The 113232-nt window shown below is 48.2% G+C and carries 117 protein-coding genes, 3 tRNA genes and 2 CRISPR repeat arrays (2 of these 122 cut by a window edge); of the genes, 35 read left to right on the top strand and 85 right to left on the bottom strand.

What is annotated here, in order from left to right:
- A CRISPR array of direct repeats spans positions 1-2762; the repeat unit is 28 nt; unit sequence GTTTGCCATCGCATAGATGGTTTAGAAG (it extends 567 nt beyond the left edge of the window).
- Between the two features lie 40 nt (positions 2763-2802).
- The 55 genes from BEN74_RS03855 to BEN74_RS04115 form a co-directional block, all read right to left on the bottom strand.
- Positions 2803-4056, bottom strand: a complete 1254-nt coding sequence (locus BEN74_RS03855) for an IS256 family transposase (RefSeq protein ID WP_000182043.1) — start codon at positions 4054-4056, stop codon at positions 2803-2805.
- A gap of 139 nt (positions 4057-4195) precedes the next feature.
- Positions 4196-4523: a CRISPR direct-repeat array (repeat unit 28 nt; unit sequence GTTTGCCATCGCATAGATGGTTTAGAAG).
- A 240-nt stretch (positions 4524-4763) separates the two neighbouring features.
- Positions 4764-5366: a hypothetical protein gene (locus BEN74_RS03860; protein ID WP_068911021.1), complete on the bottom strand. Its 603-nt coding sequence runs from the start codon at positions 5364-5366 to the stop codon at positions 4764-4766.
- A 76-nt stretch (positions 5367-5442) separates the two neighbouring features.
- The gene (locus tag BEN74_RS03865) at positions 5443-5991 is read right to left on the bottom strand and encodes a hypothetical protein (RefSeq protein ID WP_068911020.1); all 549 of its coding nucleotides are present in this window, start codon (positions 5989-5991) and stop codon (positions 5443-5445) included.
- A gap of 24 nt (positions 5992-6015) precedes the next feature.
- Positions 6016-6615 carry a hypothetical protein gene (locus tag BEN74_RS03870; protein WP_068911019.1) on the bottom strand — a complete coding sequence of 200 codons (600 nt, stop codon included), beginning with the start codon at positions 6613-6615 and terminating at the stop codon, positions 6016-6018.
- Entirely contained in the window at positions 6616-7374 is a 759-nt protein-coding gene (locus BEN74_RS03875) for a hypothetical protein (protein ID WP_068911018.1), read from the bottom strand.
- Positions 7331-7789 carry a hypothetical protein gene (locus BEN74_RS19260; RefSeq protein WP_162898129.1) on the bottom strand — a complete coding sequence of 153 codons (459 nt, stop codon included), beginning with the start codon at positions 7787-7789 and terminating at the stop codon, positions 7331-7333. Before BEN74_RS19260 ends, BEN74_RS03875 begins: the two co-directional genes overlap by 44 nt.
- 229 nt (positions 7790-8018) lie before the next feature.
- Positions 8019-8606: an N-acetylmuramidase family protein gene (locus tag BEN74_RS03880; RefSeq protein ID WP_068911017.1), complete on the bottom strand. Its 588-nt coding sequence runs from the start codon at positions 8604-8606 to the stop codon at positions 8019-8021.
- The gene (locus tag BEN74_RS03885; protein ID WP_228200389.1) at positions 8599-8856 is read right to left on the bottom strand and encodes a hypothetical protein; all 258 of its coding nucleotides are present in this window, start codon (positions 8854-8856) and stop codon (positions 8599-8601) included. Before BEN74_RS03885 ends, BEN74_RS03880 begins: the two co-directional genes overlap by 8 nt.
- Positions 8834-9127 (bottom strand): phage holin family protein, encoded by a 294-nt coding sequence (locus tag BEN74_RS03890; RefSeq protein WP_068911015.1) that lies wholly within the window; start codon positions 9125-9127, stop codon positions 8834-8836. The genes BEN74_RS03885 and BEN74_RS03890 overlap by 23 nt, the downstream gene beginning before the upstream one ends.
- Positions 9128-9171: 44 nt before the next feature.
- Positions 9172-10056: a hypothetical protein gene (locus BEN74_RS03895; RefSeq protein WP_068911014.1), complete on the bottom strand. Its 885-nt coding sequence runs from the start codon at positions 10054-10056 to the stop codon at positions 9172-9174.
- A complete protein-coding gene (locus BEN74_RS03900) occupies positions 10053-13112 on the bottom strand; it encodes a phage tail protein (protein ID WP_068911013.1) in 3060 nt (1019 codons plus the stop codon). Before BEN74_RS03900 ends, BEN74_RS03895 begins: the two co-directional genes overlap by 4 nt.
- A complete protein-coding gene (locus BEN74_RS03905) occupies positions 13105-13275 on the bottom strand; it encodes a hypothetical protein (RefSeq protein ID WP_228200390.1) in 171 nt (56 codons plus the stop codon). Before BEN74_RS03905 ends, BEN74_RS03900 begins: the two co-directional genes overlap by 8 nt.
- A gap of 8 nt (positions 13276-13283) precedes the next feature.
- Positions 13284-13535, bottom strand: a complete 252-nt coding sequence (locus BEN74_RS03910; RefSeq protein ID WP_068911011.1) for a hypothetical protein — start codon at positions 13533-13535, stop codon at positions 13284-13286.
- 8 nt (positions 13536-13543) lie between these two features.
- Positions 13544-14395, bottom strand: coding sequence for a phage BR0599 family protein (locus tag BEN74_RS03915; protein ID WP_068911010.1), 852 nt, complete (start codon positions 14393-14395; stop codon positions 13544-13546).
- Complete coding sequence (locus tag BEN74_RS03920; protein WP_068911009.1) at positions 14392-15603, bottom strand: hypothetical protein; 1212 nt, start codon at positions 15601-15603, stop codon at positions 14392-14394. The genes BEN74_RS03915 and BEN74_RS03920 overlap by 4 nt, the downstream gene beginning before the upstream one ends.
- 64 nt (positions 15604-15667) lie before the next feature.
- Positions 15668-15829 carry a hypothetical protein gene (locus BEN74_RS19265; protein ID WP_162898130.1) on the bottom strand — a complete coding sequence of 54 codons (162 nt, stop codon included), beginning with the start codon at positions 15827-15829 and terminating at the stop codon, positions 15668-15670.
- Positions 15830-16052: 223 nt separating this feature from the next.
- Positions 16053-20024 (bottom strand): tape measure protein, encoded by a 3972-nt coding sequence (locus BEN74_RS03925; RefSeq protein WP_068911008.1) that lies wholly within the window; start codon positions 20022-20024, stop codon positions 16053-16055.
- A 215-nt stretch (positions 20025-20239) separates the two neighbouring features.
- Entirely contained in the window at positions 20240-20761 is a 522-nt protein-coding gene (locus tag BEN74_RS03930) for a hypothetical protein (protein WP_068911007.1), read from the bottom strand.
- A gap of 53 nt (positions 20762-20814) precedes the next feature.
- The gene (locus BEN74_RS03935) at positions 20815-21522 is read right to left on the bottom strand and encodes a hypothetical protein (RefSeq protein ID WP_068911006.1); all 708 of its coding nucleotides are present in this window, start codon (positions 21520-21522) and stop codon (positions 20815-20817) included.
- Positions 21523-21612: 90 nt separating this feature from the next.
- Positions 21613-21939 (bottom strand): hypothetical protein, encoded by a 327-nt coding sequence (locus BEN74_RS03940; RefSeq protein ID WP_068911005.1) that lies wholly within the window; start codon positions 21937-21939, stop codon positions 21613-21615.
- Between the two features lie 94 nt (positions 21940-22033).
- On the bottom strand, positions 22034-22549 hold the full coding sequence (locus BEN74_RS03945) for a hypothetical protein (protein WP_068911004.1): 516 nt from the start codon (positions 22547-22549) through the stop codon (positions 22034-22036).
- Entirely contained in the window at positions 22549-23355 is an 807-nt protein-coding gene (locus BEN74_RS03950; RefSeq protein WP_162898131.1) for a hypothetical protein, read from the bottom strand. Before BEN74_RS03950 ends, BEN74_RS03945 begins: the two co-directional genes overlap by 1 nt.
- A gap of 189 nt (positions 23356-23544) precedes the next feature.
- Complete coding sequence (locus tag BEN74_RS03955) at positions 23545-23778, bottom strand: hypothetical protein (protein WP_228200391.1); 234 nt, start codon at positions 23776-23778, stop codon at positions 23545-23547.
- Positions 23779-23819: 41 nt separating this feature from the next.
- Entirely contained in the window at positions 23820-24290 is a 471-nt protein-coding gene (locus tag BEN74_RS03960; protein ID WP_068911002.1) for a hypothetical protein, read from the bottom strand.
- A 38-nt stretch (positions 24291-24328) separates the two neighbouring features.
- A complete protein-coding gene (locus tag BEN74_RS03965) occupies positions 24329-25264 on the bottom strand; it encodes a phage tail tube protein (RefSeq protein WP_068911001.1) in 936 nt (311 codons plus the stop codon).
- Positions 25265-25346: 82 nt separating this feature from the next.
- Entirely contained in the window at positions 25347-25568 is a 222-nt protein-coding gene (locus BEN74_RS03970) for a hypothetical protein (RefSeq protein WP_068911000.1), read from the bottom strand.
- A complete protein-coding gene (locus BEN74_RS03975; RefSeq protein WP_068910999.1) occupies positions 25565-25819 on the bottom strand; it encodes a hypothetical protein in 255 nt (84 codons plus the stop codon). Before BEN74_RS03975 ends, BEN74_RS03970 begins: the two co-directional genes overlap by 4 nt.
- A gap of 3 nt (positions 25820-25822) precedes the next feature.
- Positions 25823-26230 carry a hypothetical protein gene (locus BEN74_RS03980; RefSeq protein WP_068910998.1) on the bottom strand — a complete coding sequence of 136 codons (408 nt, stop codon included), beginning with the start codon at positions 26228-26230 and terminating at the stop codon, positions 25823-25825.
- Complete coding sequence (locus BEN74_RS03985) at positions 26227-26604, bottom strand: hypothetical protein (protein WP_068910997.1); 378 nt, start codon at positions 26602-26604, stop codon at positions 26227-26229. The genes BEN74_RS03980 and BEN74_RS03985 overlap by 4 nt, the downstream gene beginning before the upstream one ends.
- A gap of 181 nt (positions 26605-26785) precedes the next feature.
- Entirely contained in the window at positions 26786-27103 is a 318-nt protein-coding gene (locus tag BEN74_RS03990; RefSeq protein WP_068910996.1) for a hypothetical protein, read from the bottom strand.
- A 66-nt stretch (positions 27104-27169) separates the two neighbouring features.
- A complete protein-coding gene (locus BEN74_RS03995) occupies positions 27170-27550 on the bottom strand; it encodes a glutamate 5-kinase (RefSeq protein WP_416240767.1) in 381 nt (126 codons plus the stop codon).
- Positions 27547-27921 carry a hypothetical protein gene (locus BEN74_RS04000; RefSeq protein ID WP_068910995.1) on the bottom strand — a complete coding sequence of 125 codons (375 nt, stop codon included), beginning with the start codon at positions 27919-27921 and terminating at the stop codon, positions 27547-27549. Before BEN74_RS04000 ends, BEN74_RS03995 begins: the two co-directional genes overlap by 4 nt.
- Before the next feature lie 4 nt (positions 27922-27925).
- Positions 27926-28321: a hypothetical protein gene (locus tag BEN74_RS04005; protein ID WP_068910994.1), complete on the bottom strand. Its 396-nt coding sequence runs from the start codon at positions 28319-28321 to the stop codon at positions 27926-27928.
- A gap of 48 nt (positions 28322-28369) precedes the next feature.
- Positions 28370-29509, bottom strand: coding sequence for a P22 phage major capsid protein family protein (locus BEN74_RS04010; protein ID WP_068910993.1), 1140 nt, complete (start codon positions 29507-29509; stop codon positions 28370-28372).
- A 21-nt stretch (positions 29510-29530) separates the two neighbouring features.
- Complete coding sequence (locus BEN74_RS04015; RefSeq protein WP_068910992.1) at positions 29531-30289, bottom strand: DUF6651 domain-containing protein; 759 nt, start codon at positions 30287-30289, stop codon at positions 29531-29533.
- A 375-nt stretch (positions 30290-30664) separates the two neighbouring features.
- Positions 30665-31810 carry a minor capsid protein gene (locus BEN74_RS04025; protein WP_068910991.1) on the bottom strand — a complete coding sequence of 382 codons (1146 nt, stop codon included), beginning with the start codon at positions 31808-31810 and terminating at the stop codon, positions 30665-30667.
- Between the two features lie 2 nt (positions 31811-31812).
- On the bottom strand, positions 31813-33231 hold the full coding sequence (locus tag BEN74_RS04030) for a DUF4055 domain-containing protein (protein ID WP_068910990.1): 1419 nt from the start codon (positions 33229-33231) through the stop codon (positions 31813-31815).
- Entirely contained in the window at positions 33228-34523 is a 1296-nt protein-coding gene (locus tag BEN74_RS04035; protein WP_068910989.1) for a terminase large subunit domain-containing protein, read from the bottom strand. Before BEN74_RS04035 ends, BEN74_RS04030 begins: the two co-directional genes overlap by 4 nt.
- Positions 34462-35004 carry a DUF2280 domain-containing protein gene (locus BEN74_RS04040; RefSeq protein WP_068910988.1) on the bottom strand — a complete coding sequence of 181 codons (543 nt, stop codon included), beginning with the start codon at positions 35002-35004 and terminating at the stop codon, positions 34462-34464. Before BEN74_RS04040 ends, BEN74_RS04035 begins: the two co-directional genes overlap by 62 nt.
- Before the next feature lie 114 nt (positions 35005-35118).
- Positions 35119-35475 carry a hypothetical protein gene (locus BEN74_RS04045; protein ID WP_068910987.1) on the bottom strand — a complete coding sequence of 119 codons (357 nt, stop codon included), beginning with the start codon at positions 35473-35475 and terminating at the stop codon, positions 35119-35121.
- Between the two features lie 127 nt (positions 35476-35602).
- Positions 35603-36244 (bottom strand): putative metallopeptidase, encoded by a 642-nt coding sequence (locus tag BEN74_RS04050; protein WP_068910986.1) that lies wholly within the window; start codon positions 36242-36244, stop codon positions 35603-35605.
- Positions 36204-36680, bottom strand: coding sequence for a hypothetical protein (locus BEN74_RS04055; RefSeq protein ID WP_068910985.1), 477 nt, complete (start codon positions 36678-36680; stop codon positions 36204-36206). The genes BEN74_RS04050 and BEN74_RS04055 overlap by 41 nt, the downstream gene beginning before the upstream one ends.
- Positions 36681-36721: 41 nt before the next feature.
- On the bottom strand, positions 36722-36961 hold the full coding sequence (locus tag BEN74_RS04060) for a hypothetical protein (protein ID WP_068910984.1): 240 nt from the start codon (positions 36959-36961) through the stop codon (positions 36722-36724).
- 250 nt (positions 36962-37211) lie between these two features.
- The gene (locus BEN74_RS04065) at positions 37212-37397 is read right to left on the bottom strand and encodes a hypothetical protein (protein ID WP_068910983.1); all 186 of its coding nucleotides are present in this window, start codon (positions 37395-37397) and stop codon (positions 37212-37214) included.
- Between the two features lie 614 nt (positions 37398-38011).
- Positions 38012-38088 (bottom strand) — tRNA-Met (locus BEN74_RS04070).
- Between the two features lie 2 nt (positions 38089-38090).
- Positions 38091-38167 (bottom strand) — tRNA-Arg (locus BEN74_RS04075).
- Positions 38168-38623: 456 nt separating this feature from the next.
- Complete coding sequence (locus BEN74_RS04080; protein ID WP_068910982.1) at positions 38624-39043, bottom strand: hypothetical protein; 420 nt, start codon at positions 39041-39043, stop codon at positions 38624-38626.
- Positions 39044-39164: 121 nt separating this feature from the next.
- Positions 39165-39605 (bottom strand): hypothetical protein, encoded by a 441-nt coding sequence (locus BEN74_RS04085; protein WP_068910981.1) that lies wholly within the window; start codon positions 39603-39605, stop codon positions 39165-39167.
- Positions 39606-39614: 9 nt separating this feature from the next.
- Positions 39615-40019, bottom strand: a complete 405-nt coding sequence (locus BEN74_RS04090; RefSeq protein WP_068910980.1) for a DUF1064 domain-containing protein — start codon at positions 40017-40019, stop codon at positions 39615-39617.
- A 97-nt stretch (positions 40020-40116) separates the two neighbouring features.
- Positions 40117-41493 carry a replicative DNA helicase gene (dnaB, locus tag BEN74_RS04095; protein ID WP_119285024.1) on the bottom strand — a complete coding sequence of 459 codons (1377 nt, stop codon included), beginning with the start codon at positions 41491-41493 and terminating at the stop codon, positions 40117-40119.
- Entirely contained in the window at positions 41486-42298 is an 813-nt protein-coding gene (locus tag BEN74_RS04100) for a helix-turn-helix domain-containing protein (RefSeq protein ID WP_119285026.1), read from the bottom strand. The genes dnaB and BEN74_RS04100 overlap by 8 nt, the downstream gene beginning before the upstream one ends.
- On the bottom strand, positions 42295-42450 hold the full coding sequence (locus tag BEN74_RS19270) for a hypothetical protein (RefSeq protein ID WP_162898132.1): 156 nt from the start codon (positions 42448-42450) through the stop codon (positions 42295-42297). Before BEN74_RS19270 ends, BEN74_RS04100 begins: the two co-directional genes overlap by 4 nt.
- The gene (locus BEN74_RS04105) at positions 42428-42727 is read right to left on the bottom strand and encodes a hypothetical protein (protein WP_086374416.1); all 300 of its coding nucleotides are present in this window, start codon (positions 42725-42727) and stop codon (positions 42428-42430) included. The genes BEN74_RS19270 and BEN74_RS04105 overlap by 23 nt, the downstream gene beginning before the upstream one ends.
- 49 nt (positions 42728-42776) lie before the next feature.
- The gene (locus BEN74_RS04110; RefSeq protein ID WP_068912639.1) at positions 42777-43052 is read right to left on the bottom strand and encodes a hypothetical protein; all 276 of its coding nucleotides are present in this window, start codon (positions 43050-43052) and stop codon (positions 42777-42779) included.
- Positions 43053-43060: 8 nt separating this feature from the next.
- Positions 43061-43276: a hypothetical protein gene (locus BEN74_RS04115; protein ID WP_068912643.1), complete on the bottom strand. Its 216-nt coding sequence runs from the start codon at positions 43274-43276 to the stop codon at positions 43061-43063.
- Between the two features lie 98 nt (positions 43277-43374).
- Between BEN74_RS04115 and BEN74_RS04120 the strand changes: the two genes are divergently transcribed.
- The 12 genes from BEN74_RS04120 (at position 43375) to BEN74_RS04170 (ending at position 50502) form a co-directional block, all read left to right on the top strand.
- On the top strand, positions 43375-44094 hold the full coding sequence (locus tag BEN74_RS04120; RefSeq protein WP_068912646.1) for a LexA family protein: 720 nt from the start codon (positions 43375-43377) through the stop codon (positions 44092-44094).
- Between the two features lie 123 nt (positions 44095-44217).
- A complete protein-coding gene (locus BEN74_RS04125; RefSeq protein WP_068912648.1) occupies positions 44218-44778 on the top strand; it encodes a DUF6932 family protein in 561 nt (186 codons plus the stop codon).
- On the top strand, positions 44775-45695 hold the full coding sequence (locus BEN74_RS04130) for a hypothetical protein (protein WP_068912651.1): 921 nt from the start codon (positions 44775-44777) through the stop codon (positions 45693-45695). Before BEN74_RS04125 ends, BEN74_RS04130 begins: the two co-directional genes overlap by 4 nt.
- Positions 45696-45787: 92 nt before the next feature.
- Positions 45788-46126, top strand: coding sequence for a hypothetical protein (locus tag BEN74_RS04135; protein WP_068912653.1), 339 nt, complete (start codon positions 45788-45790; stop codon positions 46124-46126).
- Between the two features lie 355 nt (positions 46127-46481).
- A complete protein-coding gene (locus tag BEN74_RS04140; protein ID WP_068912656.1) occupies positions 46482-46910 on the top strand; it encodes a hypothetical protein in 429 nt (142 codons plus the stop codon).
- Positions 46910-47494, top strand: a complete 585-nt coding sequence (locus BEN74_RS04145) for a hypothetical protein (RefSeq protein ID WP_068912659.1) — start codon at positions 46910-46912, stop codon at positions 47492-47494. Before BEN74_RS04140 ends, BEN74_RS04145 begins: the two co-directional genes overlap by 1 nt.
- Positions 47495-47505: 11 nt before the next feature.
- Positions 47506-48633, top strand: a complete 1128-nt coding sequence (locus tag BEN74_RS04150; RefSeq protein ID WP_068912662.1) for an ATP-binding protein — start codon at positions 47506-47508, stop codon at positions 48631-48633.
- A complete protein-coding gene (locus BEN74_RS04155) occupies positions 48630-49520 on the top strand; it encodes a hypothetical protein (RefSeq protein WP_119285028.1) in 891 nt (296 codons plus the stop codon). Before BEN74_RS04150 ends, BEN74_RS04155 begins: the two co-directional genes overlap by 4 nt.
- Positions 49517-49660 (top strand): hypothetical protein, encoded by a 144-nt coding sequence (locus tag BEN74_RS19275; RefSeq protein WP_162898133.1) that lies wholly within the window; start codon positions 49517-49519, stop codon positions 49658-49660. The genes BEN74_RS04155 and BEN74_RS19275 overlap by 4 nt, the downstream gene beginning before the upstream one ends.
- On the top strand, positions 49657-49977 hold the full coding sequence (locus BEN74_RS04160) for a hypothetical protein (protein WP_213072368.1): 321 nt from the start codon (positions 49657-49659) through the stop codon (positions 49975-49977). Before BEN74_RS19275 ends, BEN74_RS04160 begins: the two co-directional genes overlap by 4 nt.
- The gene (locus BEN74_RS04165) at positions 49970-50215 is read left to right on the top strand and encodes a hypothetical protein (RefSeq protein ID WP_068913064.1); all 246 of its coding nucleotides are present in this window, start codon (positions 49970-49972) and stop codon (positions 50213-50215) included. Before BEN74_RS04160 ends, BEN74_RS04165 begins: the two co-directional genes overlap by 8 nt.
- Positions 50215-50502 carry a hypothetical protein gene (locus tag BEN74_RS04170; RefSeq protein WP_068913066.1) on the top strand — a complete coding sequence of 96 codons (288 nt, stop codon included), beginning with the start codon at positions 50215-50217 and terminating at the stop codon, positions 50500-50502. Before BEN74_RS04165 ends, BEN74_RS04170 begins: the two co-directional genes overlap by 1 nt.
- A 33-nt stretch (positions 50503-50535) precedes the next feature.
- Here BEN74_RS04170 and BEN74_RS04175 read toward each other — a convergent pair whose 3' ends face one another.
- The 9 genes from BEN74_RS04175 to efp all read right to left on the bottom strand — a co-directional run bounded on the left by BEN74_RS04175 (position 50536) and on the right by efp (position 59534).
- Positions 50536-50817, bottom strand: coding sequence for a hypothetical protein (locus BEN74_RS04175; RefSeq protein ID WP_068913068.1), 282 nt, complete (start codon positions 50815-50817; stop codon positions 50536-50538).
- A gap of 45 nt (positions 50818-50862) precedes the next feature.
- A complete protein-coding gene (locus BEN74_RS04180) occupies positions 50863-51873 on the bottom strand; it encodes a tyrosine-type recombinase/integrase (RefSeq protein WP_068913070.1) in 1011 nt (336 codons plus the stop codon).
- 174 nt (positions 51874-52047) lie between these two features.
- Positions 52048-52124: transfer RNA gene (locus BEN74_RS04185), tRNA-Val, on the bottom strand.
- Positions 52125-52174: 50 nt separating this feature from the next.
- A complete protein-coding gene (locus BEN74_RS04190; RefSeq protein WP_068913072.1) occupies positions 52175-54175 on the bottom strand; it encodes a transglutaminaseTgpA domain-containing protein in 2001 nt (666 codons plus the stop codon).
- Between the two features lie 6 nt (positions 54176-54181).
- Entirely contained in the window at positions 54182-55087 is a 906-nt protein-coding gene (locus tag BEN74_RS04195) for a DUF58 domain-containing protein (RefSeq protein WP_068913074.1), read from the bottom strand.
- 26 nt (positions 55088-55113) lie between these two features.
- Positions 55114-56070, bottom strand: a complete 957-nt coding sequence (locus BEN74_RS04200; protein WP_068913076.1) for an AAA family ATPase — start codon at positions 56068-56070, stop codon at positions 55114-55116.
- A gap of 236 nt (positions 56071-56306) precedes the next feature.
- Positions 56307-56609 (bottom strand): YbdD/YjiX family protein, encoded by a 303-nt coding sequence (locus BEN74_RS04205; RefSeq protein ID WP_068913079.1) that lies wholly within the window; start codon positions 56607-56609, stop codon positions 56307-56309.
- Between the two features lie 10 nt (positions 56610-56619).
- A complete protein-coding gene (locus BEN74_RS04210) occupies positions 56620-58719 on the bottom strand; it encodes a carbon starvation CstA family protein (RefSeq protein WP_068913081.1) in 2100 nt (699 codons plus the stop codon).
- A 245-nt stretch (positions 58720-58964) separates the two neighbouring features.
- On the bottom strand, positions 58965-59534 hold the full coding sequence (gene efp, locus BEN74_RS04215; RefSeq protein WP_068913083.1) for an elongation factor P: 570 nt from the start codon (positions 59532-59534) through the stop codon (positions 58965-58967).
- A 331-nt stretch (positions 59535-59865) separates the two neighbouring features.
- Between efp and epmB the strand changes: the two genes are divergently transcribed.
- Genes epmB through BEN74_RS04230 form a run of 3 tightly spaced genes read left to right on the top strand, consistent with a single transcriptional unit; the run spans position 59866 to position 64768 of the window.
- Positions 59866-60882, top strand: a complete 1017-nt coding sequence (gene epmB / locus BEN74_RS04220) for an EF-P beta-lysylation protein EpmB (RefSeq protein WP_068913085.1) — start codon at positions 59866-59868, stop codon at positions 60880-60882.
- A gap of 14 nt (positions 60883-60896) precedes the next feature.
- Positions 60897-62642 carry a GTPase gene (locus tag BEN74_RS04225; protein ID WP_068913087.1) on the top strand — a complete coding sequence of 582 codons (1746 nt, stop codon included), beginning with the start codon at positions 60897-60899 and terminating at the stop codon, positions 62640-62642.
- On the top strand, positions 62624-64768 hold the full coding sequence (locus tag BEN74_RS04230) for an EAL domain-containing protein (RefSeq protein ID WP_068913090.1): 2145 nt from the start codon (positions 62624-62626) through the stop codon (positions 64766-64768). Before BEN74_RS04225 ends, BEN74_RS04230 begins: the two co-directional genes overlap by 19 nt.
- Positions 64769-64905: 137 nt before the next feature.
- Here BEN74_RS04230 and rpmE read toward each other — a convergent pair whose 3' ends face one another.
- The 5 genes from rpmE to BEN74_RS04255 all read right to left on the bottom strand — a co-directional run bounded on the left by rpmE (position 64906) and on the right by BEN74_RS04255 (position 69263).
- Positions 64906-65130 carry a 50S ribosomal protein L31 gene (gene rpmE, locus BEN74_RS04235; protein ID WP_086374298.1) on the bottom strand — a complete coding sequence of 75 codons (225 nt, stop codon included), beginning with the start codon at positions 65128-65130 and terminating at the stop codon, positions 64906-64908.
- A gap of 205 nt (positions 65131-65335) precedes the next feature.
- Positions 65336-66310: a bile acid:sodium symporter family protein gene (locus tag BEN74_RS04240; RefSeq protein WP_068913092.1), complete on the bottom strand. Its 975-nt coding sequence runs from the start codon at positions 66308-66310 to the stop codon at positions 65336-65338.
- 192 nt (positions 66311-66502) lie between these two features.
- Positions 66503-66904 carry a lactoylglutathione lyase gene (gloA, locus tag BEN74_RS04245; protein WP_068913094.1) on the bottom strand — a complete coding sequence of 134 codons (402 nt, stop codon included), beginning with the start codon at positions 66902-66904 and terminating at the stop codon, positions 66503-66505.
- A gap of 60 nt (positions 66905-66964) precedes the next feature.
- Positions 66965-67144 (bottom strand): hypothetical protein, encoded by a 180-nt coding sequence (locus BEN74_RS04250; protein ID WP_068913096.1) that lies wholly within the window; start codon positions 67142-67144, stop codon positions 66965-66967.
- Positions 67125-69263, bottom strand: coding sequence for an AmpG family muropeptide MFS transporter (locus tag BEN74_RS04255; protein ID WP_068913099.1), 2139 nt, complete (start codon positions 69261-69263; stop codon positions 67125-67127). Before BEN74_RS04255 ends, BEN74_RS04250 begins: the two co-directional genes overlap by 20 nt.
- Positions 69264-69488: 225 nt before the next feature.
- On the opposite strand from BEN74_RS04255, the gene BEN74_RS04260 reads away from it, so the two are divergent.
- The gene (locus BEN74_RS04260; protein WP_228200417.1) at positions 69489-72074 is read left to right on the top strand and encodes a Lon protease family protein; all 2586 of its coding nucleotides are present in this window, start codon (positions 69489-69491) and stop codon (positions 72072-72074) included.
- A 152-nt stretch (positions 72075-72226) separates the two neighbouring features.
- Here the strand turns inward: BEN74_RS04260 and grxD are convergent, their stop codons facing one another.
- The gene (grxD, locus tag BEN74_RS04265; protein WP_068913101.1) at positions 72227-72568 is read right to left on the bottom strand and encodes a Grx4 family monothiol glutaredoxin; all 342 of its coding nucleotides are present in this window, start codon (positions 72566-72568) and stop codon (positions 72227-72229) included.
- Positions 72569-72768: 200 nt separating this feature from the next.
- Here grxD and BEN74_RS04270 point away from each other — a divergent pair, with 200 nt between their 5' ends.
- Positions 72769-73980, top strand: coding sequence for an aspartate aminotransferase family protein (locus BEN74_RS04270; RefSeq protein WP_068913104.1), 1212 nt, complete (start codon positions 72769-72771; stop codon positions 73978-73980).
- A gap of 83 nt (positions 73981-74063) precedes the next feature.
- On the opposite strand, the gene BEN74_RS19790 is transcribed toward BEN74_RS04270, so the two are convergent.
- The 7 genes from BEN74_RS19790 to BEN74_RS04300 form a co-directional block, all read right to left on the bottom strand.
- Positions 74064-74192: a KGW motif small protein gene (locus tag BEN74_RS19790; RefSeq protein ID WP_265936575.1), complete on the bottom strand. Its 129-nt coding sequence runs from the start codon at positions 74190-74192 to the stop codon at positions 74064-74066.
- Between the two features lie 225 nt (positions 74193-74417).
- Positions 74418-78251, bottom strand: a complete 3834-nt coding sequence (gene purL, locus BEN74_RS04275) for a phosphoribosylformylglycinamidine synthase (RefSeq protein WP_068913106.1) — start codon at positions 78249-78251, stop codon at positions 74418-74420.
- 223 nt (positions 78252-78474) lie between these two features.
- Positions 78475-80580, bottom strand: coding sequence for an SWIM zinc finger family protein (locus tag BEN74_RS04280; protein WP_068913108.1), 2106 nt, complete (start codon positions 80578-80580; stop codon positions 78475-78477).
- The gene (locus tag BEN74_RS04285) at positions 80577-81713 is read right to left on the bottom strand and encodes a VWA domain-containing protein (RefSeq protein ID WP_068913110.1); all 1137 of its coding nucleotides are present in this window, start codon (positions 81711-81713) and stop codon (positions 80577-80579) included. Before BEN74_RS04285 ends, BEN74_RS04280 begins: the two co-directional genes overlap by 4 nt.
- Positions 81710-84247, bottom strand: a complete 2538-nt coding sequence (locus BEN74_RS04290) for a DUF5682 family protein (protein WP_068913112.1) — start codon at positions 84245-84247, stop codon at positions 81710-81712. Before BEN74_RS04290 ends, BEN74_RS04285 begins: the two co-directional genes overlap by 4 nt.
- Positions 84248-84344: 97 nt before the next feature.
- Entirely contained in the window at positions 84345-85439 is a 1095-nt protein-coding gene (locus BEN74_RS04295) for an ATP-binding protein (protein WP_086374302.1), read from the bottom strand.
- A complete protein-coding gene (locus tag BEN74_RS04300; protein WP_068913117.1) occupies positions 85433-89194 on the bottom strand; it encodes a DUF4132 domain-containing protein in 3762 nt (1253 codons plus the stop codon). The genes BEN74_RS04295 and BEN74_RS04300 overlap by 7 nt, the downstream gene beginning before the upstream one ends.
- 277 nt (positions 89195-89471) lie before the next feature.
- Here BEN74_RS04300 and BEN74_RS04305 point away from each other — a divergent pair, with 277 nt between their 5' ends.
- The 4 genes from BEN74_RS04305 (at position 89472) to ruvB (ending at position 93344) form a co-directional block, all read left to right on the top strand.
- Positions 89472-90812 (top strand): deoxyguanosinetriphosphate triphosphohydrolase, encoded by a 1341-nt coding sequence (locus BEN74_RS04305; RefSeq protein ID WP_068913119.1) that lies wholly within the window; start codon positions 89472-89474, stop codon positions 90810-90812.
- Complete coding sequence (locus BEN74_RS04310; RefSeq protein WP_068913121.1) at positions 90812-91468, top strand: hypothetical protein; 657 nt, start codon at positions 90812-90814, stop codon at positions 91466-91468. The genes BEN74_RS04305 and BEN74_RS04310 overlap by 1 nt, the downstream gene beginning before the upstream one ends.
- Positions 91469-91483: 15 nt before the next feature.
- On the top strand, positions 91484-92086 hold the full coding sequence (gene ruvA / locus BEN74_RS04315; RefSeq protein WP_068913122.1) for a Holliday junction branch migration protein RuvA: 603 nt from the start codon (positions 91484-91486) through the stop codon (positions 92084-92086).
- Between the two features lie 256 nt (positions 92087-92342).
- The gene (gene ruvB, locus BEN74_RS04320; RefSeq protein ID WP_068913124.1) at positions 92343-93344 is read left to right on the top strand and encodes a Holliday junction branch migration DNA helicase RuvB; all 1002 of its coding nucleotides are present in this window, start codon (positions 92343-92345) and stop codon (positions 93342-93344) included.
- Between the two features lie 266 nt (positions 93345-93610).
- Here the strand turns inward: ruvB and BEN74_RS04325 are convergent, their stop codons facing one another.
- Positions 93611-94192, bottom strand: coding sequence for a hypothetical protein (locus BEN74_RS04325; RefSeq protein WP_068913126.1), 582 nt, complete (start codon positions 94190-94192; stop codon positions 93611-93613).
- 228 nt (positions 94193-94420) lie between these two features.
- Here BEN74_RS04325 and ybgC point away from each other — a divergent pair, with 228 nt between their 5' ends.
- The 7 genes from ybgC (at position 94421) to pal (ending at position 100067) form a co-directional block, all read left to right on the top strand.
- On the top strand, positions 94421-94831 hold the full coding sequence (gene ybgC / locus BEN74_RS04330) for a tol-pal system-associated acyl-CoA thioesterase (RefSeq protein WP_068913128.1): 411 nt from the start codon (positions 94421-94423) through the stop codon (positions 94829-94831).
- 25 nt (positions 94832-94856) lie between these two features.
- Positions 94857-95555, top strand: coding sequence for a protein TolQ (gene tolQ, locus BEN74_RS04335; RefSeq protein WP_068913131.1), 699 nt, complete (start codon positions 94857-94859; stop codon positions 95553-95555).
- On the top strand, positions 95555-96004 hold the full coding sequence (gene tolR / locus BEN74_RS04340; RefSeq protein ID WP_068913133.1) for a protein TolR: 450 nt from the start codon (positions 95555-95557) through the stop codon (positions 96002-96004). The genes tolQ and tolR overlap by 1 nt, the downstream gene beginning before the upstream one ends.
- 3 nt (positions 96005-96007) lie before the next feature.
- A complete protein-coding gene (gene tolA, locus BEN74_RS04345; RefSeq protein WP_068913136.1) occupies positions 96008-97393 on the top strand; it encodes a cell envelope integrity protein TolA in 1386 nt (461 codons plus the stop codon).
- 76 nt (positions 97394-97469) lie between these two features.
- Positions 97470-97982: a TonB C-terminal domain-containing protein gene (locus BEN74_RS04350; RefSeq protein WP_068913139.1), complete on the top strand. Its 513-nt coding sequence runs from the start codon at positions 97470-97472 to the stop codon at positions 97980-97982.
- A 198-nt stretch (positions 97983-98180) separates the two neighbouring features.
- Positions 98181-99464 (top strand): Tol-Pal system beta propeller repeat protein TolB, encoded by a 1284-nt coding sequence (gene tolB, locus BEN74_RS04355; RefSeq protein ID WP_162898216.1) that lies wholly within the window; start codon positions 98181-98183, stop codon positions 99462-99464.
- A gap of 33 nt (positions 99465-99497) precedes the next feature.
- Positions 99498-100067 (top strand): peptidoglycan-associated lipoprotein Pal, encoded by a 570-nt coding sequence (gene pal, locus BEN74_RS04360; RefSeq protein WP_068913143.1) that lies wholly within the window; start codon positions 99498-99500, stop codon positions 100065-100067.
- Between the two features lie 78 nt (positions 100068-100145).
- Here the strand turns inward: pal and BEN74_RS04365 are convergent, their stop codons facing one another.
- Entirely contained in the window at positions 100146-100337 is a 192-nt protein-coding gene (locus BEN74_RS04365) for an NF038105 family protein (RefSeq protein ID WP_068913146.1), read from the bottom strand.
- A gap of 185 nt (positions 100338-100522) precedes the next feature.
- Here BEN74_RS04365 and BEN74_RS04370 point away from each other — a divergent pair, with 185 nt between their 5' ends.
- The 5 genes from BEN74_RS04370 (at position 100523) to BEN74_RS04390 (ending at position 103807) form a co-directional block, all read left to right on the top strand.
- Positions 100523-101497, top strand: coding sequence for a class 1 fructose-bisphosphatase (locus BEN74_RS04370; RefSeq protein WP_068913148.1), 975 nt, complete (start codon positions 100523-100525; stop codon positions 101495-101497).
- A gap of 49 nt (positions 101498-101546) precedes the next feature.
- Entirely contained in the window at positions 101547-102323 is a 777-nt protein-coding gene (locus tag BEN74_RS04375; protein WP_068913151.1) for a TrmH family RNA methyltransferase, read from the top strand.
- A 158-nt stretch (positions 102324-102481) separates the two neighbouring features.
- On the top strand, positions 102482-103096 hold the full coding sequence (locus BEN74_RS04380; RefSeq protein WP_068913153.1) for an RNA polymerase sigma factor: 615 nt from the start codon (positions 102482-102484) through the stop codon (positions 103094-103096).
- Positions 103093-103413, top strand: coding sequence for a hypothetical protein (locus tag BEN74_RS04385; protein WP_068913155.1), 321 nt, complete (start codon positions 103093-103095; stop codon positions 103411-103413). The genes BEN74_RS04380 and BEN74_RS04385 overlap by 4 nt, the downstream gene beginning before the upstream one ends.
- Positions 103403-103807 carry a DUF3106 domain-containing protein gene (locus BEN74_RS04390; RefSeq protein ID WP_068913158.1) on the top strand — a complete coding sequence of 135 codons (405 nt, stop codon included), beginning with the start codon at positions 103403-103405 and terminating at the stop codon, positions 103805-103807. Before BEN74_RS04385 ends, BEN74_RS04390 begins: the two co-directional genes overlap by 11 nt.
- Positions 103808-103991: 184 nt before the next feature.
- Here BEN74_RS04390 and BEN74_RS04395 read toward each other — a convergent pair whose 3' ends face one another.
- The 4 genes from BEN74_RS04395 to cxpE all read right to left on the bottom strand — a co-directional run bounded on the left by BEN74_RS04395 (position 103992) and on the right by cxpE (position 110312).
- On the bottom strand, positions 103992-106409 hold the full coding sequence (locus BEN74_RS04395; protein WP_068913160.1) for a CSLREA domain-containing protein: 2418 nt from the start codon (positions 106407-106409) through the stop codon (positions 103992-103994).
- Positions 106410-106422: 13 nt separating this feature from the next.
- Entirely contained in the window at positions 106423-108249 is a 1827-nt protein-coding gene (gene rbtA / locus BEN74_RS04400; RefSeq protein ID WP_068913162.1) for a rhombotarget A, read from the bottom strand.
- Between the two features lie 122 nt (positions 108250-108371).
- Entirely contained in the window at positions 108372-109076 is a 705-nt protein-coding gene (gene hda, locus BEN74_RS04405) for a DnaA regulatory inactivator Hda (protein ID WP_068913164.1), read from the bottom strand.
- Positions 109077-109091: 15 nt separating this feature from the next.
- Positions 109092-110312, bottom strand: coding sequence for a chloramphenicol efflux transporter CxpE (cxpE, locus tag BEN74_RS04410; protein ID WP_068913166.1), 1221 nt, complete (start codon positions 110310-110312; stop codon positions 109092-109094).
- Between the two features lie 135 nt (positions 110313-110447).
- Here cxpE and purM point away from each other — a divergent pair, with 135 nt between their 5' ends.
- Both purM and purN read left to right on the top strand, forming a co-directional pair.
- On the top strand, positions 110448-111518 hold the full coding sequence (purM, locus tag BEN74_RS04415; RefSeq protein ID WP_068913168.1) for a phosphoribosylformylglycinamidine cyclo-ligase: 1071 nt from the start codon (positions 110448-110450) through the stop codon (positions 111516-111518).
- Between the two features lie 9 nt (positions 111519-111527).
- Entirely contained in the window at positions 111528-112157 is a 630-nt protein-coding gene (purN, locus tag BEN74_RS04420; RefSeq protein ID WP_068913170.1) for a phosphoribosylglycinamide formyltransferase, read from the top strand.
- A gap of 79 nt (positions 112158-112236) precedes the next feature.
- Here purN and BEN74_RS04425 read toward each other — a convergent pair whose 3' ends face one another.
- Positions 112237-113031: an alpha/beta fold hydrolase gene (locus BEN74_RS04425; protein ID WP_068913172.1), complete on the bottom strand. Its 795-nt coding sequence runs from the start codon at positions 113029-113031 to the stop codon at positions 112237-112239.
- A protein-coding gene (sppA, locus tag BEN74_RS04430) for a signal peptide peptidase SppA (protein WP_068913175.1) crosses the window boundary here: on the bottom strand, positions 113028-113232 show its 3' portion. The gene runs 821 nt beyond the window's last position; the window shows 205 of its 1026 coding nt (coding positions 822-1026); its start codon lies beyond the right edge, outside the window; its stop codon occupies positions 113028-113030. The genes BEN74_RS04425 and sppA overlap by 4 nt, the downstream gene beginning before the upstream one ends.

Consider the following 113232-nt stretch of genomic DNA (forward strand, 5'->3'; position numbering starts at 1 on the left):
GTTTAAAAGATGGTACAGGTTCACGTGTAGAACGTTTGCCATCGCATAGATGGTTTAGAAGACCCTGTTAAAAGCGTGGATTCATAAACAATGGTTTGCCATCGCATAGATGGTTTAGAAGAAACCTGTTGTTAGGTCAATTGACGTATCACCGTTTGCCATCGCATAGATGGTTTAGAAGTGAAACCAGATAAGCCGCTTTTGAATTGAGATGTTTGCCATCGCATAGATGGTTTAGAAGAGTAGGCGAGATTCTGAAATTGCTGGTTTAACGTTTGCCATCGCATAGATGGTTTAGAAGATAAGACCGCCAATAATTGCAACACCGGCCAAGTTTGCCATCGCATAGATGGTTTAGAAGAGGATAACACCTGGTCAAATGTAATATTTTGCGTTTGCCATCGCATAGATGGTTTAGAAGGTTTTCGGAATCAAAGCAAGCCCTTCTCTGATGTTTGCCATCGCATAGATGGTTTAGAAGGTACACATTTTTACCGTACTGGTTTTTACCATGTTTGCCATCGCATAGATGGTTTAGAAGTCTTTCCCAAGTTGTGGCGCCAACAATTGGCAGTTTGCCATCGCATAGATGGTTTAGAAGATAGTGCAGAAAGCCAACGAGATCAAGGCTCAGTTTGCCATCGCATAGATGGTTTAGAAGTTCATATATTGGTGATCCTAAATACGATTCACGTTTGCCATCGCATAGATGGTTTAGAAGTGAACCATTGATTTGTACAGATATTTTTTTAGGTTTGCCATCGCATAGATGGTTTAGAAGAATAATCCTGTTTCTGATGCTCCGGCACCAAAGTTTGCCATCGCATAGATGGTTTAGAAGAAAAGTTGCTCAACAGCAACTGAAAGTGCATAGTTTGCCATCGCATAGATGGTTTAGAAGTGGAGCATTTGGCCTTGGTTGCTAGTGAAATGGTTTGCCATCGCATAGATGGTTTAGAAGAAACCAATTTGCAAGAATTTGAAACACAATCAGTTTGCCATCGCATAGATGGTTTAGAAGTGGCGGTTGTGCTTCTTGCAAATTGATTTGGGGTTTGCCATCGCATAGATGGTTTAGAAGAAGATCAGAAGCAGAAACGGGAACTTGAACCTGTTTGCCATCGCATAGATGGTTTAGAAGGTAAACCTTTCGGGCAAAGCGTTTAGAGCGTTGTTTGCCATCGCATAGATGGTTTAGAAGAAGCCCCCGACACATACAGCATTGAAATCAGAGTTTGCCATCGCATAGATGGTTTAGAAGTACAAGTGCGACGATGATATATAACGTTGTCAGTTTGCCATCGCATAGATGGTTTAGAAGAAACCAATTTGCAAGAATTTGAAACACAATCAGTTTGCCATCGCATAGATGGTTTAGAAGTTTGCGGGCTAAAGCACAGCCTGAACCATTGAGTTTGCCATCGCATAGATGGTTTAGAAGTGAAACCAGATAAGCCGCTTTTGAATTGAGATGTTTGCCATCGCATAGATGGTTTAGAAGAATATAATATGATCATAATAATCACAAATCTGGTTTGCCATCGCATAGATGGTTTAGAAGTTAATTCTTGTGATGGGCAAGCTTCTCTTGATGTTTGCCATCGCATAGATGGTTTAGAAGGAGATCTGAAGCAGAAACAGGAACTTTAACTTGTTTGCCATCGCATAGATGGTTTAGAAGATACGCTTCAGCATAGGCGTACCGACTTTTATCGTTTGCCATCGCATAGATGGTTTAGAAGTCAATAACTGTTACCACTGAACAATCAGCTAAGTTTGCCATCGCATAGATGGTTTAGAAGAACTGGCAATCAATCAATAACAATTCAATTCCGTTTGCCATCGCATAGATGGTTTAGAAGAGAAACCGACAATTTCAGTAATGATTTTATTTGTTTGCCATCGCATAGATGGTTTAGAAGTGCAACTTGGTTTATTTCAAGCATTTTTACAAGTTTGCCATCGCATAGATGGTTTAGAAGAAAAAAACAAACGCTGAATTAAAAGAAGAAATGTTTGCCATCGCATAGATGGTTTAGAAGGTACTGGTTTTTGCCATCACCGATTTGGATTTGTTTGCCATCGCATAGATGGTTTAGAAGAGCCTAGGCGGTGTTTTTCTTCTTGCTATCGGGTTTGCCATCGCATAGATGGTTTAGAAGTAAATTCTATCGCTTAGAAGTATATGGGAGCTGTTTGCCATCGCATAGATGGTTTAGAAGTCAATCGTATATACAAATTCATCGAAGGCATTGTTTGCCATCGCATAGATGGTTTAGAAGTAAGCCATAAGTGGAAACATTGCGCAGAGTTAGTTTGCCATCGCATAGATGGTTTAGAAGGTGCTGAGAAACAAGCTCTGCTACACGATTAAGTTTGCCATCGCATAGATGGTTTAGAAGAAAAGATGTAGTGCTACCCATGTGACCACCAGGTTTGCCATCGCATAGATGGTTTAGAAGAAGATCAGAAGCAGAAACGGGAACTTGAACCTGTTTGCCATCGCATAGATGGTTTAGAAGAAGATTATGTTACTTGCGTCACACTTTCGACAGTTTGCCATCGCATAGATGGTTTAGAAGCAGAGCATTCGTTTAAGAGTATTACCGAGATCGTTTGCCATCGCATAGATGGTTTAGAAGGCAAAAAGCGGCCAAAAGTTCTCCTGCAACTTGTTTGCCATCGCATAGATGGTTTAGAAGTTCAACGAGTGCAGTGACCGCAGATACAGCAAGTTTGCCATCGCATAGATGGTTTAGAAGCTAACAAAGATGAGTTATGGTCAAATCTGGTGTACGAGCATCAGGCGGTTTTCCTGTCTGATTGCTCCATTACTTGTTCGCCGTCTTGGAATTTAACGTTATTGACCACGAGGGTTAGCAGTTGAAATCCTTTCAGGCGGTTCCAGCGCTTCTGCGCTGATTGCAGCAATTTATAAACCATTGCTAGGGTTGTGTTTCTTGAACCGCAATTGCGGGTTTTGCTGGTTCTTAAACGTACTGTAGCGAAGGCAGATTCAATTGGGTTGGTGGTGCGTATACTCACCCAATGTTCTGCTGGAAAATCGTAGAAAGCCAACATGCTCTCACGGTCTTTAGCTAAGCATTCCATTGCGCGTGGGTACTTAGCAGTAAACCTTTCCAGCGCTATATCAAAGGCTTTATGAGCCTTCTCACGCGTCTCTGCCATCCAGATATCATGCAGTGCTTCTTTTACTTTGGGCTGTACTGCTTTGGGCAGTTTGTTGAGCACATTGGCCGTTTTATGCACCCAACAGCGTTGTTGTTTGGTCTGCGGATAGACCTTACTCAGGGCTTTCCAGAAGCCCAAGGCGCCGTCAGCTATTGCCAGCTTTGGGCAGGTCGTAAGCCCACGCGCAACCAGGCCATTCAGCAGCTCAAGCCAGCTGGCTTCAGACTCGCGATAGCCTTCCTCAACGGCAATCAGCTCCTTGCGACCATGCTCTGTCACGCCCATCACCACCAGCAAGCACAAACGGTCATCGAGGCGGACGTTGCTGTAAATACCGTCAACCCAAAGGTACGCGTAGCGCTTGTCACTCAAATCGCGCTGTCGCCACTCTCGGTGCTCATCAATCCAGCGTTCCTTGAGCCTGGAAATGGTGTTAGCTGACAGACCTTTGGCATTCTCACCCAGCAAGGCTGCAAGGGCTTCTTGGTAGTCTCCAGTGGAAATACCTTTGAGATACAGCCACGGTAATAACTCTTCAACGCTGCGGGCACGCTTGAGGTATGGCGGTAGCAGTGCGCTGGTAAAACGAATACCAGAGCCGCTACGATCACGCACTTTTGGCACCTTGATATCAACATCGCCAATGCCCGTTTGGATGCTGCGCTCAGGCAAATAGCCGTTACGCACCACAGCTTTGCGGCCATCGGGTAAACGCAGTTCTTCATGAGCTTGCAGCAGTTGCTGCAGCTCTACTTCAACTGCTTGCGCAATGAGCTGACGAGCACCATTACGCAATAAAGCAGTTAGCACATCAGTGCCAGTTTCATCTGGTTGTGAAAGAACATTCAGGGTAATATTTGTCATGGCGTATCGCTCTACTGTTAATTATTTCTTGGAGGAAACAATCAACAGGATACGCCACCCTCTTTTCCCCTCATACACCACAAATGACTATAGCTCTGGTTTAGAAGTTAGGCGGTGGTGGCTAAATGGAAAATGACGCGTTTGCCATCGCATAGATGGTTTAGAAGAGAAAGATCACCCGCGAAGATATTATGGCCTTGTTTGCCATCGCATAGATGGTTTAGAAGTTTCCGAGGGTCTCATTTCCTAGCTCTTGATCGTTTGCCATCGCATAGATGGTTTAGAAGATCATGTTTGATGATTTGGACATGATGCAGATGTTTGCCATCGCATAGATGGTTTAGAAGTATTAGATTTTGACTTTATTAAGACCGTACTTGTTTGCCATCGCATAGATGGTTTAGAAGTGAATTTGGTCATCGGTGAGGTTTGGAAAGCTGTTTGCCATCGCATAGATGGCTTAAAAAGCTCTCATAAAAATAACAAACTGGAAAAAGCGGAGAACTTAGGCAAAAAAAAGACTTATAAGCATTTAATTAGCCTATAAGTCTTTTTAAAATCTTGGTAGGTATATCCAGACTCGAACTGGAGACCTCTACGATGTCAACGTAGTATCTTTTAAATTAAAACAATATCTTAAAGATATTTGGGTTAATTTTGGTACAAACATAAAAAATCACTCAAGTCTTTCACTCCTCGGATTGGGGTTATAGTAGTTGTATTGCTTTTTTTATATTGGCTACATCAATATATTCTAAAATATAGTTATCACTCAATAATGTATAGAGGAATTTTTTGATGATTGATGATTGATGATTATTTAATTTAATCAACATTGTATGATCTAGATTTTCCATTAATAATCTAGATAACCATTTATCAAAAGCTACACCTTTAAAATATTCTATATTTAAAATTAAATTTTTAATTAAAGCTGCTGTATAAAAAACATAAACATTTGGCGTAATAAAATAAAATCCATTTGCATATTTATCTAAATATTCAAATGGAACTGTATCCCATGTTATATATTGGTTATTAACTCGTTTTCCTTCCTCTATTGCTAAAGTTAGATCATTTTTTTCTTCCGGCAATAATGAACTATTTTTTATTTCATCTAATAAATTTTGTTTTGAAAAACAGTTTTCTCCATCTATATCATATGGATATTGATGAGGATACCTTCTTAAGTAGCTCGTATCTGCAAAGTCTTCTTCTAAAAGAGTAAACCCATTTTTTAAATTAACTCCATTGAATGCATCATAAAGTTCTTGAATGAAATTTGGTTTTATTTCAGATAACTTGTGCATTTTTCTACTCCATTTCTTCCATCTTGTTCTTGCTGAATATGTCCGGGATCTAAAGGAGCCCAACAAGAATTTTCATTTACTCGTGCTTGAATAAACTCAGTTCAGGTGTCCAAGAAACATGTCCATTATAATGATCTTTTATAAACTCAAAAATAAAGTTGTTCTGGCCATTATTAAAAACGTGGTTATCTTTTTCCCATTGTGATTCTAATCTAAAAATAAATCTATCCATATAAGCTTTGTTTTGATTAGTTGTTAGAAAGTGGTAAATAGCAGCAGGTAAAAAGAATTTAAATCCCTCTGAACTTAAGTAACTACAGCTTTCTCCAAAATAATATAAATATTCATAATTTACATCTTTCCATGTTTCTATTCCTTCATGAGGTCTACTACGTGAACGAGCTGCTTCTAGTCCAATTTTTAAATAAAATTCAGACCAATCAAAGTCATATTCAAGGAGTAAGCTTTCTGCTGACATTTCTATTGCAGATAGGTACTCATCATCAATTTGGTCAAAATATCTGTAATGAGTATCATAAAAATCACACTCAAGTAGAGAGCGATTATCTACCAATTGAAAAGGCGGGAAAATTTTTTCAATAGACTCTTGTGTATATGCATTCATCTCAATTCCCACAACGGCTTAATACTACATATATTTCCATGTCATCCAAAAAGAGTAATTAATATCTTTAGCCAATTTTTTTATTTCTTCTGAAATCAATGGGTCATGATATATACAGAACAAGAAGCATGCTATTAATCGCCCTTCAATTAAACTAATATTAGTAAATTTAGTAAACTTTTCATCATCTATGCAAAAGCTTTCATTTAATGGAGACAAAGAATCAAACCATGGTTCTAAACCATTAATTTCATTTATAAAAATATCTCTATTTTTTACATAATTCCACATTAGTGATTGTATATAAAATTTATACGACATAGGATTTAAATAATTAATGCCATAATAATATTTTATTAAATAAGAAATTGGGACATTTTTCCATTTTGCATAAGGATCAACATATTTACCATACTCTTTAATTACCTGATTTATATAAGACTGTTGCTCTATATTCCATCGTTTCATTGAAAAAGCATCTATTTTATTAGAGTTTAGATGATCAACTATGTAATTAGAGTAAGTATCTAAAAAATCACACTCTAATAAACTATTTCCATCTTGAAAACTAAAATCTTCAAGATGCTCATTTAATAAATTTTCTAATATATATATATATGTCATTTACTTAACTGCCATGTATTTAACACAGACTTCCTGAGCTTGTCGCCATGCCTCTTTAGCTTGATTAAGATGAGGTTGATGAGGAATATCATAACATGCATTTAACTTATCTCTTGACACTGCCTCATTAACATAGTTGTTATACCTAAGTGTTAATCCTTCTATTGTATAAGTTGCTTTACAAGCCCCCAAACCTTCATGTGTACCTTTAGCAATATCAACATCATTTTTCATTCGCTGCTCTAAAGCAGTAGATCCACAAATAAAACATTGACCATATATATTACGTGATTCACCATTTGGACATTTTTGGGAATTTCGCTCTAACTCATCTTCAATTTCTTTCGCTTTTGCAGCATCATTTTCCGCTTCGCTAAGAATTGCTTGAGCCGCTGCCAGTGTTACTGCCTGAGCATCAGTATTTTCTGATTCTGCATTATCGATGATTTTTTGAGAGACTACATCGAGTGAGAGGTTTTCTTTAGGATCATAATATGGATTAAAATGATACTCAGGCACAATAGTGCTATCAATGCCAGAACAAGAACCATCCCACTTTATACAAGAGGTTTCGACAAAAAAAGATTCACTAGTGATTTTTGAGACACTACATCCCTGAACATTCGGCTTTGATAATCGCTCTTTACAATAATTCGCTGCAACTTGTGGAATACTACATCCATAAGCCGCTACATAAGGTGTCGCAGATATAGCCTTAAAATAAATTTTGACATACAGTTGGTGGCTTGAATGCATCATTTGGTTTTGAATATACAATCTGATTATTTGCAGGATCCATCACCCAATCAACAGCGCCTAACAACTCTTCCACAGCTACTGAAAGCGCCAAACCGCCAGCGCCACGAACCAATACTTCCGTCACATCTTTCACAGCAGGAGTAATTAATACGTGGGAATCTGTTGCAATACCGCCTAATGTTTTTGATGCATTAAGTAACGATGATGCTCCGACAGGTTTTAAACCTAATGGATTCCATCCACCAAAAGAAGCAGCTGAAGCACTCATTGTGCTTGCACTTGCAGCCATTCGATAATTAACAGATGTTGGCGCTACTTGAGAACTTTGTAATGTCGTTTGAGTTGTATCATTTTGGTCTGTTTCACCACAACCAGTTAAACCTAAAAGAACTGCTGAAAATAATAATTTTTTCATTTATTCCCGCCTATTTTCATATAGTTTATTTGACTTATTATTAAAAACCTATCTAAAGGCTAAAAGTTTTAGTAATAGTAATTATTGAAGATTTGGAATGAAAGTGAGTAGCCCTCGAATGAGGGCCATCAACTCACACACTGAACGCAAACTGTAATATGCACTTTTGTTGAAATTGAGTGTGCTGTGCAGCCTGAAAACAGAATGCACAGCAATAAAGCGGCCAGCCTCACTTGGCTGCCCACTTCTTATAAGCATTAGCCAGCTTGATGTCATAGCTGTTTTTTGCATATCCCTTGCCGTTATAGCCCAATGCAAATGCCTTCCAGTCCTTATTTTTCAGGGCATTGATCAGACCATTCACTTTGATATAGCGGCACATTGCATCAAGCTGGGAAGCCTCATTCTGGTACATCGCATTGACAAAGGCCTGCAGCGACTTATAGCCAAGCGATTTCCAGTGATAGCCCATCACCTGCCCAAGGCCCCAGCTTACAGACTCCAGCGCCGATTCGCGGTGATATTCAGTGGCGGCAGCCAAACGGCCATGCTGCACGGAATATAGGCCATAGCCGCCAGCAGATGTGCTGCATAGATCCGGGCATTTGGCCATCATCACATCAGCTGTTTTTGATTGGCCATTAGCAATCAGGCGCTGGCGCATCACATGGCGCTCAAAGAGAATGACAGGCGTATCATCCGAATTAAATCCGGATCCCCGGCACTCAACCTCATGCACCGCTTTTAAAGCGGCAGCTTCTACGCCCAGCGCTTTAGCTTGAGCGCCTATTTGCGCATCAGTCAGTTTTTTACTCATCTCTATCCCCATGCAGCTCAGGCTGCTTTTTTAAACGCGCCAAGACTATTGAAACGCCAACAAACATGCCGATCCATTCAGCGATGTTTTCAGGAATCTTGTTTTTAAGTTCCTGCGGAATCATATTCCATACATTCAAGAATTGCTCTGAGAATAAAATCAGGGCATAAAAAAAGGCGCTTGCTGCGCCGACTTGAACTGATTTGAGCTTGTAGCCCTGTTTCCAGTTATCGATTAGTTTCATTTTCAATCCTGTCAATTTTCTTGCTTACGAAATGCGTGCCTTTGTAGCCAACCACGGAAGCGAAGCCGACCGAAATAATCTCCGGAAAGCCCATCCACGCTGTCAGCGACCAAAAGCCTACTGCGAAAAATCCGCACATAAATGCTTCCAGCCAGTCAGCCTGGCCGCGCTTCTTTGCTGTGCGAAAAAGAGCCATTAAAAAAGCCATCACAAATGATGCAATGGCTATATAAAATGGACTGATTGTTTCAGCGACTTGTTTCGGTAAGTCGTCCATATTTTCCCCTTAATTTTCTGGCAATAAAAAAGCGCCCGAAGGCGCTATGCTATTTCAAGAATCAACAGCGATCTGGCGACGGCTGCTCCTTGGCTATTACGTAAAGGCTCTTGGCTTATGTCGGCCGCATGACTCCCATCCAGCAGCGATGCGCTTTGCATATAATAGAAATACAGGCCGTCATCAGGTGAAGTGCTGTAATAGCTTTCAGCCATACCGGCAAAACCATTCAGCTGTCTAAGATTACTCAGCGAGATATCAATATCAAATGCGCTTCCGCCAAAACCGTTTGCAATAATTATCTTAAGCAGGCCATTTGACGCTTTTTGTTTTGTAATATTTGCAGACAGAAGCGATAAGTTTTCATGGATTGCAATAATATCGCCCGCAACTATATTTAATACGCCTTGGCAGGCAGCGGCTGCTGAGTGTTCAAAAGACACCGATGATTCTCCGCTATATAATTTTGACAGCAAATAACACTTAATCACGGAATCCGAAGCTGCCAAACCTCCAGCATTGAAAACTTTCAGCGCATCCCAGCCTGCCGGAACCATAAACTCTCTATCGCTTCTGCATGTGATTGCAGCAATAAGCCTGTCGCCATTTTTGACTGAAGCAGGCAAATTAAAAGTCAGCAGCTGTGAAATATTTGTATTCGGCGCTGATACTGACGCTTTGAATGCCACATCTGAAGTTCTCACGATAATTTCACTGCTGATTTTTTCAATGCTGTTTTTAACTGCGCCGAATCTCACATAGTAGTATTTATCTGGAGCAGCTGTTAAATCAGTATATGCAAGAGAAGTGATCCCTGCAGCGGCCGCCGCCGGCATCGCCTCAGTATTTATCGGTGTTTCAGAGCGGTAGTAGTTCACGCTGTCAAAATCACCGTCTATTTTAAACGCATAATTTATTTTTTTACTCATAAATCACTCAAAGTGTAAGTAATGTCATACGGAGCAGATATTAAAACCGGCAGTTCAGCAGAAACCATTTCATCACTCATCAGCATGAGCCCGGCTTCGCCGGGCCTGGCCTCAATAACAGCTTCCACCCTGTAGTAATATACTGTTCCGCGTACTGCTGATGAGTCTGTATAGGCCATGCCTGCCACCCCCTGTGCAAGTTCCAGATATGCAGCATCGCTGCCGTCAAATGGATATGTGCTGCGGTAAATATTGAAATAGTCAATTGAAGATGTATATTCATCAGCTTTCCAGCTTAATGAAATTTCCTGATTTACCGCGAATGCCGATAAATCATATGGACTGCTGATTCGCTCTTCAGTCATCCTGTGCAAAAAATCATGCTCAAAAATCTGCATGCTCCTATAGCCGTCACGCACCGCTTCAATGATCAGCTTATACTGCTGCCCATTCAGCTGGTCAGCATTGATATTGATCAGTGTTCCCGGGAAGCTGCTGATTTCAATAACCGGAAGCGTCCCATTCAGCAGTTTAATGTTGAAAACCGTTCCAGGCTCTAAAGAAACAGAATCATCAAACCAGCTCAAAATATCTCCGCCAGTTTGCTGCATGCGGTTTCTGGCAGCCCAAGCCAGCTGCACATCACCGATCACGCGGTCTGGGAAATATTCATTATTCAGCTTTATATTTGCCGGAGGGTACGGCCGTATCGCGCGGCCGGTGATCTGGACTTTCTGCCCTGGCGTTTCAAGACTCAAAACGCCGCTTGGCGTTGTCGTCAGCGCCTTGACATCAATAACCTCACTGACTGCGTATTCAGCCGGATCGACCGCAACAAAGTCATCAGCAAAATAAAGCACTGCGCCAGATATGTGGCTTTGCGGCACCGTATCCAGCGCGCCGCGCTTCACTGTTAATATCTTTGTGGCAGCGTCAAATGACTGATAGACCATGACTTCATGATTGACTGTAATCTGGCTTCCTGCTCTTACTGAGCCGATATTGCCGGTATTTTTTACAGCAAATGAACTGCTCATCCGGCTGATATTCTGATCAAGAACAGCTGTTTCACAATACTGAATAACGCCTGACTTCTCATACTCACCGCCAGCGCTTGTATACATTAGCGCATTCAATGAGTTATTCTGCGGACGCTGAGCAATGACCGCGGCATAACCGGCATCCGGACTGTATGCCAGCGCATCATCAACGGCTTTTTGACCATTCAGCTGCACCGCTTCAAAATACGAAAGCTCGAATGCTTTAAACAGCGCCGGCTGCGGCGGAAGCGGGGCAGTATCAATCGGTGCATCAATTACAACACTTGAAGAGAGATTTCTTGAATACGGCACGGCTTCAATGAAATCGATTGTCACGGCATTATTGGAGCCGCTGCCGAGCCTTATGCTCATGATGCGAACCGGCAGATCAGCTATATTTTTCTGAGGCCAGGTAATCTTCACAATGTCATATCGGTTCCATTTCCGCGCTTCATAAAATCCGGTTGTGAATGTTCCGCTCCAGGCCGGCGTTGACAGCTGCTTCAGCTTCCACTGCGCAACCACCGCGGCGTTGCGCTGGTTCATGAAGTATGGAAATTTAACCTCTTCGGCATTCACTCGGCCCTGCAGGTTTTTAATCGCCGCATTCTCGGAAATTGAAAATGATGAATCTTTAATCGCTTCACGGTTGTAATAGCTGACATTCAGCTGATTGACCGCTTCATCCGCATTCTGCACTTCCAGCTGCAGGCTTTTGATTCTGCTTTGCGGCAGAGCGTGAATTTCATCTTCAGCAAACCAGTCATCGCGGAATAAAACCACTTCATACAGCCCAGTCTGGCGATTGATGCGCACTCCTGCTTCAATATGCGCGCAGAGCTCATTGATTGCATCCATGCATGATTTTTCAGCAATTGCCCACGAAATTCCAAGACCTTCATCATAGATACGGTCTGCTGCTTTCATAAAATTAACATCATTCACATCTGATTCAGACTTATTCATTGCTGTGTCATCCGTGAGGATTTCGCGGATTTTATGAATCGGATTCAGGTCTGATGATTCCGGCCCGCACAGCAGCCCAGATGTAAATGGTATGTTTTCAGATTCATAATACAAGTCTGACTTGTCATCACTCGTTTCGTATTCGCCGGCATATGAAATATTAAATCTGACTTTATTCTCGGATTTTACGCCAGCCATTACCGTGAAATAGTAGTCAGCTATAATATTCCAGTACCCATTGCTGTTATCATCCTTAATAATATTTGTTCCAGACAAAACAACCCTGCCGCTAACTATACATTCTGGCATCCCTGCTGCTGAATTTAACTGCAATCTAACTTTATATGATTCATCTTTTGATGATGCTTGCTCAAACCTTGACTCAAATGACAAAGCCCCTCTCATGTCTGTCCCATCCCATCTAAAATTTGTGGATGGTCCGGAAATCAAATACAGCGGTGAGTTATGGCCTATTTCACTCATATAAAGACTAGATGAATATAGTGATCCATCAATATGCAAACATGCATTCAAACCGCCATCTAGGGTTTCCGACTTTTCATCATACCACTGCGGCCGCCCATCATTGCGCACATGAATACGCTTAGGCCAAAGCAGCATTTCTTTCATGTAGCCAGAGTTTCCGAGATAAAAAGCGCTGTTGCTGTACGGCATCAATGCGCCAATAACACCGCCGGTCCACCCGCCGCCATTAAATCCGCCGGTCCCGGTAAAGGCCAGATATGACTGATATGGATATGCTGAAGCCGGCAGATCTTGAGACTCCATATAGTCTTTATAAAATGGCAAAACCTCCTGATCGCCGGTGCCGTACTGCACATGCACAATCCCGGCAACACCGCCCTCATTTTCACCGTAAAGGCTCGGAGAATTAATAGCAGCTGTATCCAGTGCATTGCCATTCTCATCAACAAACGGGGACAGCCAGCCGCGCTTGTCAAAGTTGATTCCGAGCATCTTTTCAATCGGGTTTCCGATAAACAGCAGGAAGTTTGAGAAATACCGGTAACCTGTAACCTGACTAGCCATTTTTCACCGCCTTAACGACTTGCTGCGCCATCGCATCATCTGCTTTTTCAACTGTTTCCAGCTCTATGCCGTTCTTAAGAAAGTCCTGCCAATCCCAGCCTTGGGATAAAAAAAATGCCCGAGATCCCCGGGCGCACATCTTCGCCTTACGCAAATCAGACATATAGATTTTCATTTTTTGCCGCTCTTGCTCTTAATTGGAGTCGTGTTCTGCCCCCACATATGGGTAATGTTTCCATACATATGCGGGCTGCCGGCAATATCGCTGAACGATGCGCCTTCGTCCGCAATTGTGCCGTCCAGCTGGTTTGCGGTTTGCCCATTTTTTTTCTGCATCTTACGCATCTGCATGTATGAATAAACTGCGGTCGCAACCGTCAGCGCGAGCATTGTCCAGATCAGCCATGCTGGAATAGCAATCATGTTTTCACCTACTTAATTAATTGTGTGTAAATCGGATTTTGGTTAGGAATGTACAGATGCCCGCCAAATCGCGCCGCATTATTCAGTTTGCCATTGCAGGTTTTATGCGACTGGTCACAACCCGGCGCAGCGAGCGCCACATCGCCAACTTTTAGGCCGGCATGCCGGCGGTAGAGCGACATGCTGTTCTGCGCGCTTGATGCAATCAGCGTATTGACGCCATCCTTGAGCATTAAGCCGAGGTTTAGCCAGCCATCCGGATATGCCTTAACCTCCATGATTGGATCGCCGTCAACCATGACCGGCTTGCCTTCTTCATCCAGCTTCTGTGTCGGCATAACGGCAAATGAGATATTCAGCCCATCAATTGCCGTCACTTTGACCTCAAAAGCCCACTCATCAAACTTCAGCCCGCACCAGCGGTCATAGATTGCATTCGGGCAGGAGGATTGAAATTTGCGCGTCAGGATATTGCGGTTTAAATATGATTCGCCGGTTTCACAGACAAGCGTCATTGTGTCCGCATCTTCATCAAATTTCGGCTGCGTCACCCGGCCTTTGTGCAGCACCAGCGTTTCGCCCTGGTACAGTTCAAGAATCGTGACGGTCACGCCGCCATAGAAGATCTTGCCGGCAAATACCGCCGCCAGATCTTCGCCTTGCGCATTCAGCAAATGCATCTGCGGAAAGGTGACTTCCGTATCGCACTTGTCGATGCTTTCATCTTCAATGGCTGTGCGCTGCAGCCCGCGCACCGGCAGGTATTCTATGCCGGCGTGTGTCACCGCTTTGCGCTGGTCTGTGAAGTTCCAGGCGCGCGCGCCATGCTTCAGCTGATAAAGCTCCGCCTTATTCCTCATGATGAAAGCTCCACGATGGGCACAGTCACTTGTGTAATCTGTGCACCTAAAAATTGAAATTCGATTTGATCTGCATCAAAACGATATAAGCCCAAGTAGCAAATGGTTTGGATGTCGTTACGGTGTGCATTGATTGCCGGTGACACCGTTAAAGAACCACCCGTTTTGGCCGTAATCTCATGCGCGGTCCACATTCCATTTTTACGCTTTACTGCAATATGCTTGCGATCAGCCTCAAGCAAATACCTGGTGTTTGTGCTGAGTGAAGTCGTAATATTGCCAGTGTTTAAAATATTGAGATGCTTCTCATACAAAGGCATCCAAAAGGCTTGATAACGCCCCATGCGTCGAAATAAAAATCGGCGGTATTCGCTATATAGATCCCAACCCTTCAACACAGACTTAAACGGTTTTAGGTAGCGTGGTTTCTTCCAGTGCGTGAATTGTTGAAACCCACCCACATCGGCATCCACAATGTTTTGGTGTTGCATCAGCGTCATTTCTAAAGCGCTGCCATCCAAAAGCAATGGTTTGAAATAGATATCCTCGCCCTGGTACTGCGCAGGGATATCACCGCTATGCTCAGGTGAATCTTCGGCCAGTACGCGAAAAACCACGGATGAATTTAACCAAAACCCGCCAGTGCTGATTGATGCATCACCATCGATGATGCAGATCCGCAGCGGCATGATTGAAGCATTTGATACAGTCACATTCTGGGCTAATCGAAACCCATCCTGATATTCAGTTTCTAAAGCTTGAACAATCTCATCCGTTTCAGGATCTCGAATTTCTTCCTGAGTAATGATGTATCGACCCACTGCTGTAATCTCAACAACCTGAAAACCTGCTGCTGATTCAATTAAAGCAAAGCCGACTCTAAGGTCGGCTATATTGGCTGCTGTAGACAGTGGGATGTAATCACTATCATCAAGATCTGGAATCAATTGTCTGAACTGGGGCAATGGAATCCCCCATAGATTACGCAAGTTGGCATACAGCATATGGAACATGTCGCCCAGGGCTTTCTGCATGTTCACGTAATTGAAGCTCAGGATCTGCCGCGGCGCATCGCGCAGGGTATAGCGGTCTTCACTGCCGCCATAGGCTTCATGCACTTCGGTTTTAAATTCAAGCCGTTCGGTTGAATCCAGCAGAGGGCAATTTGCCAATACATGCACATCACCGTATTTAGTTTGTATTTTCATTTTGTCCTCGAATTGCGGGCATAAAAAAACCGCCAGAAGGCGGTGCTAAATCAGATGCTATTTATTAGTCATCATCTTTCACTTTCCAGATGACTTTAATTAATTCAGGCGATTTCCATGCAAAAATGCATAGTAACGCAAAAATTAAAATGTACACCAACATTCCCATTGATAAACCTGACGCCATATTGATCAATCCTGTAATTGCTGTGATATAATCTGCCATATGTTGTATCTCCTCTTACTTTTGTCGGTGGGTTGAGATTTAAAAAGCTCATGATTTGCGGTCATGGGCTTTTTGCTTTTTAGGGATTATGCAAGTCAAAATATCTTGCTAATTTTTTTGTTCCCAACTTTGAAATTGACATAAAAAAACCATCGCGAACGATGGTCTTTTACTTCTATCTTATAAGTGTAACTCTAAATAAAAAGCTCACCGAGGTGAGCCCTTATGCCTTGCTGCGATTGCGTCGCTGGTGATAAAGAAACGCTTTCTCCCCGTCAGGGCCATAGAGCATGTCTTTAGCCTCATCCTCATCTTTAACCATGATTACCCTTAGGTTGTTCATGATTTTTTGAGGATTGGCCGACTGGGCTTTGATGGCTGCCTGCGCCTGCCGTTCAGCTTGAATGTCAGCGCCGCGGTTAATTGCATCAACAGTTCCCATGCCTACGCGATAAGTGTCTTTAGGTGTTGAAACAATACCGCCATCTGAATAGCCTTTCGGCGGCTGCGATGTCCGCATAGCCTCAACCACACTTACACCGCCCCAGCGCTTAATATCCTCTTGCGACCAGACAACCTCACCTTTGTGAACAATGCCCGCTGGATCAAACTTCCCGCCGGCACCGGTGAAGCCACCATCGGCGTAGCCAGCAGGTGCAGCAACAGATGCAATAATTGACGCAATCTGCGCGCCCTGAGCCACGGCGCCAGCAATCATCGGGATGTTCTGCGGAAAGCCAATGCTTGAAGCTTGGGCAATATTCTGACCAAGCGCCAAGGCTGCCTGCGCCACAGCAAAGGCTTTTTCAATGGCGAATGCCGCAGCATAGGCCTTAGACTTTTCACCAAAGATGGCGCCCATCATTGTTGATACACCGGATGCCATCTGTGCACCATAACCAAGCTGCATCTGGAATGATGCAGTTTGGTACGCCCCCTCAATCATGCTCATTCGGTCAACGTGCGCCTGATAAGCCTGTTCCTTCAGCGCATAGTTTTCTCCGGCCATCGCAAGCTCAGCATCAAACAAGGTTTGAGATGCTGCCAGCCGGTCAAAGCGCTCCTTCTCAAGATTGAATTGATCTGTAGTGCCGGTCAGCTCAACGTTAATACCACCCCACTGCTGGACTGCAGTGTTGAAGTTTGTGCCCTTTTCCTCTGCCTGCAATGAGTTTGCTATCGCCAGCTGCTTATTGCGCTCAGCTAAATCTTTTACGCTGAGAGCAATTCTTTGCCTCTCTAGGTTCCAGTATTCATTCGCACGTGCATTCGCATGCATTAAGCCTTGCTGCATTTGAAAGATATGCTCTTCCTTGGCCAGCATCATCAGGCCGAGTTCGTGCTGATGTTGCTCATTAAGAAATTTAATAGCCTGATTTCGCTGATCTTTAGATAACTCAATATCATGCGTAGCATAAAACTTTTTCTGATCAAAGCTATCTTTTAGCAATTCATCTTCTGCTTTCTTAAAGGAAGAATAATCATCAAGTTTTGTTTTTAAAGCATATTCAGCAATCGCCACGTCATTATCAGCACGGGCCTGATACTCGCCAACAAGTCTCTTAGTTTCCTCAGGTGAAAATCCAGCCTTATTGAGCTCTTTAATATCCTCCTGCAGTTGGGTTTCAATCCGCTTTATTTCTGTTGCAACGGCCATTCGTAATTGTAGTTGTGTGCTGGCTTGGCGCTCAGCCTCCTTTTCAACATCTTGATTGGCTTTTAGTGTTCCATCACTCGCGCCACCTTTAATCTTTGACATCATCAATGGCGCTTGGTGGAGCAACTTAAGGACCACACCATCCTCAAAAGTTACTGTACTGTAATAACCGCCGCCTTTTGAGTCATAGGCGGTTTTAACATCTTTTACGGCGACATTTGTTGTGATTGGAGTATTGACCGGCATCGCAAAATCAATGCCTTTATGGAATGTAGATGCCCCCTTGGCTGGAGCCTTTCTTTTTCCATAATCAGAGCTAACCTGATACGAAGATAGAGATTTCCCTCCAGCCTGAAGGCGCTTTAGGTGCTCACTGGAAACTCTTTGACCATCGCGCGAGCCACCATACCGGACATCAAGATGGGCACCAGTACCAATTCCTGAATTGCCGGAAATTCCGATTAGCCTTTGGGTTATCTTCGCCTGCTTTTCAAGCTCTTTAGTCTGATCTCTCTTGCTCTTTGAGATGCTGTCTTCAAGGTCTTGAAACCGCTTATACTCCTTCCAGTATTCATCAAACTTAAGCATCTCATCTTTATTCAGCTGGCGCCCAGTTGATCCTATGCCAATCTGATTTCGATACTCCAAAAGGGCTTTAGCTTTCTCTATGTCGCCATTAAATACTTTCGTATTTGCAATAATATATTGAGCATCAAACTTTTTAGAATTCAGGTCACTGAGGGCTTTTTGAGCGCGCTCAGATGCAGCAGCAATACCATCAATGGCATTAGCTTGCGCATTATGCTGAACTGCCGCATTCTGAGAGGCATTTCCAGTAAGCGTCACCTCAATCCCAAAAATCTTTAACACCCTTTGAGACCTTCCAGCCTTCTCCGAATTCTCATCATACTGAAATGCCTGCTTGCGCAGCTCATCATACAAATGAGTTGGGATTTTCTCTTTATTCAGCAGCTTGATTGCTTCGTCATAACTGATAATACCCCTTCTGGCATCTTCGGTAATTTTTCGCGCGCGTCCGTTTTCGACGGATACTGCGCGAATTGCAAAAAGAACAGCATCAACTGATTTTTTCGATTCATCAAGCGCCTTGTTCTGTGCAGTGAATGCTGCCGTCAAGTCTTGAGCCGCCGATATCTTGTCGTTTCCGGAAAGCCCCCTAAGCTCCTTGTCGGTCTTTTCAGCAATCCGGCCCTGCTCTTCAAGTTTGGCATTCGCTTCTGCGGTGCGGTCTTTTAAGTACATATAGCCTGCAGCCAAGGCTGCTACACCTATTGTGATTGCGCCAATTGGGCCACCGACCAATCTAAGAAGTGCGGCGCCACGCGAACGGGCCGCATTATTAGCATTCTGAACTATGGTGTCTGAGGCAGTTGCGGCTGTGTGTGCAACCGTTGCTTGTGTAGCTCTAGCCTCAAGCGGGATTACCACATTTTGAACATATGCTAATCTCTGCATTCCAGACATTCTTGCGGCGGTTGCTTTTGCGTCAGCAAGCTGCATTGCAGTCAGCTGAGCGATTGCGCCAGTTCTTCTCACCTCGGATGCACTTAGTGTTGCTTGCGCTTGCAATTCAGAGAGCAGGGATGCTCTACGTTGCGCAGATTCTACTACTGCGCCATGCATGGCAACAGTCTGTGTCAGGATTGCTTTCGTAAGCATTGCAACACCGCCAACCACAGCGATATCAGCTACAGTTCCCAGATTTTTTGCAAGGCCAGAAATTGACTCAGACAATAATGATGCGGCGCCACTTCCCTTGCCGGCCTCACCAACAAATTGAGTTACAGCATTGCTTAGCTGAGTGAGCGAGTTTGCAATAGTGAAGTCTGTTTTTGAAAACAAATCATCAATGTGCGGTTGCGCTTTTGATAGTGCAGCAACAAGCGCATCCCCTGTGATTTTTCCATCAGCAGCCATCGCGCGCAGTCTACCGATATTCACATCCATGCCAAACGCAATAGCCTTCAGCAATCCTGGCGCCTGCTCAGCAATAGAGTTGAATTCCTCACCGCGCAGAACACCCGATGCCAGCGCTTGGCCAAACTGCGTCAAGGCAGCCTCTGCGCTCGCTGCATTTCCGCCGGAAATAGCAATAGCCTTTGATACAGTTTCAGTCAGTTCTGCAGTTTTAGACATACTGATACCCAGCCGATCTGCGTTGTCTGCAAAACGCTGATACACCATTGCTACGGAATCCCAGGCTGATCCGGTGTTCTGCGCGATCTTGAAAGTATCATCCATCGCCTGGTTCAACTCTTTCTGCGAATCAGTCACCAGCTTTAGGCGGTTCTGCAAGCCTGTGTAAGTGTCCATTTTCGCAATTGCGGCGCCAACCGTGACCAGACCAGCCATGTAGCCGGCAAGGCCTCGAGTGGCCACAGACATTGAGTCAACAGAGCGCGATGCAAAATCACCATTGCGCTGAATGTTTTGTAGTTCATTAGCAATGGCTCTGGCATTTCTCTCAGCATTGCGCGAATCAATTTCAATTACTAAACGGCTGGTTTGGGTTGTCATGTCACTTTCCTACAGGCATAAAAAAAGCGCCTTTAGGCGCACAGACAATAAAAAACGGCCCTCAAATTGAGGGTAAATGCTCACATATAAGATGTTCTTCAGGATCCTCAATTTGAGGCTCTGGACATAATGCTCAAATATGAGAAACAATAAAAAAGCACCCTATGGTGCTTTTTTATTTAATTTTAATAATCGCAAAGAAGTAAGCAAAAAGATTAATTTTTTTGTGTTATCTCCACTTGGCTCTTAAACCTTTTGAGCGCGTGGAATGCTTTGCTATCTTTACTACTGTCTATAATTGCGGCTTCCACATAGCCTTTTGATGTACCAAGTCTTACCCATGTACGCTTTGAATTAATAATTTTATCTACTGTTGCAAAATCTGTGGTATAGATTTTTGCTGATGAAACGCCAATATTGGTATTGAAATTAGTAAGGTTGGTATTTGTGAGCTTGATTATTTCACCATCTATATTTAACTCAGCTGAATTAATAGACCTTATATCGTTTACAACCTCGAAATTCAAACCAACCAAGTTTGGCGCATCTTCTATCCAAATAGCACCAATTGCCGGGCAAATCATTGATGTGCATGCAGCTCCATGTGGTTCGATTCTGACATGTTTTTTACCATCAAAACCACTTACCCCAGTTTTTGCATTTAAGCCAGATGTTGTAGCACATCCACCCAAAACCAATCCAAGCCCTAAAACCCCAACCAATAATACTTTTTTCATAAAAAATGCCCCTCTTATTGCTAAAGGAGCATACCAATCAAAATCTTTAAAATCTAGAAGTTATAGCGCAGGCCAGCTTTATAGGTTACACCGTCATTATCACCAACATAGTCATTATAATAAGCAATCCCATTATGTGAAGAGCATGTGCCGCTACCCACACTGTTGCTTGTAGTGCCATCTTTGCACGTTGTACTGGATGTGCTATCCCACAGCCACTTATACCCTATACCTCCATACACCGAGAGTTCAGGAATAATTGAATATCCCAACTCCAAGCCAATAGGAAGGGTTACAAAGTTAACAGTATTATTCAGCCGAGAAGAATCAGCCCAGCTATATCCTATACCTGCTGTTGCCAGCGCATACAAACCATTATAATTAAACAGGTTCAACTGACCGCCAGATACAAACTCATAATAATCAGCATCGAGCCTATTATCATTCAGGGCCTCGAATTTTGCATACCACCCAGACCTCTGTGGCGCAGAGGATACACCCAGCGCAAAACCATCAAGCTTTACCTTATCCCCACCATCCAGATCAGCTTCATATTTAGAATATTCAGCATAAATAGACGCATTCAGTGCAGCTTCATTCTTATATTTCACTGGCTTCAATGGCTTATATTGCGTTTCTGCAACTGGCGTTTCACTAATGCTCATTGGTACAGGCGCACCCTGCTGAATTGCCAGAGGTTGATTTGCAAACCCCATCGAAGAAGATAAAGATAAAGCCCCGATTACTAAATACTTTTTCATACAATCCCCTTAAAATTATGGGGTAAAATACTCATTATCTTTAAAAAAGTCTACTTAGTTAAAAGAAAAGCACCCGAAGGTGCTTTTTGTTTAATTAATCCATTTAGGCAACTGCCCATATTTCTTCAAATATTTTTCATCATGCAGTTCTGAAATATCCCAGTAAAAGAAAATGGCCAGAACTACTGGAACAACAAACTGCCCCCAGACTAGCCAACCTAAGTTTTCAGCAATGAAATTTTGAAACGGAAAATTTCCAAGCAAATTAAAACCATATCCGTATTTTAGAAGAGGTAAATAAAAGCTTGCTGCCAAAATTACCAGAGCCACATATAACAAAGACAGATACTTAAGTTTTGGAAACTCTTTAAAAGCGAGATCTACTTTTATGTGCGTTCTCTCTAACCAGTCAAACATAACACCCTCATTTTTTACTTATATATAACTTATACAATAACCAGCTGTTTTTTCAAGCATTAAAAAACCACCCGAGGGTGGTTTTAAGCTATGGCTATTCAACTAGCCGCAATACTTTTTTCTTTACTACAATCTTGCCAAACTCAGTATCTGTTTGTGTAATATTTTCAGACTTTAACTTAGTATCCACATTAAATGAACCAACATCAATTTTAATAATTTCCTGTTTTAATGATTCAAAATTCGCTATAAAAGAAAAATAATTATTCTCATTGACTACTTGAATTAAATCATAATCAGCAGTGCATCGCATAGTATGCAAATTACCCAAATGCCTCGAAATTGTTCCATAAATTAAATTTTGAGAATCAGTAGAATATTTAGCAAATGTTTTCAATATTCTTTTGTGTGAAGTAGGATTTTTCTCTTTGAACTCATCATCATTATAAATCAAAGATAAAAACTCATTGTTTTGCACAAATTTCAATGCTTCGTGATAAGCATAATAGTATAATCTACCAATAGCGTTACGAATATCAGCTTCAATCGGTCTAGTATTTTGATCAAAGCTCAATGATATTCCTTGATCAAAAAAAGCTTTGTGATCCATTATGCTGCCACCTCATTCGAGATGATGATAGAAAAGTATAAAGATAATTTATTTAAATGATCAAAATATAAACTTTTATCAATTAATCCAGAATTAACTAGCTCTTGAATACGAGAATCAAATTTCTGATTTAAATTAATAATATCAATATATTCTAAGTTTTTTATCGCAATGTTAATAATAAATTGATCAATTTCAATATTATCAGTTGATTCTATTTCGATATTATTTTTCACCAACAAATTAACAGTTGTAAGTGCTGATGTCATATAATACTCATAGAATCTTAGATCTATTTCATATTTATTAAAAATTTTAATATCTGATTTAATATCAGATATTTTATTATTTAAATCAATTTCAAATTCTCTACTTTCTGTTTGATAATTTCTGTATTCTAATAATTTTTCTAAACGCTCCTGAGATGGATATTTACATGTCATTTGAATTAGTGAGTTAAATATAACTTTATTATTAGGATTATTATCAAGAAAAGAAGATACTTCTTCAAATGCAAAAACAATTTCATTTAGTCTTTGTAACATAATTAAATAGTTAGCAAAGACCATTTCATCATGTTCTAATAAGTAAGACTGATAGTAAAATTCCTTTGCATTAATAAAATCATTCAAATAGCTATAAATTATACCTATGCTATTATAGGCAGAAGGTTTATCTTTTGGCGATACTTTTAATAAGTCTGCAATTAGCTTTTCTAATTCGATTACAACTTCTTGACTTAAATGTTTTCTTCCTTCATTCATGACATAATCTGGTATTTTCTTTAGAGCAGGATAAATACGCATTTAAAATCTCGACGAAAATAAAAAATTATAAAAAAAACCCTAACTATCAAATGACACTAGGGTTATCCACAACTATATTCACTAATGACATCACTGTCAATAACGAGTTATCACTCATTGTCAAGCCTTACACCCTTTCTTGTGCGTTAATTGTTGTCGCACAGCACAATCTACATGCCTGTAGTGCTATTAAAGTGGGCTTACCCTTTCCCTCACCCCATCCAAAAACAGATTGTCTAAAGCAAAAACACACTCAACAAAGATATGCAGCTCACAAGGCGCCTCATACAGCTCAAGATATGCATTGATGTGACTACCATCCAATGGCATAGCCACAGGATGATAAGAACGACCACGAGCAATCACATTGAATGCCATTAAAATAGAATGCGCCACATAGCTGAACTCGGGCGCATCATCCAATTTGCGACCGAGCTTATCTCGGATCTTCTTTTGATGATCCGTTAGCCCTCCGTCTCCGGCGTGCCATCGGTAGAGCTGGGTGACTTTCCCAAGGCATCAGCTTTGGCCTGATCTGCTTCTGCCTGAATCTTTTCAGCATTGGTTTTAACAAAAGCCCAGACCGAAACGCCAATATCCCCCATATTCAGCAGCTTGGTCGCATTTTCCGGCGAATACGGCGTTTCCACCTCTTTGCCGTCTTCAGCAAAGAATACGCCTTTCCATTCTGCAATCAGATGGCAGGCGGCGGCCTCCAAAAGCAGCTCATGATAGAGCTTATCTTCGGCGCCGGCTGTAGACACGTTATAGCCCTTGGATGATACCTGATTCTGCGCGCGCTCAAGCGCCACACGGTAAGGCTTATATGCGTCACCGCGGATTTTAAACTCGGCCAGCACATTGCCTTCAGTATCTTTGTATTCTTTCCAGAGCGAAACGTCTTTGCTTTTTTGAATTGCTACTTTTAAAGCCATTTTCTTATCCTAAAATAAAGCCCCTTCCAGGGCCATGTTTATGCTGCAGTGCGGGTGATAGTTGGTGCTTCTTTGACGTGGCGGAATTCCATGGCCAGCGTGTGATCATCATTCGCATTTGTATCGGACAAGCCGTCATTGTCCAATTCCAGCTTGGTGAAGTTGAAACCGTAAGCATTGCCCAGCACATCCTCAATGCCAATTTCAGCAGTCATCGTTTCGCGGGTTTCAACATATGGAATCCATGCTTTCGAGGCCACTGTCAGCGCCAGCGTTACGTTCAGCGTGATGGACACTTTGCCTTCGGTATAGCGGTTCGGAATTAGGCTCGCGTTGCCCAAGCACGGCTTCGCTGTCAAATTGTTATTGATCGTGATGGTGAATGATTCAGCGCACGCGGTGCCTACCGTGCTTACGCCATTAATCTTGAATGTGTTCACATTAATTGATGACAGGAATGGCGTAGTCGTGGCGGCCAGCGGCGAAACAACCGGCGTGGCCAGCGGTGTGGAATATCCGGTGGCATTAATCGTTGCACTGCCGGTAATTTTCCCTTCAGTGTCACCTTGAATCGTCAGCTCGCCGATACGGCAGCCAGTGAACACTTGAATCAGGCCCACTTTTTTATCGTGCTTCACAATCGCATACGTTGGCAGTGTGTCACCGCCGATCTCAAGTGTCGATACATTCGGCACGCCTGAATCAACAAAGAGATTGCCGGCCACGCCCTCGAAAAACATATCCTGGCTAAGCGCCGATAGCTCATATTCAATGTTGCCAACAGCTTCGCCAGAAGTTGCAATAGAACCCTGCTCGAAGCGAGAATCAACAATTTCATCTGACTGAGTTAGTGAAACTGTCTTTTTTAGTGAGTCTGAGTTACGGCGCAGCGTGTGCCATACAGGCACCGCAGGCAACGTGTTTGGTGTTTCCTCTTTAGAAATATGGATGACTACGTCGGTGCCTTTAGACATGAATGCCTCCTGATTTTAGGCAATAAAAAACCACCTTTCGGTGGTATGAATTTAGAATTAAAAACTTAAACTTGTAAAGCGCCTAAGGGGTAAAGTCAACCTCAACTGAAACACCTGAAACACCACGGCGCTTAGGGCTTCCAATATCTGTGACGTCAAGTAGATCAATACTAATGCTATGAATTGGAAGGCTATTTTCTCGCTGCCACTGGTAAATCTCAGACTGGACTGCCGCCGCAATACGCCGCTCTAATTCTTGCTTTTTTGAATCAATTTCATGAATAACTTCAAGATATTTACTCATGACTTACTTAATTCCCTATATTTACAAAGCTCATCATAGATAGCCTTAATTTTAGATTCGCTTAACACTTTCTTGATTTCAAACTCATAAAGCTCATGGCTGAGTTTTATCTTAAGGATCTGCTCTACATGGATCAGCGCGTCATCGCGGCTATCAAAAGCTCCCACAAATTTATAGTTGCTATTTCGCGAGTCGCCATAATCACAAGTGTATAACTGGTAATCAATTAGCTCTTCAGGAATCCCATTCATTATTTAGCCAACTCTAAAATCTGCTCGGATAATCTTAGCATAGAAGTCATCATTCTCAATGCTCTGCGGCGCGTGCACCAGATAGACCTCAAGCTGTGAACTCTGAAAGCTCTGCAGGTGTGCATCCCATGCATCACATAAAGCTGCCATGGCCAATGTTCCGCTATTCCTTGGCGCAAAGCACTGAATGGAAATAATGCCGTAATTGCGCTTGCAGGGCTTTTCACCCATGCCGACGATCCTGCTGTCACCGTATTGCACGAAAACTTTACACCAGAGCTTGTCTGCGGGCGGCTTAAACGGCCCGCCATCAGCTGCAGGCTGGTTTTCAATCCGCAGATTGGCTTTATCTACACCTGCAAATAGGCCTATGCGCTTATAAATTTCGGTTTCAGCTTGAGTCAGGTTCATTTGTATTTGCTCACTACACTCTGGAAAGACAGCGCATACACGCCATTTGGCGCCTGTTTAGAATGCCCATTTTCCAGTCTCATGCCATACGGGCAGTTTGTCTGCACATAAACGATCCCGCCTATTTTAGCGGTCGATGCAGTAGCCAGTCCTTTTTGGATTGTCGTACCGCCGGCCAAATCAAATCCTTTTTCATAAGCCTTGTCCGGGCTGTTTACCGATACCTTGTGTGATGCCCGGTATTCACCATCCATCACCGGCGACCTGGTCACAACCTGCTGTAAAACTTCGCCTGTGATTTTGCGGACATGCTTATCGCCATCCCGGAGGATCTGCAGTGCAAAATCAGCCGGCCGCTTGCTGCTCCACCCCATCTAAAATCACCTCAACTTTGCCCAGTCTGATTTCATAGGCAGGCTGATCCTGCCTTACAATCATTCGGCCATCTATGGCCTGTTGATTAGAAAGCTCTGATTTGTATCGAAAAAAAGGTTTTGATCATCAATGCAAATCATAAATCTTACCCATTAAAAAACCCACCGAAGTGGGTTTTGATTAATATAAGATTTTTTGAGCGCAATATTGGTTGGCCGATTGAGCAATTTTTAGCATTATATTGTAACTACCAGTCTTGTTCATATGCTTAACATCTTCGGCGGTAAGAGTATTTACAATCATTTTTCCACTGCAATCGCAGTACTCAACGATTTGAGCAATTGAGTAGTTTTGATTTTCTAAATACTCTTTCTGATTCTTATAACAACTATTAATATAAGGAAAATAAATTTCATCTTTTTCTTTTTTACTAAGCGGTTCAGCAGATACTGAGAGTGAAATAGTTGTGGCAATAATTAAAAAAATAATCTTTTTCATAGCTAAACCCCTTTACAAGTAGAAATCAGACTCAAGAGCCTTTTCAAATATACTAATCTAAGGGTATCAATTATTGGAAAATTTTCTTAGCTGAATTAAATAAACTGCCTCCGTTGGATCTTCTCCAATATTAACCACCTTAAACAGACCTTTCGGCGTATCCCATACATCACCAACCTGAGGTACCTGAGTTACTTCATTCTGCAGTAGAGTAGCCTTTGCGTCTTCGGCCTGGTAATCGGCAGGCTTAACCAGATTCTTTAGATAACTGCCAAATAGCACACCACGGCCCTGATAGGCCTCTATAGTGATGACTGGATAAGTCTGCGTTGCGAAATCGAAGTCGCCGGACTGAATCTGCTTGGAGCATACGAAGGAGTCAACAGCATCGGCCAACTTTGAATTAAAAGCCTTAGCGACTTTGGACTGGATTTTGTTTTTGATCATGCGCGATACACTCTAAACGTAAGGCCTTTTGGCTTTAGACCCAGCGAATCAATATACGCCTTAGCAATCTGCTCATATTCTGAAATTTCTACACTTCCATCAGCAAAGCTTTCAGTCACTTGCACTGTATCAGCCTTGACGCTTTCACTCGTCGTCTGGCGCGCAATGCCCGCATAAATCACCTTGGCAATGATGCCCTTGATGATCTCGCATGCAGCATCTTTCAGCAGCGGATCAATCGGATCTGGTACGGCGCCAACTTCATTTTTCATCCAGACATTGGCCAGCTGAATAAGGCGAGCTTTATCACCATCCGGCGCAAAGCCAGCCCCAAGGATAGATTCAGCTTCGGCAACAGTGATAAAGCTCATGCGCTTACTCCTCCGGCTGTTCAGCGGCCTTAGCATCGTCAGCCGCTTTAGCTGCTTTTAATTCCGCAGCAGTCGGCTTTTTAGCTTTAGGCACAAGCTCATCGATATGCGCCTGCATTGCGGTAACATCGTTTTTGAACGCAATTAGTTCACCATGAGCTGTGGCCAGCTGCTCTTTAAGTTCGACATTTTCAGCCTGAACCTTTTCACATTCGGCCTTTGCTTCATCAATGGCGGCCTGCAGTTCAGGTGTGATGCCGACCGCAAGATTTACCATGACAGGTCCTGCAGAAAGCGCTTCATCACCGTATAACTCATGCTCACCCGGCTTAAAGTCTGATTCATTGATAATGCGGAAGCTGGCGCCATCCTTGATTTTTACTGTTTTGACTTGTGACATTTTTCTCTCCAGAAGAAAGGGCGCATAAAGCGCCCGATCTTGATTTTATTAGCCCAGCAGCAAAGCGATGTGTTCTTGCTTAATCGCTTTTACGCCCCATGCCAGGCGCACATGGTAAACAACCTGCATGAACTGGCGGTAAACAGCAATTTCAAATGCCAAGCCAGTTAACGGGTCGACAACCTGAATTACATCATCAGCGGAGTCGCCGCCTTCCGGAAGCGCCGGCGCGCGCGTGGCCAGGGCGATAGCGGAACGGGCAAACGCCACGTTGGCTGTATAAGCATTACCGCGGGTGATTGCTACATTATCAGCAGCTGGAAGCAGCAAACCTGATTTATTGAGCGCCAAATTTACACCGGCCAAGCCGCCAGACACGTACTTATTGCCATCGCCGGCAAAGGTCACAATATCGCCAGCAAGAATGGCGCCTGTGCCGCCATCGACTGTAATAGATACTGATTTAGCAGCTGTGGCGCCATTCACAAGGTATCCGGCGCCATCACCGTTTACATGCAAGCCTGAAGCATGGGAATGGCGGATAGCCATATTCATTACACGATCTGTCATACCGTTACGCAGCATGTCGGCCGAACCAGCTTCATTCACCTTGAACAGGCCCGATTGCTTGCCACGCAGGTTGCCGATTGCAGCATGCCCCAGAACCAGCTGCAAGTCTGTTCGCGGCGCGCCATTTTCTTCCAGAATGCGCAATACGCCAGCAAAGTCCGATAAGTCTGCAGCAGTGCCGAATGGCGTGGTTCCTGCCGTACCGAATGCGCGCGATGCATTTTTGTAGGCTTCCGTATGAACATCGGCTTCAATTTCATTTACCAATGTGCGCATTGCCTGATAAAAGCGGTCAGCCTGAATCGTGCTGAAGGTTCCGGCATTGGAAAGACCTTTAGTTTCTTCGCCATTCCAGCGCACCGGCACATGGCGCGATTTGGTAATTTGCGCATCTACATGGTCGATATTGGTATCGCCAGTATCTGGAGCGTTTGCACCAGGTGTAGTGTCCTGTGCGGTAACTTCGGTTGTTACCGGTACGCGGACGTTTTGCCCGACAGCTGCGCGTTCAATTCCTGAGTCGCGGGAAACTGCAGGAATATAGCCTGTCAGCTCGCGCGAAACCTGATCGAGCGCTTCGTAAATATCAGGGATTAAACCCGTAAGAGTATTAGCCATTCGCTATTTTTCCTTTAAAAATTAATCTGTAACCTTGCCGCCTTCACGCATGAAGGATGATTGTTCTGCAGGTTTTAAATTTGTGAATTGATCGCGCGTCATAGACTTGTTGCCGCCTTGACTGCCACCCTGAAAACCACCACCGCCGGCCTGCGAACCTTTTAAAATAGAATCCTTGTATTGATATTCGCCAACCAAAGACTCCAAGGCTTCATCAAAGTCTGCGACTTCGCCTGGGCGCGCGCGTGAATAGATCTTTTGACCATCCGCACCGTATGCCACGACTTTGCCTTCTTCTATTTTGAAGTTCTTGCCGAATTGGGCTTGAATCATGTCTGCCGGCACAGAAATGCTGTCCTGAATGTACTTGGAGCGGGCAAAGCCGCCGCCAATAAGCTCGTTATGCAGCTGCGCCTGATAAGCGTCACGCTCTTGAATAATCGGAGCGTATTTTTCTTCGACCGCTTTAATCGCTTCAGCTTTAACTTTTTCGACTTCACCGGCATCCACCAGCTTTTTATCGTCAAAGTTTTTCAAAGTCTCCATGGCTTTTTTAGCGGCTGCCGGATCTTCGATGCCTTCAAAGGATTTAAGTGAGGATTCCGCTTTTTCGTAACGCTCACGGTTGGTTTTCACTTCACCATTTAAGCGACTGATCGTTGCAACGGTTTGCGGTGCATCATGTGCCACTTCTTTGCCATCGTCATGTAAATATACAGGCTTATCATCCATGACCTCGGCATACGTCTTGCCATCCACAACCACAGTTTTAAGTTTCATAAGTCATCCGACCCTATCTTTTAATGAGCATCCGCTCGTTACGCTGTCCGCATCAGCTTTCAGCAGGCAATAAAAAAGCACCTCGGAAGGTGCTTAAATTGAATTTAGTCTATTTGGATGCTTGGTACATTACATCTCGTGCGTCATCCCACCCCTTGTTTGGGTCGGTTTTTTGCTCCGCAGGTTTTAGTTTTAGCGCCTGTGACGCAATCCAAATATCATTACGGCATACAGGACAATTCAGCACATGTACCGTTTCGTTTCGGTCTATCTTTACTTGTGCTTCATTCTTTTGGAATTCAAGCACCGAATGGCACTTACCGCATGGGGTTGTGTAGGTCTGCAATTCAGGCGGTGTGCCTCGACTAATTACTTTCATTTTTCACCCATTACATTTTTAAAGGTTTCTCCATCCAAAGCCTTTAGCTCCGCCAATGTGTACCCTCGCTTATTCAGCGGATCGGCAAATTTCTCAATTGGAAATTTGCCAGATTTATACAGTTCGTACTTCTTCTTACCTAGCCAAGTGCGCTGAAAGAACTCATCCGACTGTTCAAAAAACTCCTTGAACGATGTATTGGCATCCAGCTGTCCAATTAAGTGCTTACGCTCCTCTTTTGGAATATCCTTGACTTTCCGCTCATCCATCACAAACGGCCGCTGGCCTGCAATATTCCCTTCTTTGTCACAGCCGACATAGGTCGTGCGGTTATTGGGATGCACTGGGAAGCGCGGACGTGCAGAATCATCAATGCTGTATACGTCACCATCAATTGAGGCGCAGTACTTGCAGGTGCGTCCATCCAGTGTGGCGACAACCTTCACATACTCGTAGCCAGCCGCTTTGTATGTATCAATGTAGATCGACGTGCTGACATGGCTGCGCGCAGTGCGAACCTGGCGCTCAATGACATGGCGCTCAGCTTCAAGCATCCCGCCGGTGTATGAGTATTCGCCATCAACCTTTTCGCGCTTACCCTTAATCCGCTGCACAATCTGCTGATTGGTCTGGCCTTGCGAAATGCCGTCACGGATAACATATTCCACCTTCTTGCGCAGTGATGCAGCAATATCCTTAAACAGGTGGTCAACCAGCTGGCCGCCCGCATACGGCGTTTTCCTGATCGTCTTGTATGCTTCCGCACCTGAGATGGCCACAGCGGCTTCACCAAGCAATTTGGCTGCATAAGCCGCCTCATACACGGCCAGCGCGATTGCTGACTTTTCGAAATCTGCAGACAGCTCCACACTTAAAGAGTCAAACCACTCATTCAAGATGGCTTTGATTTCTTCAATGCGCTTTGATGCCCGGCCCTTGCCGGCAAAATTAAGCCCCTGCAACACGTTGCGCTCCGCATCAGTCAGCTCTTCCAGCAGTTCGCTTAAACGCATCAGCTGCGCATTGGAGATGCTGCTGAATTGCTTGAGCAGCTCATTCACTGACTGCGATGATGCCCGGTATAAATAAGCCTGATGCTGCGACAGTGCATCAAGTAAGGCTTTCTGCGCTGGTGTGCTCATCTTTACTCATCCATAGTCATTGAACCGTCACGCTGACGTTCAATCAGCTTTTCAATTTCGCCCCATTTTTCCTCAGTGAACATGCCAGTCTGCTCATACTTATACCAAACTGACCACGGCAAGTTACCGCCGACGCAGGCTTCGTATAGGCGCTTAGCGCGCTCTTCACTGAATTTAGGCTTATTGAAGTCTTGAGAGATAACGTAGCTCAGCCCGTCCGGCCCAAGCTCATGATCCGGCAGGGCAAACTTAGCGCACCAGCGCAAGGCCATGGTCAGGGCTTCACTGATATTTGAAACAGCAAGCGATAAAACCGAATGCTGCACAGAGTCCTCATTATCGGCCTGTGTCGCGGTTTTATTCGCGGAGCCAACCTCAATCAGCCGGGCGCCCATCTCTTTCATCTGCGCCCATTTATCCGTCATCAGCTGCTTGGCCAAGTTATTTTCTTTAGCCTGGACAATTTCAATTTTGGTCGGGAACCCGCGGCGTGAACCGACCGTTAAGCCTTCGTCCTTTGCAATTTTATATTGCTCAGTAGTCACGTCAGGCATTGAAATAATCGGCTGGCCAACAACAAAGCCAGACTCCTCGACATCTGCGCTATTTTTATAGTGCGCGAGGTTTAAATCTGCCAGCTCCAGCAGCGGAGCATTGTCAATTTCATCCGTATTGTCTACGGCGCCGCAGAATGTGAATGGAATATAGGACCATGTTTTGCCATGGTAATCGGCTGGGATATATTTGGGCCCTTCAACCCATTCGCCTTTCTTATTCTGCCTGTAAATCTGGACGGTATAAACAAAGTCGCCCATCCCAGCATCTTCCAGCCGCAGCACCCGATACTGCTCTTTGGTTTCCCGGCCAAAGCCATCAGCTGTACGAGAAGATACAGACTCAAGAATCTTCACAAATGAAGTCTTTTTCTGATTGCCGACAATAATATGATCCCAATCCATGACCGAGGCTGCCTTCAGGATGTGAATCATCGGGAAGGCATTCTTCTGCTTATCCTCAGCGCGGTTGCGGCTTGGAGCAACCTGCGGATAGTCCACATACACGCCGCAGCGGTAGTGCTTCAGCATGAGGCTCAACATATACTGTGATGCCTGATAGATGGACCGGCCCGAACCATCGGCATTCCGGTCAAGATATTTCAGATCCTCCGGCCGTTTGAAGTCCGGCAGCTTATTGAACGCGGAACCGATATTGCTTTTCAGTGTTTTCCCGGTCACACCATAAAAAACAGCCCTATCCAGATATTCTTTGTAACGGTCACCGTCTTCAAAAGTTTCCGGCACCGGAAGGTATTCCTTTCCTTTTACCTTAACGGCAGCCTGCCCTTTACAGACATCATCTACTTTTGTCCAGGCAGCAATATTCGCACTGTATTCAGCGTGCTTTGTGGTTATTCCTGTCATCTTCTTCGTCCAAAAATTGATATGTCTTTGAGGCTGGTTACTGGCTTAATGATTGGGAAACGCTTAGCCAACGGATAACCGCCAGCATCCCCGACATGATCTAGCCCAGATTTCTTATCCGGCATTCCAAAATCGTCGTAAACCTGCTGCTCTAAAGTTTCAGTGAATCGTGGGCATTTGTTCGTATTGACCAGCAATGTTCGCTCACCCTCCCCATTTAAGATGAGAGCGTTTACAGCATTAATTCGATCTTTAATGGCCGGGTTTATTCCATCAACCTCAACCCGAAAGCCTTTATCCCTTAGAATCTGATGATCGGACTCACTGCTGTTCTTTGAAGATGTCGATTGTCCTGCGGCATCAGGAATTACAGTCATTTCATGAAATGGAAATCGCTCAATCAGCAAAGTTGCTATAGTCGGCGTATCGCGCACACCGACCATCTCATCCAGCGCCAGCGGCTTGCCTTCCCGGATCACATAAACCACTGCGGCCATCTTCAGGACGTTAAAGTCCATCCCAATGATCAAAGGCTCGCCCGGCTTGATTTCTTCATCTATATGGTTAAGCTTGCGGTCAAAGTCTGGATATACAGCCCCACTGGTTAAATTGACAAACTGGCCGCGCAAATACGCTGAAATCAATTGCGGCGGGTATGACTCATAAAGCGATGAAATATAATCGTCTGGCAAATTGGCTTCATTGTCATATGTAGACGCCTGAATCATTCCATACAGAGCGCGCTTTGCCGGGGTTAAGCCAGCCTCTTTCACAAACTGCTGGTGCGTGAACTTAAAGCCCTCCGGCGTGGTCGCAACGTCAATACCATTGATTAGACCAGGGTGTTTCACACGCATACGAGCGATGATCTTCCGCCATGCCTGTTGCGCTTTAACGGTAGGCATTACATCCAGCTCGTCAATTAGCGCGTGGCCGATCTTAAAGCCCACAATTGTCTGTGGTTTTTCCATAGACCGGCAAATAATCGTGCTGCGGTATTGCCGGCCATAGTAGATATCCACCTCTTTATTCGATTCGTAGATTTTGGTTTTCAGCCCCCAATCAAATGCAACCTCATCAATGGTAGGAAAGAAAATATCCCGGATCTGCGGATAAGTTGGTGCAAAGTAACCCAATGGCACCTTAGGAAATTCCCAAGACTTATCGCACAAGCTTGAACACCCTACCCAAGTTTTTCCTGACCCAAACCCGGCGACAAACGCGCGAAACTTATTTTTCAGCTGTAGAAAGTTCGCCTGAGGCACATTCAGGGTCGGATTGATGTTCGGCATCTGGTTTACTCGCATCTACAACTTGAATTGTGACTTTCACTGGGGTCGGATCATCAGACCCTTCGCCATCGCCATTCTTGATTTTGTCTATCTCAAGCTGCTTAAGCTGTGCATCCAGCAATTGAAGTTCATAGCCATGCATCTCATCTTTAATTTGCTTAATGATGTTTTGCTTTTTGACCTTATTGTTTTTCCAATCACCATACATTCTTTGAAGCTCTTTAAGGCGTACTGCCTTATTGGCTAAAGGAATGTCGTAAACATTAGTTTTAAAGTCATTTCTTGTCCGAGTGAAAAGATCCTTTAATTTTTTACTCATGTTTCGGCAAGTTGCTTTTGTTGGGTCGTATGAAGCAACCTGCTGACGCTCAATTTCAATGCCAAATTCTTCTCTTACAGCATCCACTACTTGTTGAGGGGTTTCATAGCAAGCAAGAGACTGAACTATAAAGATTTTTATAGGCTCTTTAAGGGTTGCCATAAATGCCTCTTTGTAAGACTACGTAAGACTAAAGAGGCAAAAAAAAGACCAGCATTTAGCTGATCTGATTTTTGAATACCATTACTTAGTTGTGGTAGTCATATTTTTAACTGATTAAGCCTTTGTTTTGGCTTTAGGTTTAACTTTGGGCTCTTTGTAATAAAACGTATCTAAACTCTCTTTATCATAAGTATCTACTGATACCGCACACTCAATGTCGGACAATTCCTCAATATCGTAGATTTCAGACATGCCATGGTTTTTTTGCATATAAGCAGCAGCTTGTTTATAGGCAAGCTTCTTCTTAGAAATTAAAATCTGTTCCTCCCACTCACCAAGCAATCCTTGGGACTTGAACAAGTAACAGATTTCAGGAATGTGGCTTTTTTTTGCTGTAGCTGCATTTGTTGCTGTAATGCTGATTAAACCTAGACCAAGAATTATCGCAATACTTTTTGTTAACTTCTTCATTTTTGAAATCTAACTAACGAGTAAATATGAAATTGTATAGGCTGATATTCGATAAAAAAACAGCATAAGTCATTTATTTTAAATAAATCAGTATGATTTAAACAAACAGCTAAATACAGTATGTAGCTCAATTAATCACACACGTCCCGCAACACGCAGCAATATTAGTTTCTGAAACAAACGGCGCATTCTTCGCAATTTCCAAAAGCCGTTTTACTGACTCATCCGCTCCCCAGCGTTTTGTTTCACCAAAGAACACTTCCACATCATGGCCGGCCAAATAGTGCTTTGGCAGCCCGGTGTGGTCGCTATATTGAATCTCGCCATCTTCGTCACGCTCTACACCGATGTGATACAGCTCATGCTCAATCAAGCGGCAAAACTCCAAATCATTTGAGTTTTCGCAGTAACTGGCATCAATGGTAATGAGATACACCGGCACGGCGCCGAACCAGTCGCGCATCTGCTGTTCCTGGCGCGCCTTCTTCCATCCGCCTTGGTTAAACATCACTTTTTCACATTGACCCAACACCATGCGCTTTTTAGCCATACATGCAGATGATGCCCAAGCAAATACTAAGAAGGTTTCGTCATCGTGCAGCAGCTCAGCGATGTGATCATGATCTGGGTTGTGTAGCTGACCGCCAATGGTTAAAAAATTCTTCACGACCCATTCCTTGAGACCCGGTGCTGGCGCCATGCGCATTGCCTCTTCTTCCTCTGCCTGGTCAATGAGATCTGTCGGCGGAAATGGTCTGATCTGTTCCATTGAATATCTGCCTTTTTAAATCTTTCAGCCATTGGGATGCTCGATAAGAATCAATTTGCAATGGGCCTGATTCTTCAATCCTGTAACGTTCCGCAGACTCCAATCGCACTACGGTAAAGCCCATTTCAGCTGCGTCATCGTAACGATCCAAGCTCCAAGCCTTATTTGCCAGTTTCCCACCGCGCCCACCAGACCAAGGCCCGCCTGAAATCTCAACTAAAATTCGATGTTCAATAAGATGAAAATCAAAACGCCAATGTTTTGTAGATTTAAATTGGAATTTCTTTTCGTATTTAATGCCCAGTACATTTAAAGCATGTTCAAAGTCTTCTTCGGCCTCTAAGTATTTTTCTTTGGCCTTAGGCAATGGTTTTGAACGTGGCTTGGTTTTAGGTGGGCGTTTCTTGGTTCTCCCAAAATAATCATCAATTTCCATCAAGTTTGCCTAATAAAAAACCACCCAAAGGTGGCTATGCATTAAACGTGGAACCTCTGCCAATCTTCTTTTAGTTTGCTTAGCTGATCACCATTAAACCTGCCTAGACCATACAATATATATACAGTCTGACCATCAATTATAGAGTGCTGATGACTAAAAGTACCTTTGCCAGACTGGACAAAATCATCTGGAGCATAATGATTTGGAAAAATAGTTTTTGTAAATTTGTATTTATCAAATTCATCTAATTCTGCAATAAATGAAATCAACTTTTGCATAACCCCTCCTCATGCCAAAAGATTATAATTTATAGCAAAGTTCAATTTAATTTGTAGTGCTTTAATGTTCTCAAAAACATCAGGTTTGCAACAAATTCAAAACCTAAGCATTTCTGTTCGGCTTTAAGTGGCAGCTTGGTGCCGGGGCTTTATTTTGGGTGGAACGTTTCTTTGTTTTCCAGAAGTAGTCGTTAGCGTCCATAAATCATGCCCATAAAAAAGACCTCCCGGAGGAGGTCTTTAGATCTACTCAAGCAGAAAAGTCTTTTCGCCCAATCTCGGTTAAGAAGCGATCCATATCTTCTGCATGAGGGAAGGAAACTTTCTTACTGTGATTCTCATCAAAGTAAATCATCACATGGTTTGCCTTATCATTAATTCTTATTAACCGAATTTTATCGGTATTAATTACCACGTCATCGATTTGAAGAAACATTGCGACCTCTTAATTTTTTTGTTTTGAGGTTTTAAAATATTCAATCATCTGCTTTTCGTCAATTCATTTCCTGTGCAAATATCAAATCATCAGGCACACTCAACCACTACCAATAAGAAAATAAAAACCCATCAACATCTGGATGCGATGGGTTTTATGTGTCGTAATACGTTTGTAAAAATGTAATATTTTGTTAACATGAAGTTATCAGTACCGTTGTATTGTTAGGTCAATGAAAACATTAATGTGACATACATCATGAGATACACTGTTTTGCTGATAATTTCTATATGCTTATTATTAGGAAGTATCTTTAGTTTTGGTGTTGGGATTTATTCAAAAGATTTATTTTTTTTAGCAATTGGCGGATTGCTAATTATTGCTTCACTATTAATCTTCTTTGAATTTAAAAAAATTAAAAATGATCCATTCTTTTAAATCAATCCAGTAACTTAAAGTCTATTTAACTTCCTTAAAACAATCCCGGCACACTTTGATTTCTTCATCATCAGCTGCGTATTCGATTTCAGTCGCGCCATGCAAACCAAATAAACACTTTAAAAATCGGAGCAATGCATTCTCCTTGCACCGGAGCTGTGCTTTTAATTTAATTATGGTGGGCCTGCAGGGATTCGAACCCAGTACCTCCCGGTTATGAACCGGACGCTCATACAGCTTAAGCTTAAGGCCCATTGGCGCGCCATGCAGGACTTGAACCTGCGACCATCCGCTTAGAAGGCGGATGCTCTATCCAGCTGAGCTAATGGCGCATAAAAAGGATGTGGTGATCTGCCACATCCTTGCCTTAGATTACGATATTGATCAGCTCGGCAACTGATCTACCGCTACTCAACACAATAAACTTCTCAAAGTTAGCTATTGATCTGCTTTGTGTCTTTCATCTTATTTAGTCGGGAGTCACCACAATTTAGGCTCTGAGGCTAACTCAATGTGTGACGAAATCACATTGGATTCAAACCAATTTATACGGCTGGTTTCCGCATCCCACCGTTTGTGCTTATAGCTAAACATATTGTACAGCGTCACAAATCAAAATCGCCCTTAGTTTGGGTGGCGCACTACCCTTATACATATACTGGCATGATGAATCTCCTAAACATGTTACTTGTGCATGTCACAAGCACCTTTATGAAATTTAGACGTAAAAAAGACGCCTAAGCGCCTTTTACTTAAATTTTAAGCAAAAATTTCTCTTAAATTAGGTATTACCGAGAAACAATCCTAGGCACTGGTAATCCACAAAAACCATTTTTTTTATTGAGCGTTGTATAACACAATCCATGTTTACCCCTTACAGAACTAAAATCTTTTATCTCTTTGAGTGTATCCAGATAACGATGAACAACTTCAATCTTAATTTCTTTCTTATCTTGAGCATCACTTAAATATGCAATTCTTTTTTCGCCACTCTCTTGGCGTACTAAAAAAGTCTCACGCTCAAATTTATATTTAATAAAGTTATTTCCCTCACCACTCCATCTTTCAGTCGAGCATATTTGAAATTCACTAGGTTTACCATTCACCAATTTTATGCAATTACCTCGCCCCTCAATTACTGGTTCGGCTTGCACCGAATTATTAAAAAAAAGAATTGCTAATGAGTATGCAACTAATCTAAAAAACATTTATGTGCCTTTTTAGGTCTAATAAATAAAAACCCCGCTAATGCGAGGCTTATTTAGTGAATTACTATAAGTTCGTCCACTATAGCAGAAATATGCCATATCCCGTTCGGACAGTCAAATCCTAATCAATTTTTAATCGCTTATCATGCCCAGCTAAATAAAACTGACCTGCATACAGCATTCCATCAAGTGAAGTTCGACCTAAACTGAATTCTGCTGCCATTTGACGCAACGACATTCCACGCACGTTCTTTTCAATAAAAAGCTTCACTGCGATTTTCGCTGAATCACACACAGTAGTCATTTTATTGAAATCAACAATCCACTTTCTCACCTCATCCGCTTCAAGATCACTAATCTTGCAAATGATCTGATCCTTTCGTGGCGCTACGCCTTTATTGTTTTCACAGATCAGCCAATAAATCTGATTCACTCTTAAACCATCAGGCTCATTACCTGATTTCATACGGCAAGTTTGGATATAAGCCCCGTACTGCTTAAACCACTCTTCAGCTGTAAACCTTGACCAATCCATTACCTCAATTTTCGCCACTGCATTCATACCCTGCCCTCAAACTTCTTTAATATCGATGTCGTGTACTGTTTTCATTAAGTGCTTTTTGCTGCGGTAGCCCGCCAATTTCCGCGTTACCGCCGACTTCACATCCTCAACAATCAGCTGGCCATTGCTTAGGTATGTAAAATCCGCGTAATACCGCAGTTCAGGTTTTGCCCTTTTTTCCCCTTCCAATTTAACCTTAGGCGCCAGCACAAATTTCACCTGGCACTTAAGCTCTGAAATCTCACCCCGCTGCATCAGCGCTGTAAGCTCGATATAGCGCCTATACTCCTTGACGCTATCGAACATCATTCCATCCTTTTCAATGCGCTGTGCGTTGAATTTATTGCGCTTGGCGGCGGTCTTTTGACTGCCCCCAAACTGTTTGCGGTATTCAGCGAGTGAAATGCTGGTCATAACCACCCCAGCACAAAATTTGAGTTTTCAGAATTGCTTACTGCTGCGCAAAACGCGATTAAGGCCCACAGGCAAATGAATAGGATTGTTTCGTTATTCACACCCCACCTCCCAAGCCGTGAATCTGCTCAATCGCCTGGCTGTCCAGATTTGAAAACTGGCAATACTTCAGCTGGGCATGCATGTATGCCGTACCCGGTTCCCCATGGCGGTTCTTGCCTAAAATCGCTTCCGCAATCCCTCTGTATTTGGAGTCCTTGTGATAAATCTCATCGCGGTACAGGAAGATGATCTGATCCGCATCCTGTTCAATGGCGCCTGATTCGCGGAGGTCTGACATCATAGGGCGTTTGTTTGGCCGCTTTTCCAATTCACGGTTCAGCTGCGACAGCAGCACAATCACGCAGTCAAACTCTTTGGCCATCGCCTTAAGCTCGCCGGTGAAATAGGCAATCTTCAAGTCTTCGCGCGCAAACTGCTTTGTGGTTTTCATGATCTGCAGGTAGTCAATGAAGACTGCGCCTATTGAGCCGTACTGATGCTTCACCTTGCGGATTGATTCGCGGATATTGGCGATTGACGGGCGCGAAGTGTCGTTGATCTGCAGCGGCACATTCGCAAACATGGTTACGGCGCGCGTATAGGCCGTGAATTCTTCCTGCGGCAGCATATGCGGCGCATTGCGGACTTTGCTGATGTCTGCGGGGCCGGCCGCGCAGCACATCCGCATGGCGATCTGTTCCTTCGGCATTTCACCGGACATGATCAAAACCGGCTTCTGCTGGAATATCGCCACATTGCTGGCAATCACCTGCATCATTGTGGTTTTTCCCATGGCCGGGCGCGCCGCGATAACCGTCAGGCAGCCCGGCTCAATATCGCCCAGCTTCTGGTCCAGATCATGAATGCCTGTCTGTATGCCCTTGATCATCGTTTTGCCGGCGGCGGCGGCTGTCATCTTTTCATGCATTTCAAGGAAAGTATTCGCTGCAGCTTCGTGAATGTGGAACAGCGATTCACTCGCCTGCTCGGTGTTGATTTCAGCGAACAGGCCCTGCGCTTCCTGCACCAGCTCGCCGCGGCTGACAGTCAGGTTTTGAGCCTTCTGGATAATTTTGTGCGCTTCCTCTTCGACCTTCCGGCAGGTGGTCAGGTCTTTGAGTTTTTCAGCGTAGGAAACCAGGTTGTAAAAACTGGAAGGCGCTTCCTGCATCACCTGGATGAGATACTGCTCACCGCCTGCCTGTTCGATCATGCCGTGGGATGCAAGCCACTCGTTCACCAGTACGGCGTCATACGGTGAGTTTTTAGCGTCCAGATCAGCCACGGCCTTGAAGATCAGCTTGTGGCGCGTAGCGTGGAAGTCATCTTCCGTCAGCAGGTTTTCAACGTGAGTGTAAGACTCGGAAACGGTCATCAGCGCAGCCAGCACCGCCTGCTCAATCTGCACACTGTGGATTTTGGTGTTAAGCATTGCGGCCTCCTAAGAATCCTTTTGGTTTTTCAGGGAGGCTGAAACCTTGCGGCGCGTTCTGCTGTGCCGGAGCCGATTGCCCAGGAATACTTTCGCTGTATTCAGGATGGCGTTTTTGATGTTTCTCAAACTTGTCGATAATCCACGCTGTGAACTTGTGGAGCTTTTGAGAATCAGATAAAACTCGTCCATCGAAATGGGAATTGAATGAGCTCAGTTCAAATTCGAAATTCGGCAATCCAAAAATCAGTTCAAGATTTTTTTCATGACCTGCGATTTTGATTTTCGTTTCCAATGATTTTTGATCTGGAATCCATTCGTGTTCACACAAAAGATTTATTGATAGATTCAATGGTAGATTCCCTAACCCAAATTTGGGTTCGTTACCGATACCGTTTTTGGGTTCGTTACCCTCCAAATTTGGGTTCGTTACCCCATTAATAACAACACCGTTTTTGGTATCGTTACCAAATTCGGTATCGTTCCGTTTTTGGGTTTGTTTAACTGCACCGTTTTTGGGTGCGTTATGTTCTCGGGAATCAACTCCTACCAGCTGTAAAACCCGAACTTGTTTTGTATTTCCTTTGCGCTCGCCTGTATCAAAAATCAAGCCTATTTCGATAAGTTCATTCACTGCTTTTTGAACTGTTTTTAGGTTCAGCAGTGTGTCTTCAGCCAGGCGTTTATTGCTTGGATAGCAGGTATGATCCTCGCCGGCGCGATCCGCCAGCGAAAGAAGTATTAAGCGCTGCGGAGAATTACTGACTGGCGCAGTCCACGCCCAGCGTGTTGCATCAACACTCATTTTGCCCCCTGCATAACAAAAGAAGACAGCTGCAGGCGTGCATCAGCGACTGCCTGAGCGGTTTTGACGGTCTTGCATAGCGCATGGGCCGTCACGGCGGAGCGGAAGCGCTCAATGAGACGGTTCAGCTCAATTTCCTGCAGCATGGTCATTCCCTGCCTCCATAATCCGCTTCTTTGCTTCGCGTTCCGATGCGCTGGCTGGCCGTATCAAATGCTTCAGTGCAAACTTATCGTCTTCATCCATAAACACGCTGAGGCGGTCTACGGCAGAAACTGTCATCAGGTGGCCCGGCATGTCGTCATGCACAAAAACAACGGCATCGCCAACCATGAAGTCAGCATCCGGCACCAGGCAGTTCCTACACTGCTCTTCTTTAAAATCCGTACACTTGTCCGCGCATGGGTGCTGTGGTAAATTTGATCTCATATTCGATCCCCTCAAAAGTTTTGAATTAATAAAAGCCTGACCTAGACCGTCAGGCTTTTTCTTTGCCTAAATCCCTGTGAATCCCTTCCGATCCCTCTGAGATTTCCACTTCTGTGCTTAACTCCCTGATTAACCCTGTTAATCCCAAACGCTCCATGTTTTTTGCCTCTATATTGAGAATATGCCACTCGCCAGCGATCTCTTTTTCGAGCAGCCAAGCGAGATATTGAGCAACAGGTTTACCTTTGAAATTAGCTAAAACCTTTGCTCTCTGATGATTCTCAGGAGATAGACGCACATGCGTAGAATTTTTATCAAGACTCATAAATTGTCCTACTTTGGTAGACCTACTTTTAAAAGGGTTTTCTTAGAAACCTTCCCTTTTGTATTTTTTTCAATGATCTCTGAATAGTTGGTTTGTCCAGTGTATTCAGTGCGGGGAAGTGAATCCTTTTCGATCCATTTGTACATAGCTCGCGGTGTTTTACCGATCCATGCAGCAACAGTATTCACTCCGCCAGCATCATCAATGCATGACTTCAGGTTCATTTTTAACTCCAATATGAACTTATGGTTCAACTTTAACAAGAACTGATAGTTCTTTCAATACAAATTATTATTGAACTGATGGTTCACAAGGTATTTCAATGAATAGCACAACAGAAAAAATAAAAGAGGAATTTGCAAAACGCATAAATAAGGCAATGGATGATAAGAATTATCCGCTTCGAGGGCGTGCGCGAGTTTTAAGTCGTGAGTTTGGTGTTTCTGACAAAGGTGCAGGCAAATGGCTTAAGGGCGAAGCAATTCCTGAGACATCAAAAATCCCATTACTCGCTGATTTCTTAGGTGTATCCGCTGAATGGTTGTTGAATGGGGCAAGTAATGCCGCAAATTCAGGGAATTCAAGTGAGGTTTTTGGGAATGTAAGACCAACTGGAAAAGTTTTGAGAGAAATCCCTGTGCTTGATTTTGTTCAAGCAGGTATGTGGAAGGAGGTTGCTTACGATGGGCTAAATCCAAAAGGAAGAGCTTATACAACTTACGAGGGCGTAAATCCCAAGGCTGTATTCTCACTGACTATTGATGGCATGAGCATGGCTCCAGATTTTTTACCTGGTGATGAGATTGTGGTGGATGCGGCCAAATCCCCAGTTCCGGGGTCGCTGGTTGTGGCGCAAGAGACTCAACATGGTACAGCCTTAACTACATTTAAAAAATATCGCGTTGTTGGGGTTAATGAGCATGGGGTGGATATTATTGAGCTGGTGCCATTAAATCCTGACTACCCCACTTACAACTCCATGCAAATTGAAATTTCAATTATTGGAGTTGTGGTGCAACACCATAGAGAATTTAAGTATTAAAAACAAAACCCAAGCATATCCATGCTTGGGCTTGTATAGAGCAAAACTGCGAACCCGACGCAGTCCTTTAGAAGATATCGGGAGTGAAATTTTAGAGGGTGGAATGTGATACCAGAATTTAATATGGCAGGTTTGATCCCGCCAATACGACCGGGTGTTCCGGGCCATAGCGCGGATCGTTCACCATATGTAGTCGATATCTCAAGTGTAATCTTAAGATTCGCCACAACACCAAAAAGAATTCAAATTTTAAAAGGCTTTTTAGAGTTTAGGCAAAATTTCTACGCATTAGGTGTTATTGATGGTTTTCAATGGGTTGATGGTAGTTTTTGTCAAGATATTGAGACAATTGAGTCTAGAGATCCAGGGGACATTGATGTTGTCACTTTCTTTTACACACCTCAAGGAGTAGACCTAACTGCTGAACTAATAGAATCAATTACAAACCTTCTGAATTCGGAATACACAAAGCCTCGGTTTAATGTAGATGCTTATGGGATGCAATTAGGTACAACATTTACAGCATCAACAGTCCAAACCTTGAGCTACTGGTACAGTATGTGGTCACATAGAAAAAGTGATAATATGTGGAAAGGATTTGTACAAGTCCCTTTATCTCCAACGGAAGATAAGCAAGCAATTATTGAACTTAACAAAATCGAAATTCAGGAGGAAATGCAATGAATTACAACGAATTCGAAAATTTAACTTCTGAAGTTTCATTGCTTGAAAGTTTACTGAAGGATACGCCAGCTGAAAATATTTTTGACAGATTTAGTATTGAAAAAAGATTAAATAAGGCTAGAAACAAGCTGGGAACAATAAACCCAAATCACATATCAAAAAAAGCTAAGCTTACCTTTAGAGGGCCTTATGTTACAGGCAGCGAATCCATTTCAGCTATATTTGCATCACAAGCAACTATGCTTTTTTCTGATGCTGTAGCAGCTATATCCGCAGCAATGTCTGGAGAATTAAACTATAAAGGTAAAATTCCAAATAAACTCAACAATCAGTTAATGATTACAGGCATGGCAACAGGCTCTTTTGGCTTTGAGTTTGACTTACCCAAACCTGATACTCATGATTTGTATGCAGAGCAACCAATAGTAGATACCGCATTAGAAGAAATTTCGAAGTTATTCCTAATTTCTGCCACTGGATCTGATGAAGAGTTAATGGAAGTAATTAGTGAGGTTCACCCCCGAGCCGCAAAAACTGTTTTCAATTTTTTAAAGTTTCTTCAAGAACAAAACTCACTCTGTGGTTTTGAATTTAATGATAAATTTTTCCGATTCTATGATCAAGACCAATTGGCAAGATCTGTATGCCGGCTTGATAGCAACAATATTCATGAAACAGTTCAGCCACACAAAGGGGAGTTTCAGGGAGTATTACCTAACTCAAGAACCTTTGAATTTAAGTCATATGATGAAGATCGAGTAATTCGTGGAAAATTTGATTTAAATATTAGTGATCCTGACATAGTAAACCGAGAATGGCTCCACAAGTCCATCTTAATAGATTTTACTGTAACCCAAGTAGGTGATAGTCAACCACGCTTCACGATTCATGATTTAGAAAGCATCAAGTTAACTTAATATTTCAAACTCCAAGCACCCACCCCAGCGGTGGGTTTTCTTTTCTTCATTTCCACTTATAATTCATATTCCAATAACAACAAGATCCAACTATGAAAAAAATAACACTTATGGCCCTACCCCTCACTCTGTTCTTCACTGGCTGTCAAAAGCAGCAGGCTGAAGATGCAAAACCTGACGCCGCCATTGTCGCGCAATTTGAAAAATCGGATGCTGTTATTGGCGCTTATCTGGATAAGCTGGACAGCCCAGAAACGCCGCAGGGCGAAAAGGCTCAGATTCTCTGCAGAGATTACCCTGCAGAATACAAAACAAAATATATGCCGGCGCTATTGGTGTTATCGCCAGGCGAATATACCGAAGCTAACTTGCTGGCTGATTTGAAGTCTGTTTTGGATTACTATAAAAATAAATCTGCGATTAAATGCTAAAATTAAAACAGCATATTGCTTACAGGTGAAGCCATGGAAAGATATGTCATTATTGTAATTTTGATCATAATCGCAGTCTTGCTGGTAGCATTTTACAATAAGAAAAAATGATACGCAGACCGCTACGACAAGCTTTTCTTTTTAGATATCTAAGATTCAACACACAACCCATCCCTGTGATGGGTTTTCTTTTGCCTATTAAAGCATATAACAGAACCAATAATTCAAATAATAAAAATAAGTGAACTTTTAGTTCTTGACTTAATTGAACCAATAGTTCATATTTATCCCGTACCCACAAAAAAGCCCTGACACTTTGAACGGGATCAGGGCTTTGCAAAACTGCGAGATAAGTATGAATAAAACTCTCACTCCAATCAATAGCCTCAAGCTAACACTTGGTGCAGCTGTTGTAACAATCGGCGCTTTAGCCTTCGCCTACAACCCGGATATTGGCGGCACTGCGCCAGCCGAAAACAAGACAGTTCCCGCTTACACAGCTGTTGCGGCCATGGCCCTGAGTTCTGCCAGCACCGGCACCGCGGTGATCCGCCTGGACGGCTTCACTCTCGACGTCAGCTTTGAGTTTGAAAAATTTGAAGACAGCTACGGCGTACCCGGCAGCGAATTCACAACTGCGGAAATCACCCGCCTGAATGTAGACAAGGTCCTCGATGACGCTGGCTATCCGGTCCGGGATTTCACTGACTTTACTGACCACCGCAATATCAATGCCATGCTGGTCGAGCACATGCTTAAAAACCGCATGCTGGAGGCTGTGTAATGAAAACCAATTTTACAAAACCATTCCGTGAAGACCTCGGCCTGGATAACGCCGGTTTCCACCGCATCCGCATGGGAAACACTGTTTACTGCGTGAAAGACAATGTGATTTACACGCTGAACGCCGCCGGCGAACTAAGCCGCGTGGATGAATCCACACTGGCAGCCAAGTCTTGGATCCGCCGCAATGTGAATGAAGTGCTTGGGCTGAAGAAATACAGCGCCCGCTTCGTCTGCAAGGCCCATAACGGCTATGTCGTTGATGTAAACGGTACTGAATACATTATTGGCGTTTCTGCAGAGTTCACCAAAGGCTTTGACCGCAATGTGTTTGACCGGGCCGCGCCAAGCTTCTTTTGGCAATGCGTACTGGAGATTAAGAATTACATGCAGCAGCGCGCGCCGGCAGAAGTCGTGAATGCGCTGGCCTTCCAGACTGCAGTTAAAGCCGCTTTGAATCCGCAGCGGGCTATTGACCGGGCAAAGAAAAAACACAGCATGAACCGCTGGCACTCGCGCCATGAATGCGAGCAGTACAAGATCAAGCGCCACAATACTGATGCCTTCGGCACTACGTTCAAGTAAGGGGAAATGACATGGCTCTTGCAATTATTCCAGCTGACCAGGCGTTAAATGTCAGCGCAATCATCACCTATATTTACGCAGATCCAGGCTTAGGCAAAACCTCACTGGGGTTTACCGCTGACAAGGCTATTTCTTTTGACTTTGACCGCGGCGCGCACCGCACCGGTGAACTCCGCCGCGGGGCTGTTGTGCCTGTTCAGCAATGGGCTGACATTGAAAATATTAAAGAGCAGGATCTGGCGCCTTTCAATACGGTAGTCATCGATACCGTTGGCGCAATGCTCGAATCCATTAAAACCCATTTGCTCAAGACAGCGAATAACCGCCAGCAGGACGGAGCCTTAAAACTCAAAGCTCAAGGCTTGGCCAACATGAAATTCAAGCAGTACATCAATACCCTGCTGAGCTTCGGCAAAGATGTAGTTTTTATTGCCCACGCTTCTGAAGATCAGAACGGCGACCAGGTCATTTACCGGCCCGAGCTGGGCGGCAAAAACAGGAATGAGCTGTACCGCATCGCCGACATGATGGGATATATGACAACCGTCACCACCGGCGAAGGCAAGAATGCCCGCGTCATCAACTTCAAGCCATCCCCTGTGCACCATGCCAAAAACTCAGGCGCTCTGGGCGGTGAAACAGGCGAGGTCTGGGTGCCGGACTTAAAAACCAATCCAACCTTTCTGGCGGATCTGATTTCAGATGCCAAGGCCCACATCAACACATTGACTCCTGCTCAGCTTGCATCTGCCAAGGCGCTTGAAGACCTTGAAAACTGGAAGCAAAGCTGCGAAGAGGCCATGCATGCCGGCGATCTGAATCAGCTGACTGAAACCCTGAAGCTGGACAAAGAGCATATGTATTACCAGAACATGCGCCAAGCCATGCTGGCGCGCGCTAAGGCTGTGAGCTGCACCTTTGATAAAGAGCGCGACACATGGATCAGCCCGCCTGAGTTTAATGGCATCAATGACGCCCAGCGCGATGACCTGCAGGCATTTATGGATCAGTGCGGTTTAGATGCTAAGGCGGCATGCGAGCATTTAGGCATTGATTCACTGATGCAAATCGATTCCAGTCAAATCCAGGCAGTAAAACACGATCTTGAACAATTAGCGAAAGCGGGAGCAACAGCATGAAAATTTTAACCGGCAATGAAGCCTTTGCAGCAATGGCTGCTGGCCAGAAAATCGAATGCCGCCACGCTGAATCAAATCTTGATTTTGATGACATCCGTGACTTCCCTGCTACTGTGTTTATTGATACGGCGTATGAGTTCCGCATTGCCGTTATCTATATGACAATCGGAAAAATGTCTTTGCCGGAGGCCATCAAAGAGGCCCCGGCCAAAGGCACCCAATGCTTTGTTCCATCGGTTCTCACCGAGAAGCTGAGCAAGTCCTTCAAATGGAAAAACTCTGACGCTGATTTAGCCTTTATGCAGCGCGGTCTGGTTCATCTGTATGAGCAAAACGCAGTGAGGCATGCTGCCGCATTGATTGCGGTCGGCGGCGGCGCAGTGCCGGCAGGAAATGACACTGAAGCAGCCGGGCTGGCTAAGGCTGATGATTCATTGCCCTGGGAAGATCCGGCAGAGGCAGAAAAGCCTCAGGCTGTGCCTGCCGGCCAAGAAAATACGGCGCCAGCAGAAGCTGAACAGCAAATCGAAGATATCAAGCAGAAAGCAGTCCTGGATGATCTTCTCGAACGCGCAGCTACTGCCAAAACACCTGCGGAAGCAACGGCCCTCACCGGCTATACAAAGTCATGGACCGAAGAGCAGCGCAAGCCACTGGTTGAGGCAATTCACAAGCGCCTGAATGAGCTGAATCCGCCGGAAGCAGCCGAGATAAAACAGCCGCCGTCACTTCTGGTCCAAATTCAAAATGCAGCCGATCTGACCGAACTGGACTGTCTGGAAATTGAGACTGCCGGCCGGCACCCGGACATTCAGCCAAAATTGATGGCAGCCGTAAAACGGCGCCGCGCCGAGCTGGAGAGTCAGGCTGGTGAGGAGGCTTCATGAAATTCAAATATTCAACCATCACCCGGACACTGATAGTGTTCGGGGCAAAAATGGACCACATCTTCAATAACGTCAGTGTCGGTGAAATTGAAGAGCTCGTAATGAATGCGAAATTAAAAGAAGCTGTCTGGAGAGGATGATGGATATTGAATTGGAGAGAAAGGCTTTTGAGGCTTGGCATGAATCGAAATACGGCGAGCATGTTACTTGGGCAAATGGCGCCCCAGTTAGCCACATTCATGATGACCGCTGGCAGGGATGGCGGGCAGCCATTGCTCAGGCAACGCAGGAAGGTTTTGTTTTGGTGCCAATTGAATCGCTGAAAGTGGCTTTATTTTGGATGAATGAAGATATCGATCCTTGGCAGATGGGTAGTAATAGCTTTGCCGATTTATTTGAACATAAGCCAATTCTAGAAAAAGCTTTGGTTGAAGCACAGGAGCAAGACCATGATTGAGAAAATTGAAAATCCGTTAAATCTCGGTCTTGACCAAGTTGATGTTTTACTTGCAGAGCTTCAAAAGACCTCTGATGAATATAGTGATGATCTAGGCATCTTCTCACTTGATGAATCTGGCGTTTCCATTGAAATTAAAACCAAATCTAGTGAATACAGCTATAGCCTTGAACAGTTAAAAAAACTGAAAGTTGAACTTGAAGATCCGTTGCTGCAAAGTTTGAGGGAGGTTCCTTGATGGCAATTGGAACATATCAGATTACCGTAGTCGGTGATGCTCCTGAGGTTTTTGTGGGATCATCACTCGGCGGCGCAAGAATCATTTCAATTGAGGATATTAGCCCGAAATTGATTTCCGCTGCCGAATTGGCTAAACAATATGGCATCAGTGTAGATGCTGTGCGTGATCGATGCTCTGAGATAAATAGAGGCACAAGCGGTAAGTGCCTGTACGACCCAGAACAAGCAAATATCATATTAACGCTAAAACCGGTGGTTAAGCGCGGCCGGGCGAGAAAGAACTAATGACCAAGAAAAAAGGGCTTTACGCCCTTTCCGTCATTTCATTTCGTACTTTACAAATCTATTCCATTCATCAATAGCGTCCGAAGCAGCTTGTTGATGATTTCTAATTTCTTTATTTTGCTTTTCCACAAAGTCAGCTATACAGCGCTGGTAACTTTCGACATCATTCAAATACCGCTTCAATTCCCACTCACTACTAAACTTATAAGGCTTATATGGTTTAGAGCAATAAGAAGACGGCACAATAATGTCAGCATGCGTAGAATTCATAAATAATAAAACACAAGCTAAAATTGTTAATTTATTAAGCTTCATTATTTCCCCTCAAAATAATATTTATAATGAATTATTAGGACTTTTTTACGCATCAAGCATATCAGCAATATCCTCTACGTCAGGATTATAATAAGTATTAACGAGAACCTTAATATTTTTATGCCCTGTCACTTTCGCCAATATTTCTACTGGTAATTTTTGATTATTCACAAACCGAGTAATCGCTTCATGGCGTGTATCATGAAAATGAATATCCTCTAATCCAACTTTGGCTTTACGCCGTTCCCACATCAATCTGAAAGCGTTTTCACTTTGCGGGATTAGTTTATCTTTGTCATGTTTTATTAGATCCAGCAGGGCTAAAGCCTTTTTAGTCAGCGGAACATTGCGAGCATCGCCGTTCTTGGTTTTAGGTAAATGCACATGACGATCATAAATCTCCGATACCTTAATGCCAAGAATTTCGCCACGGCGCATTGCTGTTTCTAGTGCGAATAAAAATGCCCATGCAACATAGTGTTCTGGCAATGTCGGCACCTGCCCCTGCTGATAACCCAAGCCTTCTAAAATAAGATCAATTTCGCCATCACGAATACGGCGATTACGAGCCTTGGGTTTAGTTGGCTTTTTTACATTTACCCATGGGTTGCTTTCCAGCAAAAATAGTTCTTTTACGGCGTATGAAAAGACAGAACTATATAGCGCCATTTCGCGAAGCAGGGTATTTGCACCAACCTGCTTTGCTCTATTATTTCGCCAGGCTGTTAAGTGTTTTGAAGTAATGTCATGAATCGACATATCTACCAGTGCACCAAATTTCTCATCAAAAGGAGCTATTTGCTCTTTTACATATTTTGAGCCGCGCAGCTTTTTGCCATGCTCTTCGTAATATTTATAAAATAGCGTTTTAAATGGGTAGGGCGGTTTCGCCCCCATATCTTCTTCCAGCTTATTTGCCTTAGCCTCAAGAACTTTTTGAGCAGCCCATTGTTCGCATTCTTTTGCTGTATCTCTTGTAGCGCTATAGGTCTTGCCATCAATCATAATCTTGACTCGATAACTAGAACCGCGCTTAACAGGTTTAGGTAATTTCATGGTCTAAACTCAAAATTCTTGGTCTAATCTTGGTCTAAATTTATCGGCATTAACGGCAAAAAATACAGATTCTGCGGATAGCGCGGATAACTCAAACTTAATTAGAAGGCAATAAAAAAGGGCTTTAAGCTACTGTTTTCGCTTAAAACCCTTATAGCATACTGCTTTGAATCTTGGTAGGTATATCCAGACTCGAACTGGAGACCTCTACGATGTCAACGTAGCGCTCTAACCAACTGAGCTATACACCTAGAATGGAAAGCATCATATGCATTTTTTTTTGCTCAGACAAGAGGTTTCATCACTTTTTTAACGCATATGCGCAAGTTTTAAACAAATCCTTAATTTCACGCATATTTCTCTCAGATTGGCCCTTGGGCGCATAGGCATACTGCGCATGCAGCCGAACCAGCTGCTGGAAATAAAGCTGATCATCCGGCGCAGCCTGCAAAGACAGGCGCTGCAGCCAAGCCGAAACCGTTTCCGCAGGCTGTTTCTGCAATTGCGGAGCCAATTGCTTATTAAACCGCTCAAGGCTGCGCTGCAGCTCAGAAACCTGCCGCAAGCGCAGCCAGTACATCCAGCCTAAATACAGCAGCAATAGCGCAATAATACCGCCGGCTAATGCCAGCGCGCCTGAATAAACAGAATTCAAGCCAATCTTCTGGAACCAGCTGCGCTGCGATTCAGCATTATAGCCGACCACTTTGCTTTGCCACTGATAGCTGGCGTAATCATTCCAAATACGCATTTTGGTCAGCAAGGCATACTGGCGGTAAGACCATTCAGACTGGTTTCCGCCAAATACGCTCCGCTCATCTTCCATATAGTTCTGCATGCCGCCATCAATCCGGTGCGGCGCCACAATTGCCGTAGGGTCATAGCGCTGCCACCGCCCATTCAGCCACACCTCCGTCCAGGCATGCGCATCCAGCTGGCGCACTTCCCAGCTTCTGCCGTCTGGAGCCGACTGGCCGCCTTGATAGCCGGTCACTATTCTGGCCGGAATGCCAGCATAGCGCATCAGCATGGCAAAGCTGGAGGCGTAATGCTCACAAAAGCCCTGACGCGTGCCGAACAAGAACTCATCAATGCGGTTCTGTCCCAAAGTTCCCGGACTTAAAGTATAGGCAAAGCCGTTCTTCCGATACCATTCAAGCACCTTCTGAATATACAGCCGTGGATTTCCCCCGCTCTGCTGCAGCAGCTGTTGCGCCAGCTGCTGCGACTTCAAGTCGCGGCCTTTAATGACTTGCGTATTCAGCAGCGCCAGCCGCTGCAGCTGCCGTTCATCTCTCATGCGCAGATCTGCAGGCCCAATCCACATCAGCGGGATCGGTTCATTTTTTACATTCTGCCTTTGCGGCGTAATGCGCCAATCCTGCCCAAGCTGATAGCGGCTTTCCAAGGGCACTGATTTTTCCAGCGCCATAATCCAGGTCACGCGCGGGTCGGCCGCCAAATACTGATACGCCAGCTGCTTATGGGCTTTCTGCACCACCTCATTCGGCTGAATCAGGCGCTGGTTGCTGAAACTGCTGGTCCAGCGCGCGCCATCGTATTCATCCAGCACCAGCGCGCGCCAGTACAGTTCAGGCCGCGCAGGCAGCTGCTGCAAATCGCCGATAATCCGGAAAGCCAAGGCGCTGGACTGTGACAATCGGGAAATATCGCCCGGCGACATGCTGTCGCTGATTCCCGTAACGGCTTTATTCTGCGGAACAGGAATGTGCCACAGCGGCGGCAGGCGCGGAAAAAATAAAAACAGCAGGATAAAAAACGGCAAGGCATGCAGCAGAAACCTGCCCACATGCGCCATATCTTGCTTTAGGGATGAAATATTGTCCTGCGCGCCCTGCTCAAATTCGCTGATTTGCAGCCGGTACAGGCCGGTAAAGCTGCTGAGCAGGCACAGCAAAACCGCGGCAGCCATGGCAAATGACTGGCTGAGCAGAAACGAACTGGCGCTGACGAATAAGGCAAAATTGAACAGAATAATGACATCCCGCCGGCTTTTGCTTTCCAGCGCCTTGGCAAATAAAAAGGTCGATAAAACCGCCACGCCGGCTTCAATACCTAAGAAGGTTTGATAGCTGAAGTAGATGCTGGCCAAGGCGGCAAGCGTCAGGGCAAAGGCCCAGACTTTTTTGACCGGCGGCTTATCCGCCCGCATGCTGTACAGCAGGCACAGCCAGATCAGCGCGAAAATCAGGATCAAAGGCAATGGCAGAAAAAGCATCTGCGCAGCCAGCAGAAGCAGCAGGCTCATCAAAATGGCGATATGCACGGAACGCGGAATCATGGCGGCCTACGCCTGCGCCAAAAGCAGCTTAGCCTGCAGCAGCTGCTGCCCGCCAGCGCCGCTGGGCAATTGCGCATTCGGCAAATGCAGCGCATAGGCGCACTGCAGCTGTTCGCACTGCTCAGCCAGCCCCATCATCAGGCTGAGTTTTTCTTCATGCGATGCGCTGGGCATGCGCTCATAATAAATTTCAACATGATGCTGCTCCTGATGCTGTTCAAACACTTTGACATGCAGCCCCTGCCCCCGCGCAGCCTGCTTCCAGGACACCGCCTGCAGTGAATCGCCGGGCTTATAACCGCGCAGCTCCCTGAATTCATCTAAATCCTGCTCAAAGCTCTGCTGATGGTATTTATTTTCCGCAGCTGCCATTTTCGCCTGCGGCGCAATCCAGCTGATCTGCTGCAAATACAGGTACGTCCATGCGCGCACCAAGCCAAATGGATAAACCGAAAAAATCTGGATATTCGGGTAATGAAACTGCCCGCGCTGCGCGGCTAAAAATGAAATGCGGCATGCCTGCTTCAGCTCAGCCATGCGCATTTTATGCAGCTGATCCCCGGCCTGAATCCAGAGATAGCGCGCCTGCTTCTGCGGCTGGCTGAAGTACAGATTCAAATGCACCGCTTCGCCGGCCTGCCCTACTTCTGCGCAGCTGACATCAATCTTCAAGCCATGCAGCTGCTTAAAGGTCAGGTAAAAGCTGATGCACAGCACCGCGCTGATTAGAAAGCAGAAGCCTAAAATCAGGTTATTGGCATAATTCACGCCGGCAATAAAGGTGATCAGAATCAGCACCAGAAACAGATAGCCCTGCTGATAGATGAAAACCAGCACATCATTTTGCCTGAGCTGCTTTTCCTGAGTAAATTTAAACCGCTTCGCCAGCCAGTTTTGCCATGCAGATGCCAATGCCGCCTCCTTAAATCCAGATTGCCTTAAGCAATGCTGACTTGCTGCATCAGCTGATGCGTTTCAGCTTCGCTCGCCCCAATGCGGTGCGCAACTACGGCATTGAAAACCGCCTGCACATCATCCGGCGTAACAAAGCTGCGCTGCGCGATCAGGGCATGCGCCTGCGCCGCCTTTTTCAGCGCCAGCACGCCACGCGTCGAGAGGCCCTGCCGGCCTTTGCGGGTTTCTTCGGCTAAGTCCAGCATGTATTCCAGCACGGCGTCGCCGGTGTAAATCTGCTGCGCCAATTGCTGCAGCTGCAGAATATCCTGCTCTTGAAATACATGCGCCAAGCCGGCGATCAATTCCTGACGCGGACTTTGCTGCATCAGGGCTTTTTCAGCCTGGCGCGAAGGATAGCCCAGTGACAGGCGCATTAAAAAGCGGTCCAGCTGCGACTCCGGCAAGGCATAGGTGCCGCTTTGAAACAGCGGATTTTGCGTGGCAATCACCCAAAACGGCTGCGGCAAGGCGTAGCGCGCGCCATCGACTGTTGTCAGGCCCTCTTCCATGGCTTCCAGCAAAGCGCTTTGAGTTTTAGGGCTACAACGGTTAATCTCATCGGCCAGCAAAATCTGGGTAAAGATCGGGCCTTGCTTAAACTCAAATTGATGCTCTTTCTGATTGAACATATTGATGCCGATCACATCGCTGGCCAGCATGTCATTAGTAAACTGGATGCGCTGGAATTTCAAGCCGGCCAGCTGCGCAAGGCTGCTGGCGAGCGTGGTTTTACCCAAACCCGGCAAGTCTTCAAACAGCACATGCCCGCCTGCCAGCAGGCTGCATAAAGCCAGCGTGGCCTGCTGATTTTTATCAAGGATAATCTGGTTAACTTGCTTAAGGAATTCATTGATTTTAGGATAGAATGCGGCCAGCTTCTGCTCATCCGGCAAGCCAGCCTGTTCCGCTATTTTTGTTTTTTCTGTTCCCCAAAGCACCTTTTATTCCCCAATAAAAAAGTTTATACAGCGGCTAACATACAGGGTTTTAAGGAATATACAAAGGCTAAAAGCGGATTTCAGCGCCTCAGAAAAACCGCGCAGGCAATCAATCCTGTTTTTTATATAGGGCGCTGCAGAACTATTCACAGCTGAACCTTAAAGCGCTGAAATGGCGTGCGTCATTCCAAGGCATAAAAAACGGCATATCGCATGCCGTTCTTTCACCGCTCAGCTCAGCAAGGGCATTTCTTCATATTCCCTCCCGCAGACGGATAGCGCGCATCCACACAGTAGCGGTAAAATGTTTTCGCATCCATGGCGTCCAAATCCGGATGATTGTTTTTCATATGCTCCAGATAATTCTGATAATCCGGAACCCCCACCATCAGGCGGAAGCTTTGCTGCAGGCGCTGCCAAAGGGTCGCTATGCGCGACCAGTTCTTCGGATTCAAAACCAAATCCTTCTGCGACATAATGGTCATCTTGATGATTTTATAAATCACCGCTTTGCCGCTTCTTGCAAATTTAAGATTCATCGCCGGCTCCTTAATGGCTCTTCACTGCAACAATGTCTTTAGGGTCGCGGTAAACCGCTTCCGCCTCATGCACGGTCGGCACAGGACTGGCCAAAGCTTTGCGGATCACCCGAATAGCGGCGATCAGCATCACAATAGCGACAATCATAAAGAAGCCGCAAAGCACCGCATTGATCTGATTTGAAAATGCCACGGTATGCATTTCAGCCACGGTTTTCGCCGGCGCCAAAATTTCATTTTTCGCAATCGCCGCATTGAAACGCTCCGCCTGCGCCAAGAAGCCGATTTTCGGATTTTCATGGAAGATCTTTTGCCAGCCTGCCGTCATTGAGGTGATGAACAGGAAAATCGTCGGGATCACCGTGACCCAAACGTATTTTTCTTTCTTCATTTTAAACAGAATCACTGTGCCTAAAATCAGCGCCATGGCCGCCAAAATCTGGTTGCCGATGCCGAACAGCGGCCATAAGCTGTTAATCCCGCCCAGCGGGTCAACCACGCCCTGATAGACAAAGAAGCCCCAGCCCGCAACAGCCACCGCGGTGCCAAGCATATTGCCGAAGAAGTTATGCGAATTTTTCACCGTAGGAATCACAATGCCGACGGTGTCCTGAACCATGAAGCGGCAGGCACGCGTGCCGGCATCCACTGCAGTTAAAATAAACAGCGCCTCAAACAGAATGGCGAAGTGATACCAAAACGCCATCATGGAGCGGTTGTTGAAGATTTCGGTAATGATATGCGCCATGCCGATGGCAAAAGTCGGCGCGCCGCCGGTACGCGACAGAATTGAATGCTCGCCCACTTCCTGCGCCAGCAGGGCCAAAGCTTCAGGCGTAACCACAAAGCCAAGGTTGCGCACCGCCTCAGAAGCCGATTCAACGGTGGTGCCCAGCACCGCAGTCGGCGCATTAATGGCGAAATACACGCCCGGATCAAGTATGGTTGCGCAGATCATCGCCATAATGGCGACAAAAGATTCCATCAGCATGCCGCCGTAGCCGATCATGCGGATATCCACTTCATTGTTCACCAGCTTTGGCGTCGTTCCTGAAGAAACCAAAGCATGGAAGCCGGAAATAGCCCCGCAGGCGATGGTAATGAACAGGAATGGAAACATGGAGCCGGAAAATACCGGGCCTGTGCCATCGACAAAATGCGTCACCGACGGCATTTTCAGCATCGGCATGGCCACCATGATGCCCACCGCCAAACCGGCAATCACGCCTATTTTCAGGAAAGTCGAGAGATAATCGCGCGGCGCCAGCAGCAGCCAGACCGGCAGCACCGAAGCGATGAAGCCGTAGGCGATCAGCCACCAGGTCAGCGTTGTGCCGGACAGCGTAAAGAATGGCCCCCAGTACGGATGCTGCGCGATATCGCCGCCGTAGATAATACCTGCCATCATCAGCACAAAGCCGATGATCGACACTTCGGCAATTTTGCCCGGGCGCAGAAAGCGCATGTAAATGCCCATGAAAATTGCGATTGGAACCGTCGCCGCAATGCTGAATACGCCCCACGGGCTGTTGGTCAGCGCCTTCACCACCACCAGCGCCAGCACGGCAAGGATAATAATCATGACGCCCAGCGCGCCCAGCATGACAATCACGCCGGCAAAAGAGCCCAGTTCCTGCTTGGCCATTTCGCCCAGCGAACGGCCGTCACGGCGGGTCGAAATGAACAGCACCAGAAAGTCCTGCACGGCGCCGGCAAAGACCACGCCGATCAGCAGCCAAAGCGTGCCCGGCAGATAGCCCATTTGCGCCGCCAAAATCGGCCCAACCAAAGGCCCCGCGCCGGCAATCGCAGCGAAGTGATGGCCGAACAGCACGCCTTTATTGGTCGGCACATAATCCAGGCCGTCATTCAGGCGGTGCGCCGGCGTCAGGCGCCGCGCATCCAGCTCAAAAATCCTGTTGGCAATGAATAAACTGTAAAATCGGTAAGCGATGCTGTATACACAGATCGCAGCCAGAACCAGCCATACCGCATTGACATGCTCGCCGCGGCTGACAGCGAGTATCCCAAAGGAAACTGCGCCTACAATTGCGACAATAAGCCAAAGCAGCTTGGCCGCCGGTCCAGACTTCTGTTGAATAGATTCCATTTCAATCCCTCATATCTGTTGCATAAAATCAGCTTGTTGTTGTTCGAGGTACCGCTGTTTCCGCCCTTGCTGCCTGACTCCTTATCTTATTTGCTTTTATGTACGGTTTAATTTTTATGTCCCGTTTGCCCAATTTCAGCCGGCTGCGCAAGCCGCTGATGAAAAATCGGCAGCCCTGAATGCTTAGGCATGAAAAAAGGGATGATTTCCATCATCCCTTCTGATAATAGTCTATTTTTAAACCATTATGCACGTTCTAAATAATCACCGGTACGGGTGTCTACGCGAACGCTTTCTTCCTGCTGCACAAACAATGGAACACGCACGACAGCGCCTGTTTCCAGTTTAGCCGGCTTGCCGCCGCCGCCAGATGTATCGCCGCGCACGCCCGGGTCAGTTTCAACAATTTTCAGCACCACGAAGTTCGGCGCGCTGACGTTCAGCGGCACGCCATTGAACAGCATAATGGTGCAAAGCTCGTTAGAGTCATCTTTCAGCCATTTCACCGCATCGCCCATTGCTGTTTTATCAGCTGCGATTTGCTCGAAAGATTCCGGGTCCATGAAGTTCCACATTTCGCCATCGTTGTACAAGTAGTTCATTTCCACTTCTACGATGTCTGCAGCTTCTAAAGATTCGCCAGATTTAAAAGTTTTTTCCAAAACTTTGCCTGATCTTAAGTTGCGCAGTTTTACACGGTTGAACGCTTGGCCTTTACCAGGCTTTACGTATTCATTTTCCATGATTGAACATGGGTTGCCGTCAAGCATAACCTTAAGGCCTGACTTGAAATCATTTGTAGAATAATAGGCCATGACTGGCACACTCCAAACTTACTAATTTAATCTATGAATGCGGAGGGATTCTGCTAATTCATCAGCTTTGCGACAGCGGACTTTTCAACTGAGGCAAGGCGCGTATTGTGAGGTTTAGTATTCTAAATGAGCAACACGCAGCGAAGCAACGTAAAAAAAGACCCTGAGCCTCCGGCTTAGAGGTAAAATATCCGTGACAATGCGCGGATCTTGACAACGGCAAGGCCATTGACTAGTTTCACGCCTCAATCGAGACAATTTTTTCCTAATAACGCTTTAGGTCATATGAATTGCCTGCAATCCCCTAACCCAGCATTATTTAACACGTGGCATGATAAACTATTTGTATCAAGAGCAAAACTGGCAATCACAGCTCAGCGACTTAATTACTGACCCTTTGGAACTGCTGGAGACGCTCAAGCTGTCGCCTGATCAATTATTATCAGGCGCAATCCTGGCCTCAGAACAGTTTAAGCTGCGTGTTCCGCGCGCTTTCGCAGCCAAAATGCGCGCGGGCGATCCGCTCGACCCGCTCCTGCTGCAGATTCTGCCGCATCATTTAGAGCTGGAAGACCATCCGGGCTTTGTAACCGACCCTTTAGGCGAAGAGCAGGCCAATCAGCAGCCGGGCGTGCTGCATAAATACAAGTCGCGCTTCCTGCTGACCTTGACCGGCGCCTGCGCAGTACACTGCCGCTACTGTTTCCGCCGCCATTTTCCCTATCAGGAAAATCTGCCGAAAACCGAAGACTGGCCCAGCATTCAGCAGTATATTCAAAGCCAGCCTGAAATTAATGAAGTGATTTTAAGCGGCGGCGACCCGCTGACCCTGTCCAACCGCAAATTGCAGCTTTGGATTGAACGGCTGGAGTCCCTGCCGCAAATTAAATTTCTGAGAATTCATTCACGGGTTCCCATCGTAATCCCCAACCGTGTCGATGAAGCGCTGGTTTCCATATTAAAAAACAGTAGGCTGCGCATTATTCTGGTGGTACACTCAAATCACGCATCTGAGTTGGATGATTTTACCTGCAGCAAGCTTTCTGAGTTAGTCCGGGAACAAATCACTGTACTGAATCAGGCGGTATTATTGAAAGGGGTAAATGATGCTGCCGATGTGTTAGTCAATTTAAGCTACCGCTTATTTGACGCCGGCGTTATGCCGTATTATTTGCATGTTCTTGATAAAGTAAAAGGCGCGCATCATTTTGATCGCTCGCCAGAAGATATCAGCCAAATTTATGCTGAGGTTCTAGCCAGCCTTCCAGGCTATCTGGTGCCGAAGCTGGTGCGGGAAATTGCGGGCGAAAAAAACAAAACACCGCTTTTTGGAGTTTCAACTTTTTGAGTTAAATAATAAAGATGAGCAAACATACTTCAGATATTTTTCAGAATCCGACAGAGCTTAAGCTGGATAAGCTGAGCTTCTGTCCGACCAATGCAAAAGGGCTGCAAGAATGGCTGAGCGGCGTATCCATTCTGCAGCTCGGCACTTCGTCTAAATCTTTATTCAACGCGCTGCTGGAAGTTTCCGAGCTGAAATGCCAGGAAATGCTCCGCTTTGACCTTATTCAAATTCTTCATCCGACACTCGACAATATTCTGGCCAGCCTGGAAAAGCATTTCGCCAACCAAAGCTTAATCACCACCGACCGCAATGACCAGATTATTGAACTGGCGATGCTCCTGCGCAGCCATTTCGCTAAAATTTACATCGATATTGCCCGGCGCAGCCACCAGCAGCTGAGCCAGCAGAAATTTTCTATTTTTTCTTTCGGCCATAAAAAAAGCCTGCAGACCGCCCGCATGGCGTCGAATTACTATGCCCTGCAGCAGCTGTCCATGCTGCTGTACCAGCAGCAGATGCTGTACAGCACGCCCATTCCTGGCCAATGGCTGGCTGCCCATCAGCTGATTGAATGCGCGGTGCAGCATAACTTCTATCAAAGCAACCTGAATCAGCTTCTGGGCACGCAGCATCCGCTGTCCACCATTGCGCAAGCTTATTCACAGCTGATTCTGCTGGATATTTTCAATACCAATCAAATCCGCCCTGCGGAAATTCAGGGCCTGTTCCTCTGCAGCTTTGACTGGGCGAAACTGGTGCAAATCCTGCCGAAAGAAACCACGCTTTCGCGCTATATTGTCGATGCTGAAAAAGACCATCCGCCGGTTTTCAATACCCGTCAGCCGGATCATTTCCATGCCAGCATTTTCATTTCCACGCAGGACCTGCTGGAGCATCTGACCGAAACGCAGACCAAGAACGCGCAATACCTGTCAAAAAATGAAAAGCTGTTCCTGACGCCGGCCCTGCATTTCCATATTCACAATTTGCTGACCAACAATACCGAGCGCAGGCATGAGCGCTATGAGTACTCTGCGCAGATCAATATCTGCTTCAGCCTGGCCGCAGCGCATTTCTACCTATCCAAAGGCAAAACTTTGCAGGAAACGCTGGATTTGGAAGCCAACTACAGCCTGCATAATGAATCCAGCTTTATCAATTCAATGGAATCGAACATGCAGGCCTCCCTGTCCAATGCAAAAGCGCTGGACCGCGAAGCGAAGCAGATTCATTCCGCTGAAGTGCTGGATATCAGCGTCAATGGCTATCGCATTAAATGGACAGGCGAAACACCGGCCCAGCTGAAGACCGGCGAATTTATTCTGGTGCAGGAAAATGCGCAAAGCCAGTGGCGCGGCGGCGTCATCCGCTGGATCAAGCAGTCTGCCGAAAAAAGCCTGGAGCTTGGCCTGGAAATTTTAACGCAGGATATGTTCCCCTGCGCAGCCCATGTCCGCACCGACCGCAATACGCATAATTATCAGCCGGCTTTGCTGGTGCAAACCTCCCAGCTGGATCAGATTGCCACAACGCTCATCCTGCCCGGCTCCAACCTGTTCAGGGAAAAGCAGACCATCCATCTGCGCCTAGGCAAAGAAGAGCTGAAAGTTTACCTGACCAAAGCGCAGCTGATCACGCAAAGCTTCATCCGCTTTGAATACGAATTATTGAATGATCAGCAGGAAAGCACAGTAAAAGATTTTATTCACAAGCAAATAAATGAAATCAAAAATCACGATTTATGGGAAGCACTGAAGTGAGAAATCCGTTATTGTCTAAAAAGTTAAAACGTACCGAAACACGTTTGCTCATTATCGATGATAATCAAATACGTTTTAACCAGATCCGTGATCTTTTGACTGACAGCGAGCATCAAGTCCAAGCCACCCTGCTTGATGATCTGCAGAATTTTGAAAAACAGCTGAACCTGCCTTGGGATCTGGTGATTTTCGGGCGCGCTTACGACCTGAAATATGATCAGGCGCTGAGCCTGATCCGCCTTTCCAAGCAGCCCAATTTGCCGCTGCTGCTGCTGAAGCCGGATGACTATGAATTGGAGCAGTATGCCAATTATGTGCGCAAGGGCATTTACGACATCGTCAATATGGATGCGCCTGACCGCTTTTACATTGATCTGGTGCGCGCGCTTTCATTCAGCCGCCTGGTTCAGACTCAGCAGCATTTAATGGATGAGCTGGAAACCGCGCAAATTCAGGCGCAGTCATTTGTTGAAGACAGCCACAAGGCGGTTGCCGTCATTCAGGAAGGCATTCATATTGAAGCCAATCCAGAATACCTGAAACTCTTCGGCTTTAAATCCAGCGATGACATCATCGGCCTGCCGTTGCTGGACCTGCTGCAGCCCAAGGACCTGAATGACTTCAAGCTCCGCTTTAAGAAAATCACTCAGGGCCAGCTTGACTTGGGCCGCTTTGAGCTGAATTCCCAGAATCCTCAGATTACGGTTAAGAATCCGCTGAAGATTGAGTTCATTCCCTCAGCCGCAGACGACGCCCTGCAGATCGCCATTGATATCGGCGGCGGCGCATCTGCAGCGGAAAAGTCAGCAAAGCCGAATATTTACCAGCGCCTGAACCGCACAATCACGCAGCAGCCGTCTGACATTAACGCATTGGTAGTTTTCTCGCTTTCATCCTGCGCAGACGCAGTTTTTCAGGCGGATTGGGACACATTCAAAGCCTATTTCCATGCCGTTAAAGAATTCCTGACCGAGCAGACTAACGCGCCTCTGTTCAAGCTGGAAAGCGGCGTGTATGTCGGCTTATTCCAGGCCGAATCCAAAGCCAAGCTGGAATCCAAGCTGATTGGCTTAAACGCCTTGACCAAGCCGCAGCTGCTGACAGTGCATCAGGACAGCTACCCGCTGAACCTGCGCATCGGCTGCACCGTATTAGACGGCGATATCCGCGATGAAGCGCATTTTGACCAGTTTATTGCGCAAGCTTTCGCAACCGCATTGCCGCAGAATCAGCCCGCGCCTGAACTGGATCTTTCCATTCCAGAACTGCAGTTCTCCATTCAGGAGCCTGAAGCGCCGGCCGCAGAGGCTCCGGCAATTCAGTTCAGCAAGCCTGAGGCTGCAGCCCCTGCGCCGGCCGCCAACCTGAATGAGCCGGCGGTCATTAAAGCCCTGCGCAGCAGCCTGGAGCGCGGCGAGATTCATTTAAAATACCAGCAGCTGTATGACAAGGAAGACTTAAACCTTTATACCTATGAAGTGACCAGCGGCTTTATTTTTGAAAATAAATGGAAAGACATCGCGCAATTGCGTGAATTGGCGGCAGATCAGGAACTTTCAATCAAGCTTGACCGCTGGATTTTAGTGGAATCATGCAAGCAGCTGCACAACTTCATTACCCAATATCCGGACGCGAAGCTGATTATCAACTTAAACAAGGAAGTGCTGCTGCATGACCGCACCTTCCCTGATTTTATCGCAAAATTAATTACCATTATCCGCAGCAAGCTGACACACCCGCTGACGCTGCAGTTTTCTGAAGAAGACATCAATCAGCATATTAATGATGCGCAGAAGGCGATTGCGGCGCTGCGCAAAAATGGCGCGGAAGTGGCTTTGCGCGGCTTCGGCAATTCCATGTTCAGCGAGTCACTGCTGCGCCAAGTTGACATCAGCTGCCTGACCCTGCATAAGAGTTTGACCGGAATGCTGGGTTCCGATAAAAGCTGTCAGGAACTGCAGGAAAAGCTCAGCGCCTATCATGAGATTAAGCCGGTGCAGATCATGCTGCGCGAGCTGAATGACATGACCCTGTTCGCCAATGCATGGAATGTCGATGCGCGCTTCATTCAGGGCGATTACTTCCAGAAGAAGCTCGATCATCTGATCGATGTGCAGGACCAGTAAGCTTCGGCGCATCTGCTGCCCTGAATTTAAGGCTGCCTGAATAGAACTTCACGCAGCCTTAAAAGCTGACTATTTACAGTCTTATTGAAAATCAGGCGCAAAAAAACGGGCATAAAGCCCGTTTTTTATTTTGGGTATTAACGTTTGATAGAACGTGACATACCAGCAAAACGCTGCTTGAACTTGTCGATACGGCCGCCAGTGTCAACGCTTTTTTGCTTGCCAGTGTAGAATGGGTGACAAGCTGAGCATACGTCAAGGTAAAGTGTTTCTTTACCAACAGATGAACGGGTTTCGATTACGTTGCCGCAAGAGCAAGTAGCAACTAATTTTTCGTATTTTGGGTGAATATCGGCGCGCATCGTCGATTACTCCATAAAGTTTAAGAAGGTTTTGCTGTCATCGCAATTGACCACTCTCCTGCGCGGGCAGGAGGAAGATGCTGCAGGCAGCAGATCAACACCATAACAGACCATTCTTTTGGCCCACCGAGACGGATTCCGTCAGAGCTAAGCGCAACAAGTGGGCGCTATTATACGGAAAAAATCTGCATAAAGCGAACTATTCTTAGTCCTTTCCCGCCGCCTGCCTGCCCCAGTAATTGGCGATTACACCGCAGACCATCAGCTGGATCTGGTGGAAAATCATAATCGGCAGAACAATCATGCCCAGAGGCTGGCCAATGAATAAAATCTGCGCCATCGGCACGCCGCTGGCCAGGGTTTTCTTGGAGCCGCAGAAGAAAATCGCTTTCTGGTCGTCGCGGCTGAAACCCATCCAGCGCGGAATATACAGCGCCAGCAGCATGGTTGTGGTCAGCAGCACGGAGCAGGCTGCAATCAGCAGCAGCAGGGTGGATGCGCTAACCTGATGCCACAGGCCGGCAATCACCGCGCTGCTGAATGCGCCATACACCACCATCAGGATGGAACCCTGATCAAAAGCTTTGACAATGCCCGGCATTTTCTGCATATACGGAAAAACATAAGGCCGGAGCAGCTGCCCTAAAATAAACGGAATCAGCAGCAGCAGGGTAATTTGAATAATCGATGAGGTTGGATCAAAGCCGTGATCGGACTGGCCTAAAATAAAAAAGCTGACCAGAACCGGCGTAATAAACATGCCGATAATATTCGAGAATGACGCGCTGCAGATAGCCCCCGCCACATTGCCCTGCGCAACCGAAGTAAAGGCGATGGAAGACTGCACCGTAGACGGCAGAAAGCACATGAACAAAAAGCCCCAGTACAACTCCTGCCCCAGCAGAGGCACAAGCACCGGCTTCGCCATAAGGCCTAAAATCGGAAATAAGGCAAAGGTAAAGGCAAAAACCAAGGCATGCAGCTTCCAGTGCATCAGGCCCTGCATCACCGCTTCGCGGGAAAGCTTAGCGCCATGCAGAAAGAACAGAATGGCGATCGCCGCGGTGGTAATCACGCTGAAAATTTCAGCAGGCTTTCCAGAAACCGGCAGAAAAGTCGCCAAAATAACCATCACAAATAAAAGTATTGTAAAGCGGTCCAGCGCCAGCATTTTCAGCATGTCTACATCCTGTATGTTTTATTTAATTGATTAAGGCTTAGATAAAAATTTCACCGCTTTATGCAGCAGAAAAAAAGCCCAGCAAGATAAATTTACCTAACGGTAAGTTCTATCTTACTGGGCCAGATGAATAAAGCTACTTTTTCAGCTCAATGTTCATCATTTCGCCAGGCTATGGCCTGATATCCGCGCTCAGTTATTGCGCGCGTTTTCATCCTGCTGAATCAGCTCAATTTTGTAGCCGTCCGGATCTTCAACAAAAGCGATTACTGTTGTTCCGCCTTTCATCGGGCCAGCTTCGCGCACCACATTGCCGCCGCGCGCTTTGATGTCTTCACAGGCTTGATAGGCATCATCAACTGCAATGGCGATATGGCCATAGGCATTGCCCAGATCATAACTGGCGGTGTCCCAGTTATGGGTCAGTTCCAGCACGGTATTGTTCTGTTCATCGCCATAGCCGACAAAAGCCAAAGTAAAGCGGCCTTCTTCATAGTCGCGCTTACGCAACAAAGTCATACCCAGCACTTCAGTATAGAACTGCAAAGAGCGTTCTAAATTGCCTACTCGCAGCATGGTATGCAGCATCCGCATAATTCATTTTCCTGTTTATTCAGAGATTGCCTGCCAATATAGGCAATGCAGCGCGATAATTCAATTTTCAGCAGAGAAAAAGCAGCCGTTTAAGCCGCAGCGGCGATCTGGCCGCTTTAAGCCTGCAGGCTTTATGTGCAGCATATCTACATAAAAAAAGCCTATTCCATCATAAAGATAAAATAGGCTTCCGGCTGCAGAATCAGGCTGGGCACTAAATTCAGCCTTGCTGAGCTTCATGCTCCCGCAGCAGCTTCGCTACCCAAACCACTAAAATCAGGATTGGAATGCCGATTAAGGTGGTCATCAGGAAAAATTTCGGATAGCCGATGCTGCTCACAATGGTTCCTGAATAGCCGCCTAAAATCTTCGGCGTTAAGGTCATGAGCGAGCTAAAAATCGCATACTGCACCGCAGTAAATGACACGCTGGTTAAGCTGGACAGGAAAGCGATAAACGCCGCGCCCGCTAAGCCGGATGCCAAGTTATCAACAATAATCGCAAAATACAGCCACAGCGGACTGTAAGGCTTAATCACCTTGCCTTTAACCTCAACAGCGCCATCGACAGCCTTGGCCAGATTGATCGGCTGCAGCTCAATATCCAGCGCATTTTCCCGAGCCGCAACGGTACTAACCTGATAGCTGCGCTCGCGGCTCATTTGCACCTGACTGCCGGCAAGCATCTGCGCAGTGATTTTCTTCGATGCCGAAGCAGCTAATGCTTCAGCCGGAATCGCTGCGGAGAAAATCCCCTCTTTGTCCAGCTTGGCTTCAAAAGGCTTTCCATCCAGCAGGATCTGAATTTTTTGACCGCCTTGCAGCGCCTGCGCATACTGGCCGCGCACCACAATGCTGTTGGCGGCTTCATGCGCGCTGACCACATTGTCTGAAGTTACAGGCAACAGCAGCATCTGGGCAGATTCAGCCCCTTGATTCAAATAAGGCAGTTCAGCAGCAGCCTGAGCACCGCCCTGCTGATAGCCTGCTGTTGCAGTAATAGCCTGAGCCGCTTTTAAAACCTCAACAGGCACCTGAACTGTCCACGCGCCTGTTTCATCCGGCTGCGCCACGTACCGCTGCCCGCCGGCCGCTACGGTGACATCGCCTAAAGGCTGGCCGGACTTCACCAAGCCGATGAAAATTAAATTGGTTGAGCTGGCCAAAACTGCGCCGACAAACATCAGCTTCATAATGTTCATGCGCTGCGCCAGCAGGCCGCCGAGGAAGCCGCCCACCAGGCTGAAAATCACCCCGTAGACTTTGACCGCTTCCGCAATCTGCTCCTTACTGAAATTCAAGTCCTGATAGAAAACATTGGAAATCACCCCGGCGATAATATCTGAAATGCGGTAGAAGCCGATCAGCAACAGCAGCACCAGAGCCAGCTTTATGCCGTAGCGCTTAAAGAAATCCGCAATCGGGTTGACCCAGGTTTCATAAGCCATCTGCCGATTTACCGCGCCCATTTTCACCAAGCATGCGCCAACAGCGGCCGCCGCAGCGCCGGAACCGATAAAGCGCGCCGCTTCAAAACAGAACAGCAGGAAGGAGTCCTTGATATTCAGCTGCGCCTTCAGCGCTTCCACTGCAGCGCCTGAATAGATATAGCTGAGCACAAAACTGATCACGGCAGCAAAGAACACCGCGACCAGCCGGTAATAGTCAACGCGCTTATAGTCCTTGTGCGCGCGGTCAACCTGAGGTTCACGGATCAGCAGTGTGGTGCATATGCCCACCAGCATGACGCCGGCCATAGCTAAATAGGTAGTTTTCCATGCTTCATAAATATAGTTGCCTTTGGCTGTGCCTAAATAGGCCGCCAAAAACAGCGCGCCGGCGCCCGCCACAATCATGCCGATGCGGTAGCCGGCATTGTAGGTGGAAGCCAGAACCGTCTGCATTTCGGTTTCCGCCAGCTCAATCCGGTAGGCATCTATCACAATGTCCTGCGTCGCCGCGGAAAAACCCAGCAGCACCGCGCCGGCCGCCATCTGATACAAATAGCTTTGACCAAGGGACGGGTCTGAAAACGCCATGATGCAGATGGCGCAGATAATCAGGCACTGCGCAATCAGCAGCCATGCCCTGCGCCGGCCCAGCAGTTTAGTCAGCACAGGCACAGGCAGCTCATCAATTAGCGGCGCCCAGACAAACTTGAACGAATAGCCCAGCGCGGCCCAGCTGAAAAACGTCACGGCGCTTTTATCAATGCCGGCTTCACCCAGCCACAGCGACAAGCTGGAAAAAATCAGCAGGATGGGAATGCCGGCTGAAAACCCCAAGAACAGCATAATTAACGCGCGCCGGTCTAAAAACGCGGTAAATGCCGATTTCCACCCGGAAGATTGAGTTGTCATCACATTATTTTTGTCTAAAAACGATTGCTGCTATTCAAGCGCTTAATCAGATTTGTTTCAACAAGATTTGTGAAATCATTGTTTTATTTTATGGAGAAAATCAGGGCACTTGCTTGATCTTTCTGCCGAATCCAGTATACCTTTGAATTCTGCCGTCATTAATTTGTTTTGGATTTAACAGTGCCGAAAAAACTCGAAAATATTCAATCTTCCCTATCTTCCAACCTGTCCGAACAAAACGTACAACCGCTGCCTGCAGCCCTGCACAGCGTATTCGATCAGCCTGAAATTCAAGCGACGCTAACTAAAACAAAACTGGGCGCAGCGCAGCTGACGCACATGACCGATCTGAAAAAAATTCCAACATCAACCAAGCGGATCAAGCCCTTAAATGACTTTTTAGGCCAAGACCGCGCCCGCGCTTCTGTTGAAGCCGGCATTGCGCTGCCGTATTCCGGCTACAACATTTTTGCAGTCGGCACGGCAGGCTTGGGCAAGCGCACCATGATTAAGCGCCTGCTGCAGCAGCATGCCAAAAATATGCAGACCCCGAATGACTGGGTCTATGTCAATAATTTCCAGCATCCGCGCCAGCCGCTGGCCCTGCAGCTGCCTGCCGGTCAGGCGCCTAAGTTTCAGGCGGCGCTGCATCAGACCTGGCAGATTATTCTCAAGCAGCTGGAGCGGCGCTTTACGGCGGAAACTTACCACAACCGCATTGAACTGATCCGCCAGCAGACCGGCGACGTGCAGCAGCAGGCGCTGGTGGATTTGAACAAGGAAGGCGAAGAGCTGGATCTGAAACTGATTTCGCAGGATGATGAGCACTGCTTCGTGCCGGTGCAGCTGATAGACGGCAAGCTTCAGGAAATGTCCAAGGATGACATCAATGCGCTGAACAGCAAGCAGCGCGCGGAAATCGCCGCCAATATCCGCTACATGAATAAAAAGCTGGAACGCCTGGGCCTGCATTTAGGCGATCTGGAAGATGACGCGCGCGATCAGGTGCAAATCCTGAACCGCGATATCGCCAAGCAGGTAGTCATGCCGCGCATTGACCTGCTGCTGAATAAATTCGGCGAGATCAAGGGCCTTGAAGACTACCTGAAGTATTATGCGGAAGACATCATCAATAATGTTGAAATCGTGCTTGAGCAGGAAGAAGACGATTTCACGCCAGGCCTCTTTAGCCGCGTGCCGTCGCGCTATCAGGCCAATATTATTGTGACTTATAAGCCGAATTCCGGCGCGCCGGTTATATTTGAAGACTTCCCGACGCACTACAACCTGCTGGGCCATGTCGAGCAGCTGACGCAGAACGGCACCATCACCACGGACTTTACCCTAATCCGCCCCGGCGCGCTGCACAAAGCCAACGGCGGCTTCCTGATGCTGGAAGCTGAGCAGCTGCTGGAACAGCCTTATGCATGGCAGGGCTTAAAGCGCGCGCTGAAATCCGGCCAGCTGAAGCTGTCTTCCCTAGAGCATATGCTGACGCTGACCGGCAGCATCTCAATTGAGCCGGCGGCCATTCCCCTGAATATTAAAGTGGTTCTGCTGGCCGAGCCGGAAGTTTACTATGAAATTTTAGAGCTGGAGCCGGAACTGGGCAGCGTATTTAAAATCCGCGCTGACTTTACCGACACCCTGCAGCGCAATGAAAGCAATGAACAGGCCTACATGCAGCTGATTGCGGACTATGTGCAGACCGACAAGCTGCTGCCGTTTGAGCGCTCTGCGCTGGCTGCCCTGCTGACCGACTCCAGCCGCCAGGCCGAAGACCAAAGCTCGCTGTCGCTGCATGCGCTGACTTTAGGCGATCTGATCCGCGAAGCGCATCACCATGCGGCGCAAGCCGGCGACAAAATGGTGACAGATCAGCACATCAATATGGCGCTGGATCACCGCAAATACCGCCTGGGCTATTTGCGCGAGCTGTACTGGCAGGATTTGTCCCGCGGCACCCAGCTGATTGAAACCAAAGGCCACCGCCTGGGCCAGATCAATGCCCTCTCGGTGATTCACTATGCCGATGTTGAATTCGGCCTGCCTTCACGCCTGACCGCATCGGTTTATCAAGGCGGCGGCGATATTCTGGATATTGAGCGCAGCGTAGAGCTGGGCGGCTCGCTGCATGCCAAAGGCGTGCTGCTGATGTCCAGCTTCTTAAAGGCGCACTTTGGCCGCGAGCAGATTCTGCATTTCTCTGCAGCGCTGGCTTTTGAACAGAGCTATGGCCAGGTCGATGGCGACAGCGCAACCGTGGCGGAACTTTCCGCGCTGATCTCAGCGATCAGCCAGCTGCCGATTGACCAGTCATGGGCGATTACCGGCTCGATGAATCAGCTGGGGCAAGTGCAGCCGATTGGCGGTGTGAATGCCAAAATTGAAGGCTTCTTTGACGCCTGCAAGCTGCAGGGCCTGACCGGCAAGCAGGGCGTGATTATTCCGCGCCAGAACATGCAGCACCTGATGCTGCGCAAGGACGTGATTGAGGAAGTCGCGCAAGGCAGATTCCATATTCATGCCATTGACACCATTGATCAGGCGCTGGAAATTCTGATGGCGCGCCCTGTCGGCGCCTTGGACAAAAAAGGCCGCTACAGCAAAAATTCAATCTTTGCAGCCGTGATGGAGCAGTTGGAATACTGGCAGGCCATTGAAGACGGCGCGGAAATTGAGGAAGAGCCGAAGAAGAAAAGCAAAAAGAAAAAAAAGGCCAAGAAAAAAGCCAAAGCGGAACAGAAAGCGCTTGAACAGGCTGATGCGGTCGCCAAAGAGCTGCAGGCGGAACAGGCTGCCGAGAAGTGATCTGCAGCAATATTCAGTGTCCTGCCCTGCAGTAAGCCGGCAGACAAAACCGGGGGAAGCCATTCGCCCGGTTTTCTATTGCAGGCTTGCCAGCTTTGCATCCGCCATAAAAAAAGCGCCTTGATCAAGGCGCTTTCTAATATTCAGCTGAATTAAGCTTCAGGAGCCGGGCTGTACTGTTCAACCAAAGGCTGCAGTTCACCTTTCTGGAACATATCAAGCATAATGTCGCTGCCGCCGATTAACTCGCCGTTAATCCATAATTGCGGGAAAGTCGGCCAGTTTGCAATTTGCGGCAAAGTCGCGCGGATATCCGGATTTTCCAGAATATTGACATAAGCAAATGGACGGCCAATTTGACTGAGCGCTTCTACAGCACGTGCAGAAAAACCGCATTGTGGGAACTGCGGCGTTCCTTTCATGTAAAGCAGTACAGCATGTTTAGCAATCTGGTCACGAATTAACGCTTCTGTATCGCGTGCTTGTTCAGTCATTGATATATCCTCAATAAATCTGCCGAGCATTATACCCAAAACTGAGCAAAACAGTATGGCTAAAGCAATAATTCCAGTTTTATTTACAATCAGGCTTTAAATGCAGGGCGGTTTTTGCTTATATAGAACGCTAGGCGCATAAAACACATATTGCGCCCAACCCGATTATTTTCAACCCTCAACAAGATAAGAGTTCAGTCATGAATAACATTACCCTTGCGCCTGTGCAAACTGATCAACCGTCTCATTTGATGCCTGTGTTTGGCCGTCAGCCGATCAGCTTTGTCCGAGGCAGGGGTTCTTATCTGTACACAGCAGACGGCACTGAATACTTTGACGCGCTGACCGGCATTGCCGTGTGCGGCCTGGGCCATGCGCACCCTGCCGTGACTGAGGCGATTGCAGATCAGGCGGCGGCCCTGATTCATACCAGCAATTTGTTTGAAGTGCCTTGGCAGACGGCAGCTGCGCAAAAGCTGGCGGAAGCGGCCGGCATGGAAGAAATTTTCTTTTCCAACAGCGGCGCGGAATCCAATGAAGGCGCAATTAAAATTGCGCGCAAATTCGGCCAGCAGCAAGGCATTGCCAGCCCGAAAATCATTGTCGCGGAGCATTCTTTCCACGGCCGCACACTGGCTACGCTGGCCGCCACAGGCAACAAAAAGGTTCAGGAAGGCTTCGGGCCTTTGGTAGAAGGCTTTATCCGCGTTCCATTTGGCGACATTGAAGCGATTGAAGAAGCTGCGATTAACCATCCGGATATTGTGGCGATTTTAGTTGAGCCGATTCAGGGCGAAGGCGGCGTAAACACCGCGCCTCAGGGCTTCAGCTATTTAGAGGAAATCCGCCAAATCTGCAATCAGCACAACTGGCTGATGATGCTGGATGAAGTGCAGACCGGCAACGGCCGCACAGGCAAATACTTTGCCTATCAGCACACCAGCATTATTCCGGATGTCATCACCACGGCTAAAGGCTTGGGCAACGGCTTCCCGATTGGCGCAGTCATGACGCAAGGCCGCGGCGCAGGCGTGCTGACAGCCGGCAATCACGGTTCAACTTACAGCGGCACGCCTTTAGGTTCGCGCGTGGTATATACCGTCATTGACACCATTCAAAAAGAGAACTTAACCGAAAATGCCTCAAAGATGGGCGCCTATATTGTCGAACAGTTCAGAACGCAGCTGGCGGGGCAAAATGTCGCTGTGCGCGGTTTTGGCCTGATGATCGGCATTGAGCTGCCTAAAGCCTGCCCGGATCTGGTGCATATTGCGCGCGATGAATACAAAGTGATTCTGAACGTGACTGCAGGCTCTGTCATCCGCCTGCTGCCGGCCTTGAACATCAATAAGGAACAGGCCGACCAGCTGATTGAACGTGTAGTGAAAATGGTGAAAAACTATTTAGCCTGATTTAAGACACACTGAGCGGATCAGTCGTTTAAGCCTAAGCGCCTGATCCGTTCAGCGCCCGCCCTCCGGCGGCTTCTACTCCATCAAATATGCAAGGCATAGCCGAGCAGCAAAAACAGCAATTGCAGGCTGACAACCGCTGCAAACAGCTTCCATCCTTTCTTGCGCAAAGCGGATTTATCCACTGCGGCATACATCACGGTTTTTGGCATTGCGTCACCTCACTCAGAGATTCAATCCTGAACTTATATTGAGTTCGCCTCTTGCTTCCATATCGCATCTTCATTGCGCATAAAATGCACAAAAATCTTTTCACTCCAATATAAAAGCAAAATCCAAACCAAGTCCAGCGGGAGAACTAAAAATAAAAGAAAAACTAAAAATACAGCACAATAAAAAAACCGCCCGAAGGCGGCTTTTACAACACAAACTTCAGATTAGCCAATGAACTTGCGCGCATTGCGGAACATGCGCAGCCATGCGCCATCTTCAGTCCATTCTTCAGGCTTCCATGAATGCTGAACCGCGCGGAAGTTGCGCTCCGGGTGCGGCATCATAATCGTAGCGCGGCCATCTTTCGAGGTTACGCCTGAAATCGCTTCCGGCGAACCGTTCGGGTTCATTGGGTAATGCTGCGTCGGGTTGCCGCGGCTGTCCACATAGCGCAAGATCACCTGATCGCCCGCATTCAGCGCAGCGATGCTGTCTGCGCTTGCCACTGCGCGGCCTTCGCCATGCGCCACGGCGATTGGCAGAATCGAGCCTTCCATGCCTTCCAGCAGCACAGAGTTTGATTTTTCCACACGCACATTGACGGCGCGCGCTTCAAACATCTCAGAGATGTTGCGGTGGAAACGCGGCCAATTGTCTGCACCCGGAATCAGCGGCGCCAATTGCGACAGCATTTGACAGCCGTTGCAGATACCGAGAGAGAAAGTTTCATCGCGGTTGAAGAATTTCTCAAACTGGTCGCGCAGTTTCGGGTTGAACAGGACTGATTTAGCCCAGCCGCCGCCCGCGCCCAGCACGTCGCCGTAAGAGAAGCCGCCGCACGCCACTAAGCCTTCAAAATCATTCAAATCGGCGCGGCCGGCAAGCAAGTCGCTCATATGCACGTCAACGGCGTTGAAGCCGACTTTGTCCAGCGCGGCCGCCATTTCCACCTGGCCGTTTACGCCCTGTTCGCGCAGAATCACCATGTTTGGACGGCGCTCATTGATGTACGGCGCTTCAATTGGCTCATTCAGGTCAAATGTCGGCTGAGCAATTAAGCCTGCATGAGATTTGTCAGTGATTAAAGCAAATTCCTGATCCGCAGTTTCCACGTTGTCACGCAGGCGCTGGATTTGGTGCGACACTTCAGTCCAGGCCAGCTGCAGCTCTTCACGCGGCAGGCTTAAGCCATTGACGGTCAGAGTATCAGTATCATTGACTGTGCCTACAACAGAAATCGCATCTTTCAGGCTGGATGCCGCCACTTCAGCTTCCAGCGCTGCCCAATCCGCTGCCGAAATCTGCAGCACTGCGCCAATTTCTTCAGCAAACAGGCTGGCAACAGACTGCTCTTCTAAAGCTGCGCCCAGGCGTGAAGCGAACATCATTTCCGCAACAGTCGCCAGCAGGCCGCCGTCGCCAATGTCGTGATAGGCCTTGATCAGGCCGCGGCTGTTCCAGTCCTGCACCAGCGCGAAGAATGCCTTGAAATCATCAAAGCTGTCGACGTCTGGCGTAACCGAACCGATTGCCTTGTAAACCTGTGCAAGGATTGAACCGCCAAGGCGGAACTGGCCTTTAGACAAGTCAATGCGCACCAGCACAGAGGCTTCATTTTTCAATTCTGGCGTCAAGGTTTTGCGCACATCAGTCACTGGCGCAAATGCAGTAATTACGCCTGACATTGGAGAAGTTACCGCTTTGTCTTCGCCTTCGTCTTTCCAAGTGGTGCGCATAGACAGCGAGTCTTTGCCGACTGGAATGGCAATGCCCAGCGCAGGGCACATTTCCATGCCGATGGCTTTTACGCCTTCAAACAGGGCTTGGTCTTCACCTTTCTGGCCGGCTGCCGCCATCCAGTTTGCAGACAGTTTAATATCGCTGATCTGCTCAATTTTTGCCGACATGATGTTGCTGATGGCTTCCGCAACCGATAGGCGCGCAGAAGCGGCAGGATTCAGCAGAGCCACCGGCGGACGCTCGCCCATCGCCATCGCTTCACCGGTGTAGCCCACTAAGCTTGTAGTCGTTACCGCAGCATCCGCTACAGGAACTTGCCAGCGGCCGACCATCTGGTCACGCGCTACCATGCCGGTAATCGAACGGTCGCCAATGGTGATCAGGAACGATTTAGAGGCAACTGTCGGGTTTTTCAGCACGCGGTAGATTGCATCTTTGAAATCGATCTGTGAAGCGTCAAAGTCATCGCCTTGGCGCTGAATGGTTTCATATGAACGGCTCATGCGCGGCGTGCCGCCAAGCATCACCTGCATTGGCATATCCACCGCTTTGTTGTCAAACAATGGGTCATTCACAGTCAAATGGCGCGCTTCGGTCGCTTCGCCCAATACCGCAAACGGGCAGCGTTCGCGCGCGCACAGCGATTCAAACAGTTCCAAAGAGCTTGGACGGATCGCCAATACATAGCGTTCCTGCGCTTCATTTGACCAGATTTCCATTGGCGACATGCCCGGCTCAAGCGAAGGAATCTTGCGCAGATCCAGCACAGCGCCGAGTTCATGGTCATTCACCAGCTCAGGCATGGCATTGGAAATGCCGCCCGCGCCCACGTCATGCACAGACACAATCGGGTTGAAATCTTCCATGCGCCAGCAGGCGTCAATCACTTCCTGGCAGCGGCGTTCCATTTCCGGGTTTTCACGCTGCACCGAAGCGAAGTCGAGGTTTTCACCCAGCTTGCCGCTGTCGACTGAAGAGGCTGCGCCGCCGCCCAGGCCAATCAGCATGGCCGGGCCGCCCAGCACGATCAGCAAGTCGCCCGGCTGAATCGCGTCTTTTTCAACATGGTCAGGGCGGATGTTGCCGTAGCCGCCGGCAATCATGATTGGCTTATGGAAGCCTTTGACTTCGCCATTTACATTCTGCTCGAATGTACGGAAATAGCCGTTCAAGGCTGGACGGCCAAACTCATTGTTGAATGCTGCGCCGCCCAATGGGCCTTCAATCATGATCTGCAGCGGAGACGCCATGCGCGACGGCTTGCCGTAATTTTCTTCCCAAGGCTGTTCAAAGCCCGGAATGTTCAGGTTGGAAACGGTAAAGCCGGTCAAGCCTGCTTTCGGCTTGCCGCCGCGGCCGGTTGCGCCTTCATCGCGGATTTCACCGCCCGAACCTGTGGCTGCGCCGGCAAATGGCGCAATTGCTGTAGGATGGTTGTGGGTTTCCACTTTCATTAAGATGTGAGCGGCTTGGCTCTTGTATTTATAAACATGATGGCCGGTTTCAGCATCTTTCTTCGGATAGAAGCGCTGCGTGTCAAAGCCTACAATCACCGATGCGTTGTCTTTATAAGCGGACAGTACATCTGTAGGCGATTCTTTATAAGTGTTCTTAATCATCTGGAACAGTGACAATGGCTGCTTTTCGCCATCAATTGTCCATTCTGAACCGAAAATTTTGTGGCGGCAGTGTTCCGAGTTCGCCTGCGCAAACATCATCAGTTCGATGTCATGCGGGTTGCGGCCCATTTTGATAAAGGCTGCCGTCAAATAATCAATTTCTTCATCAGATAGCGCAAAACCAAACTCAGAGTTGGCTTTGACTAAAGCGTCTTTGCCTTGGCCCAAAATATCAATTGAGTTTAAAGGCTTCGGTGCAGTTTCAGAAAACAGCGCGGCGGCGTCTTCAATCTGATTGAAAACGCTTTCGGTCATGCGGTCATGCAGCGCAAGCTTCACTGCGTCTGAAATGTCTTTTACACCCTTCAAAGTAAACAAAACACCGCGTTCTAGGCGGTGTACAGGTGTATTGCAGTTGGCGAAAATATCGGTCGCCTTAGAAGACCACGGCGAAATTGTGCCGACGCGCGGGGTGACTAAAATTTGCACTTCATCACTTGCAGGCTGGCGCAATTCAAAAGATTGGCCGTCATTTAAAAGCTGTAAAGCTGATTGCTGCTGTTGCTCGCTGAGCGCTTGGTCAAACAGATAGACCCATTGGCTTTCTATTGATTGAACAGAACTGATTGACGATAGACGTGTTAATAGTTGCGTTTTCTTAAAAGAAGAGTGTGCAGATGCACCGGCCACGATAAACATGCTGATTTTGGCTCCACGGGCTGGTCTTTAGAACCACGCCACAATGTGACTTTGAAGAGAGCACATATTCTACTGTGAAAAGGAAAAATCAGCTAGATGGGTAAACCCTATTATGTAACCTAATCCTGCAAGAAAATTGCCTGTTTCCCTATTCTTGCGCCTTTTTAGATAAAATCTTGCAAAAATAATCGGCTAGCAGCTTAAATAGCGGCGCAAACCTGCCCTATGCGGCGGCAGGCGCTCCTACCGGAAAGCAAACCTGCATTTTAATTAGGGAATCGCAGAGATAGGCCAAAGCCAAAAGCTGCCGCGGTGCGATCTGCCCCGGCTGCAGTACAGCATCAAGCGCTTTGGCCAGCACGCTCAGCCCGGCATCTTCCGCCAGCTGCAGCTGCGCCTCTAAACAGCTGCGCTGCGAAGCGGTTAAATGCAGGCGCCCTGAACAGCTTAAGGTTTCCAAGACCGCTAAAATAGGCTCACAGACTTTTTGGCTTAAATTCGGCGGCTGCAGCCGCGCTGCAGAATGCTGCTGTTTCTTGGCCAGCAGCTGTTCAATCCGCCCAGCCAAAGCTTCTTTCAGGGTTTTCTTCTTTTCGGCAAGATGATCAAAATCAAAGCTGAAAACCGCACAGCCGGCATCCTGCTTTAAAATTGCGCTGACAGGCGCAAGCACAGCCTGCTGCCCCTGAATGCTGACATGCGCCAATACGCAGTCAATGCTTTGCTCCGATTGGCGGCACAGCTTCTCAAGCTGGCGGATTTTCGGCAGATCCTCGGTTTTCCAATCCAGCCTTAGGCTGATGTCCTGCCCTTGCCGGTCATACAGGCGCCACCAGACGCACTGCTCAATTTCATCAATTTGCGGCGCATCAAAGCGCTCAATCTGCAGCAGAACAGCCGCAGGCAATGGCTGCACATTCTGCAGCCGGGTTTTCCACTCCTGCACTAAAAGCTGCCAGTCGCTGACCGCCTGATGCCTGAGCAGCTTCAAATACTGCTCATGCGTCAAAGGGCTTAAAGGATGGGCAGCGCTGGCGCCTGAAACCGCCAAGCGGCCATCTTCAGCAAAACGGGGAGTTTCCAGGCGGATAATGCCCTGCATCAGCTGCTGCGCCGTCATGCTCCAAAGGCTCATCTGCGACCATGCCCGGTAACGGTCAAAGCCCGGGTCCTGGGCTTCGGCCCGCGCTGCAGTAGCTTCCAGAATTTGCTGTTTTTCCGGCTGCCAGAAATACAAAGTCAGGCCGCGCGCCCCGCCTTGGCTGCGCCACCAGCGCGCGCCTAAAGGATGCAGCTCCAGCTGCTGCAGTTCAGCATCCGCTGCATAGCTTTGCCGGATTTTGCCCCGCAGCTGGATCAGGCGTTCATCCTGACTGTGCCTTAATTGATAGCTGTAGGCAGCCAGCTGGGCAATGCTGATCAGCGCCGCGCCCTCTGAAGCATGTTCATCGCGCTGCGCCAATTGGCGGACTTGGCCGCTCAGCTGGCGCAGCATCGCAGCCAGCCGGGGCAAGCCTTCGCTCTTGGCCGAAATATTCAGCAGATAGAACTGCCGCGCAGTCCACTCCTGCACATGCGACAGCCCTTGCGCCAGCAGCTGCGCTAAATCCTGTTCAAGCTCGGCAATAAACTGCTGTTCACTGGCTGTCAGCGCCGCCGCAGCCTGCAGTTTGGGCAGAATCAAAGCCGGCCAAAGCTTTCCATGCGCCTGATGCAGCGCCAGCAATGCCGCCAGATGCCAAGCCGCCTGGTCTTTTTCAATTTCTGAAAGCATGCCTTGAAAGCCGGCGCCGGCGATGTAAATTATGCCTTCAGGAAAAACCTCCAAGGCAATTTTAAGCCGGCCGCCCGCTATCTCAGTTTGGAGATTTGCCTCATGCGCATAGGCTTGGGCTAATTTAAGCGCTTTTTCACGCTGCGCTTTGCCGATCTGCTTCGCAATCTGCTCCAAATCCAGCTGCAGCACTTCATCCAGCAGGCCGCTGGATGACTGCGCGGCGCTATTCTCCAGCGGCGCTTCGGAACCGGCTGCATCTGCCTGAACAGCCGCATCCGGCTCAGGCAGATGCTTCTGAACGGATAAAACCGCTGCGACAATATGCTTGCAGGCGCCCGCAGCCGGGCAGCTGCAGCCGGCTTGGGACAGGCCTGAAGCCGATAAAACCACCTGCTGCCCGTCACTTTCAATCACAATCTGCAGCTCGGATTGTTCTAAAATCTGGACTTTGCCGGCATCCAGATCTTTTAAAGCGCGGCGGACTAAGCCTGCATTGGCATAGGTCGCCAAGCTGTCCTGATCATAGGCCAAATACTGCTGCTGCCAGCTCATTGCATCACCTCCGCCATCCACTGGGCAAAATGTTCCGGCGTAAGCGCCGCCACCGACATGCCGCGTTCATTCAGCTTTTGCGCCATTTGCATGTCATAAACCGGGTTCGCCTGCTCATCTAAAGCGGCCAGGCCCAGCAGCTTGACCTGCTGGCTGTTTAAGCGGCTCACCGCATTCAGCAGATGGGCCACCGAACCGCCCTCTTCAAAGTCGCTGATTAAAGTGAAAATAGTCCGGCTCGGCTGCGTAATATATTTTTCACAGTAAGCTACGGCTTTGGCGATATCCGTGCCGCCGCCGAGCTGCGCGGTCAGCAGCACCTCAACCGGGTCATGCGCCAGATGCGATAAATCGGCAATATGGGTATCAAACAGCACCAGATGGACTTTTACCGCAGGCAGGCTGGCCAGAATGCTGGCGCAAATTGCGCTGTACATCACCGAGCTCATCATTGAGCCGCTTTGGTCAACGCAAAGCACGACTGTCCACGGCAAATGCCGCTGCACCCGCGCATTGAAAAAAGGCTGCTGAATAATCAGCTTATTCAGGCCGGTATGGTAATGCTTCAAATTCTGCTGAATGGTGCGCCGCCAGTCAAAGTTTTGGCTATTGACAATAACAGAGCGCCGGAAACGGTTGCGGCGCCCCTGAACCGCATGCACAAAATTCGGCTTCAGCCGGGCAACAATCTGCTCGACTACCTGACGGATAATGTCGCGCACAGCTTCGCGGGTTTGCGCATTCATCCGCCCGCGCATGCTCAGCAAGGCTTTGGCCAGCTGCGGCGTCGGCTCCAGGCTGCGCAGGCTTTTTTCGTCTTTCAGCAAGGCGTCCAGCTGATAGCGTTCGACTGCCTGCATCTGAATCCGCTCAAAGGTGCTTTGCGGGAAAAGCTTGCGCGCATTATTCAGCCAGTTGATGGCCGTAAGCTGGGAATTATCCAGCGATCCATGCCGCGGCTGGCCCGCAGCCTGCCCGCGCCGTTCATATTCGCGGTTGTATAAATAGTCCAGTGTGCGCTCCAGGCGCAATTGTTCGCGGTCTAGCTGCACCTGATCGAATGCCCGGTCGCTGTAGCGCCCCAGAATCAGCCGCCAGCGCGCAGCTGAATCGGCATCTTGACGGCTGGTCATGACTGGCCTCCCTGTTCTGCAGCCGCAAGCCAATGCTCAAGCTGCTGTTCCGCGATTAAAAAGTTCAGCTGCTGGTTGAGCTGCACGCCCTGCAGCAGCTGCTCTTGGCTGATTTCACTGCTGTAATGGGCAATCTGCAGGCTGGACACGCCATTGATCTGCGCGATCTGTTCAGCAAACGCCGCGGTTTCTTTGGGCTTGAAATGCGTAAAGGCAAAGCGCAGGTCGGGCAGCAGCGCGACAAATACAGCTTCATCCCATGTTTGCACCAGTTCATTCAGCAAGTCCGCCATTGCCGGATAGCGCAGCAGCAGTTCCGGCGCGCTGTGCATGATGCCTGAAAGGTAATTTACCGCCTGTTCAGGGTCGGCTCCTATGCCAAAACGCTGCTGCAGCCGCTGATGCAGCTCCTGCTCGGTGCAGACGCCGTCCATAAACTGCAGCGCGCTCACGCCGCCCAGCAGCAGGCTGGCCTGCGTCCAGCCCGGCGTTAAGCGCGCAACAGTGCTGTGAAATAAGCTCAAGCCCCCGGCTTCATTTTCCAGCAGATATGCAGTTTGCTTGATCAGGCCATGCAGCTGCAGCAAGTGCTGCAAATATTGGCGCTGCTGCTCAAGCGGCGGAGCGGCCCATTGCGAAACCAAAAATAATGCGCTGGACACAGCCTGCTGCAGCAGCGTTTTTAAAGCCGGCTGCTGCTGGAAAGCCAGAAAGTCTTTTCCAGTCCATAAATACAGCAGCTTTTGCCCGCATTGCAGCACCGAATCCAGATCCGGATCTTCCGGCAAAAACCGTTCCAGCTCGGCAAATAGCACCGGAATCTGCGGCTGCAGCCCCATCAGCGCAGCCCGGATGAGCAGCTGGACAGCCTGATGCGAAGAGCGCCCCAGCCCCTGCTGCGCAAAGTCCTGCTTCAGCCTGAGCAGCTTCTGCAGCGCAATGCCGCTCATTTCGCTGCCGTATTCCGCCAGTTCAATCAAATTCGCTTCGACCTGCGGCGTCCATGCATAGTCCCATTCTTCAAACAGCAAATTCAGCTGCCCGCCGCCAAGAAAATCCGGCCCGCTCAGGCGCTTGGCAAAGTCCAGCTCCAAAAAGTCCAGCAAATGCAGGAACCGGCTGCGCAAGCGGTGCTTCGGATTGCGCAGCACATCCAGCTTGGCCCGCTTGCTGAGTGTTTCCTCCAGCTTAAAGCGGTGGAATTTTGCCAGCTCATACACTTGCGCCAGCAGCGGCGGCGTCTGCGCCGACTGCGCCGCCTGCCCCAATGCCGCCCCGCTGAGCAGCTGATGCAGAACCTGGCGGAAAGCCTGCTGCCCTTCATCCAGGCTTCCCTTAATAAAGCTGCTGAAGCATGCATCAATCACATCAAACCGGCTGAGCTGCGCATGGCCGCGCAGCGCCGCCAAGCCTATAGCCTGCTCACTGGCGGTTTTTACGGTAATAAAGCTGCTGTCCGTGATTTGCTGCTGATGCAGCTGCGCGGAAAATTCAGAAATAAAGTTAACCGCCAAGTGCTGCCGGGCAGCAGCCTCATCCGGCTCATCCTGCAGCAGCTGTTCCCAGCAGCGCTGATAAAATGCCGGAGACGGCATGCCGGAAGCATAGCCGTTCAGTGCATCTAAGCGGTCAAAACTGTAGCGGATCAGCCATGACTGATCGGACTGTTCTCGGCTTTTCAATTGGGCTGTTTTTTTCGGCTTGGGATTCAGCAGCTGATCGGCTAATTCCTCTACCAAAGCCAAAGTGTGAAAGCCGCCCGTGACGATGCACAGCGGCCCTTGCCGGTCTTGGCAGCGCGCCAGAATACCCTGCAGCATGCGCTGTTCACGGATTAAAGACGCTTCCGCCTGCAGCACAGCCGGCTCATAATCCAGCCGCGACATCGCGCACCAGACAAAAACCTCTTCAAAGAAAGCCTGCCATGCCTGCAGCCGCTCACGGGGCTGCAGTTCAAACAGATGCTCCCACAGCTCATCATGATTGCGGCAATGCAGCTTCCGGGCAAGCAGCTGAATATATTGGCTGTGCGCCAAATAGCGCTCCTGCTGCAAAGAGCGGCTTTGCCATGTCTGCTGCGCGCTGGCTTGCTGCTCATGCTCAACCTGGCTGCTCCAGTCCAGATCAATAAATTCAACGCCCGCCTGCAGCGCCGGCGCTTCGCGCAGCGCCACCCATTCCGGCGAATATTCGCAAAACGGGAAATACGCTGTCCGGTACTGCTTAGCGGCCTCAGCCTCCGCTTCCGGCTGTGCTGAATCGGCAGGAACCGGCCGGATTTCAGTCTGGCACAGCACAGCCAAAGGCGGCCGGCTGTCGGCATGCTGCAGGTCTGCAATAAGCCGGTTAAAGGAGCTTGGGCCTTCAATCAGGATATGCGCAGGCTGAATCTCTCGAAGCGCCTGCAATACGGCATAGGCGCATGCAGGGCTGTGATGCCGGACGGGAAAGAAGTAAATCTCCCGCGCCGCCAATTGCTGGATCAGCTGCAGCGCATGCTGCAGGCGTGGCGGCCGCGCCGCAAAATCTGTCATAGTGTTCAGCTGAATACTCTGGGATGAAAAGCCTCATCCAAAATTCAAGAATGCGAGCCGCCGGCGCATAGGCCGGATGCTCAGCCATGATTGCCTGCTACTGCCAGAAGCGCTTGCCTTCTTCAAAAAAGGCTTTCCAGACGGCATCCTGCTTCGCCCGTTCGCGGGCCACATTATCCATATAGAAGCGCACCCGCTTGGCATCATCGGCATTATCCTTAAGGACAACCCCGATCAGCTGCTTGGCGATTGCGGCGCTGCTCAAGGTTTGATCCCCCAGATAATAGCCTTCCAGAGCAGCTGCATGCGCAATATTCACCGCCTCGGCCGTAGACATCACCGCATCCGGGGTCTTGATTGCAGCCCCGTCCTTGGTTGCGCCTTGGCGCAATTCCTGAAAAACCGTGACCAGAAGATCAATGACAGAATCTGCAACCTGAATTTGCGCGGATAAATCTCCCAGCTCATGCTGCAGCTGGCTCAGCACCAGCTCGCGCTCAAACTGGGCATCCGCAATCGGGCGCACCGTTTCAAAGTTGAAGCGGCGCTTTAGGGCCGATGACATTTCATGCACCCCCCGGTCGCGCAAGTTCGCCGTGGCGATAATATTAAAACCGGCTTTGGCATACACCCGGCCGGCTTGGCCTAATTCCGGAATCATCATGGTTTTTTCCGACATCAGCGAAACCAGCACATCCTGAATTTCCGGCGGGCAGCGGGTAATTTCTTCAAAGCGGACGATTTTCCCCTGCTGCATCGCCTGATGAACCGGCGAGGCCACCAGCGATTTTTCACTCGGCCCTTCCGCCAGCAGCAGCGCATAATTCCATGAGTATTTCAAATGGTCTTCGGTCGTGCCGGCAGTACCCTGAACCGTCAGGCCGGAATCGCCGCTGACGGCCGCCGCCAGCAATTCAGACAGCATGGATTTGGCGGTTCCCGGCTCGCCCACCAGCATCAGCCCCTGCTTGCCCAGCAAGGTGACAATGGCGCGGTCAACCAGCGCATCATCGCCATAAAACTTGCGGCTGATGCCTAATTTTTCATCACCCAAAATAAACTGGCGCACAGCGCGCGGCGAACGCAGCCAGCCCTGCGGCCGCACGTTCGCCTGATCATGCTCAGTGAGCAGATTCAGCTCGGCTGCAAAACGCTGTTCTGCGCTTTGGCGGATAATGGCTTGATTTACCATGGTGTTTTTTTCTCCCATTCTGGATCGAAGCCGCGGCAGGCTGCAGCGGCGGCATGATAGTCCGCATAGCATTCCGCAAATAAAATTTTAGGCACATCATTGAGCGCTAAGTCGGCGCGGTTCCATGAGCTTCCTTTGTTCCGGCTGAAGCTGAGGCGGTATAAAGCCGCCGGCATATTTTCTTCCGGCAAATAGCTGCCGCTGAAGCTGATATAAGCAGTCAGCCCTAAGCTGTTAAAGGATTTAGAATAATAGTCAAAAACCCCGCCGTCTTCGGCCTGCCCGCGCTGATAGCCCAGCTTGTTCATCACCCCGCGCAAGGTGAATGTATCGCTCATCCAGCCCAAGCGGTCATCCACCGCATCTTTATCCTGCACATCCAGCTCAGGCAGCAGATGGCTTAATTGCGCAAACAAAGGCTTTACTTTGTAATCTTTCAAATGCTGCTGCCAGTCTTGCTTGGAGGCGCCATCCATCAGGGCGGCATGCGCCAATTGAATCTGGCTGTCTGCAGACAATTCAATTTCATCATCTTCAGCGTTGATCAGGCTGCCGTCTTCAGCCGGGCGGAAAGTATGCACAACCTTGCCATCCGCAATTTCCTGCCAGACTAAGCGCTGAATTAAGCGCTTCATAATTGGATGCTCCGCCAGATACTGCTGCCACTCGGCCACAGCCCAGCGCCGGTTAGCGCACATCGCCTCATATAAGCGGGCTGTCTGCAGATCAAGAATCTGCTTCAACTCCTTCTTAGCGCTGCTGAACTGCTTTTTCGCCTCTTTGGCCAGCTCCTCATCATCGCTTTGACGGGCCGCAGGCAGGGCTTTAATTTCCTTGCCGTCTTCATTTTTCAGCACGAACTTATAGTTTTCATCCAAAGAAACTTTGAAATCCCGCCCGCCATAGCCCAGCGTTAAAATTCCATGCTCATCAAAGCCTGCGGTTGGAATCGTCCGGTCGGCCAGCTCATCATTGCTCCAGCCATTGCGTTCCGCAATCGCCTCAATCAGCCCGCGGGCCTTTTCCTGCACCGAAGCTGTGCGGTAGCGCCGGGCAATGGACAATAAAAACTGAATGATGACCGGGTCATCGCTGTTCGCCAGCGCGGCGATCATGGCTTCAATTTGCGCGCGGCGCTGGTAGTGATCTTTCATATACTGCTGAATGAAATGGACGGCTTTATGCCCCTGCACGCCGCCAGCCAAAGCCAGAATGCCCTTGTCGCCAATCGCTGAGCCTAAATAGCGTGAAAGCGCCTCCCGCTTAATTTCTTCAACAACCTGCTCCAGGGTAATGTGCTCATAGCGCCCATAGTACTCAGGGTATTTCTGCCCATAATTCTTAAATGCATTTTTATAGCCGGCAAGCCGGTTCGGCGCATGCTGATTGGCTTCCTGCAAAGCTTCATCCTGCGACGGATGGCGCGTATCCTGACGGATAAAGCCATCCAGCAGGAATTCGCCCAGCTGCTGCTGGCTGGAAGCGGAAAGCAGGCTCAGATAGCGTTGCAGCAGCGCATTGCCCGCCGGCTCTTTCAGCTTATGCGCCAGCACTGCCCACCAGCGGATAATCTCATCCTCAGCCACTTGGCCATTTTGCCAAGCCAGCTGCGGAAAAGGCTTGTCCAGCAGCCACAGCAGGCTGCTTGGCAGCTTGCCTTTCAGCCCCTTCTGCGCTTCTTTAAGCAGGAAATCTGCAGACAGATAGGCGGAAATATCTTCGCCTAAACGCTCCAAACTGGTCAGCAGGGCGGCTATCACCACTTCCCGCTTTTCTTTCTTCAAGGCCTGATTCAAGGCTGCCACGGCCAGCGGATCGCCCAGCCGGGCCAGCCATTCCGCCGCCACAATGCGGATTTCCTGCTTGCTTGAGCTTAAAGCCTCTTCCGCCCGCAGCCGGATATCACCTAAGCGCTCCAGCAGCAATTGCGCCTGCAGGCGGTGGCTTTTTCCTTCCCCTAATGCCAGTTCCAATAGCCTTGGAATAAACCGCGCAGGCAGCTTCGGGAAATAGCCCAAAATCTTTAAGGCCGCTTCAATATCGTAGCTGGCATAGCTGCCTGTCAGCTGGCTCGGCAATAATCCCAGCGCCTCCGCCAGCAGATCCTGACGCTCTGCATAAAACGGCCAAACATGCTCAGGAACTAAGCGCTCAATCAAATCATCGTAATTCGACTGCAGTAGCATCAGCCCGACAGTTTTATCGGCATTTTCATAGCCGGCCTGCGTCACCGCATCGGCCAGCTGGCGCAGCTCAAGATTCTGATAGCCGTCTGCCTTGAAATAGTCATCCAGAATATACGAGCTCAAATGCAGGCCATCCTGCCGGCGGTGGCTCTGCCCGGATATTTTCAAGAAATGCACCAGATTATATTCCGGCAGCTGATTCAGGTGGTTTTTATAGAAGATCACCTGAGGGTCCAGCCCAGTTTTGCTGTTCGAATCGCCATTGATGATATCTGCATATTCGGCAAGCTTTTTCCCGCCGATATTTTTCAAGCGCTTATAGCTTGCCTGACGCCAGCTGCTGTTCCAGTCGCGGGTTTTATTGTCTTCCTGTTCCTGCTCGGCATCGGCCTGCGCTTTTTCCAGCACCGCCTGATAGTTTTCCTGCAGCAGCGCATTGACCGATGCCGGCAGCTTCTGAAAAACAATCGGCTCAAATGCTGGAATGGCAAACTCCTCATCGTCCTTCGCATGGTCTAAAGACGCCAAACGGGCCAATGCCTGCTCCACGGCCTGAATCACCGCCTTGCTTTTTTCCTGCACTAAGGCCGCCTGCAGAACAGGCTTCGCCGCCAGGCCGGAACGCGCCAGCAGCTCGGCTGCGCCGGTTTTCTCTTTCGCAATGCCATGCTGCAGCTTTTCCGCCAAGAGTTCCTGCACATCTTCTTGTTTTAAATTAGGCAAGAGGGACTGCGCAATCAGGCGGGCTTTTTTACTGCCCTGCAAGGCGCAGCCGATGACTAAGCCCGGAAAATGCTGCGTCACTGCAGGCGTGCGCTCCAAATAGTTCAGCAAATTATGCTGCCCGTTGGCCGAAAGCTGCAAATACAGGCCTGCAAAAGCATCACGGTGCGACAGAATATAGGCTTCAAAATCCGGCAGGCGGTAGAATAAGTCTAAATTGCTCCACGAATATTCATACAGATTGGCGCGGTCAAACAGCAGGTTAAGCACCAATGTTCCATCTAAATGCTCGCTTTGCAGCATATCGTGCAAAGCCTGCACCGTCCAATGCTTGCGGAACTGCATGTTTTTATTGAGCGCGCTGTCTCCCAGGCTGCTGTGCAGGCCATCCACCATGAAATATTCAAACCAGCTCGGCACTTGCGCGCTCAGCGCGGTATAGTTTTGCCCGCGCGTTAAAGCCGCCAAAAATTTGCCGTAGCGGACTGCCTGTTCAGGCGTTAAATCCTGCCCTAAATGCTGGTAAAAATTCACCCGCGCATTTTTCGATTGATTCGCCAGCTTCTTATTGCCCTGAATTAAAGACTGGCTGCCCGGCTGCGGGCGCCACCAGTTCAAGGTTCCAGGCTGATTCAGCAAAATCGCGGCGTCATCATCTGTTCTCGACTGCAGCGCCAGCAAAATACCGGCATGTTCGCCAGTTAAAATATACGCCGCCAGCTGCTCCGGATAATCGGCATTGAGCGCCTTTAATGGATTTACAATGTTATAAAGCAGATCTGCAATTATTTTTTGTTCTTTCTGTTCCGCACCCATACCTAATGTCGTTAATAACCGTTCAAACATGCGCTTACCCTAATTATCTTTTCATTCATTTAAAATAATACTGACCGTCAATTTGTATCACGAACTGATCATGAAAGTTATTATAAATTGGTCTGTTATGAAAAACCTGCCACAGCGGAGCCTACGCGACAAATATTGACGCCCAAGTGGATGGCAGGCAAATAAACTGAGAAAACTTCCCGTGTTACATTCAAGCTGTCAAATCATGTCGCAGGGCCCTAGTGCCGGCCCGGCTTTTTTGGCATGATGCTTTCAGTAAACCACTGAATAATGATAAATGAATCAAATGCGTTGGCTAGAGCTGCTTTCGACAGTTCGCATTGGCAGTAAAAAACAGAGTTCTGAACAGGCGCGCAGCCCATTTCATAAAGACTATGACCGCATCATTTTTTCGCAAAGCTTCCGCCAGCTGAACCGGAAAACCCAAGTCCATCCGCTGACGCAGCATGACGGCATCCATACCCGCCTGACGCACTCTCTGGAAGTGTCCTGCATTGGCCGCTCGCTCGGCATGCTGGCGGCCGAAAAAATCAAGGATCAGCTCCCGGTTTGGATTTCTCCGGCAGATGTCGGCGCCATTATTCAGGCAGCCTGTCTGGCGCATGACATTGGCAACCCGCCTTTTGGCCACGCCGGCGAATACGCCATCCGCGAATGGTTTGATGATGCCTCGCATACTGACTTCCTGAAGAACCTCAGCCCGGAACAGGAAGCCGATGTGCGCCAGTTTGAGGGCAATGCGCAAGGCCTGCGCCTGCTGACTAAAATTGACTATCATCCGAATGACGGCGGCATGCGCCTGACTTACGCAACCTTAGGGGCTTACTTAAAGTACCCTTGGCTGTCTAAAACCATTGCATCGCAGGGCAACCTGCCGGCCAGCAAGCGCCCTAAATTCGGCTGCTATCAGGCGGAAAAAGACATTCTGCGGCAGATTGCAGAACAGCTGGGCCTAATCCAGCTGGGCGATTACCACTACTGCCGCCATCCGCTGACTTACCTGCTCGAAGCGGCCGATGATATGTGCTACGCCCTGATTGATCTGGAAGACGGCATTATTTTAAACATGCTGCAGTATGAAGAAGTGGAGCCGATCTTTTTAGAGCTGATTGCGGATTACGGCGTTCCCGCTGAACTGTCGATGCGCAGCACCACATGGCAGCAGAAAATCGCCGCTTTGCGCGGCCGCGCCATGAAGCGCCTGGTCGATGAAGTCACCAGCGCTTTCGCCAAGCATCATTTTGAAATTCTGTCCGGCCAGCTGCAAGGCTCGCTGCTGCAGTACTGCACGCCGGATATAGAAGCAGGCATCAACCGCGCCAAAGCGCTGGCGCGCGACAAAATTTTCGAGCATCCGCACAAAGCCGGCTTGGAAATTATTGCCCATCAGAGCCTGCAGAATATTTTAGATGCCTTTATTCCGCTGACCACGCCGCATAAAACCCTAAGCTTTAAGGAACAGCGCCTGATTGCTATTTTAAACCGTTCCGGCGCGGACTTTAATCACGACCATTACAGCAATATTATGCAGGTGCTGGATATTATTTCGAAATTTTCAGACCATCAGGCGTACAATTTGGCGCAGGAACTGCAAGGCAACAAGGCTGGCTTTTTCTGATGAAAAGGTTTGTGGATGAGGGCATCACCTGGCATACGTTCAGCCATCTGCCGATTTCAGTGCAGTGCCCTTTCTGCAAAAAGCAGGCTGTGGTTTTTCAGCAGAAAATTGCCGGTGAGCATCATGAGCGCCCTGTTTTCAGCTGCATGCACTGCTGCAAACACTTTGATCAGGCCGCTCAGCGGGAAAACAGCTTAGGCTATTTTTCAGGGGTTTATTTGGAGATTGATGAAGCCTGCGCCTGCAGGCAGGGAAAATATAAATTTCATCAGTATTATCCCAAGCGAAGCTTTGTTCCGCCGTTTGTCCAGCTGCAATGCAGTTTTTGCCCTGCGCAGAAACGCATTGACCCGCAAAGCTTTCAGCTCCGCCAAGCCTCTGGCGGTGAAATAAATACAGATCCTTATTTTGGCTATCGCCTATATTTAACCACGGCAGTCAGAAACGGGCTGATTTTTGCCTATAACCCTGAGCAGCTGAGCTGCCTAAAAGCGTATATTTCTGCCGACTTAAGGCAGCGGACTTATCTTAATGCCAATAAAGCTTATTTCAGCCGCCTTCCCGCCTGGGTAAAATCTGCGCAGAACCGCAAAGAAATCCTCAAGGCTATTTTGCGTTTAGAGCAAATGGCAGCTAAGATTCAACCCTCAACATAGAAGTGAATAATATCAATGATCGGATGTCTTATTGGCGAAGTGCTTGCGCTTGAAGTGCCTACAGTGCTGCTGAATGTGAATGGCGTAGGCTATGAAGTGGATACGCCGCTGTCTACATTCTGCCAGTTGCAGAAAGGTCAGAAAGTCACTTTATGGACGCATTTGGCGGTGCGTGAAGACGCGCAGCTGCTGTACGGCTTTTTCCATGCACAGGAAAAAACCATTTTCCGCACGCTGCTGAAAGTCAACGGCGTTGGCCCGAAAATGGCGCTAGCGATTATGTCAACCTTAAGCGTCGATATGCTGATTCACACCGTAGAGCATGAAGACCTGAATACGCTGGTGCGAGTTCCCGGCGTTGGCAAAAAAACCGCCGAACGCCTTATGATTGAACTGCGTGACCGCTTTAAAGCCATGAGCACAGGCGCCGCGCCAAGCAACTCCACCGCTGAGCAAATCCAGTTTACCGGAAACTCTGCCGTTGCCGAAGCTGAAGCAGCGCTGCAGTCTTTAGGCTACAAGCCGGCCGAGGCGCAAAAGCTGATTAATGCTGTCAAAGCGGACTATACCGAAGCCAGCGACATCATCCGCGCTGCATTAAAGTCGATGAATAAATAATTCAAAAGCAAATGATCTAGCCCTAATTTAAATATACGATGGCGGCATGAATGCCGCCTGTCAGATTGGAATATAGGGACATATCCTCAATCCAGCAAAAGATTTCCTTGCGGACTTTAAGATATATTTTAAAGTGCTCATTTTGATCTTTTAAAAGTAAGGCAAAGCCTACACAATGGCAGCTGAACACAAATTATGATTTGAGGCTGTGCATGCAGCATCAAAATGCCCTGCTCAAGAGATTAGTTAAATACTTATGCAAGACCGTCTCATCAGTGGTTCCGAAAAACCCGAAGACCACTTTGACCGCGCCATCCGGCCCGCCACGCTTGAAGACTACATCGGCCAGCCCGTTGTGCGCGAGCAGATGGAAATCTTTATCGGCGCCGCCCGCGGCCGCGCTGAAGCGCTGGATCACACCCTGATTTTCGGCCCTCCCGGCCTGGGCAAAACTACGCTGGCCAATATTATTGCGCGTGAAATGGGCGGCAATTTAAAGTCCACATCCGGCCCGGTGCTGGAACGCGCAGGCGACTTGGCAGCCATGCTGACCAACCTTGAAGAAGGCGATGTGCTGTTTATTGATGAAATTCACCGCCTTTCCCCGGTTATTGAAGAAATTCTTTACCCGGCCATGGAAGACTACCAGCTGGATATCATGATTGGCGAAGGCCCCGCTGCCCGCTCGATTAAACTGGATTTGCCGCCATTCACCTTGGTGGCCGCCACTACCCGCGCCGGCCTGCTGACTTCTCCGCTGCGCGACCGCTTCGGCATTGTGCAGCGTCTGGAATTTTATTCGGTGGCTGACCTGACGCATATTGTTTCGCGCTCAGCCAATTTGATGGATGTGCCGATTACCGATGAAGGCTCGCGTGAAGTCGCGCGCCGTTCCCGCGGCACGCCGCGCATTGCCAACCGCCTGCTGCGCCGGGTGCGCGACTATGCGCAGGTGAAAGGCACCGGTGAAGTCACTCAGGACATGGCGCAGCGCGCTTTGGATATGCTGAATGTCGATAAAGACGGCTTAGACACGCTGGACCGGCGCTATTTAAGCATGCTGCTGGAGCGTTTTGACGGCGGCCCTGCCGGTGTAGAGGCTTTGGCCGCTGCAATGGCGGAAGATTCAGGCACTTTGGAAGATGTGATTGAGCCGTATTTGATTCAGCAAGGCTATGTGATGCGCACGGCGCGCGGCCGGATTGCCACCAATATGGCGTATTTGCAGTTTGGCATGACGCCGCCTGAGCCGAAGTGATTGGTTATTAAGAGTAGCTCACTTACTGTGAGCTACATCATTTAAGGAAAATCCTATATGAATCCAACATTTGAATCAGAAATAATAGAAAAGTGAAATTAATATTGAAAGTTCCTTCTCCCTTTGGGAGAAGGTTAGGATGAGGGAATTTTTTTAATAAAATCCTCTCCCTAGCCCTCTCCTTAAAAAGGAGAGGGAATTCCCATTGTGAATTAAATATTGTTTAAAAAATGACTTATGAAAGAAGTCTATTATTGACTTAATACTCACAACTTAGAAATCACCCGCACATTTTCCACCAGCATCAGCTCGCATGCGCCATTGCCGGTATCTTCACGACTTAAAGAACTGCGCCATGTCCAGCCATCCTGAGACTTCGCTTCCACCAGCTGGCCTGTTAAATAAATCAGATCATCCTGATCAATATCATTCAGCTGCTGCGCCACCGCTTTTGTTGCCGGAATTAAATGCGTATTGGCGCTATGCGTCTGAATTTCATCAACCGGAATCGGCGGCGCATTTTCATAGCGCCAATAATACCAGCGGCTGCTCTGCCTAATGGAAAGCTGCCGATACACTTGCGGATCGGCCATTTTTCCCCAGCCCAAAGCGAAATCCACCGGGCTGAGTTCCGCCTCGCGCCCAACACTGTAATTTTCCCTAGATAAAACGCGGAATTCACCCGCGTAAGGCGCCAAGCTAGTCAAGGTATAGCCCTGAAACTGATGAACGCCGCCGGCAGACCGGTAATCAGGCGCATCGGCAATGCCCCGCTCCGCTTTCGGCCAATAAGACCATAATGCAAACCCTGCAGCTAAAATCAGCAGCCATTTGAAATAACAGTTCATTTTGCGCTCCCCCTAAGCCTGCAGACAGTTTAGCTGCGCTGCGGCAGATTGCACAGCATCTCCTTTCAGATTTGAAACCTTGTGCCATTGGCCTCAACACTCAGGATGCTAAACTGCCTTCGTTACAGCGCTTAAGCTTCAGCAAAAAGCTGCCGGTTTCTAAAATGCACGGGCCTTGCTAAGCAAAAAGCGATACCTCAAAAACTGCAGCAAAAACGGAACACACTCATGGCGAATAAATTCGAGTTCAATATTCGTGTCTATATTGAAGATACCGATGCGGGCGGCATTGTTTACCACGCTAACCACATCCGCTTCATGGAGCGCGCTCGTACTGAATGGCTTCGCGCATCAGGCATCAGCCACTACTGGCATCAGAAAGACTACAACTTTGTTGTGCATAAAATAAATGTGAAATATTCGCGTCCTATACTCATGGATGACCTGATTACTGTTACTGCAAGTGTAGTTTCGTGTAAAGCTACGTCATTTGTATTGCAACAAAATATTTATCGTGGTGAAATCATGCTTGCATCCGGCGAAGTCGAATTGGCATGCATCAGTGTAGACGGCATGCGTCCAACCCGGCTTCCCGAAGAAATACGCAAACTGATTCTCATTGAATTGGGACAAGATTAAAAAAATTAACTGGCTTAATGTAACTATGGCAACGCAACTAGAATCAACCCTTCACGTATCAGATCTAATCTTACAAGCAAGTCCCGTGGTACAGCTGGTAATGCTTTTGCTTTTATTCGCCTCGCTGTACAGCTGGTATCTGATTGCCAAGTTGCATATGAGCTGCAAAAAGGCGCAGGCCGATGATGAACATTTTCAAAAAATCTTCTGGTCTGGCGCCGAATTAAACACCCTGTATAACAATGCGCAGCTCAACTCGAAGCGGGTTGGGCTGGAAGATATTTTTTACCAAGGCTTGGGCGAATTCTTCAAGCTGAAAAAGCGCAATGCCGCGCCTGCCCAAACTATTGACGGCACTGAACGCATTCTGCGCGTCAGCTTAAGCCGCGACCAGAGCAATCTGGAACAGGGCTTAGGCGCCTTGGCCAGCATTGGCTCGGTTGCGCCCTATGTCGGCTTATTCGGCACAGTCTGGGGCATTATGAACGCCTTTATTGGCCTGGCGGATGTAGACCAGGTGACGCTGGCGACTGTTGCTCCGGGCATTGCCGAGGCATTGATTGCGACAGCCATCGGCCTATTCGCTGCCATTCCGGCTGTACTGGCATTCAACCATTACACAGCCAAAGGCGAAAGCCTGTATGCAGACCGCGCCTTATTTGCGGAAGAAATGGTTGCCCTGCTGCAGCGCCAGTCATTAGGTTCTGATCAGGAACATGGCTGATGGCTATTAAACGCTCCGGGCGCTTCGAGCGCATTAAAAAGCCGCTGAAAAGCGAAATGAATGTCGTGCCGTATATTGACGTCATGCTGGTGCTTTTGGTGATTTTCATGGTCACAGCGCCGATGATCACCACTGGCGTTAAAGTCGACCTGCCGCAAGCCAACAGCAGCCCAATTCAGTCTGAAGACCGCCCTGCCATTGTGACCTTGGAAGCAGACGGCAGCATTCGCCTGGAAGACAGCACCCATAAAAATGAAGCGCTGTCTTTAGAAGAGCTTAAAGCTGCGCTGACCGATGCGCAGACTCAGGCGCAGGACGATCAGAAACAGCTGAGTGTCCTGATCAATGGCAGTGAATCCCGTCCTTATGGTGAAGTCATTAAGCTAATGTCTGCACTGCAGGATGCAGGACTTTCACAAGTGGGACTGCTGACAGAGCCTTTAAAGTAACTTATGAAAGATTTTAAAAAGCCGCCTTTTAAACAAAAAGCGATTGCAATTGGCTTCACCGCAGGTGTGCATGTCATTGCGGTTGTGGGCTTGCTTTATCTTGGCATGAGCAAACCGCCTGAACCGCCAAAGCAGATTAAAACCGTACTGATCAAGCCGGAAGATTTAAAGCCGGTCACGCGCGAAGAAACCCCGTTTAATGAAACAGCGCATGAAAATGCGGCGGAAGAAATTACCCAGACTGCGGAACCCAGCATAGAACCTGCGCCGGTGATTCCGGCAGTTCCTGTCCCTGCTCCGGCGCCTCAAAAGCCGGATACTGCCAAGCTGGATGCACAAAAAGCCGCGCAGCAGGCCAAAGCGGCGGAACGCCAAGCCGCCGATGAGGCAAAACGCGCCGAGCAAAAGCGCAAGGCGGACGAAGCAGCGCGGTTAAAAGCGCAGGCAGATGCAAAAGCCAAGGCGGATGCGCAGGCTAAGGCCAATGCTGAAGCAGCTCAGCGCAAAGCCGCAGCGGATGCTAAGGCCCGGGCAGACGCAAAAGCCAAAGCCAGCGCAGAAGCCAAACGCAGAGCCGATTTGGAAGCCAGACGCCAAGCTGAAAATGCGAAATTGAAAGCGCAGCAGGATGCCAAGGCAAATGCCGAAGCGAAACGCATCGCCGATGCCAAAGCCGCTGCGCAGGTGAAGGCCAACGCGCAAGCCAAGGCCAATGCTGAAGCAGCTAAACGCAAAGCGGAAGCTGATGCTAAAGCCCGGGTAGACGCAAAAGCCAAAGCAGATGCGCAGGCGAAAGCCAATGCCCAAGCTAAGGCAAATGCCGAAGCCGCTGCGCAGGTGAAGGCCAACGCGCAAGCTAAGGCGAATGCCGAGGCAGCTAAACGCAAAGCGGAAGCTGATGCTAAAGCCAAAGCAGATGCGCAGGCGAAAGCCAATGCCCAAGCTAAGGCGAATGCTGAAGCGGCTAAGCGTAAAGCGGAAGCTGATGCTAAAGCCCGGGCGGATGCTAAGGCTAAAGCAGACGCTGAAGCGCGTGAACGCGCTGCTGAAGAAGCCAAAGCATCTTCAGCTAAAAAAGCCGCTGAAGAAGCCGCGCAGAAAAAAGCTGAAGCCAAAAGAATTGCTTCTACAGCCAAGCGTGACTTTGAAAGCAGAATCAAGCGCGCCTGGGATACTCCAACAGGCTCAACCGGTAAAACAGCAACTGCCCGCATCTCTTTAACTGAAAGCGGAGCCGTCCGTTCGGTTGTTGTTACATCCAGCGACCCGGATATGAAAGCCAGCATTGAAGCGGCCGTCCGCAGTGCTGCGCCCTACCCAATGCCGTCAGACCCGGATGCCCGCCGTGAAGCCATGAGTATGACTTCAACTTTCAGATCTTCAAATTAAAGCAAAATACCTTCTGATCCGTCAGAGGGTATTTTTTATTATGCCCGCCTCTTTCATGACATAGGCCATTTTTAGCATGCTTCAATTCAAACAATTTATTGCGCCTTGCGTTTTTTTCATTGCAGCTGGAACCGCTGCGCAAACACAGCAAGCCCATAACGCACCCGCCGCCGCGCAGGAAACAGCAAACGCTGCCCATGACTTTCCCGCTGGAACTGCAGCGAAAGCTAAAACGCCAGACCCAAGCGCTGAATTGAAAAGGGCAACAGCCAAAAGAGCAGCTGAAGCGGACGCAGCAAAAAAATCTGAAGTGAAAAAAATCGCATCCAGCAGTCAGCGGGAAATTCAGCAGAAAATATTCCGCAGCTGGCAGGTTCCGGAAGGCTCAGCCGGCTTGGACGCAAGGGCGCGGATTGTATTAACTGATACCGGCAATGTTCAGTCCATTGTAGTGATGGGTGCGCCGAATGCAGCATTTAAAAACAGCATAGAGAAAGCTGTTCGGCAGGCCGAGCCTTTTGCCATGCCGGAAGACCCCGGCGCGAGGCGCGCTGCCCGCCTGATCCATATCCGCTTTGCTGCCAAATAAAAAGCAGGAACAGGCAAGGCCCGCTCAGGCTGAGTTTTTTAAGCAGGCCTTAAAAATAAACTGCGTTGCCGCGGCCGCATTTTCACAGTCGGATAACAGTTTCTTCATAATCTTGTGCTTTAATTATTTTAAAAACATGCCATTATGTGACACATTCACAGCAACAAGAATTCATAGATTTAGAGTATTCAGCGAATGATGGAAATGACGCGAAAACATCTGCTCTGCTTAGCTGTTTTAACAGCCTTAAGTCCTGTTTTAATCAGCCAATCGCATGCGCAGCTGCATTTGGAGATTACCAAAGCGCCCGAAGAAGCGCCTAAAATTGCGATCATGCCGTTCAGCAATGACCAGACCCTTTACCCGATTATTGAAAATGACTTAAACCGCTCCGGAAAATTCAGCAGCGCCTCTAAAAACCTGCCTGCCACGGCCGCGCTGAATACGCCGAATGCTGAAGCATGGCAAGCTGCCGGCGTACCCTATGTGGTGACAGGCGCAATGAAGCCGGCGGCTGACGGTTCATTTGAAGTGCACTATCAGCTGTATGATGTGCAGAAAAAACAGTATTTGCTGAATGAGCTGCTGACCGTGCCGGCTTCCCGCACGCGCCAGGCGGCGCATATGATCAGTGACGCGATTTATCAGGCACTGACCGGCATTGCCGGAGATTTCAGCGGGCGCATTGCCTACGTGCTGCGCAATCCTGCAACGCCGGATCAGCGCTATACCCTGCAAATTGCGGATACCGACGGCGAACAGCCGCGAACGGTTTTAACATCGCGCGATCCTATTCTATCCCCGGCCTGGACGCCGGATGCCAAGAAAATCGCCTATGTGTCTTTTGAAACCAAGCGCCCGGCCATCTATATTCAGGACTTGGCTACAGGCGGGCGTGAAAAATTAGCCAGCTTCCGCGGCCTGAACGGCGCGCCAAGCTTTTCCCCAGACGGCAAGAGCATGCTGTTCACCGCATCCATGCACGGCAATCCTGAAATCTATCAAATGGATCTGGACAGCCGCCAGCTGCAGCGCATGACCAGCGACAGCGCGATTGATACTGAAGCGCGCTATGCGCCAGACGGCCAATCCTTTATTTACACCTCTGACCGCGGCGGTTCGCCGCAGATTTACCGCTACAGCTTTGCAGACGGCAGCGCCAAGCGCTTGACCTTCCGCGGCGGATTCAACGCCCGCGGCACCTTAAGCGCCGACGGCAAAAAGCTGGCATTGGTGCACCGCCCTAGCGGCAGCAGCTACAAAGTCGCTGTGCAGAATCTGGACTCCGGCGTCACCAACATTCTGACGCCAACCAGCCTGGATGAATCTCCAAGCTTCTCGCCTAATGGGCAGATGGTGGTCTATGCAACGCGCGAAAATAACCGCGGCCTGCTGTCCATCATGTCTTTAGACGGGCGTTTCCGCATGAACCTGCCAAGTGAGCAAGGTGAAGTCCGCGAACCGGCTTGGGCGCCTAAATAACTTAAGAACAAATCAACCTTCATGGAGATAAAGATGAAAGCTGTAAAATTATTCGCACTTCCAGTATTGGCTGCGGCTGTCATCATGACCGGCTGCGCAAACCGCAAACCCACTGCTCCTGTCGACGCGACTCAAAACCCGATCGGCGCTTCAACCGTAAACACCGAAGGCCTCAGTGAAGATGCAGCGCTGAACGCGCAAAACCTTGCCGGCGCATCCGCTAAAGGCGTGACGGCTGCCAATAAGGCGTTCCTGGCCAAGCGCGTCGTGCACTTCAACTATGACAGCAGCGAACTGTCAAATGAAGACCTGCAAACGCTGCAGGCGCATGCGCAGTTCCTTGTCGCCAATGCCAGCTCACGCGTTGCCCTGACCGGCCATACCGATGAACGTGGCACCCGCGAATACAACATGGCGCTGGGCGAACGCCGCGCCAAAGCGGTGGAAAGCTTCCTTGTCACCAGCGGCGTCAGCGCGACTCAACTGGAAGCAGTCAGCTATGGCAAGGAAATGCCAATCAACCCGGGCCATGATGAAAATGCCTGGAAAGAAAACCGCCGCGTAGAAATCAACTATGAAGCCGTTCCGCCGCTGCTGAAATAATCCATGCCCGCAGCGGCTGCCGTACAGGCATTAAAAAAGCACTCTCCATGAGTGCTTTTTTAATGCCTTTGATTCAGCTTATTCAGGTTTTTCTTCCGGAGCATCTTTAGCGCTTTGCATGGATTCAATTAAATCATGCTTATTGAACTTTTTATACTCTGGCTTAGACTCATAGCTGCTCCAAGCTTCCTTCACTTTATCCTTGGAAATTTCGTCTAAATTCAAACCTTCACTCGGTGTTGGAGTCGCATCAAATTTTTGCGTAGTCATTGTTGTGCTCCTGATCATCCACTCTATTTTCTGCTTTCAACATAGCATGTTCCTCAGGACTTGCAAGGGCAAAATCACGGCAAACGGTGCGGTTTAATTTTTCTTTTAGCGCATTCTCATCTAAAATACAGGGTTATTCAATTCCGATCATTTTTGACCGTTTTTATTTTTGGAGCCTTCCAGTCATGTCACACTTAAGCCTATCCCAATTCCTACAACAACAAAGCGGAAATTTAACCCCTGAACTAGCGCAAGTAGTTGAAACAATTGCTAATACATGCAAAGACATTGATCAATTGCTGCAAAAAGGCGCTTTAGCGGGTGTACTGGGCAGTGCGCAGCATGAAAATGTTCAGGGCGAAGAGCAGAAAAAGCTGGATGTGATTTCAAATGACTATTTAATTGATGCCCTGAAAGCGCATCCAAATGTCGGCGGCCTGGCTTCAGAAGAATTGGATGATTTCACTCCGGCGCAAGAAAACGGCCAATATCTGGTTCTGTTTGACCCATTAGACGGTTCAAGCAATATTGACATCAATATGTGCGTCGGCACCATTTTTTCCATCCTGCCGGCAAAAAATGCCGTGACGCAAGCTGAAGATTTCATGCAGCCGGGCGTCAATCAGGCCGCTGCCGGCTACGTGCTTTACGGCCCGTCAACTATGATGGCTTTGACTGTAGGCGCTGGCGTGGTGTTCTTTACCTTTGATCCTGAATCCAAAGAATTCCTGCTGACTTCTGAAAGCATTCAAGTCGCCGCCGACACCAAAGAATATGCGATCAATGCATCCAACCAGCGCCACTGGGAACAGCCGGTTAAGCGCTATGTCGATGAACTGCTTGCCGGCAAAACTGGCCCGCGTGAAAAAGACTTCAACATGCGCTGGGTGGCATGCATGGTCGGCGATATTCACCGCATCCTGTGCCGCAGCGGCATCTTCATGTATCCATACGATTTGAAAGACCCGAAAAAAGCCGGCCGCCTGCGCCTGATGTACGAAGCCAATCCTATGAGCATGCTGATGGAGCAGGCTGGCGGCGCGTCAACGACTGGCCGTGTGCGCATTCTTGACATTCAGCCGGCTGAGCTGCATCAGCGCGTTCCAGTCATCATCGGCTCTAAAAACGAAGTTGAACTCGTAACCAGCTATCACAACTAATCTTTTAAACGGCGGTCAGCCCAGCGGACCGCCGTGGACTTTATCCCCCATGTCAACTATTTTTCTTGAGTCTAAAGACAACCCGAAAATCAAGCATTTGCGCGGCTTAATCGAACAGAACGCTCACCGCAAGAAACACGGCCAAACGGTTCTTGAAGGAACGCATTTGTGCCTTGCATGGCTGCAGGAAAACAGAAAAATCAATTCTATTTTCACCACAGAACATGCGCTGGAACATCCCGACTTTGAAGAAATTCTAAGCGTATATACGGGCCATGTTTTTGTTATCGGCGAATCGCTCTATAAGGATTTAAGCACGCTGGGCACGACTTTAGCCTGCTTAGCCATTGTAGATTTGCCCACTTCACGCCAAGCGCTGAAATTTGATGAAGACACGCTGATTCTGGAAAATATCCAGGATCCGGGCAATGTCGGCACTTTGCTGCGTTCAGCGGCGGCGGCGGGCATCAAGCAGGTAGTCTGCACCAAAGGCTCTGCATCCTTATGGTCGCCGCGCGTGCTGCGTGCAGGCATGGGCGCGCATTTCTCTTTGCAGACCTATGAAAATATCGCGCTGGAAGACTGCCTGGAACGCTTTGAAATTCCTGTTTATGTCACCAGTTCACACCGCGCTGCCAGCCTGTATTCAAAAGACTTGAGCAAAGCCTGCGTCTGGATTCTGGGCAATGAAGGCCAAGGCGTCAGCGACTATGCGCTTGCGCATGCAGAAGCTGTTTCCATTCCGCAGCCAGGCGGCCAGGAATCCTTGAATGTGGCGATTGCCGGCTCTGTGTGCTTCTTTGAAATGGTGCGCCAGCGCCTTTAAATCGTTATTTTATTTTAACTGGGCCCGCCCAGTTAAAAAAATAGATTAAACTATAAAAATAACAAGTTGTTTGTCAACCAAACCATCGTTTCCAGCGTTATTGTGGGTATGAACTTGGAAATGATGGTGGGTATCCAATGACAGGATTTTCCATCTCTATGGATTTAGCGCCAAAACAGTCCAATGCGGCAGATGCGAGTGTTTTAAAAAGCACGGCTGAATCTCGCCTGAAAAACTTCATGCTCGAAGTCACTGGACGCGCCTTGGTAATGATGGAAAGCGCAACCCAAAACCAGCATGGCATGGCCATGGATCTGGTTCAGGAAGCCTTCATCTCGCTGCATAAATCTTATGCGGATAAATCCACTGAAGAATGGTATCCCCTGTTCTACACCATCCTGAACAACAAGCTGCAGGATTGGCGCCGCAAAGAGGCCCGCCGCGCTCAGCCCTTTTCTTTTTTTAGAAAAGTCAGCCTGGAAGAGGATGACATTGAGCTGAATGATGTGGTGGATGAATCTACGCCCAACCCTTTTGAGCTTATAGACCAGGCCGTAACCGCTGAAGAAATTCAGGAAGCCATTGCGCAGCTGCCTGCAAGGCAGCAGCAGGCTTTCATGCTGCGGGCTTGGGAAGGTTTTGATACGCATACCACCGCGCAGATTATGAACTGCACTGAAGGCAGCGTGAAAACGCATTATCACCGCGCTATACAGGGCTTGCGCGCCTCTTTAGCGCATTTGAATCCACACCTGGGAGGGTCATCCGAATGAAGCAAGATGATTTCTTAAAGCAAGTAACTTCCAAACTTGATGGACTCGCACAGCGCCATGAACGCAAGGCCGCTGTGATGAATAATGTTCTTGAAGAAATTCATCAACGTGAAACATCACGCTACGGTCTGTGGAAAATGTCCAGCTTTGCTTTAGCAGCCGCCATAGCAGGCTTTGTCGTGCTGCCGAATTCAGTCACGCTGAATGAAAAACCGCAAAATCAAGTTGTATCAGCGCCTAAACTTTCGCCGCAGATGGTGGAAGATTTAGAAATGCTCATGGTCTTAGGCGAGGACAAAGTTCCGCATGGCAGCTAAAAAGTTGGCAATCGCTTTTTGCGCATTCAGTTTTCTGCAAACCAGTTTCGCAGGCTTTGAGCGCTTCTGGATTTTTTCTAAAGATGCAGATACTCAGGTGAATGAAACATGGGACTCCCTATCCGATACTGAACAGGCAGCGCTGATCAAGCGCTATCAGTCGCTGAAAGAAATTCCAGCGGAACAGAGCGTCAGCCTGCAGCAGCGCATGGACTGGTTTAACCAGCTGCCGGACGCAGAAAAGCAGAAAATGCGTGAAACCTGGCAAAAGATGAGCAGCCAGGAGCGCAGGGAACTTGCTCAGCGCCTGCAGAAAGCAGCGCCGGATGAGCGCAGCGCAATCCGCGAAGAATACATCAATAAATACTTAAAGCCTGCAACGGCTGAGTATTAATCGCTCCAAAAAATCTGAAGCATTTTAAATACTGGGCTGGCCGCAGCTCAGTATTGGTTTTCAGCAGGCATTAATTCAGCAGCAACATCCAGCCGCCCCCCTATCCGCTTTTAATCCGCCGGCAAAATAAAAAGCCCCTGCAAACAGGGGCCTTCTATCACCGGCTTATTCTTAATCTGCTGGCTTACCGCTGCGGCGCATATTTGCGCATTCTAAAGCAAGCCAATCCGGCTAAGGCTAAAATGCCAAATATTCCAGCGGAACCGCCGCCGCTTGAGCTGGAATTGGTGTCCTTGGCAGTATTGAGCAAATTGATATCTGCTGAAGCGGAACTTTTGCCTTCCGAGTCAAAAACAGTGTATTTCACTTCATAGGAAAACTGGCTGAAATTATTCTTGGCAGCGAACTCCAGCGTCCCGCCATAGCATGTATCCTGCTCATACCCGTTTGGACATGGGCCGCTGTATTGCGCCTTAAAGTCCAGTCCGGCAGGAATGCTGTCAAAATGAATCGGAATATCTTTGCCGTCTTCATTCTTATGCCACAGCGCCTTGCCTGCCGGCAATTGAGATGCAGGGCCATCACCGCCGTCACTGTCATTTTCCAAGGGATTTGCCCGGACAGTTAAGCTGTTTTCCGGGCTCAGCGCATATTGGTCATTCACGGCAATTGGCGCAATATTCTGAAATTCGCCTTTTAAAATGCCTGAAGATTCCGCCCGGCTTCCCGCCTTTTCCTTCAAGGTGTATTGGCAGTATGCAAGCTGGCCCAGACTAGTCGCTCCGCCGCCTGTGCGGTACATCAGGATTTTGTTTAAAGCGGAATCCCATCGGCAGACTAAATCCGCAGCATCCCCTTTCAGCACCGGCTTGCCTGCACTGTCCACCTTCAGCTCTGTGCCGATGCCTATGGCTTTAACCGCCACATCATAATTTTCCGCATTCAGCAGCTTATACTTTCTTTCTTCCGAACTGCCTACATTGACTTCCTGCGGCAAAGCCAGCACAAATGGATCAATATAGATTGCGCGGTAAATCAGATTATTCTTGAGCTTGTCCAGATACAGCTCAGCGGCTTGCAAATCCGCCTGATTGGCTGTTTTATATTCCTGACGGTCAGGGTCAGTAATATCCGCCTTAAACCCATCAATCACGCCCTGCAAGTCACTCAGCATTTTTTTCTGCGAAGGATTATTCAAGGTATCGGAATCCGCAGCGCTGAATTTCAGCAGCTCTACAGAACCGATGTCGCATGAGTTGCGCTGATCAGGGCTCAGGATTAACGCCGCATCCGCAATGCGGGCAATGCCGCGCTGATCATATTTAGAACATGCGCTTGTGCCGACATTCACCAGGCTGGCGCCTTGCGTCCCGGCTTTCGGATAGTACAAAGGCAAATACTGATTATACACAGACGCATTTTGCAGGCCGGTCAGTAAGCTGTACATGGCAATATTGGAAACATCCAGATTCTTATAGCTGTCAGCTGCATCTGCCAGCGCTTTGGCCGGCAGTATGCAGGACTCATTTTCCAGCTCCAGAGCGTTGTTAAAGGCTCTGATCGGCACAGCATCATCAGGCTCCTGATTATTCAGATAGCGGCATGACTTGCCTGCGCCGTTATAGGCCAGCACATTGTAGGAAAGGCTTTTGACCGCATTTGAATCATAGTAAAAAGCGCTGTAAGCAGCGTTATCCACTATCGTGTTGCTGCTGAAAGTCAGGGAGGAATACGGGCTTAGGCGCTCAATTCCATCAGATACTGCGCGCAAAATGCTTCCTTCATCAGCATCTGCCGTATTTTCGGCGATAGTATTCGCTTCCAGAACCGCGTCAATGCTGCCGCAGAAATCCATGGCGCTGAGGCTGTCAGGCGCGCCATTGCGGATGATGCTGCTCTGCGCAATGCTGATCACCGGCTTATTGTCTTTCATATTGCCCAAGCAGCTCATCGCCAGCACACTGCCTTTCGGCGCGGCGTTATTTTCAATTCTGCTGCTGCTGATATTGATTTCTTTATTCGCATCCAGCGCAACCGCATAGATGGCGCCGCCGGCTTTGCCGGCTTTTGAATCGGTAACCGCGCCGCGCTTAATGGAAAAATTCCCGCCGGCGTATACAGCGCCGCCGTAATCCTTAGCATAGCCATTTTTTAAAGCAATATCCTGCAGCTGCACATCCGCCCGAGTCGCTGCCGTGTTGAAAAGGCGCGAGTCAGCGTTTTTGGATGCGATAACCGTTTTTATCTCTTCATATGCCGGGTAGGCATCTGTAAATGCGCTTTTGGCTTCATAGTTATTGCGGCTTTTCCCTAAAATCCGCACAGAAGACTCCGGGCTTAGCTCCCCCCGGGTTAAAAGATAGGCGCCAGCCTGCAGCTCAATCACATCGGTCTGCCCCAAGCCTGTTCTGCCTGCACTGCAGCCGCCAAATGAAGTATTTTTCTGGGCTGCAATAATCGCTTCGCGCAGCGAACAGTGGCTTGAATTTTCCCCGGCTTCGTCATCAAAGGTGGTGACATAAATTGGCTTGCTGTCCGCCGCCATCAACGACATGGCAGACAGAACCATCAAGCACAGCAGTCCTTTTTTATATTGTTTCATCGCTTGTCCCTAATTATTTTTTGAATCGGCGCAGGCCCAATAAGCCGAATAAGGCAGCCAGGCTATATGCGCCCAAAGCGCCTCCTGAGGTTTCGACTGTTTTGCTTTCCATTGCATTGTCCGGCTCTTGCTTAACCGTCACCCGCGCGCTGAGGTACTTCGCTTCCACAGGGCTATTAAAGCGCGTAGAGGAAGTAATGATTTGAATTTCAAAATCATCTGTGCCATGCCAGCTGCCGTTCGGCGTATAGGTCAGGCCGCCGTCCAGATTAAGCTCGGTCCGGCCTTTGGATACAGTTTCCTTCTGCTTGATTTTCAGGCATCCATCCTGCCACGGCGTTCCCGCCGGATTTGGCCCGGCCACCGCATTGCACTGCTCTTTAGGAATCAAGTCGCTGTCGCCTAAAGATTCCAGAATATTCAGCTGGACGATTTCACCGGGCTTAATGTCTTTGCCCAGCTTTGAAATACTGGCTGGCACGGCAATTTCCACTGCGCCGCGGTCGCACCAGAGGTTATCCGCCAAGCGCGCAGTCCCGCGCTGATCGGCAGGTTCGCAGTAGACAAAGTTCGCATTGCCATTGGCCAAAGTCTGGCCTTTGTTTAAAATTGGGCTGGAAAACACATTGGCATAGCTGAGCAGCATGCGCGGGCGCAAATAGCCGAGAAAAGCCTTTGCAGGCACGGCATAAGGGCAGAATAAAGAACTGCCGTCCTGCAGCAGATTGCTGCATGCGCCTTCATCTTCGCCGGCAATCACGTCCGGGCCCTGCAGAACTGTATTTTGATTTGCGCTGGCGCCAACCGGGCAGTCCGGCTGCGAAACCAGATTGTTGAATAGAATGCTCTTATCTGCAGATGCGCCTTCAGCTCCGCAATCTCTGGCTTCGCCGGCAGTGCCGTTGCCAATCACCACGCTGTTGGCAAGATAGCCGCGCCCTTCAGGCGCATCAAACATAACGCCGCCGGCATTTTTGATAATGCTCAGGTTATTCAAGCCAATGCCGTCTTTGAGATTTACCGCATAGCCGTTATTTTTAAAAAATGTACTGTTGACCAGAATATTCAGCCGGGATGGAAACACCAGTTTTGAGCTGTCGGCTGCAGCGTTCAAAGTGTAAACTACCGCCCCGCCTGAGCTGCTGGCATTGCGCAGGAAAACAGAATGATAAATTTTAAAGCCGGGCGCCAGCGAATAAATAGCGCCACCGTCTTGCGCGCTATTGTTTTCAAGCAGCGAATTCTGCAGCGTCACGCTACCCGCAGTCACAGCCGCGTCTGCTGAAAAACTGGCGTTATAGATTGCTCCGCCTAAATTTGCGAAGCCATTCAGCAATTTAACGGTTTCCAGCGTTAAAGTTTCATTGTTGTAAATTATGCCGCCCTGAGCTGCGCAAATACTTTTTTTACAGCCCTGAAAGGTGATTTCCTTCATGCTGACTTTAACCGGAACTTGGTCATTGTTGTCAATATGAAAGATTTGATCCTGGCCGGCCATTTCAATCACTGCATTATTCAGGCCAGCCACCGCCTGTTCCATGACGGAGCTATCATACAGCGTCTTGATGTCCATGGCCGCTTTAATGCTGATTTTCTTGTCCAGCCTGTAGACTTTGTTTTTTTCCAGCACAATCACAGCAGACGCGCCTTTGCCGCCGCAGCCCATATAGCCTGCTTCCGGCCGGTCTGCTTCCGCTAAATTAAGATATTCAACTGCCTCGCGAAGCGAACATTCCTTGTCATCCTTCACAGCATCTGCAGTGGTGGTCACCGCAATTTCAGCGCTGTAAGCATGCCCTGCAAAACACAGCATGCCAATGCCTATGCTCCGTTTGAGCATAACCTTCTCCTTGTCTCTTTTTTTATTTCTTTTTCTATTCTTTCGCCGCACATTCCCTGCAGCATCGAATTATTTCGTGTACTTTGTCATAGCTTGAATAATTACTCAAGAATTTTTATAGTTTACTGATACTCATCAATTAAGGCGTAAATCTGACGCAACGCAGCGTTGCTCAGCTTGGTTTTTTCGCCTTTCAGCAGCTGAATCAGCTGCTCCAGCGTCTGCAGCAGCACCGAAGCCTGATGCGGGCCATGCAGCAGCAGATAGTCAATAATCTGCGGATCAATATGAATGCCGCGCCGCGCCAGCACCGATGTGACCAGCGCCTGCCGGTCGGCATACAGGCTGCCGGTCGGCACTTTGACGCTGACCGCCTGCGTCAGGCGTGACTGCAAATCCGGCAATTCCAGCTTCAGTTCGATGGGGGCAAAGCGCGATGAAAAGACCAGCTGGCCGCCGCCTTCATTATTGCAATTGATTAAATGGAATACCGCGCGCTGCCAGTGCGGCACACCGCTGATGGCCTCAATATCATCCAAAGCGACTAAGTCATACTGGTCTAAAGCGCTGATGGCTTCAATTGGCGCATCCAGCAGCTCAAGCAGGGAAACCTGGATTGCTGACTTGCCGATTTCAAGATATGAGTCGCAAATTGCAGACAGCAGATGGCTTTTGCCCGTGCCGGCGCCGCCGTAAATATAGAAGCGGCTTATCAGGCCGGCATGCAATTGGCGCACCGCATCAATCACATGCCCCCAGCCCGGTCCGGAAAAATCGCTGATTCGGGCATCCAGCCGGGGTTCAATATCTAACTGCAATTGACGCATATATATGTTTTGGCCTTATGAGTCTTTATTGTCTGACCCTTCGATCTTACTCGATTTTTCAGCTTCCTGCAGGGGTTTTGCTGCCGGCTCCTTCAGCTCGACTTCCACATCGGCCTGTTCGGTATGAATGGAAATTGTGCCTGCAGAAATATCCTGCAGAATCAAAGCCGGAGAGCCATAGAGCTGGCTTTTTTCATAGCAGTCCCGCGCATGGCGCAGCAGCACCACAATAATCGCCGCCACAGGCAGGGCTATCAGCATGCCGAGGAAACCGGCCAGCTGCGCCCCGGCCAAAACGGCAAAAACGACGGCAACAGGCGACAGGCCGATTTTATCGCCCAATAAGAACGGCTGCAGAATATAGCCCTCTACCGCCTGGCCAATCATGAACACCACCAGCACCAGCACCAGCTGCATCCAGTCAATGCCGAACTGGAACAGCGTAGCAATCACGGCGGCAATCATGCCGACAGCAAAGCCTAAATAAGGAATGATGCTGGCCAGGCCGGCAATCATGCCAATAATCAGGCCAACTTCCAGGCCGATCATCTGCAGGCCGACGGCATAGACTACGCCCAGCAGGAACATCACCAGAAACTGGCCTTTCACAAATGCGCCCAGCACGCTGTGGCACTCGCCCACAATATGCAGCGCGCTTTTTTCATAAGGGCGGGGAATCAGGCGGCGCATACTGTTCAGCATGCGCTCCCAGTCCAGCAGGAAATAGAATGCAATTACAGGAATCAGCACCACCGTGCCGCCGATCTGGATAAAATTCAGGCCAGACTGCGCGACTTTCAGCAGCATGGCCTGAATGCTGTCTGTGCTGTAGTTGGTCTGAATATAGTCCATCACTGCTTTAGAAATCTGATCTGTGTCTATTTCCATTGGAACCAGATTAAAGGTCGCTGAAAGCCACGGCAGGAAGGTATAGTTGATCCAGTGAATGCCTGATGGAATGCCGGTTTTTGCATACATCAGCTGCTGCCAGACCAGCGGCGCCAGATACCACATGGCCCAAGTCAGCACTGTGCCGATGCCGATAAAAACAATGCTGATCGCCAGCCAGCGGGGCAAGCCTATTTTATGTATTTTATTGACTAATGGGCTGAATAAGTAAGCAATTAAGAAAGCGCCGATAAAAGGCAGCACAACCGGCTTCAGCAGGTAAAGCACCCACAGAATCAGCGCAATGCCGGCAAGAATAAAAATGCGACGTAAGGATTTATCACCCATAAAATTTCGCCTTTTTTCAGTGTAATCGTTATAGAGAGAAAAATATTTCAGTAAAGATAGCATTTTAGCGCATAAATAACATAAGTGTTTCGTATATTCAGGTATAATCGCCCCCGCGAATGCGGAGACTTCATTATGAGCAACTCAACCTCTACCCCAAACACTGGTTTAAGCTATAAAGATGCAGGTGTCGATATTGAAGCGGGCGACGCCTTAGTCGATCGCATCAAATCTGTCGCTAAGCGCACTGCGCGCCCTGAAGTCATGGGCGGACTAGGCGGCTTCGGCGCCCTTTGCAAAATTCCTAAAGGTTATGAAGAGCCTGTTCTGGTATCCGGCACTGACGGTGTAGGTACAAAACTGCGCCTAGCATTGAATTTGAACCGCCATGACACCATTGGCCAAGACCTGGTTGCAATGTGCGTAAACGACCTGCTGGTCTGCGGCGCAGAACCGCTGTTCTTCCTTGACTATTATGCGACCGGCCACTTGAACGTTGATGTTGCTGCCAATGTCGTCACCGGTATAGGTAAAGGCTGTGAGCTTGCAGGCTGCGCACTGGTTGGCGGTGAAACTGCTGAAATGCCGGGCATGTATGAAGGCGAAGACTATGACCTTGCAGGCTTCTGCGTAGGCGTGGTTGAGCAAAGCAAAATTATTGACGGCTCCAAAGTTAAAGCGGGCGACGTTTTGATTGGCGTAGCCTCTTCAGGCGCGCATTCAAACGGCTACTCTTTGCTTCGTAAAATTTTAGACGTGAAAAACGTTGACCTCAATCAGATTGTTGACGGCCGCCCGCTTGCCGATGTGGCAATGGAGCCGACGCGCATCTATGTAAAGTCGCTGCTGCAGCTTTGCAAAGAAGTTGATGTGCATGCAATGGCGCACATTACTGGCGGTGGCTTGCCGGGCAACCTGCCGCGCGTACTGCCGAACGGCGCGCAGGCAGTTGTCAATGAATCTTCTTGGGAATGGCCTGAACTGTTCAAGCTGCTGCAGCGCGAAGGCGGTGTTGAGCAGTTTGAAATGTACCGCACATTCAACTGCGGCGTAGGCATGGTGATTGCCGTTGACGCTGCTGATGCAGGCAAAACAGTTGAGCTTCTGAACAGCTTAGGCGAAAAAGCATGGGCGATGGGCCATATTGCTGACAACGCTGAATCTGTTGAAGGCGCAGACGAAAAAATCCGCGTAATCTTTGCATAAGCCTTCCGCATGATCAAAATTGCTGTACTGGTTTCCGGCAGCGGAAGCAACCTGCAGGCCCTGATTGATGCCAATCTGTCAGGCCAGATTGCAGGCGTGATTTCCAATAAGCCTGAAGCTTACGCTTTAGAGCGCGCTCAAAAAGCCGGCATTCAAACCGCCTTGATTGAGCATAAGCAGTATCCGAACCGCGAAGCCTTTGATGACGCCATGCATCAGCAGCTGCTGGACTGGGACGTTGATTTGGTGGTTTTGGCCGGCTTTATGCGCATTTTAAGCGCCAAGTTTGTCAAAGCATGGGAAGGGAAAATGGTCAATATCCACCCTTCCCTGCTGCCTTGCTATAAAGGCATGCATACCCATCAGCGCGTGCTGAATACCGGCGACACCCTGCATGGCTGCACCGTGCATTATGTCACGGCGGAACTGGATGCCGGCCAGGCGCTTGCTCAAGGCGTGCTGAAAGTCAATCCGCATGACAATGCGGAAACGCTGGCAAACCGCGTGCATGTGCTGGAGCATGTGATTTATCCGCAAGTGGTGGAATGGATCTGCACCGGCGCAATTCAGCACACAGCGCGCGGCGTTGATTACCGCGGGCAGCCTCTGCAGGCACCGGTTCAATTCTGCAAGCTCTAAAGAAATCTAAAAAGTCAGATATAAAAAAAACGCATCCCCGGATGCGTTTTTTTTATTGCTCACAACAAGGCCTGATGCATTAGTGCTGAATCAACTGCTTAATCAGCGCTGCGGTTTCCTGCGGATGCTCCAGCGGGAACATATGCCCGCCGGGCACAACCGTATAGGGAATGCCGAATTTCTTTTCCGCCAGCTGAGGAAAACCCCGGCCAATGAACGGCCCCAGCTCTGCAATTACCAAATTTACAGGCACTTGAGGCTTCGGCTGCGGCAGCCACCATAAAGACGGATTGGTTCTGAAGATCTTCACTTCATCCATTTTAGGAATGGTCAGCTCTACGCCGCCGCGGGCCTTATCTTCGGTCAGGGCATGGTCAATATAGGCCTGAAAGCAGTCCGGATCGAAGCGCTGATAAAAGCCTTTAGGGCGCAGCAGTTCGGCAGCCTGCTCGCGGCTTTCCCAATGATCCCGGCGGCGCAATGACAAGGCTGCCGGCGACATGGCATCTACGGCTTTCAGCTTCAGGGTTTTCGCAAAATGCAAAGCCAGCGCGTCTTTGCCCATAATCAAAGGCGGGTCCAGCATAATCACCTGTGAAAACAGCTCAGGGCGCTTCAGCGCGGCCTGAAAGCTCAGCACCGAACCCAGCGAATGGCCGAGGCCAATCACTTTGCGCCCTTTGGCCTGGCGCACAATGCTGTCTATCACCTGCTGCGTCAGGCTTTGCCAATGGTTATCAATCGGATAGCGCTTATCCGGCCCGAGCAGCGGCACATAAATGATGTCAAAATCATCCTGCAGCAGCGCAAACAGCTTTTGATAGACTTTAGAAGGCACGCCATTGGCGTGCGCAAAATGAATCAATGGCTTCATTGCAGTTTCGCATTATTCTCAGACTGAATCTGCTGCGACAGCGAAGCAGCAAAGCCCTGTCCGACTGAAGCACCCATGCGGTCCAGCACCGAGTCAAACGGGCTGTATTCAATGGTGTAGTTGATCGCTTTTTCAGTCTTCAGCTCGCGCTTCAGGGTATTCAGGCTGCCGATGCGGTCTGCAATGCCCAGCTTGACCGCC

Source organism: Acinetobacter sp. WCHAc010034 (genome assembly GCF_001696615.3).
Classification (GTDB): Bacteria; Pseudomonadota; Gammaproteobacteria; order Pseudomonadales; family Moraxellaceae; genus Acinetobacter.

What these genes read in the sequence shown, in the direction of transcription:
- ruvA (WP_068913122.1), top strand. Translation starts at nt 91,484, where the DNA reads ATGATCGGATGTCTTATTGGCGAAGTGCTTGCGCTTGAAGTGCCTACA.
- BEN74_RS04290 (WP_068913112.1), bottom strand. Translation starts at nt 84,247, where the DNA reads ATGACAGATTTTGCGGCGCGGCCGCCACGCCTGCAGCATGCGCTGCAG.
- BEN74_RS03895 (WP_068911014.1), bottom strand. Translation starts at nt 10,056, where the DNA reads ATGAGTAAAAAAATAAATTATGCGTTTAAAATAGACGGTGATTTTGAC.
- BEN74_RS04270 (WP_068913104.1), top strand. Translation starts at nt 72,769, where the DNA reads ATGAATAACATTACCCTTGCGCCTGTGCAAACTGATCAACCGTCTCAT.
- BEN74_RS03880 (WP_068911017.1), bottom strand. Translation starts at nt 8,606, where the DNA reads ATGAGTAAAAAACTGACTGATGCGCAAATAGGCGCTCAAGCTAAAGCG.
- BEN74_RS03890 (WP_068911015.1), bottom strand. Translation starts at nt 9,127, where the DNA reads ATGGACGACTTACCGAAACAAGTCGCTGAAACAATCAGTCCATTTTAT.
- tolR (WP_068913133.1), top strand. Translation starts at nt 95,555, where the DNA reads ATGGCTATTAAACGCTCCGGGCGCTTCGAGCGCATTAAAAAGCCGCTG.
- BEN74_RS03985 (WP_068910997.1), bottom strand. Translation starts at nt 26,604, where the DNA reads ATGGGGTGGAGCAGCAAGCGGCCGGCTGATTTTGCACTGCAGATCCTC.
- BEN74_RS04395 (WP_068913160.1), bottom strand. Translation starts at nt 106,409, where the DNA reads ATGAAACAATATAAAAAAGGACTGCTGTGCTTGATGGTTCTGTCTGCC.
- hda (WP_068913164.1), bottom strand. Translation starts at nt 109,076, where the DNA reads ATGCGTCAATTGCAGTTAGATATTGAACCCCGGCTGGATGCCCGAATC.
- BEN74_RS04190 (WP_068913072.1), bottom strand. Translation starts at nt 54,175, where the DNA reads ATGATTCCGCGTTCCGTGCATATCGCCATTTTGATGAGCCTGCTGCTT.
- BEN74_RS03990 (WP_068910996.1), bottom strand. Translation starts at nt 27,103, where the DNA reads ATGAAAAAGATTATTTTTTTAATTATTGCCACAACTATTTCACTCTCA.
- BEN74_RS04105 (WP_086374416.1), bottom strand. Translation starts at nt 42,727, where the DNA reads ATGAGATCAAATTTACCACAGCACCCATGCGCGGACAAGTGTACGGAT.
- BEN74_RS19265 (WP_162898130.1), bottom strand. Translation starts at nt 15,829, where the DNA reads ATGGCAGATTATATCACAGCAATTACAGGATTGATCAATATGGCGTCA.
- tolA (WP_068913136.1), top strand. Translation starts at nt 96,008, where the DNA reads ATGAAAGATTTTAAAAAGCCGCCTTTTAAACAAAAAGCGATTGCAATT.
- purL (WP_068913106.1), bottom strand. Translation starts at nt 78,251, where the DNA reads ATGTTTATCGTGGCCGGTGCATCTGCACACTCTTCTTTTAAGAAAACG.
- ruvB (WP_068913124.1), top strand. Translation starts at nt 92,343, where the DNA reads ATGCAAGACCGTCTCATCAGTGGTTCCGAAAAACCCGAAGACCACTTT.
- BEN74_RS04300 (WP_068913117.1), bottom strand. Translation starts at nt 89,194, where the DNA reads ATGTTTGAACGGTTATTAACGACATTAGGTATGGGTGCGGAACAGAAA.
- BEN74_RS03980 (WP_068910998.1), bottom strand. Translation starts at nt 26,230, where the DNA reads ATGAACCTGACTCAAGCTGAAACCGAAATTTATAAGCGCATAGGCCTA.
- BEN74_RS04250 (WP_068913096.1), bottom strand. Translation starts at nt 67,144, where the DNA reads ATGAAGCTCAGCAAGGCTGAATTTAGTGCCCAGCCTGATTCTGCAGCC.
- purM (WP_068913168.1), top strand. Translation starts at nt 110,448, where the DNA reads ATGAGCAACTCAACCTCTACCCCAAACACTGGTTTAAGCTATAAAGAT.
- BEN74_RS04080 (WP_068910982.1), bottom strand. Translation starts at nt 39,043, where the DNA reads ATGTTTTTTAGATTAGTTGCATACTCATTAGCAATTCTTTTTTTTAAT.
- BEN74_RS04035 (WP_068910989.1), bottom strand. Translation starts at nt 34,523, where the DNA reads ATGCCGAACATCAATCCGACCCTGAATGTGCCTCAGGCGAACTTTCTA.
- BEN74_RS03905 (WP_228200390.1), bottom strand. Translation starts at nt 13,275, where the DNA reads ATGTCTGATTTGCGTAAGGCGAAGATGTGCGCCCGGGGATCTCGGGCA.
- BEN74_RS03925 (WP_068911008.1), bottom strand. Translation starts at nt 20,024, where the DNA reads ATGACAACCCAAACCAGCCGTTTAGTAATTGAAATTGATTCGCGCAAT.
- BEN74_RS03945 (WP_068911004.1), bottom strand. Translation starts at nt 22,549, where the DNA reads ATGGATCACAAAGCTTTTTTTGATCAAGGAATATCATTGAGCTTTGAT.
- BEN74_RS04005 (WP_068910994.1), bottom strand. Translation starts at nt 28,321, where the DNA reads ATGTCACAAGTCAAAACAGTAAAAATCAAGGATGGCGCCAGCTTCCGC.
- BEN74_RS03870 (WP_068911019.1), bottom strand. Translation starts at nt 6,615, where the DNA reads ATGACATATATATATATATTAGAAAATTTATTAAATGAGCATCTTGAA.
- BEN74_RS04140 (WP_068912656.1), top strand. Translation starts at nt 46,482, where the DNA reads ATGAATAAAACTCTCACTCCAATCAATAGCCTCAAGCTAACACTTGGT.
- BEN74_RS04145 (WP_068912659.1), top strand. Translation starts at nt 46,910, where the DNA reads ATGAAAACCAATTTTACAAAACCATTCCGTGAAGACCTCGGCCTGGAT.
- BEN74_RS04030 (WP_068910990.1), bottom strand. Translation starts at nt 33,231, where the DNA reads ATGACAGGAATAACCACAAAGCACGCTGAATACAGTGCGAATATTGCT.
- BEN74_RS04085 (WP_068910981.1), bottom strand. Translation starts at nt 39,605, where the DNA reads ATGAATGCAGTGGCGAAAATTGAGGTAATGGATTGGTCAAGGTTTACA.
- BEN74_RS04155 (WP_119285028.1), top strand. Translation starts at nt 48,630, where the DNA reads ATGAAAATTTTAACCGGCAATGAAGCCTTTGCAGCAATGGCTGCTGGC.
- epmB (WP_068913085.1), top strand. Translation starts at nt 59,866, where the DNA reads ATGATAAACTATTTGTATCAAGAGCAAAACTGGCAATCACAGCTCAGC.
- gloA (WP_068913094.1), bottom strand. Translation starts at nt 66,904, where the DNA reads ATGCGGATGCTGCATACCATGCTGCGAGTAGGCAATTTAGAACGCTCT.
- BEN74_RS04115 (WP_068912643.1), bottom strand. Translation starts at nt 43,276, where the DNA reads ATGAACCTGAAGTCATGCATTGATGATGCTGGCGGAGTGAATACTGTT.
- BEN74_RS04280 (WP_068913108.1), bottom strand. Translation starts at nt 80,580, where the DNA reads ATGAGCTGGCAGCAGCAGTATTTGGCCTATGATCAGGACAGCTTGGCG.
- BEN74_RS03855 (WP_000182043.1), bottom strand. Translation starts at nt 4,056, where the DNA reads ATGACAAATATTACCCTGAATGTTCTTTCACAACCAGATGAAACTGGC.
- BEN74_RS04045 (WP_068910987.1), bottom strand. Translation starts at nt 35,475, where the DNA reads ATGAAGAAGTTAACAAAAAGTATTGCGATAATTCTTGGTCTAGGTTTA.
- BEN74_RS04390 (WP_068913158.1), top strand. Translation starts at nt 103,403, where the DNA reads ATGGCAGCTAAAAAGTTGGCAATCGCTTTTTGCGCATTCAGTTTTCTG.
- BEN74_RS03965 (WP_068911001.1), bottom strand. Translation starts at nt 25,264, where the DNA reads ATGTCTAAAGGCACCGACGTAGTCATCCATATTTCTAAAGAGGAAACA.
- rpmE (WP_086374298.1), bottom strand. Translation starts at nt 65,130, where the DNA reads ATGCGCGCCGATATTCACCCAAAATACGAAAAATTAGTTGCTACTTGC.
- BEN74_RS04060 (WP_068910984.1), bottom strand. Translation starts at nt 36,961, where the DNA reads ATGCAAAAGTTGATTTCATTTATTGCAGAATTAGATGAATTTGATAAA.
- BEN74_RS03875 (WP_068911018.1), bottom strand. Translation starts at nt 7,374, where the DNA reads ATGATGCATTCAAGCCACCAACTGTATGTCAAAATTTATTTTAAGGCT.
- BEN74_RS04025 (WP_068910991.1), bottom strand. Translation starts at nt 31,810, where the DNA reads ATGAGCACACCAGCGCAGAAAGCCTTACTTGATGCACTGTCGCAGCAT.
- BEN74_RS04225 (WP_068913087.1), top strand. Translation starts at nt 60,897, where the DNA reads ATGAGCAAACATACTTCAGATATTTTTCAGAATCCGACAGAGCTTAAG.
- BEN74_RS04125 (WP_068912648.1), top strand. Translation starts at nt 44,218, where the DNA reads ATGGCAGGTTTGATCCCGCCAATACGACCGGGTGTTCCGGGCCATAGC.
- BEN74_RS19790 (WP_265936575.1), bottom strand. Translation starts at nt 74,192, where the DNA reads ATGCCAAAAACCGTGATGTATGCCGCAGTGGATAAATCCGCTTTGCGC.
- BEN74_RS04040 (WP_068910988.1), bottom strand. Translation starts at nt 35,004, where the DNA reads ATGGCAACCCTTAAAGAGCCTATAAAAATCTTTATAGTTCAGTCTCTT.
- BEN74_RS04325 (WP_068913126.1), bottom strand. Translation starts at nt 94,192, where the DNA reads ATGAACTGTTATTTCAAATGGCTGCTGATTTTAGCTGCAGGGTTTGCA.
- BEN74_RS04425 (WP_068913172.1), bottom strand. Translation starts at nt 113,031, where the DNA reads ATGAAGCCATTGATTCATTTTGCGCACGCCAATGGCGTGCCTTCTAAA.
- BEN74_RS04240 (WP_068913092.1), bottom strand. Translation starts at nt 66,310, where the DNA reads ATGCTGAAAATGCTGGCGCTGGACCGCTTTACAATACTTTTATTTGTG.
- BEN74_RS04370 (WP_068913148.1), top strand. Translation starts at nt 100,523, where the DNA reads ATGTCACACTTAAGCCTATCCCAATTCCTACAACAACAAAGCGGAAAT.
- BEN74_RS04000 (WP_068910995.1), bottom strand. Translation starts at nt 27,921, where the DNA reads ATGAGCTTTATCACTGTTGCCGAAGCTGAATCTATCCTTGGGGCTGGC.
- BEN74_RS19270 (WP_162898132.1), bottom strand. Translation starts at nt 42,450, where the DNA reads ATGACCATGCTGCAGGAAATTGAGCTGAACCGTCTCATTGAGCGCTTC.
- BEN74_RS03920 (WP_068911009.1), bottom strand. Translation starts at nt 15,603, where the DNA reads ATGAAAATACAAACTAAATACGGTGATGTGCATGTATTGGCAAATTGC.
- BEN74_RS04175 (WP_068913068.1), bottom strand. Translation starts at nt 50,817, where the DNA reads ATGAAGCTTAATAAATTAACAATTTTAGCTTGTGTTTTATTATTTATG.
- BEN74_RS04210 (WP_068913081.1), bottom strand. Translation starts at nt 58,719, where the DNA reads ATGGAATCTATTCAACAGAAGTCTGGACCGGCGGCCAAGCTGCTTTGG.
- BEN74_RS04130 (WP_068912651.1), top strand. Translation starts at nt 44,775, where the DNA reads ATGAATTACAACGAATTCGAAAATTTAACTTCTGAAGTTTCATTGCTT.
- BEN74_RS04010 (WP_068910993.1), bottom strand. Translation starts at nt 29,509, where the DNA reads ATGGCTAATACTCTTACGGGTTTAATCCCTGATATTTACGAAGCGCTC.
- BEN74_RS03960 (WP_068911002.1), bottom strand. Translation starts at nt 24,290, where the DNA reads ATGGCTTTAAAAGTAGCAATTCAAAAAAGCAAAGACGTTTCGCTCTGG.
- BEN74_RS04050 (WP_068910986.1), bottom strand. Translation starts at nt 36,244, where the DNA reads ATGGAACAGATCAGACCATTTCCGCCGACAGATCTCATTGACCAGGCA.
- BEN74_RS04110 (WP_068912639.1), bottom strand. Translation starts at nt 43,052, where the DNA reads ATGAGTCTTGATAAAAATTCTACGCATGTGCGTCTATCTCCTGAGAAT.
- BEN74_RS03900 (WP_068911013.1), bottom strand. Translation starts at nt 13,112, where the DNA reads ATGGCTAGTCAGGTTACAGGTTACCGGTATTTCTCAAACTTCCTGCTG.
- dnaB (WP_119285024.1), bottom strand. Translation starts at nt 41,493, where the DNA reads ATGCTTAACACCAAAATCCACAGTGTGCAGATTGAGCAGGCGGTGCTG.
- BEN74_RS04380 (WP_068913153.1), top strand. Translation starts at nt 102,482, where the DNA reads ATGGATTTAGCGCCAAAACAGTCCAATGCGGCAGATGCGAGTGTTTTA.
- BEN74_RS04285 (WP_068913110.1), bottom strand. Translation starts at nt 81,713, where the DNA reads ATGACCAGCCGTCAAGATGCCGATTCAGCTGCGCGCTGGCGGCTGATT.
- BEN74_RS04055 (WP_068910985.1), bottom strand. Translation starts at nt 36,680, where the DNA reads ATGGAAATTGATGATTATTTTGGGAGAACCAAGAAACGCCCACCTAAA.
- BEN74_RS04365 (WP_068913146.1), bottom strand. Translation starts at nt 100,337, where the DNA reads ATGACTACGCAAAAATTTGATGCGACTCCAACACCGAGTGAAGGTTTG.
- BEN74_RS04065 (WP_068910983.1), bottom strand. Translation starts at nt 37,397, where the DNA reads ATGTTTCTTCAAATCGATGACGTGGTAATTAATACCGATAAAATTCGG.
- BEN74_RS03995 (WP_416240767.1), bottom strand. Translation starts at nt 27,550, where the DNA reads ATGATCAAAAACAAAATCCAGTCCAAAGTCGCTAAGGCTTTTAATTCA.
- BEN74_RS04310 (WP_068913121.1), top strand. Translation starts at nt 90,812, where the DNA reads ATGAAAAGGTTTGTGGATGAGGGCATCACCTGGCATACGTTCAGCCAT.
- BEN74_RS04375 (WP_068913151.1), top strand. Translation starts at nt 101,547, where the DNA reads ATGTCAACTATTTTTCTTGAGTCTAAAGACAACCCGAAAATCAAGCAT.
- BEN74_RS03910 (WP_068911011.1), bottom strand. Translation starts at nt 13,535, where the DNA reads ATGATTGCTATTCCAGCATGGCTGATCTGGACAATGCTCGCGCTGACG.
- BEN74_RS04090 (WP_068910980.1), bottom strand. Translation starts at nt 40,019, where the DNA reads ATGACCAGCATTTCACTCGCTGAATACCGCAAACAGTTTGGGGGCAGT.
- BEN74_RS04120 (WP_068912646.1), top strand. Translation starts at nt 43,375, where the DNA reads ATGAATAGCACAACAGAAAAAATAAAAGAGGAATTTGCAAAACGCATA.
- BEN74_RS04165 (WP_068913064.1), top strand. Translation starts at nt 49,970, where the DNA reads ATGATTGAGAAAATTGAAAATCCGTTAAATCTCGGTCTTGACCAAGTT.
- grxD (WP_068913101.1), bottom strand. Translation starts at nt 72,568, where the DNA reads ATGACTGAACAAGCACGCGATACAGAAGCGTTAATTCGTGACCAGATT.
- ybgC (WP_068913128.1), top strand. Translation starts at nt 94,421, where the DNA reads ATGGCGAATAAATTCGAGTTCAATATTCGTGTCTATATTGAAGATACC.
- BEN74_RS03930 (WP_068911007.1), bottom strand. Translation starts at nt 20,761, where the DNA reads ATGAAAAAAGTATTATTGGTTGGGGTTTTAGGGCTTGGATTGGTTTTG.
- BEN74_RS03865 (WP_068911020.1), bottom strand. Translation starts at nt 5,991, where the DNA reads ATGAATGCATATACACAAGAGTCTATTGAAAAAATTTTCCCGCCTTTT.
- BEN74_RS03935 (WP_068911006.1), bottom strand. Translation starts at nt 21,522, where the DNA reads ATGAAAAAGTATTTAGTAATCGGGGCTTTATCTTTATCTTCTTCGATG.
- BEN74_RS03975 (WP_068910999.1), bottom strand. Translation starts at nt 25,819, where the DNA reads ATGAATGGGATTCCTGAAGAGCTAATTGATTACCAGTTATACACTTGT.
- BEN74_RS19275 (WP_162898133.1), top strand. Translation starts at nt 49,517, where the DNA reads ATGAAATTCAAATATTCAACCATCACCCGGACACTGATAGTGTTCGGG.
- BEN74_RS04100 (WP_119285026.1), bottom strand. Translation starts at nt 42,298, where the DNA reads ATGAGTGTTGATGCAACACGCTGGGCGTGGACTGCGCCAGTCAGTAAT.
- BEN74_RS19260 (WP_162898129.1), bottom strand. Translation starts at nt 7,789, where the DNA reads ATGAAAAAATTATTATTTTCAGCAGTTCTTTTAGGTTTAACTGGTTGT.
- rbtA (WP_068913162.1), bottom strand. Translation starts at nt 108,249, where the DNA reads ATGCTCAAACGGAGCATAGGCATTGGCATGCTGTGTTTTGCAGGGCAT.
- BEN74_RS04385 (WP_068913155.1), top strand. Translation starts at nt 103,093, where the DNA reads ATGAAGCAAGATGATTTCTTAAAGCAAGTAACTTCCAAACTTGATGGA.
- efp (WP_068913083.1), bottom strand. Translation starts at nt 59,534, where the DNA reads ATGGCCTATTATTCTACAAATGATTTCAAGTCAGGCCTTAAGGTTATG.
- BEN74_RS04205 (WP_068913079.1), bottom strand. Translation starts at nt 56,609, where the DNA reads ATGAATCTTAAATTTGCAAGAAGCGGCAAAGCGGTGATTTATAAAATC.
- BEN74_RS04170 (WP_068913066.1), top strand. Translation starts at nt 50,215, where the DNA reads ATGGCAATTGGAACATATCAGATTACCGTAGTCGGTGATGCTCCTGAG.
- BEN74_RS04150 (WP_068912662.1), top strand. Translation starts at nt 47,506, where the DNA reads ATGGCTCTTGCAATTATTCCAGCTGACCAGGCGTTAAATGTCAGCGCA.
- tolB (WP_162898216.1), top strand. Translation starts at nt 98,181, where the DNA reads ATGGAAATGACGCGAAAACATCTGCTCTGCTTAGCTGTTTTAACAGCC.
- BEN74_RS04180 (WP_068913070.1), bottom strand. Translation starts at nt 51,873, where the DNA reads ATGAAATTACCTAAACCTGTTAAGCGCGGTTCTAGTTATCGAGTCAAG.
- cxpE (WP_068913166.1), bottom strand. Translation starts at nt 110,312, where the DNA reads ATGGGTGATAAATCCTTACGTCGCATTTTTATTCTTGCCGGCATTGCG.
- BEN74_RS04295 (WP_086374302.1), bottom strand. Translation starts at nt 85,439, where the DNA reads ATGGTAAATCAAGCCATTATCCGCCAAAGCGCAGAACAGCGTTTTGCA.
- pal (WP_068913143.1), top strand. Translation starts at nt 99,498, where the DNA reads ATGAAAGCTGTAAAATTATTCGCACTTCCAGTATTGGCTGCGGCTGTC.
- BEN74_RS03950 (WP_162898131.1), bottom strand. Translation starts at nt 23,355, where the DNA reads ATGCGTATTTATCCTGCTCTAAAGAAAATACCAGATTATGTCATGAAT.
- BEN74_RS03915 (WP_068911010.1), bottom strand. Translation starts at nt 14,395, where the DNA reads ATGAGGAATAAGGCGGAGCTTTATCAGCTGAAGCATGGCGCGCGCGCC.
- BEN74_RS04305 (WP_068913119.1), top strand. Translation starts at nt 89,472, where the DNA reads ATGAATCAAATGCGTTGGCTAGAGCTGCTTTCGACAGTTCGCATTGGC.
- BEN74_RS03860 (WP_068911021.1), bottom strand. Translation starts at nt 5,366, where the DNA reads ATGCACAAGTTATCTGAAATAAAACCAAATTTCATTCAAGAACTTTAT.
- purN (WP_068913170.1), top strand. Translation starts at nt 111,528, where the DNA reads ATGATCAAAATTGCTGTACTGGTTTCCGGCAGCGGAAGCAACCTGCAG.
- BEN74_RS03970 (WP_068911000.1), bottom strand. Translation starts at nt 25,568, where the DNA reads ATGAGTAAATATCTTGAAGTTATTCATGAAATTGATTCAAAAAAGCAA.
- tolQ (WP_068913131.1), top strand. Translation starts at nt 94,857, where the DNA reads ATGGCAACGCAACTAGAATCAACCCTTCACGTATCAGATCTAATCTTA.
- BEN74_RS04230 (WP_068913090.1), top strand. Translation starts at nt 62,624, where the DNA reads ATGGGAAGCACTGAAGTGAGAAATCCGTTATTGTCTAAAAAGTTAAAA.
- BEN74_RS04160 (WP_213072368.1), top strand. Translation starts at nt 49,657, where the DNA reads ATGATGGATATTGAATTGGAGAGAAAGGCTTTTGAGGCTTGGCATGAA.
- BEN74_RS04135 (WP_068912653.1), top strand. Translation starts at nt 45,788, where the DNA reads ATGAAAAAAATAACACTTATGGCCCTACCCCTCACTCTGTTCTTCACT.
- BEN74_RS03940 (WP_068911005.1), bottom strand. Translation starts at nt 21,939, where the DNA reads ATGTTTGACTGGTTAGAGAGAACGCACATAAAAGTAGATCTCGCTTTT.
- BEN74_RS04350 (WP_068913139.1), top strand. Translation starts at nt 97,470, where the DNA reads ATGCTTCAATTCAAACAATTTATTGCGCCTTGCGTTTTTTTCATTGCA.
- BEN74_RS04015 (WP_068910992.1), bottom strand. Translation starts at nt 30,289, where the DNA reads ATGAAACTTAAAACTGTGGTTGTGGATGGCAAGACGTATGCCGAGGTC.
- BEN74_RS04255 (WP_068913099.1), bottom strand. Translation starts at nt 69,263, where the DNA reads ATGACAACTCAATCTTCCGGGTGGAAATCGGCATTTACCGCGTTTTTA.